Source organism: Lacibacter sp. H407 (genome assembly GCF_037892605.1).
Lineage (GTDB): Bacteria > Bacteroidota > Bacteroidia > Chitinophagales > Chitinophagaceae > Lacibacter.
Genome location: NZ_JBBKTU010000001.1, coordinates 3,402,222 through 3,517,564, shown reverse-complemented (window position 1 = coordinate 3,517,564; position 115,343 = coordinate 3,402,222). Strand labels below are relative to the sequence as shown.

The following is a 115,343-nucleotide window of genomic DNA, read 5'->3' as shown; positions in this document are numbered from 1 at the left end:
TGAAATCGAGAATATTCCCGGCTTATCAACTGTTACTGTTCGTTGGGTAATACAGGGAAGTGGGAAGTACACGATCAGTGTTGATAGTAAGAAAGGTGGTGTGGCGAAAAAATAACGAGTGAAGTACGAGGTAAGAAGTACGACGCTCTCCGTTTCCTTTGTGTACTTCGTGCAACAAAAATCAGTAGCACAAAGAATACAAAGACTTTCACGGGGAACACAAAGAAAATCCTCACAACTAAGTTGTGAGGATTTTTTATTACAGTCTGTTTGCAGAAAGCTTTGTAATTTTCAGCATCAACTCTTTACTATGAAATCAGTGCTGCTTTTTATATTCAATGCTTTCCTTCTTTTGCAAACCCATGCACAGCTATTGAAAACGGATGCCAATCTTTTAAAGCTAAAAGCACCGGACACGTTCAAAGCAGAATTCATCACCAGCAAAGGGAATTTCACCGTGGAAGTGTACCGTAATTGGTCGCCGTTGGGTGCCGATCGTTTTTATCAACTCATACGCAGTGGTTATTACAACAATACCGTTGTGTTCCGTGTGGTAAAAGACTATCTCGTGCAGTTCGGCGTAAGTGAAGACAAGCAAAAGAATATTTTCTGGCAAGGCAAAAACTTAAAGGACGAGCCGGTAGTTGGTTCCAACACCGACAGTACACTCTGCTTTTCACGGGGCGCACCCAATACACGTAAAACATCGGTGTTTATCAATCTCCGCAACAACCTCACCTACGACACTTTGCAGTCTGCCGGCGTGAAAGGATTTGTTCCGTTTGCAAAAGTGATCACCGGAATGGATGTAGTGCGGCAATTTTTTTCTGATTATGGAAACGATACCATGCGTGCCGCCGATTCGGTGTATTTTAAAGGGAATGCTTATCTTCTGAAACGGTTTCCCGGCCTCGATTTGATCAAAGAAGTACGGATTGTTAAAAGCTCCGATTAATCGCCCCATCTCACCTACCTTTGCAGTGCTGACGAAAGACAAATAAGTAAATCTTTTCCACAAATACCAAAATAAGCACGGGATTTGTTGCTTGTTTTCACCCCCTTTCCGCTTCAGTACAACCAAACAACACTTTTTTAATGCTTACGGATGAAATTGGCCGAAAATGAAGTGGCATCTCTATATGCCGCGGTTCATCTTCTGTAAACAACATCAGGCGCACAAAAATAAATTTGAATAGATGAAACTAATATTCGTTAAAAACATTCAGTTCACCCGTTTAATTAAGGCAGAGGGACGCTTACGTGAATTCAACTTTCGGAAACTCGGTGGCTTACAGGAAGGTCAGTTCAGCATTGATGTTGCCGATGAACGTGGTAATCGCCTGCTCTTCAAAATGATTAAGGAAGATCAATCATGGAAGATCATGGACAGTCACGATCTACCTTCCTGGGTGATCAATTCAACCAGTGTTTTGCATGATAAAATTGAAGAAGTAATGACGGCGAATATGCCGGAGCAGGAAGAACAACATCCGCAATAAGCAAAAAAGCTGTTCGGTTTACACCGAACAGCTTTTTCTGTAACTATCTGCAATTTAATAACCTTGATTTTGTACAAGGTTTGCATTCACTTTTATTTCATTGAATGGAATTGGGAATGTCCATGATCTGGACGTAGGCCCGATATTGCAATTGTCGGCACGTGAGCCATTGGCAACACCACATTCTGCACGTGCAATCGTTTTGGTTGTTCTGCGCAGATCGAACCATCGATGGCCTTCGCCCAACAGTTCAACCCGGCGCAGCAACAAAATAGCATCGAGTAAAGCAGGGCCAACTTCAGCTCCAATTGCAACGCCACGATTCGTACGCAACAAATTGAGATCAGCTAGCGCTGTAAGATCGTTGGTGCGTTGTTTTGCCTCGGCACGCATCAACAACAATTCACCGGCACGAAAAACTTTGAAGCTGCGTACACCCGGATACTTCCACGACAAGGTACGCTGTATGCCACCTGATCCGGCTTGGTTAAACCGATTAACACCGGGATCAACATACGCACCACCCTGCGTCTGCAAAATATTACTCATTGCTACGGTTACACGATAGTTGGGGCTGGTGCCGCTGATGGCACCACCGGGCCGCAACGCATTATCTGACGGAACAACCCAATATACTTCAGAAGAAGGAGCTGTTTCACCGGCTGTTGAAAAGGCAGCAATATAAGCGGCTGAATTTCCTACGGGACGAAGTGCTAAAGCAATATTTGCATCTGCAATAACCGCATTCCAATCAGATGCATAATAATTAACACGGGCACGCATGGCATAAACAACCGCACTGTCAATATAATTGCGTGATGTATTACCCGTTGTGTTTCCTCCATCACGGAATGCAACTAATGCATCGCCTAGATCTTTCAAAATGGCATCATAGTTTTCTTTTACGGTGTTACGTGCTGGTAAGTTAGCAAACGGCTTTTGCGGATCGAAAATGGTTACAAACGGAACACCAAGGGCTGTTGAATTACGACTGAAGTCAACAGCGAAATAACGCATCAGATCAAAATGTGCATGTGCACGAATGGCCAATGCCTGTGCTTTAATGCGTTTTGTTTCTGCTTCTGTAGCACCTGTTTCGTAAATTTCAACAAACTTCAATAAATTATTCACCCGTGAAATAATTTCATACGGTTGAATAAAAGCAGCAGCAACAGCACCGTTATCAGATGCATAACTCATTTCGCTCATAATATTCCAGTTACCTAAACTTTCCAGTGCTTCTACAAAATCATCACCCATCAATTCGGGCAACGCACTCCAGGCACTGGCGCTGCCGGATGCAGCAGGGCTCCCATAATAGTTGTTACTCTGGAATCCGTCATAAGCACCACGTAAAGCACTGCGTACATCATCAAACGTCTTCAAATCCGTTAATGAAGTATCAGGCACTGTGTCTAACGGCTTCTTACATGCCACCAATCCCGTAAGTACGAGGGCAAGCATGATGTAGTAAACCGGTTTTATTTTGATATTCATATTTTATAAAGTTTCGTTCATTAAAAATTTAAATTCACACCAAAGCTTACACTGCGTAATGTTGGGTACTGTGCACCACTTACAGCAGCATTGGAGTTTGCATCTGCATTAACGATGGTTGATACTTCCGGATCCCAACCCTGGAACTTATGCCAGGTGTAAAGATTTTGCCCTTGTACAAAAAGCCGTAAACCTTGTATACGCAGCTTTTGCGTTACGGTAGCAGGTAATGAATAAGACAGCATTACATTACGCAAGCGAAGGAAATCACCTTTTTCAAGGAAACGTGTTGTTTGGCCCTGTGTGGCTTCATCTATACGTGGGAAATCAGTTATCTGTCCCGGTGTGGTCCATGCATTCAATGCATTCCGTGAAAAACCAGACGTAGTGTATGCATAATACTCAACATTGTAACGTGCATTGTTGTACACATAGTTACCTGCAGAATACACAAAGAATGCAGAGAGTTCAAGTCCTTTAAAATTAAAGGTATTGGTAAACCCAGCATTGTGAGGCGCATCACTCGTACCTAACACAGTCAGATCGTTAGCGTCATAATCTTCCGTAAGTGTTTTGCCATCTGCTTTCAGATATTGCGAATTCCCATTATCAGGATTTACACCCGCATATTGTACGAGATAAAAACTATTTAATGGCTTTCCTACCTGCAATGCCTGGAAGCTTTTGTACAACTGAAATGTTTGTCCGTCAGGTAACGATTTGATGGTGTTCTTATTGAATGCATAGTTTGCATCAAACGTCCATCTGAAATCTTTTGCATCGATAATTTTCAATGAAAGACTTACCTCAATTCCCTGATTTTCCATGCTGCCATTGTTAGCAAGAAAAGTACCCCCACCACCGCTTGTAGCAGGAACAGTTGGTTGAAAATACAAACCGGTTGTTAAGCTGTTATAATAATCAACGGCTGTTTTTACACGGCTCTTGAAAAATTCCATTTCAACACCAACGTTGGCTGTTCTTCTTTTTTCCCAGGTAAGTTCAGCATTTCCCAAACGGTTGATGCTTAATGTACCCTGTCCGCCGTATGTACCACGTCCGTATTGTTGTACATATGGAAACTCGCCAATACCATTCTGGTTACCCACTGCACCAAAACTTGCACGCAGTTTCAAATAATTGATCGCATTTACTTTAAAGAAATTTTCATCAGAGATCACCCAACCCGCACCAACTGAACCGTATTGTGTCCATCGGTTAGCAGGACTCAAACGTGACGATCCATCTGTACGTCCGGAAAGTGAGAGGAAGTATTTATTTCGGAATGAATAATCGGCTGTTCCGAAATACGAAAGCAATGAACTGTTTTCAGGAAATCCGCCACCTACAGTTGGAATATATCCATTGGCTGCAGTGCCTGCAACAAGACCTGCTTCGTTATCAAACGGCAACAACAAACCATAACCGGTGAAATTAAAATCACGGCCTCTTCTGCGAATAAATTCTGTATAAAGCGAAGTGGTTAATTGATGATCGTCGTTTGCACCAAAACCAATTTTGTGTGTAAGACTATTGGTAATGGTTGCACGGAAACGACGGTCGAAACTTCTTCCCAATGCACCTTCACCTGCAAACGCACTGCCAAATGCAGCATTCTGTGCGGCAGATTGTGTTCCATTTTTTGTAATTCCAAATACTTCTGTTTGAGAATAATCACCTCCTGCATTTAAACGATACGTAAGGTTTTTGATTCCGGGAATTTTGTATTCAACAAAAATATTTCCTGTTGATTTTAATTGCCAGCTGTTGTCCGCATTTACGATCAACTCTTCAACCGGGTTCAGCCAGAATGGAAATTGAACAGAACCTGCATAGGTTCCATCATCATTATACACTTTTTCATAAGGCAATGCCCAGATAACAGTGTTCAATGGTGAGCCAACACTTTGATCGCCTTCAAATGTTCCTCTGAATTTAGACCAACCACCAGCTAAGTTTACACCAAATTTCAAATTGCGTTCAGTATGTGCAAGATTTAAACGGCCATTATAACGTTCCAATCCGGTATTAATGGTTACGCCTTCCTGATTGAAATAATTGAATGATGTGTAGAACGTGGTTTTATCATTACCACCACTTGCGCTGATCTGATGCGATTGCATTTTACCATCATCAAATACAGCATCGTTCCAATCTGTATTTACATTGCGGAATGCTGCTACTTCTGCAGGCGACCATCCCCATGGATTTCCTGCAACGTTCATTTCGAAATCAAGTTTCTCCTGTGTGTTCATCAGTTTCAACTTATTTTCCGGCAATGTGGAAATACCAATTTGACCATCGTAAGCGAAACGAACTTTTCCACTCTTTCCTTTTTTTGTGGTTACAACAATTACACCATTGGCACCACGTGAACCATAGATAGCTGTGGAAGCTGCATCTTTTAAAACAGAAACACTTTCAAAATCGCCCTGATTCATTGTACTGAAATCGCCTGCACGTACTTCAATACCATCCACAATAAATAATGGATCAACAGAACCGTTAACAGATGTACGTCCGCGAATGATAAGATCTGCATTACGTCCAGGCTGGCCCGAACCTGCCTTTACGTTCAAGCCCGGCGCCTGCCCTTGCAATATCTGATCGAATGATGCAACTGGTTGCGTACGGATGTCGTTGATCACAACCGTTGAAGCCGAACCGATGTTTGAACGTTTGGAACGTGTAGAGTAGCCGGTAACAACTACTTCTTTCAATGCGTTTACTGTTGCGGTTACAGTAACATTTACAACAGCGCCATTTACGGTTACTTCTTTCTGTTCAAATGAAGTGCTGGTAAAAATGAGTACATCGCCCTGTTTTGCATTGATGGAATAATTTCCCTGTGCGTCAGCAGTGGTAATGGTTTGCGTACCTTTTACTTGTACAGTAGCAAAAGGCTGAGGTTCTCCGTCTTGTGAAATGACTTTTCCCGTAACAGTTTGCGATTGTGCAAACGATACAGAAAACAATCCAATCACAAAAGCAAGAAGAACCCGAAGGATCTTTCTTGTCATGAATGATAAGGTTTAGATGATGAATGATAAATACCTGCTAATCTTTTTAACAGGTGATTAAAGTGTGCGAATTAAACACACTTCGAAATAATTGACAACACATATTCATGTGATGCTGCGTTTGTAAATACATGTTATGACAAGTGGTAAAAAAAATATGCTGAATGAAATGATGCTTCTTCGGTTTTTTACATAACGTCATTTTTTTACACGTATATTGTCATTACAATGTCACAGACAATGAAAATATTTAGTGAACACATTTTTAAATGAACAACTTTTTTTTCTACGTCAGCCAGCCTATATTGCAGCCCGTTTTTTACATAACAAGTTTGAATATACCATGAGAGAATTTTCATCAACGATCGCAGGTGCATTGCGCCTGCGGGTGCAGCAGGTAGAAACAGTGATTGATTTACTGGAAGAAGGTTCCACCATTCCGTTTATTGCCCGTTACCGAAAAGATAAGACCGATAACCTGGATGAAGTAGTGATCCAGCAAATACAGGATCAGGCAAAATTTTTAAAAGAATTTACAGAACGAAAAACATTTATTGAAAAAACAATTACCGAACAGGGTAAGATGACGGATGCGTTGCAGGCTAAATTGGACAAGGCAACAACAATAAATGAGTTGGAAGATATCTATCTCCCTTATAAACCAAAACGAAAAACTAAAGCCCAGACTGCAAGAGAAAACGGACTTGAACCGTTAGCCCTCCTCCTACTCGAACAAAAAGATATTGCCGTAAACGAGCATGCAGCAACGTTTATCAATGAGAAAGTTGCAACGGTTGAAGATGCGTTGCAGGGTGCACGGGATATTATTTCGGAACAAGTGAATGAAGATGCTCTTGTACGGGCCAAACTCCGTAAATATTTTGAAGATCAGGCATTGGTGAAAAGCACAGTGATGAAAGACAAAGAAGCCGATGGCATTAAGTTTAAAGACTACTTTGATTTCAGTGAACCGGTGCATAAAATTCCATCGCATCGTATCCTTGCGATACTCCGTGGTTTTACAGAGGGTGTGTTGAAGATGAGTATAGAACCGGAAGAAGAACTGGCCATTGAGTTGATCGATTCATTATATATAAGAGGAATGAATGAATCAACTGCACAGGTAAAGAAAGCGATCAAAGATGCCTACAAGCGATTACTGCAACCAAGCCTTGAAACAGAATTCCGTTCGCAGTTAAAACAAAAGGGCGATGAAGAAGCCATTACTGTGTTTGCAGAAAATCTTCGTCAATTGTTATTGAGCAGTCCATTAGGCAGCAAACGTATTCTTGCAATTGACCCCGGTTACAGAACAGGTTGTAAAATTGTTTGCTTAGATGAGAAAGGTGATCTGCAAACAACGGACCTCATCTTTATACATGAGCCGGGCAAATTGTATACGGCTGAGCAAACCATCCGTCATTTAGTGAATGCATTTCAGACACAGGTGTTTGCCATTGGGGATGGTACAGCAGGAAGAGAAACAGAACAGTTCATTAAAAAATTAAATCTTGGCTTACCTGTTTTTCTGGTGAATGAAGATGGTGCGTCCATTTACAGTGCAAGCGAAGTTGCCCGGGAAGAATTTCCGGATAAAGATATTACGGTACGTGGTGCTGTAAGTATTGGCCGCCGGTTAATGGATCCATTGGCAGAGTTGGTAAAGATCGATCCAAAAAGTATTGGTGTAGGACAATACCAGCACGATGTTAATCAAATGCGTTTGAAAGAACGTCTTGATCAAACTGTTGTGAGTTGTGTAAACCAGGTGGGTGTGAATTTGAATACAGCCAGTAAAAATTTATTAAGTTATGTGAGCGGTATCAACAGCAGCATTGCAGAAAATATTGTGAAGTACAGAAACGAGATCGGTCGTTTTACAAGTCGCAAACAATTATTGAAAGTGCCACGCCTCGGCGATAAAGCATTTGAACAATGTGCAGGTTTCTTACGCATACCCGATGGTGAAAATGCATTGGATAAAAGTGCCGTACATCCAGAAGCGTATGCGGTAGTTGAAAAAATGGCAGCCGATCTGCAATTAAAACTGGAAGAACTGGTAGGTAATGAAACAACTATCAAACAGATCCCTGCAAAAAAATATGTAACGGAAACCATTGGTGAATTAACCATCAATGATATTTTGAAAGAACTGGTAAAGCCCGGTCTTGATCCACGCAGCGAGGTACAGGCATTTGAATATGCCAACATCTTCAGTATTGATGAAGTAACGGCAGGTATGGTGATTCCCGGCGTTGTAACCAACCTCACCCGCTTTGGTGCATTTGTTGATATTGGTGTGAAACAGGATGGCCTGGTGCATGTATCAGAAATATCACACGAGTATATTACTGACCCGGCTGAAAAATTAAAGTTGAACGATAAAGTAATGGTGAAAGTGGTGGAAGTAGATGTGCAAAGAAAACGAATTGCATTATCAATCAAGCAAACGCAAGAAGCACCTGCAAGAGGAACAAGAATAAAACCACAAGGACAAGCAACAGGTTTCAAGAAACAGGAAGACTTAAGCAACTTAACGGTGAATGATGCGTTGGCCGCATTGAAGAAGAAATTTGGGAAGTAACCAAAAGCTGTAAGCTTTCAGCTGCGAGCAAATGCAAGGTCAATTATTTTCATCTGTTTTGATTTGCGTGCATCAGTGACCAATAAAATACAAAGAGGCGCACCGCTAAGCAGTGCGCCTCTTTCAGTCCGGCAGGTTGTTACAAACGGAAACCGACTGTAAAACTCAGAACTCTATGTTTGTTTTTTTCATCAATGTTATTATCTGCACCTGATTGCAGTTTCGCTAAACCCAAGCCATAATTCACCGAGAACATTGCTTTCTCTCCTTCAAAACCTACTGTACCATTTAAACCATAATCGAAACGACGGAGAATACCATATCCTGCACCCTCTTCACCTTGTGTGGTAGGATCATCATTTGAAAAATCAATTTTATCAGTTCTATTGTATGCAACACCAATTATCTGGTAATCCAGTTTTCGATTACCCCCTACACCCATCGCAACATATGGACCTGCGCCTGCAAAAAATTTAGCGCCACCACCTAAAGGAGCTTTCACAACAACGTTTACAGGAACTTCGATATAGTAAGGATTTACTACTGAGCGGAAATAGCCATTTTGGCCTGGTTGTCCACTTTGCAACTTTGAACCTTTACCGGTGAAAAATAATCCCGGTTGAATAGAAAGCACATTTTTAATAACAGCTATATCGCCCTGCAATCCAACTTGAAAACTTGACAGCATCCTGTTTTCATCTACTGCACCATCATCACTGATTGAGATATTCGCCATGTTATAACCGGCTTTAATAAATACGGAAGAGTTCTGCGCTGATACGCTGCTGATGCTTGCAGCAAAAATAGCAAGACAAAGAATTTTGATTTTCATAAACGTAATTTTGTTTAGGGTTGCCAAATAGTATGCCAAACTATTTTTTCGATTGATGTATGAATGGTCAATCATGTTTCGGTACGATCGAAAAAATACTCAGGCCGGAGCATAGACCATTAAGGAAAAGAGAAGTTTAATGCCCTAAAAAAAACTCCGGCAGTTGCCAGAGTTTGTATATAAAAAATGGATCAGTACTTAATTTAATCAACGGCCTCATCAACGTAGGCCGACACCCATCCAACATTCCCGTTTTTGATCAGATAAAATTGCTTGGCTTCATTCACCGATTTAAACTGACGCATGATGCGCAACAACAACGCTGTACCAGCCATCAGCGAACGTTGATCGAATACGGTATGCACCCGTTTGATCTCAGCTGTTATTGCATTTTTATCCCATTTACCATTGCCCATCTTTGTTAGCAGATATGCTTCTGATAACGAAGAATAATTTTCGGCAACACGTTTCGCAAAACGTTCCACATCATCGTAGGTAACAGGAACAACCGGATTGTTCATCAACTCAGGATATAATAACGTAGCAGTGGCCCAGGAAATTCCACCACTGAATGCAATATGATCGCTAACCGGATAACTGCCACTTGTATTCACCGCATAAGTGATCTCTGAACTTTCCGCACCTGCCGCTACACGGAATAATTGCTTTGAGTAATTTTCATGCGATTTATCATCACCCAACATTTTTTCAGCAGCGTTGGCTGTACTCTTTGTTCCCCACGATAATTGAAACAGATAAAAATAACTGTCGTTGCCATACGGGAAAAAGCCTCCTTTAGAATTACCGCTGCCTATATCGATCAGGAATGTATTGTAACGACGGCTTGCAGGAACAATACCCTGATGTGATAATTTTGCTTCCATCATTACATCTACCACTTCTACTTTCCTGCCGGGCTCGTTGATCTTTTCCTGAAAAGCGTTGATGAGTTTTGCCACCCATGCATTTTGCTTTTCTTTTTCAGCCTGGATCTTTACCCCGCTGCTGATAACCGTAAAAATTCGTTTGGAAGGAATGTTAAACGTTGTGTTTGCTGTTTGAAATAAGCCGGTAAGGCCATTGAGCGTTGCATCAAATGTTTGTTGCGTAAAGGAAATAAAATCTGTGTTAACCGAAGTGTCTTTTACAGCAAAAAAACTATTCCCTAATTGTCCGTTCTTCTTCAATTCAATTACACTCAGCTTCACCCCTTTTGAACCCACTTCAATACCTGCGTATAAATTGGGCGTATTGTACTCATTTTTCTTGCTTGTTTGTGCAATCACATGCTGGCCTCCTGTCATAAAACAGAGCAGCAGCCAGGCAGCCACGACGTTGTTACGCATAATGTAAGTTGTGCTTTGGGTAAAAGTAATACAATCGTATGCGGTAAAACCCTTTACCAGCCTGCTATTCTTCAACTGTGAAAAAAATGTGATTAAGTGGAGAGACTGTCGTTTCAATTTAACCGCAGCGAAGTTCTGCCAATACGCACACCATTGTGATAGAATTGTACACTGTACATTCCTTTTTCATACGCAGGCAATTTCAAATTCATCGCAATACGGCTGTTGTCGCCTTTTGAATAAGCCAGCTTTGCTTTACGTGTATACGGAATACGATCATTTCCTGTAGTGAACATTCCCGACTGCCAGGGATCATCCTGCACCACTTCACCCGACGGATCGGTGAGTACCATATATACTTCTGTATCGGTAAACGAAGTTGTTCTGTTCTGCACAACACAGGCAATTGCAAGTGAAGCTGCTGCTGCTGCATTGACAGTTACCTGATCTTTTCCATCGCCTTGTATAGCCCGTAAACTGATACCTGAAGCCGAGAACACTTCATTGACAGCTTCCTGTTTGGCAGGCAGATCTGTTTTGCTGTTGCCGGTTGAAGAAGTAACCACAGGCCTCGGATCAACTACAGTTGTTGTGGTTGCGGCTGTGTTTGATAAACGTTGTTGCAGTTGTTTGATCTTCTCTTCGGCCCTGCGCAGATCTTCCTTGGTGATATTGTTGATGGTGAGGATGGCGGCGATCTCGTTTCGCAAACTGTCGATCTCATTTGTTGCAGATGGGATCGTTGCGGCTGTTGACGTATCAACAACGTTCCTGGAAGAATCAATTTGTGAAAGCACCGTGTTGTAGGCAATACGTAACGAATCATTTGTGCTTTGTTGTGCAGCAATACTGTCTTTTACAGAAACCGTAGACGGCTGATTGCTGTATTGATTCTTATCGTATAAATGGTACACCCATGTACCCACGAGGCAAAGCGACACTACTAACAGCAATATATTCCGGCTATCCTTCATTCCGTTTGCAAACTACTTATAATAATGCCAGCCGAACGGGGCTAACGCTGTTTGTGGAAAAGCTGTGAAATGAAAAAGTCCCCCGAATTACCGGGGGACAGGTACACATTGATGAATCATCAATTATTGGGCTACGTTAAATGCAACAGCAAGTTTTTCCCAACTAATGGTCACTTTACCGTTTGCACCGTCAATTTTTAATGTTTCAGTCATTTCTGCTGCAGCAGGTTTTACGGTTACACGCAACACATCATCCGTTGCTTTGTAACTGTAAGCGCCCCATTGCTTTGGATTTTTGTTAAAGATGATCACCCACTCTTTTTCACCGGGAATAGTAAACAGTGAATATTTACCGGCAGCAAGTGTTTTACCTTCTACTTTAATATCCTTGTCTGTTTCAAACACAGTGGCTTCATTTGCACCCGTACGCCAAACTTCACCATAGGGAACTAATTTACCCCAGATCTCACGACCTTTTACAGATGGTGCACTGTAATTGATTTTAATAGTCGCATCACCCGCTTTTAATTCTGCACTTGCAGGTGGGCTGGGTTTTGTTTGATTCTGTGCACAGGCCGTTACTGATAACAGTAAAACCAAGACCGGCAATAGACTTAAGATACGTTTCATGTGTATTATTTTTGAATGTACAAGTTAAAACAAAATTTATAGACTATTGTTGGCTGAATGACAAACGGATATTATCGTTATTTTAATTCCGCCTTTTTCATCTCATAATAAGCTTTATCGCTTGCCAGCTTTTGCACTTCGGTAAGCGAACCAATGTACAAACTACGGCCGTGCGTACCCAATACAATTTCATTTTCACGCTCCTGAATAACAATATCATGAATAGCCACACGAGGCAGGCCGCTCATCCATGCCATACTGCCGGCACCTCCATCTACTGATACATACAATGCATGATCGGTACCCACGTACAACAGATTCTCCTGCTTCGGATCTTCACGGATCACATTCACCGGTTCAGCTGGTAAATCAGTAAAGATCTGTTTCCATGTAGTTCCATAATCTTCACTTACAAATACCCATGCAGCAAAATGATCGTTGCGGTATCCGTTCAATGTAACATATACCCTGCTCTCTTTGAATTTCGATGCAACTACACGGCTTACATACAATCCCTGTACCTGCTTTGGTAACTTGGAATGAATGGCTGTCCAACTATAACCACCATCTTTTGTAAGATGGATAAATCCATCGTCACTACCGGTATAGATCAACCCAAAACGTAATGGCGATTCACTCATGGTTACCAGTGTACCAAACGGCACATTGCCTTCTTTTTTACCGCCTGTAAGATCGCCGCTTAAGTTCACTGAGTTTTCACCCTTGTTGAAACTTCTGTGGAAACGGTTGCTGCCGAAATAAAATACATCCTGGTTGTGTTTCGATAAAAGAATCGGCGACTGCCAGTTAAAACGTAATGGCTTATCACCCAGCTCATGTTGCGGACGCACACTTACACGACCTGCAAACGGCGCATTTTTATTTACTCTTGCATAAGCTCCAAACTGCGAACCAACATATACAGTTGTATTATCTCTTGTATCAACCTGTACCTGCATACCATCGCCTCCGCCAATTGATTTGTATGGATAGTTGCCACTGTCGTGCCAATCGGTTGTTTCACGATTGTTGCTTGGGCCAAACCATGTACCGTTATCCTGGAAACCACCATATACATTGTAGGGCTTTGCATCATCCACAGCAATGGCATAATACTGGCCTACCGCCGGCGAATTGGCTTTGAACCAGTTTACACCATTATCATACGTAATATTCAAACCACCATCGTTTCCATTGATCATATGCGAATCACGCTTAGGGTTGATCCATAATGCATGATGATCGGAATGCACATTACGTCCGTCGATATTCTTAAATGTTTTACCTGCATCAGTACTTAACCATGCATTTACTCCCAATACAACGATCTTATCTGCATTGGTGGGCGACACATAGATCTTCGCAAAATAATATCCATAGGTACTGAATGCCTGCGGTAATTTATTGTTGATAAGCTTCCATGTTTTACCTGCATCATCGCTGCGATATACTTCGCAACCTTTGATGCCTGCATTGCTGAAACCATCATCGCCTGCATCAAAATAATCCCACAATGCAACGGGTTGAATTTTTCCGCCTCGTACCATTTCCTTTACAACCGCAGCATTATATTTTGCCGGGAAACGTTGCTTGCGAATAAACGTATCCAGCTTTTTATCATCCAGAGTCAGCAGTTGATCTGCCGTCATGGTTTTAAAATCTTTCAGTTGAATGGTTGTATCACCGGTTACTTGTTTTTTGCCGGTATCGGGTAACGGATTGTAATTGTCAATTACAGCAAATACAATGTTTGGGTTTTGTGCAAACACACTCAAGCCAATACGACCGAGCTTTTTTCCTTCCGCAAAACCGCTGCCCGGTCCACTGATCAAGGTCCAGTTGTTACCACCATCGGTACTTTTATAAATGCCGCTGGTGGGGCCGCTTTCATCAAACTTCCAACCTCTGCGTGTACGGTTCCACATGGCTGCATACAGGTCGTTGGGATTATTGGGGTTGATCTCCATTTCAACTGCACCGGTATTTTCATCAATCGCAAGTGTGAGCTTCCATGTTTTACCGCCATCAACTGTTTTGTACACACCACGTTCTTTATTGGGTGAATACAAATGTCCCAATGCAGCTACCCATGCTGTGTTTGGATCAGTTGGGTGCAATTGAATTTTTCCGATATGATGACTTTCAGGCAAACCGAGGTACTCCCATGTTTTACCATTATCGCCACTTTTATATACACCATTACCGGCATACGATGAACGGCTGCTGTTTACTTCGCCACTGCCCACCCAAATAATGCGGCTACCATACCATTTCACAGCAATATCTCCAATCGTCATCACATCTTCATTATCAAAAATGGGTGTGAACGATTGGCCATTGTTAGTTGTATGCCACAAACCACCACTGGCATATGCAACATAAAATTCTGTAACATCTTCAGGGTTTACTTCGATATCATTTACACGTCCGCTCATTACTGTAGGACCAATGTTTCGGAACTTACTTTCTTTTAACAAAGATTTCTTTTCCATTTCCTTGCGTAACTGCATGCCTTTCAGCCGCTCTTCGGCAGTTGTTGGCTTGATTTGTGCGTTACTGATAAGTACAAGGAACAGAAACGAAAGAAGAGGGGTAACTTTGAACAGGCAATTTTTAAGAATTGCAGCCGTTTTTAACTGGTACATGCTTTTTTGGTTTTTTAATCTCATGTTATGAAAAGTAGAAGAATGATTTCAAACATACGAATGTTGATGTTAAGTGCAGTAGCCACTCTCCTTTTTTGGATGAGCGGTGTTGCTCAATGCAAAGACTTTACGATTGGTGTAAAAGGCGATACGCTCAACTGTACCGATGTTAAAGATCTGAAACAGGGTAAATGGGTGATCCGTTACGATGAAGTGCGTGGAGAGCCCGGCTATGAAGAAGAAGGTGAATTCAAAAACGGAAAGAAAGAAGGGCCATGGCGTTCGTACACATTAATGGGCGATCTGCTGGCCATTGAATTTTACAGGGCCAATAACAAACATGGCAAACAACAATACTTTAATGCAAATGGTGATCTGGTGCGGGAAGAAAGCTGGCTGGCTCAAAACCCCGACAAACCTTCTGAAACCATTGAAGTGTTTGATGTGAACGATCCCAAAAAAGTGTATTTGGTAGAAGTAAAACTGGAAGCATCTACCGTTGCACATGGTATGTGGACGATCTACGAACCCGGTACCGGCAAAATATTACGCAAAGAAAATTTTATACTCGGCAAACTCGATGATGGTACCGGTACTGCCAATGGTATTGTAAAAAAAGATCCCAACGATCCGAACGAAACAACTACCACCAAGAAAGAAACGCCGAAAGAAAAAGTAAAGCCCAAAGAAATTCTTGAATACGAAAAGAAGAATGCGGGTAAGAAAAAAATAAAAGTGAGAACAGGACAAACGGGCGGATGAGGATGAAGATGTGATGTACGAAGTAAGAGGTACGATGTTGCTACGGTCGGCACGGCGAAGCCGGTCTGAACGATAATAAACCAACAACACATCAAAGCACAAGAGAAAGTACCCACACCACATAAAACCAAATAAACCCAACCCAACTGATCGAATGTATTTTCTTGAGTGTACGCCAATCATAAACAAACAATGAGAGAAACAATACGTTCCAGATAATTGTTTCAAATAACACGACGCCTGTCATTGAATCGAAACTCATCAGCTTACCTGCAACCCTGTCGAGAACCGGCCCCAATACATAAAGTGTTCCTACATAAATATATCGTTTGTGCTTAATGCCATGTTTACGGTTTAAATAAGCCAGCAATACCAAAACAGCAAAACTTGTGGTATAGATCCTGTTTGCTTTTACATAATCCGGCATTACCGACCATCCTTTATATACCGCTACAAATACATAAAACGTACTGATTATAACACCCAGCCCGATCAACATACCTGCAATGCCGAGAGCACGGTGTGCTTTGTAATTTCCTTTTCTGATATAGCCTGTTTGGATCACCAGAATAATGAACCACGCTAAGAAAAATAAACCGTGAATAATAAATTTCGGATCGCTGTTACTCTCCTGCTTCACATCATAAAATAAATTGTCTGAAAACGCAAACACGGACAGGAACAGCAAAAATAAACTGGCCCAGAAAAAATAATTCTTCCTCATATGTTGAGAGATGGTTTAATGCGTTTGAACGTTACTGTTACAAGAACTGAATAACCGACACCCTAATGTAAGAAATGATTGGAAAAATAATTTTGGCGAATATTCGCTATTGACCTGCTTCTACCGCTTTAATGATATCATTGAATACTGCATCAGAAATGATGGTATTCAAAGTCCAATCACTATCAACATAATTAAAATAAGCGATCACGATTTCTTTTCCCGGAACAACATATAAAGCCTGGCCGCCAAAACCACCTTTCATCATTACACCATCACTTGCCAGATCCCATTGATACATCCATTTAAATGGAGCCATCGGATTATTGATAGCGGGGGCATCAAACATTTCCTTTTGTTGCACGGCGTTCATGATAGCTCCGTTTCGTTTTTTGATCTCACTGTTGGTAAACATCATTCCAAAACGTGCCAGATCCCGCAAGGTTACTGACATACCTCCATGAGACCACGGAATGCCCTTGTCTGAAAGACATACATATGCATCAGAAGACGCACCCATCGGTTTCCATATTCGTTCCGACACCAGATCTGCATATTTTTTTCCTGTCACTTTTTCTGCAAGCCATCCCAATACAAACGTGTTTAGATTAGAATACTCAGCATGCGATCCGGCAGGCTTGTCTTTTTTTATTCCTGCAAGAAATGTAAAAACAGATACAGGTGTAGTTGAAGCTTTTGGCAACAGGCCCAGAGCCGATTCAAACTGATAATTTTTATGTTGCGGATTCGTGAACGGCCCGCTGGCAAAATCAATGGAATAACTATCCATGCCCGAACGCATGTTCAAAATATCTTTTACAGAAATTCCCTGCCAGTCGCCGCCTTTTAATTCGGGAAGATAAGTTTCAATGGATCGATTAATGTCAATTTTCTTTTCGTTGACCAAACCGGTAATAAGTGCCGAAGTAATTACTTTGGTTACCGATTGAAGTGAATGCTGATCGTTTGGAAGCATAGAGAAATACTTCTCATATACAATCACGCCTTTGTGAACCACAATAAAACTGCCGATGTGTAATTGATTCAAATAATTTTCGAAAGTAATGTTTCCGTTCTTTGATTTAACAGAAATAGCCTCAATTGATTTTTTAGGATCGCTTTTGAATACATAAGGCGCATTGGACTTCTGAATAATACCAACAGGAAAAAACTCCGACATGTACCTGAAACTATAATGCGATAACCTTCCGCCAACATCCCACCTGCTTTGCTTGATACTATCGTGAATGGCATTGCTTTCTTCCCTTGAATAATGTAACTGTTGTGCCCATCCCCTAACCTGTAGGAATACAAATGCAATTGTGAGTAACTGAAATGTCTTCTTCATCTCTTTTAATTTTTTTTGAAAGAAAACCTTGAAGATTTAATCTTCAATCGCCTCAATACCTTGTTCATTTAATTTTGCCAATGCATCTTTCATTGCTTTTATCTGCTCATGTGCATGGCCTTGCCAATTTACTACTTCAGCGACAACTTTGAATGAATACTTTGAACGGTACGACATAGTAGGATTGCCTGGAAATTTTTTATCGGTTACATTCGGATCATCTTCGAGAGCACCTGTTGGTTCCACCAGATAAATTCGTTCAGGTCCATTGCCTGCAGCAAGTTCAGCTCCCCAAATGGCGGCATCAAGCGTGGCGGTGAGATAAATATATTTCGCTGCATTCTTTTGTCCGTAGTTTGATTTAATGCCGGTTTCAATAAAATCGCCGGGGCTGAGATCGGCTTTTGTGCCATGAAAATAGGTTTGTGAAAAAACACTGGCAGCAGCTACGCCTGATTGATGATTGGTTTTGTTGTTTTCCATGATCGTTTAGTTGTATGATTTGTTACTTCTTGCAACCTTTTTATTTCGCCTGCTGAAAATCCGGATGCCCTGTTTGCCATAAAATAAAACCCCACTCTCTCACCATTTGTGCAAAAAACTCATCTTGATTGCTACTGCCAAAATGCCCACCTTCAAAATCCACATACAGCCAAACAGGATTGGTTGATGCATTGGCTGCCTGCATCTTTGCAGCAAACTTCGCCGGCATATAACTCTGCACACGAAAATCTTTAAAGCTACAGGTAATCAATTGTGCGGGATAATGTACACCCTGTTTTGTATGATGATAAGCATCCATCTCCAACAGCGCTTTGAATTCGATCGAGTCTTTTACTGTTCCAAACTCAGCTATCTGCGTTGGACCCGACGGCATAAATTCTGTACGCAATGCATTTAACACGCCCACTTTACAAACAGCAGCTTTGTATAAATCCGGTCGTTCAGTAATGGCACGGCCAATGAGTATGCCGCCGGCACTGGCACCGATGCAACTGAATTTTGCGGACGATGTGTAGTTGCTTTTGATCAACCAATTGGCACAGGCATTAAAATCTTTCCACGTATTGGGCTTGGTTGTTTTTTTGCCGCCTAAATGCCAGTCGTTCCCTTTTTCGCCACCACCACGCACATGCGCAAGTGCCATAATATAACCTCGGTTGAGCATGGGCAACAGGTTGGCATCAAAATAAGGATCGCCCAAGGAGTTGGCACCATACGCACCATAACCCACCATTACACATCCATTTGAACCATCTTTTTTCAGCAACGCTTTGTTGTAGATAATGGTGAGTGGCACCAATGTTCCGTCGTGTGAAGGCAATTCAATTTCTTCATACACAATATTGTTCAACTGCGGAAAATCGCCGTTGTAGGTTTGATGATACAATCCTTTGCTGATTGTTTTTGTTTTGATGTTGTACCGATAACGGTTGAAGGGAACATTCCAACCTGAGTTAAATTACTCTACTTCATTTTCATCGACTGAGAGAACCGACAACATTGTATTTCCCTGCAACGATGTTTTTACTTCTTCTGTTTTACCGGTAGCAAAATGATAGATCTTTGGCTGTATCACCAACTCGTTTTTGCTGAAGTTGATCAGCAAATAATCTTTTGTTTTAGCAACGGTTGATATTTTCCAATCGTCTTTTCCCTCAGCAATTATTTCAGCGTTTGATAAATCGGGACGGGCCAGTGATGTTTTAATGATTTTGAATTGCGGATTTCCTTTTGATGTAAGTAGATACAGATCGTTTCCGTTTACAAAAAATTCTTTTATCTCGTCGTCCATACCTGCCAATGGCTTCCAATTGATTGTTTTTTTCTTTAACTCCGATTTGAGTGCAAAAAACAATGGGATATCACCTCCACTGTTTTTTTCCAGAATCATATAGGGAGAATTTTTGTACACCGTTACCCATGGCCGTTCAACTGGTTTTAAATTCAACTGCGGATACATATCAGCACCGGCAAGTACAAGATCGTCAGCAACCGATGTACCCATCACGTGTAGCTTAAACAAACAATTGAGAATATTATCAGCATTGTGCGGATCGCTGCTTTTATATTCCAGATAAACAACATCGGTATTGCTGCCGCCAACAAACCTGCCACGGGAATGTGGAATTACATCGGCATAGAATTTTTTGGTAGTCACATCAAGGATATGGATATCACCCAGATCACTTCCAGCTTCACTGATCATTATGAGCACACGACTGCCATCGTCACTTACTCTTGGTATATAATCAACAGTTTTACCTGCACGAAATGTTGTTGGATCAAACAATAGTATTTCAGCCCCTTTTTCACCTTTACGGCAAAACAGTTTGTTGACTCCTTCGCCGGGTAAACGTTTTTGATAAAAATAATTGCCGCCCGCTTTTGCAACAGGCTGCATGGCAACTGCTGTAATTTTTTCCAACGCTTTTAATTCGTTGATCAGCATTTGCTGACCGGGTATGCCGGCCAGTTGGGTATTGGTATAAACAGCCTGTGATTGAAACCAGTTCAACACCGCACTATCTTTCAAATTTTCCAACCAGCGGTACGGATCTTTTACCGTTACTCCCCAATAAGTATCACTACTGTCGGCAGTTTGGGTAACAGGATATTGATACTGTGCCGATGCGCCAAATACAAAAACGGATATACAGCTAACGGTAAGAAGAATCTTCATGTTTTTAGCATTTAACAATGGATGCAAGTGCCACGCCGCAGCAAGCAAAAAAGGATGCTGTTAAAAGTACAACAGCTGTAGCGATTGGCAAGTAGCGAAAATTCGTTACAAGAATAATACGTCCAGAATGTTTTGTGTACCGCATTCGTGTTATTTATGAAACAATGGCTTGTTGTTCTGATTACGAAAAGATAGGAACAGAAGTTGCGGCACACGCCATCTCCCCATATTCGGGTATTGACTTTTTCACATAAATTATCAACCTTGTAAGAGCAGAATATATTCATTCGCTGCAGCCGATCTGTTCAATAAAATATCTATGCGATTCAACACTCGAAACACGGCCCCCGCATTAGGTCAGCAGCAGAAAATATTATTTGTCGACAGGAATCATTCGTCAAATCAAAAAACAAGTTGTTATGAAAAATAATTTTTGCCTGGCAGTAGTTATCATGATACTTCAACTGCAACTATCAGCTCAAACCATCACCGTTACGTTACTCGGTACCGGAGCTCCACAACCAACCATCGACCGCTTTGGAGCTGCAACGCTCGTGGAAGCAGGTGGCAGATATTTTCTTTTTGATTGTGGCAGAGGCGTAACACAACGTTTGTGGCAGAAAAAAATTGGTGCAGGCAAAGTGAATTATCTCTTTCTTACACATCTTCATTCGGATCATATTGTTGGTATTCCCGATTTGTGGCTACTGGGTCTTATGCCCGGCACTTTTGGTAACCGAAAGCAAGCCTTGGAAGTGTATGGCCCCGCCGGCACCAATGATATGATACAGGGATTAAAGCTGGCTTACCAATGGGATATTAAAACCCGTGTTGCCGAATACCCATCAGCAGACAGTGGCAGCAACGTAAAAGCAAACGATGTAAGAGAAGGTGTAGTGTATGATAAAAATGGAGTAAAGATCACAGCTTTTTGGGTGAATCATTCTGACATTATCGATTCAGCATTAGGATACCGGTTAGATTATATGGGCCGTTCCGTTGTTATATCAGGCGACACACGTTACAGCGAAAACCTGATTCAGTATTCAAAGGGAGCAGATCTGTTGATACATGAAGTAATTGCCATTCGTGAAGATGTGGCGGCAACTCAACCACTGGCCCGTAAGATCATCAACTTTCATACAACACCGGAGGATGCGGGAAAAATATTTGCGCTCGCAAAACCAAAACTTGCTGTTTACACACATGTGGCCATACCAACGTTAGATCCATCAAAACCTCCGTTAACTACTGACGATATTATTGCACGAACAAGAAAATACTACAGCGGACAACTGGCAGTTGGTGAAGATTTAATGGTGATTGAAATCGGAGAGTCCGTTAAAATAAAGGAGTAGAAAAACAAGTAAAAAACTGCAATGCCTTTGCGATAGTTGACTATAAACGCTTGTAGATAAAGTCGGCTTTTTTCTCCCACGCTCCGTTGTTTACAGCTGCTTCTTCTGTAAAATGAAGATTTTTTTCGATCGGCCTGATTGTCACCCGCCATTTTGTAGTTTTCTCCGGCAATATTCGTTCACCTTCAAAAATAAAACGATCGGTTTCCCATTTTCCCCGAAGCGTTCTTGAATTTCCGGAAGGATACAAACCGTAATATAAATAGGCTTTCTCCAGCGGTGAAAAAGACAGATAGCTCACAGAACTATCAACTCCGTTATTTTCTTTTGAAGCAGAGATGCATTGAATATGATTTCCTTGTATGCGGTCACAAATTTCCAGATAAGCAGCCTCACTGCCTTCAACCGTCCAGCGACCGATGAAGATACCAAGCCGTTCCTGTTCGGGGAGCAACTTTTTTTCCTGGCCATGTATGGCAACTAAAAAGAAAAAACTAAACAGAAGTGTGCAAAGAAGTTTCATACGTTCCAAGTTTTACTGTCCGCCCGAAGTGTTATCCAAAAGACTTCAGGAATTTATATATTCTGAATCATTACGTTAGTTTCACCGCAGCTTGAGCCAATGGAAATTATTTCGTTAAGGCTCCTGCACTGAAACCCTTGCCCAGTTCAAATACAGCACCAACCGAACCTACAATACATTCACCACGTTTCAGCTGCACCCATTCACGAATTTGATACACCGGCTCTATGCCTGTACAATGTGCTCCCATAAAATAACGCAAGCCAGTTTTCTTTAATTCATCTGCTGTCCATTTTATCTGCTCATCATTGTTTTCCAACAAATGAAAACCACCAATGGCAGCAAGCAATGGTTGTTGTAAATTATTTTGAATATGTGTGATCGTATTAATCAAACCCGAATGTCCGCAGCCAGAAATCAACACCAGCCCTTTTTCTGTACGTATTACCAGCGACATATCTTCCGGTACAATATCATCAATGGTATTACCCAACTCATCTTTCTTTCTCATCTTGTTTCCGCCCAAGCCATAATTCTTTTCAGGATACTTGCGTGGCACCTGTCCGGTAAGAAAAATTCCGGGATGTATTTCTGTAAACACTTCGTGCACTTGCACAACGGCTCCCGTTTTTATATACTGCAGCGAATCGGTTTTCCGATTGCTGAACTCCTGACTACTGGCGGAAATACGTGTATCAAACAATCCTTTGCAGGCATGTGTAATAGATAAAGCGTTGGGGTTACTTGCTTTCATTGCCGTACGCAGTGGAAGCCATCCCGCAGTATGATCGCCATGACCATGACTCAAGATCAGTTCAGGTATAGCGGAGAGATCAATGTTTAATTCTTTGCTGTTCTCAAGTACCGTTTTTTCACGGCCACCTGCATCAAACAAAATTTTTACAGAGTCTGCTTCTATCAGAGCGGCAAATCCCCATTCACCCACACCCTTCTGCGCAAGCATGGTGCTGAGAATAGTGATCTTTAATTTTTTAACAGTGGCTGTGCCGGGCTTAACCTGCGCAATCAGGTGATCTGCACAAACAATAAACAGCAGCAGCAGCAATTTTCGCATGTTGTTTGTTTTTTCGAAGGATAATATAACATGAATTTTTTAATTTTAATAATAAGTCCTTTTTCAGTTCGTGAAAACAGAAAAAGGACATTCTTACAATCCTTCACAGATCAGATAAACTGGTTTTTATTTTCGGTTACCCATGTTTCAATACTGGTCATTGTTACGGGTAGTTTCTTTAATACATCAGGCATAGCAGACGTATACATTACAGGATATTGTTTGGTGTCTGTTATTTCCTGATACATCGCTTGCGCTCCTTTGCCAGCTCCTTCACCAAAAAGTCCATCGAGTATTTTACCAAAGTCTTTTGGCGGCATCTGCCGGTATTGAATTGGTTTATTTAACCCGATGGAAAATTTCTCTGCCAATTGATTGCCTGTTAAATTCTCTATTCCACTTACCTGGAATGATTCGCCTGCCAGATGCGGACTGTAAACAGCTTCTGCTACAAGTGCGGCAACATCATTGGTGGCAATCCAGCCAACAGGCATTTCTTCGGGTGTTGGATATGTAACGATTTGCTCTGTTTTTACAAAAGGAGCTGTCCAAGGTCCTAATAGATTTTCGGCATATACCGACGGTTGGATGATGATATAGTTGAGCCCGCTTTCTCTTAAATAATGCATAACATCAATCCGGATATCGAGAGAAGGATTCCCGATTTTTACAGGGAGTATATAGCCACTACTATTCCACACAAAAAGTTTAACGCTGTTTTTTACAGCAGCATCAATTGCGTTTTTTGCATAAGTTAATCCATCAAGAGGATTTGAAAGAAAGAACGGAACAAGGAAAGAAACTGCATCAATGTTCTCTGAGATTTCTTCCAGCCTTGTTTTGTCGGCCATATCAGCCAGATGAACTTCTGCACCGGCACTCCTCAGTAATTCAACTTTGTCAGTGCTGTTGGTTGTAGCAGAAACTTCTGCTCCTTTATTTTGTAATGCCCGTATAACCGGAAATTGTTGTGAACCGCCTGCACCGTAAATAAGTACTTTCATTTTTTTAGTTTAATTATTATTTGATTTATCAAAACTAACTAGCTTTGCTATACATTAGTAACTACTATACCTTTGTATACCGGTATACTGCGGTATAGCAAAACATCATCAAATGAAATCTGAAAAAAAAGAGTGTGTTCAATATATTCGCCCGGTGAGGGATGTACTTGATCTTATAAACGGAAAATGGAAGCTTCCCATTCTTATTGCCTTATCGTTCGGCAATAAACGTTTTAAAGAACTTGAACGGGATGTTGAAGGTATTACACCCAGAATGTTGTCGAAAGAATTAAAAGATCTTGAATCGAATCAATTAATTACAAGGACGGTTTACGATACAATGCCTGTTACAGTTGAATATTCGTTAACTTCTTATGGTAAAACACTTGATGATGTAATTGCAGCTTTGAGAGATTGGGGTAAAAAACACCGAAGCCGTTTATTTGCCAGATCCTGAACTGCATAATTCATCGGCCTAGTTCGTGATTATAAGAACTTGATCGATAGAGCGACAGTAGCTGGTTGAAAATCTATTCGCCTTTATGACTTGCAGTAAAACTTGCAAGCATTTGGTTAGTCAAAGCAGAACTCAGCAATGTTGTTCTTTATCAGCAAATTCATTTTGCCAAAGTTGAACTGATTTGTTCCGGCATCTTCAGAAAGTTGCAATGTCATTTTTTTTACTTTGAAAGCATTATGTTTATTGTTGATCACATACGAAATAGTTGGTTCATTGTTCTTGGTAAACGAATGATTCTTTTTATGGTACCCTGCAAGTTTCAAAACAGGAGCAATATCCTCAAGGTCTTTTTGCGTGACTGCTAACTCAATTTCAACAATGCTTTCAAACAACTTCTTTCCTTTCACAAACTCCTTTGAAAGAAATTGCTCCATTGTAATTTCAGCAGAATCGCCGTGTCCCCATTTTTTATAGGTTTCAACCGAATACGAACTCAACATCGGTATAAGATTATTATGCTGCTTTTTACTAATCCGGTCGTGATGATTATATACAATTTCAGTTAATGTAAAATCAGGACCTTCAAAATCATATGAAACAATCGAGTCGTTTGCAACCTTTCGGAATGATTCTTCTAAAATTTTTCCTTGACCCGGTCTTCGTGTTTGGAAAATGACATATGCCGTTCCAAGTTGGGTACCGAAATACCCTCTGCTCGGATTGAAATGAATAAAATTATTTTGGCCATATAGGTAATAGCTAAGCACCAACGGCGACAGCATCATCGTATCATAGTGAAAAGGAGCCAGTCTGCTTCGTATAAACTCGTTTGCAGCCATTTTTTCAAACGAAGCCGAGTCGATGATAATTTCAATGTGGCTAAAGTCTGTCTTAACGGGTTGGCAGAAACCGGCAAAACCCATCAACAAAAAAAGAATGATGATGAATGATTTCATATTGAGTTTATTTTCATTGGTTAAAAGTGAATGTCCCGTAACAAGCAAGCATTGCCGATGCCGGGTATGCTATTTTTCCAGGCAAAGAGTTACCTGGTTTCTTACTAAAGATAAAGGATAAGAATTAAAGCCGGGCTTTATCCAAAGAAGATTCTCCTACGGGGATACGTCTGAAAAAAAACAAAAACTTCTTCTACTATTCTTCATTGCTAATTTACAGCAAGCCGACTGTGAAAAGCAGAGCTGAGTTCTTGCTCCCACTCTTAGTCAATGCCATATCGCTACCTAACAAAAATGCATTGTCAGCAGCTGCTTTTGTGGCTATCCCATTCGCTTCTGTTTAGTACCATATTCAAAGCAGTCCAGTTCTTATTGCCCAACTGAAAATTTGCTGTTTTGGCTTCATTAAAAACAAAGCCAACTTTTTGGTAACAGCAAATTGCGGCTTTGTTCCAATCAAATACATTTAGTTCTACAGTATTTACTGGTAATCTCTCAAAAGCATATTTCAACAGCTCTTTCATTACCTGTTGCCCCACTCCTTTCCCTCTGTTTGAGTTATCAGCAATCAGCAGCTTATCGATCTTACACGTGCCGTCGTTTGCCGATACAATTTCTGCATGACCAACGGATGCATTACTATTCTGATGTTCAATACAAAACGAAATACTACGTTCATCTTCCAGATATTTTTGTAATTGAGCAGTCGTTAAGGGGTAGGTAAATATATTACCAGCTATGGTAACCAGTAATTCCTCATTATCTATCCAACTGATCAATTTGCTAAAATCTGATTGTTGAAATGGCCTAAGCATTATCATAGTATAATTATCATTCAAGATCATCAAACTGCTTTTTCATATCTGAATTCTGCAATACCAGACGGCCCTGTTATTACGTCTATTAATTTCAGTTTTACCCTATGGTCAATATTCTTAAACAACGACCTGCCAGCTCCAAGTATAATTGGGAAAACTGCAATTCTGAATTCATCCACCAGATCTAAGTTTACAAATCCGGTAACTAATTCAGCGCCGCCGTAAAGCCAGATATTCTTTCCGGACTCTTGTTTCAGCTTATTTACGGTTTCTTCAATATTTGATTGAACTACTATCGGGTTTCCTTCGAAATTTTTCTTTGTTGTAGAAAATACATACTTCTTCATCTTATTTAACCCGGCATAAAAATTCTTATCAAAATCGGTACTGTCTTCTGCCGGAACATAGTTACCCCATGTTTCATAACTTATTCTGCCATATAAAACAGTATCGATCTCATTTAAAAATTGCTCAAGCGCTTTTACTCCATCTTCAGTAAATGGGATCCAGTCAATTTCTCTGTTAGGGCCTTCAATAAAGCCATCTAAAGAAGTAGCGACAGATAAGATTACTTTTTTCATTTTCGTTAATATCTTATTGTTATAAAATTTCTTGAACGCAAAGCTATTCACCCGGTATAACATGAAATTGTAGAAATGCGAACTGGCTTTATGGCTTCAGAAAAAAGTCGTTGATATGATTCAGTTTTCCAAAATAGGCTTTTGGTGATTGCCCTGTAATTTGGTTGGATAAATGAATAAGATGCGATTGGTCATGAAATTCTGCTTCGTAAGCACACTCTGTTAACGTTTTTTCAGGATGATTTTTACGGTACGTAATAAAATGACTGTATTTGATAATATTGGAAAACTGTTTGGGGCTTAAGCCAACATATGTTTGAAACGATTTTTCCAGGTGCCTTGCAGATACTCCGGTAATTTTTTCAAGCTGCTTGTTCTTAACATTGCCTTTCTCTTTTATGATCTTTTGAACGGCTGCATCCACATAAAGAAAAGCATCTTCCGGTTTATTTAAGCTGGCTGCTTTCTTTAAAAAAACCTGTTCCAGATTTGCAAATGTTTCATCCGGAGACTCGGAGAAACAACCCCAAAGGTTATCGTTTGGAGAAATATCAGAAAAAGAAATTAAGTTATCTGTTGAAAAAGATGCCGGGAAATTATAAAACAGGTGTTGCGTATGCGGATGAAACCGAACGGCATACAGTACAGCTCCGGGATGGAGTTGTTGCAGATAACTTTTTTTGTTTTGCCCTGTAAAGAAGGCAGACGGGTCTTGAAGCCATTCATCACTCCCGTTTCTTTTCCTGACAGGAATTGAATTGAAATTAAATATGATCTCATGGTGACCATCCGGCAATATTTCTTCGAGGTAAGGTTTTTCCAGTCCCTCAGCCACACGTAAGCACCAAAATGATCTTATGTATTGTGCTAATTTTTCAGGAATATGTGTTTGTATAGAGATCATTGTCAAAAGCTGCAATCAATATTGTACTGCATTTCATTTTATGAATGTGTGTTTGTAAAGGTTGTTACTAAAAATCCCATTGATGATATAGTACACTATGCAAAAAAGAGACCATTTTAAAATTAACAAATCACTATTCTACAAATTCAATTACTGTTACTGTAATTTACCCAATCCATAACCTATGCAAATCTTTCATAAAAGCTTATACGAACCTGATAACTTAGTTGCATTAAATGCTGTTGTTTTTAATTCATCTTTTTAAAAAGAATATAAAGCATTTAACTTGAACTTTCGCCAGCATTACTTACGGGCCGTAACAAGGCAACCAGGAGGATCAGTCCGGCTAACAGCCCCAGTACCCAAACCATCCAATCGAACATGTACCAGCTTTTTGCCTGTGTTTGTAATACCGGGTCTACCTGATCTCTGTAGCCGCTTTTGATCATATCTGCAAAAATGGGCTCTACGAAAAAACCTGCCACAACACCTGCAATAATAAACAAGCTGAGGGCAAGGAGTATCAGTTTTCGGCGTTTAGTTTTCCAGTTCGTAACCAAGGCGACAATAAATAGCAAAAAAGTTATCATTGGAACCGTATCCCAAAATGCGCCACTGTTGTAACCATATTCTCCCTGCAACATAGCAAAGGAACGCGGCGGAGCTGCTGCTAAAGTATTCACGACAACAGCAATAGCGAACAGTTGAGCTCCCACCTGAAGAAGGCAACTTAACACCAGTGCAAGAAGAGTTATATTTTTCAGATTCAGTTCTTTCATATCAGTTATAGAAATTTTACTTTATTAATTTCATTTTTAATTGTTATGGTATGCCGGCAAACAGAATGACGCTGAAAATACAATATACCAACAACGGGAAAAAAGTGATGCCATATTTAACCTAAATAATGATACCTGTTCATTTGAGTTCTGAAAGTATCAATTTTTTTTGCTTCAATGTGTTCTTCATTGCTTTTTCTCTGACTGCCGGGTCATCACTATGTATCAATTCAAAATATTCTGTTGGTACAACTTGCCATGATAATCCATATTTATCTTTACACCATCCACAAGAGCCTTCCTCACCACCATTTTTAGTAAGAGCTTCCCAGTAATAATCCGTTTCAGCCTGATCTTTTGTATTGATAACAAAAGAAATTGCTTCATTAAATTTGAATAGTGGGCCTGCAGCTAATATACTAAACTCCATTCCTGCTATTTCAATTACAGCTGTTTCTATACCTGCATCATTTCCACTTTCGTCACTATCGAACTTGCGAAAATCTTTCAACTTACCGTCCTTAAAAATAGACAAGTAGTAATCTGCCACAGCTTTGGCATCTTTATCTACCCACAAATAGGGTGTAATTTTTTGTGTGATCATGTTTTTAGTTTTGCTGTTTTTATTAGAGTCATTTGTAATTACGTTTTGGTTGATTGTGTTATCTGCCTGATTTGGATTTGAACAGGAAGATGTCAAACAAAAAACGATCGCTGTAAGAAAAAGTAACTTATTCATTTTTGATTTTTGTAAAGTTTTAAATTCGTCAATACCACAGTGAACTCTTCTTGCCCCCTTTCATTGCCTTAATTCGTGAAAACACCAGTCGAGGTATTGACATCTATAGTTGTACCGTGCGTTTAGTATTTGCACTTTTTCGTGCAGCTTCGAGTATTTCCATTACCAGCATGTTGTTTTCAAGCGACGAAAGATCATATAATGGTACTGTAATTTTCGATTGTATAACGGCGGCAAAAAAAGCAAACGGATCATGATAAGGCGTTTTCATGTTGGGCACTGCCAATACTTCTTCGGTATAATCATCGTATCCCTTTGCTTCACGTACACGAACTTTAGTACCATTGTCGGCATACAGCACGCCGGTTAAACCATAGAGCTCCATATCTTTTCGTCCAATGGGCCAGTTCCACGATGCCTGAATAACCACCTGCGCATCAGGATAGGTTACAATGATCGTTGCTTCATCTTCTACCATCGGATTGTTCTCCGCTTGCAGTTGCTGCGTAACGGCGGTAACTGATGTTGGGCGTTTGCCTTTGAGCAACCAGGTGGCAAGGTTGGCACCATAGCAACCGAAATCCATGAGTGCTCCTCCTCCATTTTGCAAAGGATCGGTAAGCCAGTCGAGAAATTCGCTGTTGATGCCGATTTTTTTTGGTCCACGATGTCCATCATGTACTACCAGTTTTCGCAAGCTGCCAATGCGGTTGTTGTGTAACAGTTCGTATGCTTTGTGATTGCTGCTATACCAACTCGTTTCATAATTGGTAAGTAAATGAATGCGATGCTTCTTTGCCAATGCTTCCATTTGCTGCGCATGATCAAGACTTACAGCCAGTGGTTTTTCCACCATTACATGAATGCCTTTGGGTGCGGCGATCTGCACTACTTTTAAATGTTCATAAATGGTGCCGAAAGCTGCTACGGCTTCGGGCTTGCATGCATCGATCATTTCTTCCATGGTATTGTACACCAGTTTCATAGAGAAGCCATGTTGCTTTGCATAACGTTCGGCCAATGCACGGTTGGGCTCCACAATACCTACAATGGTAACATCTGTTTTATTTTCTCTTCCCAATATCCAATGTACATGCGTGTGGGTGAGTCCAACAACGCCTAACCGCAACGGATGTTCTGCTGCCGATGCGTACGACAGTCTGCAGCAAAGTAATAGAAGCAGCAAGCAATTTTTCATATACGAATGGGAATGATTCATTACTAAGTTACACATTGTGTTGATTGATTTGAAGGGTAAGTATTGAGCTGGGGTTAGAAAAAGCAATATAGTCACATCAATAAGTACATAACGGCAATAAACAACAGCGTTATAGTTGCTGCTGTTAAAGCTGTCTTTTTCTTTGCCTCTTGATTGATATTAAAATGGGTTGAAATAGGGGCACTCCATAAAAAGAATAAAAATGCAGTTTTGATCAAGATTGGCACAAGGAAATAAAATGTGTCCCCTTCATGAATGCTTTGATATTTAAAAAAACTATGTGATTGACTAACGCTTAAAATCAAAGAAAAAAGATTGTCTGCAAAAAGAAGTATCCAACCCCATGGTCTCCTTTTTAAAAGCAAAAAGAAAATTATTGGAACATAAAGTAACGTTAACAGTTCTACAAAAAAGAAAATATCAAACCTGCAGTGGCTACACTGGAAAAAATTAACCAGTCGCTTTATTAACTTAAAAAGCGACCAGGCATATTGTATAGCGATTACCAAAAGAAAAATATTGACCCACTTAGCTGGCTCAACTTTTTCACTGGGATACAATACTGGTTCAAATAAATCAACAGCCTTGGTTTTAATTTGATCGACTTTTTCTTTTTTGGCTTTTGCTAACTTTTCAATGTTATGGAAGTAGTCATTGGCTAATTGTACTTCTTCAGCAGTCACTTGTCGCTCACTCAAAATTTGCGACGCCGCTGCCAGAGCAGCCGGCTGGTATGCATCGGGTTGTTTTACAATTTTAAGAAGATCGTAATTAGAATAGTCTTTGTATTGCTCGTAAAAATCAAATTCCATGAGATGACGAATAATATCTTATTCAAGCTAATATACGAACCCCGGCCAAGAATTAAAATATCAACACTGCCACTCAGTAACATGGCATCAATCAATTCTACGAATTTGCCTTAGCAATCTCCGTTAGTTCGTTTTCACTGAGCCCTGCTGTACGCAATACAGACAGGATGAATGCAGTTTTCCGTTTGGTATATTCTTCTCTAGTGATTCCATGTTCGTTAATCAACGATAATTTTAATTCTGAATACTGCTCATCGAGTTCTTGATTTTGCAACAGCGCATCACGGAAAAGTAAATGATTTTTCAACGCCAGACTATCAGCGAAACAAACATAGAGATGCTGTGTCTGCCACTGTTGTTGTGTTACTGTAATGGGTGTAAATGCGGATCGCTGGCGGAAAGCAAAACGTCCTGTAATTCCCTGTTCGCCTTTGTTCACATATCCAATGCGTTCGAGAATTGTTGTTACCTGCTCCAGCATTGATTTGTTGTGAAGAATGATATCAACATCCAACACCGGCTTTGCAAACAAGCCGGGAATGGAAGTGCTGCCAACATGTTGGATATCGATATTGAAATCTTTTAGTTCGCAGGCGAGCACCCGCTTCAGTTGTTCAAATTCTGTTTTCCAATGGAAATCGTATGGTTGGATGAGGGTTGGCATTGTGCACGAAACTATCAATTTTTATTTACCGCTAACTATAAGGATTTTACAACAATCTACTCAACACTATTGGAATATCGCATTTTTAAACTCTATCTTTATTTCACTTTTTCACTCAAACACCGCATTATGAACAAACAATTGCTATTGTCAGCGCTTCTGTTGTCAGCCACTTCCTTATTTGCACAAACAGCTGTAAAACAGGAGCCGAAGTTGATTGCTTCGTTCGACAGTATTCTCAGCAAAGAATTTAAACCCACCGACCCCGGTGCTGCGGCTATTGTAGTACGAAAAGGTCAGGTGATCTATAAAAAAGCTATTGGTTTGGCTGATATGGAATTAAATGTGCCGCTGCAGCCCGATATGATCTTTCGGATTGGTTCCATTACCAAACAGTTTACTGCTGTTGCCATTCTGCAATTGGCGGAGCAGGGAAAACTTTCGTTGCAGGATGATATTAAGAAATATATGCCTGAGCTACCATTCAAAGAAACCATTACGGTTGAGCAATTACTCAATCATACATCCGGGATAAAAAGCTATACGAACAAAGCTGAATTCCCTGCCAAGATGCGGACAGATATGAAACCGATGGAAGTAATTCAATTAACAACCAGCGATACACTTGAATTTAAACCGGGTACAGAATGGAATTATAACAACACGGGTTATGTAATGCTGGGCTACATCATTGAAAAAATCACCGGCAAAAGCTACGAAAGCTATGTACAGCAACATTTGTTTGCACCTGCCGGTATGAGTAATTCGCATTATGGCAGCGAATCGAAGATCATTAAGAACCGTGCAAAGGGTTATGAAAAAGAAGGAACGGCATTTCAACATTCCGACTATATCAGCATGACGTTGCCCTATGCAGCAGGTTCACTTTTATCAACAGTAGAAGATCTCTGGAAATGGAACAAAGCATTGTACAGTTACAAACTGATCAAAAAAGAATCGGTTGATAAAGCTATTACGCCGTACATATTGCCTAATAGCAAATCAACGAACTATGGATATGGTTTATCGCTCAGCAAAGTGCAGGCCAGCAATGCGATTGAACATGGCGGTGGCATTCCGGGTTTTTTAACGGATGCCATTTATTTACCAAAAGAAGACGTGTTTGTAGCACTATTTACCAACTGCGATTGTAAAAGCCCCGATGACATCACTGCAAAAATGGCTGCAGTGACTATTGGTCAACCGTACAAGTTTACAAGTATTCCATTGGCAGAAGCAGAAGCGAAAACATATGAAGGCGTGTACACAAATACCGAAGGCCAGGAACGCATCATCCGTTGGGTGAATGGGAAACTTACATCACAACGTGGCAATGGTGAACAACTCACAATACTGCCGGTTGCAAAAGATCAGTTCATGTTTGAAAACTCATTAAGCAGTCTTTCGTTTCAACGTGCATCAGGAACAGTTACTGGCGTTGTGTTCAAATCCCGACAGGAGGAAATGAACTGGGCAAAAACAAACAAGCCTTTACCTGCTGCTGTTACTACCACGTTTATAAAAGTTGAAGGCGCTATCCTCGATGGATATGTGGGCAATTATGAATTGGCACCTGGTTTTGTTTTAACCATTACACATGAAGGCGATCAGTTATTTGCACAGGCAACGGGTCAGCAAAAACTTGAATTGCAAGCCACTTCTAAAACACGATTTAAAACAAAAGGAATTGCTGCGGATATTGAATTTAAACAGGACGCTTCAGGTAAAACAGAATCGTTGATCCTGTACCAGGGGGGACGGGAAATGCCTGCTAAAAAACAATAAAAAAAACTTTTAAGATAACCCGATAGGTGCAAGCTAATAAAGAATGTGGGATGGATGATGAAGAACAAAAAAGCGCAGACAAATTTGTCTGCGCTTTTTTGTTCTTAAATTTTAAAAATTCCGCAATCATTACCATATTTTATACAGCACATAATTTTTTAACTGGTACATTGACAATGCTGTTTGTGCCGATACAGAAATTTCAATGCCGGGCAACAGGTCTTCTTTTTTTGTTTCGGTAAACGCCATCGACTGTCCGCACACAATAAACTTTACACCCAATTTTTTCATTTGTTCGATCAACTCCACATTCGGATTATCTTTCTTGTATTTTTTCTGATAAGCAGCATTTGACTTCACTGTGTTGAGAGCGGCAGAATGAATCACCACGACCGGCATGATGCGTTTGACAGGTATACCACCTGCTGCATGCAGATTTAAACGTCGTGCAATTTCTGCTAACCCATAACTTATTTCATGGGATGCTGAGTCGGGATTGTTTTCTACAAAGTCGAAAAGTAATTTATAATCCATATTCGGATCGGGTGTTTCCGACACATTTGCTACCGGTGCCACTCCGCTGTTTTCACCCGCTTTCAATAATGGGTACATAGCCGTTGCCGACATCTTCTCCCATTTTACATTTTCGATGTGTTCTTTCTCAAGCTTGGCCGAATCAGTTGCAAATTTTTCATGCAGTGTTTTCATTTTCGTCATTCGCATACTATCGCTCTTTGCCGATTGTGCTATTGCGTTGTTTATAAAAAAACAAAGAGATAGAAACAGAAACAGATGTTTGATCATACTGGTGATTTTAGTGTTGGTTTTGAATGTGGAAATTAAATGTACTGTTTTTATTACAGGATTTTTACTTGTGTTGCAGGAGCAGCGGTTCTTAAAAACGAAAAGCCTCCCGTGTGGGAGACTTTTGATATTACTTCTTATTTCAGTTTAACTGATAATTGAAATAAATTATTGTGTTGGCTTACTGTTCAATGGTGCTCCTACTGCAATATCGCAGCGATGCCCGGGTTGTCCGTGCGCCGGATTTAAACCTGCCTGTGTGCCCGATGATGCAGGCATAACAGCTGGTGGTGGCGGTGTTGGCTTGATCAGCGTTTGTTGTGGCGGTGGCGTAGCCGATTGGCCCGCCGGACTATTCAATGGTGCACCTACTGCAATATCGCAGCGATGCCCCGGTTGCCCGTGCGCCGGATTTAAACCTGCCTGCGTAGTGGCAGGTGCCGTTTGTTGTATTGGCTGTGTGGTTGTGGTATTGGTTGCCGGTGTTGTTGCAGGCGTTGTTGAACTGCCTTCTTCCATACCGTTACTGCAGGCAGCCAGTATTGAAACGAGCAGCAAAGCAGGCAATAGTTTATACGTTTTCATTTGTTTCGTTTAGTTGAATGAACCTGTAATTTACGCAAGTTTTGGCAAAACAGGTAATTCGGTAAAAAGGGAGAAGTGTTTCTGTTTGAAAAGCTGAAAACAGCTGCCCATGTTTTTAAGTGGAATGTTGTGTTGTTAAGTCATCCCACATCGTATCAATATTATCAGAGAAAACCAGATCAGCAGATGCAGTAGTGATCAGCCAGCTTCCTTCTGCAATTTCTTCTTCCAGTTGTTGCACATCCCAGCCACAATAACCAATGTACAGTTTGATGTCGTTGATGGCAAGTGTACCGTTGTTTACCAATTGAACCGCTGTTTTAAAATCGCCATTCATATACACATTGCTGTCGATCAGTTCGCCTCCTTCAATAAATGCAGGTTTACGATGCATAAAATAAATTTTATCCATTTGTGATGGACCACCGATGTACAAAGGAACAGGTAATGCATGTTTAAATTCTTCCAATTCATTGAATCTTCGTTCAAACTGTTGATTGATGATATAGCCGATCGTACCTTTTTCATTGTGCTCAGCAATTACGATCACCACTTTTTCAAAATTGGTATCGTTGAGCAATGCAGTACTGATGATTACGTTGCCGGTATGTATATTCATTGGTAAAGTATTACTAGAAAAGATAAGTCAATCAAATTCGAAATACAAGAACGGTCATCATCCTTCGCTTTGTTACTTCGTTTTGGCATCAGTTTTTTGCGGCTGTTTTATAGATCCGTTCGAGCATTGCATACAAGTCGGGATGCCTTGCCTGCAACAAGGCCGGTTGTTCGAAAAAATATTCAGAGATCACAGCAAAAAACTCAACGGTACTGGTGGCGCCGTACATATCAATATCAGATCCGTATGTTTTAATTTGCTGAATGGTTGTTTCCATCAGGCTCTTCCATTGAGCGGTGTACTTTCGTTCGAGAATTATTTCGGGTACACCATCCATGGTTCCATCCATTTTATCAACCAGGTGTACAAACTCATGAATAGCCGTGTTGCGTGCATCGTTGTTATTGATGAATCCCTGCCGTAGCTGCCATTTGGTCAATACCATTACATGTTGCAGTGCACCGGTGCCCACCATACCTGCATAATTTCGATCGTCGCCGTGCTGATCAAATTCGTCATTGAATGCACCGGGGTACAATAACACTTCGTGCAGATTGATATATTGCCAATCGGATATTGCAAACACGGGTATAACAGCACCTGCTGCAATAAAGATGCGGTCCATATCTTCCACCTCTGCTTTTACACCGGTAATTTTTACAGCAGCCAGAAATTGCTCCACCCGTTGTTCAAACGCATCTTTGCCTGCTTCATCGAGCTGGCGATAAAACTTTACATAATCATTCAACAGTTCTTTATAATTCTCCGGCAGTTGACTATGATGTTTTGCACGCCTGATGCGGAATGCGATCAAAATGGTCAATACCAACAGTAACAGCACAACCAATATTTGAAATACCAATACCATAATGTGGTGAAGTTAAAGCTTCTTTGTGGAGTAGGATTTTTTGAAACACCTGACGTATTGAGCAGACAATCTATCAGCTTTTTGCAGCATTCATTGTTTCCAGAAATGCGTTGCGGATGTATGCAATATCCCGGTAAAGAATTGTTTCGTTTACGGTAAACTGTGTTTGATTATTTTCATTGGGTTGGGGTATCTTAATATTGTATTGTTTGTCGAGCAACTCCTTTACACGTTTGCCGTTTACTTCATTACTGAATTGTACAGGGTAAATATTTGTACCAGCTTCAAGTGCAGTAACTGTAATCAGTTTTGTTTTATTTAGTGTTGTAAACAGATGGTTTGCCTGTTTTACAGATTCCTGCAATCGTGTTTCTAATCCTTCCATCCGATGCAGTACCATGGCTGCATTTGTCCAGTTACCAAATATACTTCCTCCATGTATTTTTACCAGGTGTGGTATCTGATCAATAACTGATGCATCGCCGCATAAGATGGCCCCGCCTGCAGCGCCAAGGTATTTGTATAATGAAATATAGATCGTATCAAAAAAAGAAGCATATTCTTTTATTGTTACTCCAGACCATGCTGATGCCATGTAAAGCCTTGCACCATCCAGATGAAGTTTTAGTTGTTTGCTTTTACAATATGCACTGATCTTTTTTATTTCATCCAGTGGAATCATGCGGCCATTCATCCGTCGTACAGGATTTTCAATTGATACTGCCCCAATACCACTGGGAAATACTTCTTCTTCTTGCAATGCTTCCACTGCCGATGTTAATTCTGCTGCCGTAAAATACGTTTTACCCTTGGCCAACGGCATCAGTCGCTTTTGAAAAACCGATTGAGCCGCATCAGCTTCATCTCTGTACACATGGCTTTCGTCCTGTACAAAAACTTTGGTATTGTTACCACTCAATACAGCAATGGCTAATTGATTGGCCATTGTACCGCTTGGCAGAAAAATAGCTTTCGCTTTACCGGTAATACTTGCGAACTTTTTCTCTAACGCTGTTACTGCACCACCCTGCCCGTAAACATCTCGTTCAATACTTTGTTTGCTGTTGATCTTTTGCAACTCCTCGATATACATTGCGGGAGAAAAAAATTCTCCATCATAAAAAAACTTAATGATGGATTCGTCAGCATGCACCGTTTTATTGTTTGATGCAGGGGATGCAGTTGCTATTGCCGGAACAAGAGCAGGGAGCATGACCGTACCGGATGCCTTTAAAAAATTCCGCCTGTTAACAGATGACATGTAGATGAAGTTTTGAACCATCAAATTACTAAGAATAATGAAACCTTGGTCGATTCTGTTTTGGATATGATTCTATTTTGCAAGAAGAAGCTGACAGGAATTTTTATTGCAGTTTTCTTACAGCAGATCAGGTTAGTTACTATTGCATCAAAAAAAGCCTCTGCTGTAAAAGCAGAGGCTGTATCGCCTACAATGACCTTTCTTTTATTTCGACGGATGAATAAACAACCGGATCTGCTGCTCACTACCCTGCAACTTCAGGTAATACAAACCGGATGGTAATGCTGATACATTGACAGTATTCACCTGTTGCGTAAGCAATCCTTGTTTCACCACTTGCCCATATGTATTTACAAGACTGTAGGTTGTTTTTTCAGTAATGCCTGTTATCCGCATCACATCCTGAACAGGATTGGGATACACACGTGCAACTGAAACATCTGTGCGGCTACAGTTGACTGTTACCACTTGCGAAATCGTTTCCTTTCCATTGTAGTCCACCTGACGTAAACGGTAATACAGTTTACTGCCATAGGTCTCATCGCTGTACATATACTTTTGTGCTGTGCTTGTACTGCCAGCTCCTTTTATTTCAGCAATGGCTTTCCAGCTTTGTGCATTACTGCTTCGTTCCACCACAAAGTGACTGTTGTTTTCTTCGTTACCTGTTGTCCATTGCAGCAATGCATTCTTACCAATACAACTTGCTGCGAAGTGAGTAAGTGTTACCGGCAATGTTCCACTGCCATTAATAGAGTATGCAGTACCTGCACCGGGCCAAACGGTATTATTGTCTTGTGCAGTAGCAATGTTGGATGCATGCGTAGTACTGTTTATGCTGATAAAATCTGAAGTTCCGTGTGTTAAGGCGGCAATAGAAAAACCACCATTGAAATCATTTCCGTTTCCATAAACAAACATAATGGCGTTTGTAGTTTCAAACAGCCAGATCTGAAACCGTTTATCGGCCGCACCGGTATTCCCTAAATACGATAAGTGGTAATCAACTATCAGTTTCCTGCTTCCTGCGGCACCGGTTACCTGATATTGAACAAAGCCATCGGCATCTGTATAATTATCATCCCAATAAGGTACAAGATAGGGGCCGACAAGATTGCCAATTACATTGTTAAAATCAGTAACGGCAGGTCCGCCAAACTGGAAAAGACCATTGGATGTAACACTGAAATCAGTGTAGTTGGCTCCTCCGTAGTTAAAAACAAACCCAATGTTGGTTAATGCCGAAGCATCATCATCCATAAAACTACCCAGTAAATTTGTAAAGGAACCACTTGTTTCCAAGGTATTACCGTTTGTAGAACCAAACGTGTACATATTAACCTGAGCATGAACATTGCTGATGGCTGATGCAATTAAAAACAGTGCGATCAAATAACGTTTTTTGAAAGCAGACAGAAACTTGAAATGATTCAGCCTGCCAATTTTTAAAATTGTCGACTGAGAGGATAAAGGTTGCATTAGGATTTGGGTTTAAAAATGTGTGGATATTGTTTTTGATAAATATTCCGGCTGCATCGGTTTACATTAAAAATGAAACTGATTATGCAACAGCTTAAAATTGATCAATAAAATAAAGTGTAAATTTTCCCTCTCATGGGGTAAAAGAAGAATGTTGACATTGGATATTGGTTTTACAAATGATTAGACATTCAAATGTAGATCACTGCTTACTATAATCAAACAGCAGTTGAAGTTTATTCCAGCACTTATAGGTGTTCATTGCCTTTATTTTTTGAAACTAAGAGTTTGTGTGTACAGGCACTTCGTTAATCTTTATACTGTCTTTACTGTATACTACACGAATTGCAGAGGGCTGGCAACAATTTGCACAAATGGTTCAGGCAGCTGCAGCGCCCCGCCCTCTACTCTGCTTTCAAATCCTTCAACCTCGATTTTGCTTTGTTGAATACATTGCGGCCTTTATCGATACCGCTGCGCAAACGCTTTTGTTCTTCTTCGGGCAAATGAATAAACTCATGACATTCTTTGCTGCAGGTGCCTTCCATTTTCTCTTTGCATTCATCGCATTGGATAAACAACAAATGACAGGCATCGTTGACACAGTTCACATGTGTATCGGCTGGTTTACCGCATTGATGACAACGGGCAATGATCTCTTCGGTTACACGTTCGCCTAACCGTTGATCAAATACAAAATTCTTCCCGTGAAATTTATTATCAAGCCCTTTTTCTTTCACCTGGTTTACGTAGTTGATAATGCCACCTTCAAGATGAAACACATTTTTGAATCCTTTGTGCAGCATGTAAGCGCTGGCTTTCTCACAACGGATGCCACCTGTGCAATACATGATAATATTCTTTTCCTTATCGGCATCCATCATATCGGCTGCCATGGGCAATTGCTCCCGGAATGTATCGCTGGGGATTTCTATTGCAGTTTCAAAATGTCCCACTTCAAATTCGTAATGGTTACGCATATCGATTACAACGGTGTTGGGATCGTTGGTGAGTTGATTGAATTGCTCGGCGTTTACATAACGTCCACGGTTAGCCATATCAAAATCGGGATCATCAATTCCATCTGCTACAATTTTGGTTCGCACTTTTATATCGAGCACATAAAAACTTTTCCCGTCATCATCTACCGCCACATTCAAGCGAATACCGTTGAGTGGCTCAATAGCATCGAGATACTTACGGAACGCCTCCATATTTGCAGCAGGTAAACTGATCTGTGCATTGATGCCTTCGTGCGCCAGATAAATACGACCCATTACGCCGACTGCTGTAAAATCTTTGTACAACTGATCACGAAACGCTTTCGGTTCGTCGATCTTGAAATAACAATAAAATGAAATGGTAGTGCGGGGAGTAGGATCGTTTAAAATACGTTCTTTCAACTCCTTACGGGAGATGCGGTTGTGTAAGACGGCCATGGTTTGAATTTTAGTTCAGTAAATCTGCTTTGAACCCCAATTGCAGGTTGGGCAAAATCCGAAAGCGTGGCAAAGATAAAAAAAGAAACAATTGATAAGGCAAGCAACCGGTTCAAGGCGAAAGGCAGAAGATATAAGGAATATTACACGAGAAAGAAGACGGAATGCTATTGACCTTGATGATTCTGTATGAACAATCGTCCATGGACTGTTGACCATCGACTGTCGACCATTCAACTAATCATTCCCCCCACCACCACCAATATTAAACGTAGTACCAAAACGAACTTCGGTGCGTGGTTTACTTCCTTGTGTGTAACCTGTTACAACGTCTACACTAAAAAAACGAAAGATGTTTTCGAAGCCTGCGTGCCATTCTGCATAAGTTTGACCTGGCAACCACAATACCGATGCGCCAGCAACCAAATGCCAGTTGAGTTTTTTAATACCGGGAATTTTGTTTGTCAAAAATCCATTAAAATGATGTTCTGTAAACACGGCTGTATAGAAATCGTCAGCATTGCTGAAACGGTAATATTGCGGCAATTGAAACGTCGTTAAAAAATCGGTGGACAGTAACAAACGGTTACCGGGAAAATGTTTCATGTCCTGTATATACAATGCACGGCTGTTGGTAAAGCCACCGGTTTGAACTCTGTAATTAAAACGGCCTGCTAATTTCAAATTGAGATTATCTCTGATTGCAACCTGCCATTTATCATAGTCTACATCACTACCCAAAAAATCTGCGATCCCCTTGGTGTATTGCGTACTGAATGTGGGCCATTTGCTGCCAACGTTTATAGTACGATCTGGGTACTCAACATATTTTGCACCGGGTTGAAACGTTACCCCTACTGAAAGAATAGCTGCCTGATGTGCTGTAAAACTTTGTGTTTGTAATTCAATGGGGTAATTCGGACGGTATGGACGTGTACTCTTTTTATTCCATGAATAATCGGTTGTATTCTCAAGCGGATGACGATCCTGGTACTGGAGATTAGCCGTTACCGTTAGTCCGCTTCCGATGCCCTTCGAAAAATTGACACGTACATAATCAGCCAGGTAAAGTTTCAGGAAATTATTTTTATACAGGAGCGATGAAATGGTATTGGACAACGGGAGAATCGGCTCATCGTTATTGAGTTGAAACGGACGCTTGCCACCGCTGATACTTACAGATGAAAAGAACCGTGTGCCAAAATTATAACGTGCCGTTCCCCAGGCATAAAACTGTTTGGTATTAACAGCATAACGAAGATGAGGAATCAATGTAAGATTTTTACGATCAGTAAATTCTTTACGAATAGTGACTGGCAGATCCAGTGCCACTCCCTCAACTGTATTGAAGCTGACGAAAGTCAACAGGCCCGGCACACTATAACTGATTTTTTTGGTCTGTTTGTTATACGTTTTACCGGTATAAATATGACTTATCTTAAACTTATTATTCGCCGCATCGATCGAATCAAGATAGGCAGGATCTTTTCGTAACTGCTCCAGGCTGTCTTTCTTTACATAATCGATCTGTTCAGCATTTGTCAATGCAAGCGGACGGATACTGTCCCAATATTCAATTGACTTCTTATTGCTTCCCTTTTCATATTTGAGAATGGTATTATCAAAATATTTTTTTTCAAACACCGGCTCTGTATTAAAGTTGCGATACACATTGGCAAAACTTCCATACGCATCGAAGCCCAGCAGCTTAACGGCTGGATACAAGATCTGACTTTGCACTACCCAATGCTTTACCGCAATTTTTTGATAGAGTTGCTCAATACGCAGTGTGTCGGCAAAATTCATCTGGCTCTGTTTGGTAAGCATCAATTCCAAACTGTGGATACGCCACTCATCTTCCACAATATTGATATAACCGGTAAAGCATGGTTCGTATCCCCGCTTGGCAATTACTTTTATTTTGTTGATGAGTTGCCCATCTTCGCTGAACGCACCTTCATATTTATACTTGTAGAAGTACAATGCATTTTCGGCAATGGGCGAAATAAATCCTCTTGGATTGAGTGAATTACTGATCTGCACATTGTTATCATAAAACGAAAAGAAACGTGCTCCTGCAAAACCAAAACCATCACTTTGTCCGCTCACTCTTGTACTCAGCACATCCACTTTTACTTTGTTGGGCTCATCAACAGATAATTTTGAAATGGTTTCAGAGAGATACAGCATTTTTTGTTTACTGGTATCGCCATCTTCAAAATCTACTTTTTGTCCCATGAAGCTTTTTGGGAAATCACGCAGGCTCATAGTGCCCTTGCTGTACACTTCACATTCGTAGCTTTTAATTTCGTTGAGATGTTCCTTGCGCTTTTTGATCGCATTGCGAATAATGGCATAGGCAGGATCTTCAGCACCCGCTTTTACCACTACTTCACTTAAACTGACGGATTGTTCTTTCAACACAAAATTCACCTGAACATCTTCATTGGTGATGGAGATCGTTTTTTCCTGGCGTTCGAACCCAACGTGTCTGCAAATAATGGTGTAAGTGCCCGCCGGTAACTGCAAAAAATAAACGCCTTCGTTATTGGCGGATGTTGCTTCTTTTGAACCTTTGATCGTGATGGATGAGTAAGGAAGTGGTTCGCCATTTTGATTGGTAACCATGCCGGTGATCTTTCCGGCTATTGATGAAACTGTAATGCAGCAAGTAAACAGAATAAAAAGTAAGGAGCGCATGATGTACGAAAATACTTCTGCCGTTGTTAGTAAAAAACTAATTCTTTATACGGTGTGAATTATATAACGAAACAATGAAAAAGCATAACATTCAGTTGGCTTTTTTCGGTTCTATTGTTATATCAAGCTGTAGCAGGTTTGCTTTGCCGCAGGTACGAGCCACTCAACGCAGCAAAGCCTCCCACCAACGCCGCTACCAAACCGGTTACACTCATGATCAACGCATGCGAATGTGATTTGAACAACAGTTCAGCGATCTTCATCGAAAGAATATGTTGATTTTCCATATCAATGTACAACGCTAATACTACCCATAATACAAACAGGGAAAGAAAACCTGCAAGAAAAGCTTTCAACGGTTTTTGGGGAATAGCAACTGCAACAATAAATGCTGCAATGGCGATGCTCCACCAGGGAAAATAAAATCCGGCGGCATAACTTAAAAGGGCTGTGAGGATAAAGGCAACTATAAATTTCATGATCGTTTTGTTTGTGTTTATGCCTTTGTTGGTCGCCTGACCAACAAAACAAATTATGCTTTCTTAAATGTCATTGTCCATTTTACATTGTTACTTTTCTCCTCACCTTTCTTCATCATCCATGCTTTGTAATAACTGCCGCTGGCCCATGTGTCAATAAAGCTATCATAGTACTTACTGCCGGGGTTTCCACTTTGTCCGCCGGGATACACCACATAAGCTTCCGTTTCGCTAGTAAGATGAACGATCATGCGCCAGCTCGGCCCGTGACTATGTTGTGTGGCATTGATCACGTGTTTACCACCGCCGATCTGTAATCCTTTTCTTGCAAACGGCATCACCGCATCTTTCAACATGTGGTACACCGTTGTATTTTTATGCGCTGCCCATGTAAGCGTATTCTCTTTTTCCTTTTGCAGCAATGCTGGTGTTGCCGCTTTTAACGAAGCCGCAAACATGTCGAAAATCGTTTCTTTATTGGATGTTCGTATATCATCCAGAAAAACAAAAGCAGAATCTTTCGTTAACGCATCGGCCAATGTAAATTCATAAGGCCATTCATACACAACTGAATCCTCTTGTGTTAATTCATCGTACCACACTCTTCGCTCTAAACTGTCGTACCAGACCTGGAACACCGTTGCTGCTTTTGAGTCAATACTATTCTGCATGTCCCATGTTTTGATCATGCTGAAGAAACGTTTATCATCGCCACCCAATTCAGCCTCGTTGGTATATTTCAACATCAGCTTGGTAACTACTTCTGCCAACGGATTATAATTCACAGCCTGTAACCGTTTCATATCATCGGGTGTAATATTATTCATTGCTGCCAACCGCTTGTTGATCTCCGAACCACGATACACATCATAACCACCGGGAATAAAGTACGGATAGTTTCCATCAACCGGACGTTGATTGGCACTGCTCACAAAACCACGTTCCGGATTTACCGAATGCGGGTTTTCATTGAGCGGAATAAGACCCTGCCACATATAACTGCTGTCCTGCCCCGGCATTACGTACAAACCCTGCCGGTTCCAACGCAAGGGAAAATGTCCCTGCTGCCAAATGGCAATATCACCCCGCTTACTTGCAAAGATCATGTTCTGTGCAGGCACGGTGAAGTATTGAATAGCCTGATAATAATCTTCGTAATTTTTGGCACGATCGAGATAATGCCACATCAATAATTCATTGCTGGGATCGTGTGCGATCCATCGTGTAGCAATGGCTTTGTTATTGGTGAGTGGTGTAGAAAAATCTTCATCGTACGTAACAGGACCAAACACGGTATAAGAAACTGTATCCAACACTGTTGCCTTCCCTTTTACTTTGATCTCTTCTACACGTTGTGGTGCATCTCTCCAATCGTTATCGAACCAATATTGTTTTTTAGTTTCATCTTTAAACTTGATCTCGTAAAAATCACGCACATCTCTTCCTGCATTCGTAAAACCAAATGCAATACTGTCGTTAAAACCAATTACAACGCCGGGTATGCCGGGAAACGAAACACCATAAGCATTCATGTTGTTAGTAGTAATTTGCATTTCGTACCAGATGGCAGGCAAACTCAATTCCAAGTGTGGATCGTTGCTGAGTATAGGCGCACCGCTTTTTGTTTTTGCACCACTCACTGCCCAGTTGTTGCTGCCGTTATCTTTTGATGGCTGATCAATCATAGCCACTTTCAGTGCAGAATCTTTTTGTTGCAGATACAACGAATCAACACTTGCAGGTGCAACAGCGATCGCACCTGGCTTATCGAACACGGTTCCTTTTGGAACAATGGGATCTAATGAATCCTGCAATTGTGGGTAGAGAACTTCGATCTCATCATCTGAAAAAACTTTTTTCAATGCAGTTAACGGAAGATCATCAACTGAAAAAGCCAATGTCTTCGTCATTTGTTTGATGAAAAGGGCGGTTTTCAGATTTGTCCATTTCTCCGGTTGATAGCCGAGTATTTTATATTCAATGGGCAATGCACTCTTGTTAAGCGTTTCGATATACGCATTGATGCCTTTGGTGTAATTATCTACCGAGAGTTTGGTAAACTCATTTGCTTCCATTTCTTTCAACATATTCTCCGCTGCAAATACCATCCCGATGCGACGTTGCTCTTTATCGAAGTTGATCGCACGTTCGCCGATGATCTCACTGATACGTCCGGCAGCAGCATGTGTTGAAAATTCCATTTGCCATAAACGAAATTTTGCATGCAGATAACCTTGAATAAAATACGCATCGGCATCGTTGTCTGCTACTACATGCGGCACCAATCGTTCATCAAAATATACACTTGCATTACCGTTGAGTTGCGGGAAGCTTAGTTCCTCATTAAAGTCATGCTCTGCTTTTTCTGCATTTTGCCAAAAGCCGTGTTGCGGACTTAAAAATTCACCCAATGCAGGTGCCGGGCCAATTCTGGTGTTCAGTGCGTAAACGAGACCAATGGTTACAGCAGCGGAAAGAAGGAATGGGATCAATCGCATAGTGAATGGGTATAAAGGCGGAAATTAAACAAAAAAGAATTGCCTGACAAGGATTGTAAATTTAGGCTTGTTTAAAGGGTTGACAACCTTGCCAGCATAAACTATTAACACATTTAATCTATTTAAAGGTTGGTAACCCTAATCCACCGCAAGCATACCCACTTTGTGGTATTGTTTCGTATATCGTTTTTCCTTCACTTTGCACTATATTCATTAGCATCTTATATTTTTTTATAGTGGTCGTTGGCTGATCTATGATGAACACCTCATCAAATCTTGGTTTTTAAAGTAAGCAGGCTCTCTTATTCAAGAGAGCCTTTATTTTTGCAATATGGAACAGGATTCAATTGACGTAAAGAATATACTTGGCTTACAACTTCCCTCCGACCCACGTTGGGTTGACCTTGCCTCTATTTCGCTGGAAGATATTTTAACCGACCATGCGTATTGCGAACAGAAAGCAGCCACTACCTGCATTACATTGATTCAACGTTACAGCCAACATGAATTATTGATCACTGAACTGGCACCGATCGTTACGGAAGAATGGGGCCATTTCCGTGCAGTGCTGGCAGAGTTGCACAAACGTGGATTGAAACTAGGCCGCCAACGAAAAGATGTTTATGTAAATGAATTGATCGGCTTTCAGGTAAAAGGCGGACATCCCGATGACCGTTTTCTGGATGACATGTTAACGATGGCGTTGATTGAAGCCCGAAGCTGCGAACGCTTTAAACGTTTAAGTGAAGGATTGGATGATGCGTACATGCGGAAATTCTACCGCAAGTTTATGGAAAGTGAAGCCGGGCATTACACATTGTTCATTACCATGGCCGAACATTATCTCCCCAAAAAGAAAGTACGTGACCGATGGAAACAATGGTTGGTATTTGAAAAAGATTTGATGAACCGCATGGAAATACGTGGCGACAGGATTCATTAGAAATTTGAATCCAGGGTTGCCAACTTTTGGAAGGTTGGCAACCCTTTCTCGCTATACGTCTGACCTTTGGTACCGACGAAAAAAGGGTAACACATTTCTGTGTTACCCCGGGTATGGGAAGAGTACTTCAGCATAGGGTTTTTATAAATTAGAAACGGCCACGTTTACGGTCTCTGCGGTCTTCCTTACGGTCACGGATATCTTCTCTTCTGTCATGCTTATCTTCTTTACGGTCTCTTACATCTTCACGACGGTCACGCACATCTTCGATACGATCTCTGCGACCGCCATTGTGTTTTGCATCACGAACATCTTCTCTACGATCACGAACGTCTTCACGTTTGTCTCGTACGTCTTCACGTCGATCTCTTACGTCTTCACGACGGTCAACACGGTTTTCTTTACGGTCAAGCTTGCGCCTGGTTTGTGCAGTTGATTCTTCAATTGAAACAACAAATGCTGCTACAGCAACTACGGATAAAATGATGAGCTTCTTCATGTGGTAATGTTTTTACTATTTTTTGTTTTCAGATACGTAATTACAGACCTCACCGCATCAGGAAGGTTTAATGGAATCGGCGGAAAATTTCAAAATCATCTTACATTCACCATTCATTAACATAGATCCCATGCTCGACAGACGAAAATTTATACAGCTTACCGGTGTTTCAACTGCTTTACTGTCAATGCAAAGCTGTGCTTCCGATGCTGCCAAAGCAAATGGACCTGTGGTGCTGAGCACATGGGCACCAAATCTGAAAGCTAACAAAGCTGCATGGGAAGTGTTGAGCAAAGGCGGCCGTGCCCTTGATGCTGTAGAAGCTGGCGTAATGATACCGGAAGCCGACCCTACCGATACCAGTGTAGGCTATGGTGGTTTGCCCGATCGGGATGGTCGTGTTACCGTTGATGCCTGTGTAATGGATGAAAAAGGACAATGTGGTTCCGTTATGGGACTGGAAGATATTTTGCATCCCGTAAAAGTGGCAAGGCTTGTAATGGAACAAACACCGCATGTGCAATTTGTTGGTGAAGGTGCGTTACAGTTTGCATTAAGCAAAGGTTTTGAACGAACAAACCTGTTAACGCCCAAAGCAGAAAAAGCATGGAAGGAATGGTTGAAAACATCGAAGTATGATCCAATGCGTACCATGAAAGATCTGGAAGAAAAAATTCTACAGGAGAAAAACAAGGATGAGGCGATGTTGTACAAATGGCCTTCGGAATTATTGAACCATGATACCATCGGCATGATAGCTCTTGATGCAAATGGAAATCTCAGTGGTGCCTGCAGCACAAGCGGTATGGCGTTTAAAATGAGAGGACGTGTAGGAGATTCACCGATCATTGGTGCCGGTTTGTTTGTTGATAACGAAGTAGGCGCCGCTACCTGCACCGGTATTGGTGAAGAAATTGTAAAGATATGTGGTGCCCATACCATTGTTGAAATGATGCGGCATGGTGCAAGTCCTGAAGAAGCCTGCAAAGAAGCTGTACGACGCATTGTAAAAAACAATGGTGATAAAGCAAAAAATGTGCAAGGTGGATTTATTGCCATCAATAAAAAAGGGGAATACGGTGGCTACTCCGTTATGAAAAATTTCTCTATGGCCTTGCACACAACCGATACAGAGAAAGCAATTGATGTGAAGAGTTGGTTTTAACGCAATCATACAGACGATCCCTTATTTCCAAATAGCCGACTCATGCAAAAATTGAAATACCTTTTGTTACCAACAATCATCATTGTTTGTTGTTTCCTTTCAATCAATGCAAATAAGTATCCGGAGAAATTGATATGGTCCGATATGGAAGGATACTACATTTATTTACCGGCTGTTTTTATTTATGATGGATTTAAAAAGGAAGCAGTAAAAGACACAGCCTACCTGCGGGAATATCCCGGCACCAACATTATTTACAGTAAATACACATCGGGCGTTGCATTACTTGAGTTTCCGTTTTTTTTGATCGCACATTGGTTGAGTAAACCATTGGGCTATCCGGCAGACGGACATAGTCAGATCTACAGTTATGGATTGATGGCCGCAGGTATTTTTTATTTGCTTACAGGTTTACTTCTGCTATGGAATGTCATTCTTCAATACTATAATAAACGAACAGCAGCAATTGCTTTGATTGGCCTTGCTGCAGGCACCAATCTCTATTACTATAGTTTCTTTCAGCCTTCCATGTCGCATGTGTACAGCTTTTTCCTGTTTGCTTCGTTGATCTACATCACAGAAAAACTGATACGGGTTGCAAAAACAAATGAACGTCTTCCGATTAGCACATGGATATTACTGGGGCTTGTTTCAGGCTTCATTATTTTAACAAGGCCAACAAACATTATTGTGCTGTTATATCCCTTATACAGATGGGCAAAAGATTGCAGCAACAAAAAACAATTTCTGCAAAGCAACCTGAAAGGATTGTTGCTTGCAATCGCCGTGTTTCTGCTTCCGTTTATCCCGCAGGTTTTATATTGGCAACATGTATCAGGCAAATCATTTCTATGGTCGTATGGCAATGAATCATTTCTTTACTGGAAAGAACCAAAACTCATCAGAGTATTGATCGACCCTTGGAACGGCTGGCTGCTTTACAGTCCGATCGTTCTTTTTCCGTTGATCGGTTTGGTGGCTGCACGTAAAGAGAACAAACATGCCGAACGAATCATTCTTTTTATCATCGCAGTAGCTACCTACCTGTTTGCAAGTTGGTGGGCCTGGTGGTTTGGCGGTGCATTCGGCCATCGATCGTATGTAGAGTTTTATTCGTTGCTGGCATTGCCTTTCGCTGCGCTTATTTCATCAATAGAAAAAAAGAAGGCCTTGTTCATTTCCTTTCTTTGCATAGCAGCGTTGTTGATTTATTACAACCTCGGACTTACCTATCATTACAATCCTCCTTGGGACGGCCCCAACTGGACCTACGAAAGTTTATGGACAGAAATTAAAAAACTATTCTTCTTTTTGTAGTAAAATATGTGCGTATGAATTATCAACTTGAAGTGATCGCATTTACAATAGAATCCTGCGCATTGATCCAAACAGCAGGTGCACACCGCATTGAATTATGCGATAACCCGGGCGAAGGCGGCACCACACCCTCCTATGGTTTCATAAAAAAAGCAAGAGCACTTACAAGCATCGACCTTTATCCGATGATACGTCCACGTGGCGGTGATTTCCTGTATTCCATCGATGAATTCGAAGCTATGAAACAGGATATTATCAGTTGCAAACAACTGGGATGCGATGGTGTAGTGATCGGTCTGTTGAACGCAGATGGCACTGTCGATCGGGAGCGAACATCAATATTGGTTGACCTGGCCTACCCGATGGGTGTAACGTTTCACCGTGCATTCGACCGTACACATGATGCGTTTGAAGCATTGGAAACATTGATCGATGTTGGTTGTGAACGTGTACTTACATCAGGTTTAATGCCCAATGTAAACGGCGGCAAAGAACTACTGAAACAATTGGTTGCAACAGCCAATGAACGCATCATCATCATGCCCGGCAGTGGCGTGCGTTATAACAACATTGCAGAGCTTGCACAATTTACAGGTGCTGTTGAGTTTCATACATCGGCAAGAACAACTGTTGCCTCTGGTATGCAGTACATCAATGAACAAATGAACGAAGCATTAACATCGGTTACTGTTGACAGTAATGAAGTGATTGCCTGTTTAGCTGCATTAAATAAATTGAACGAAACAAATTTGCAATCTTGAATCTCCGGGAAGAAATTTTAGCAAAACATTCCAAAGCACAAACCAACAAGATCATTGATTGGATCGGGACATCACAAAAGCGGTTTGATGAACTGGTGCAATTATTCCTGCACGATGAATACCGTGTGGTGCAACGTGCCGCCTGGCCCATCGGAAGTATTGCAGAAATTCAACCACAGTTGCTGCAGAAACATTTACCTGTGTTTGTCGCTCTGTTACGAAAGCCCGGTTTGCACAATGCCGTACGCAGAAATATTACACGACTGCTGCAATACATTCCCATTCCTGAAACGTTGAAAGGAGATGTAATGGATGCCTGTTTTTCATTTATCTGCGATGTGCAGGAGAAAGCAGCAGTGAAAGCATTTTCATTAACCATTCTCGAACAATTAGCAAACGAATACCCCGAGATCATGCCCGAGATTATCACTGTGATTGAAGAACGATGGGATTTTGAAACAGCAGCGTTTCATTCGAGGGCGAGAAAGATTTTGAAGAAATACAGAAAGTAACGATTCAAAAACAATTGCAAAAGAGTCTCAACAAATTGTTTTCAATTGCTAATTGTTTATCCGGTATGTATTTGCTACAGTTACAGGCAGCCGTCGGGTTAGAACATTGTTTTTTGTGATCACTTTACGTATTGTGTTAATGGATTTGTTAACCACAGCCGTATCTGCATGTGCAATCACATCAGGTGTAGGTGCTATTATTGTATCCTTGCCCGGCGGGGCCGCCAATGTATCACCACCATGAGCAATAGCATTGTTTTTTATTTCCTCCACTCCTTCCACAACTTTTTTGAGTTCGAGCATACGACGGCTCATTTCTTCTGTGTAGAGCGCATATTTATTTCGGATCTCATCATTACAAGGATCATTATTCAAGATCATGAAATATGAACGTAGGCCGGTCGAAAAAGTAATATTGTCCTGGTTTAGTTGTTGCTGTAGTTGCACAATCTGACTGCGGACACCCAGCTCGATGCTTAATGCGCCGCTACTACTATCAGTAAGATTCTTTAAAAAATCAGACGTTACTGCTACCTGATTATCGTATTCTCTTGTAAATGCAGGAAAATACTGATCGGGATATTTGTAACGAAAGACGGTTTTGTTACTGCATTTTACAGCTACCTGTTCATCTTCTCTGGATTGTTGATTTCCTTTTATTAAAAAGAAAACCAGTACTGCAATAATGAGGACCAGTAATGATGTGATAACTGTTTTGGAGTTGATAGTAGTTGGCATATCCTAGGTTTCAGGTTAACTAGATGCATAAACCTACAAAAAATAATAATAAATTCAAAGCGCTTGAAACTCCTCCAAATTCCGCAGCAGTCTTTCAAAAAAAGCGAGTAAGATTTTGAAGAAACAGCAAAGAAGAAAAGTTGATTCCTGAAATTATTTCATAGTGGCAAGTTGCTGCTATAAAAAAAGTTTATATTTTTAAGATACCTAACCTATCAAGGAACTTAATTTATAACTATGAGAAAAACACTTATCCTCACATTACTCGTTTTGGCAATAGCAGCTTTTCGACCCCTCCCTAAAACCTACTACAGGTATACTCTGATCATGCAAGCGATGGTAAATGACCAATCACAGATTATGTCAGAATATGAATACATTTCCTACAACGGATATCTCATTGAGTTTATTAATAACGAATTCAGTGAAGAACACAGATATGCAGATCCTGACAGATCAACTTATATAGAGTGGACCCAACCGTTGAAAGTTCACTTTATTGATATTTCAGCCAAAACGTACTTTAGTATTGATACATTTAGCCTAGACAGTAAACTGATTGCCAAAGGGCCATTAAAAGAGAAAAATTTAGGAATGAATATAGTTGACAGCGTAACTGCTGACGAGGCACAGGATTACAACATAGCGAATTGCAAGGACACTATATTTAATGGAATTGAGTATATGTATTATCCCTATTCAATAAAAGACAAACAAGGGCAGGATTCAATTTACTGCAAGGTCTTATTTTTGAAAGACCCCACTCTAAACTCAATTCTTAGCATTGATCGAAAATCATACTTGCAAAACAAATATCCCTTAGCGGGATTGATTGCTTTTACAAAAGACTTCAAGCAAGGGTTTGCAATGTATATCAAAGACAAAAAAGCAATCTCAAAAGATGAGGCATTGACAATAGAAAGAATATTGGAAAAGTATAGCAATAAGAATTAATTACAACTATTCTTGTTTCTTAGCAAGGTATTATGTAAAGGACATTACGTTTAAATGATCTCGTTCCCTGTACTACGCAGCGCTCCGTTCGGCAGAAGTTGCCGGGAAGAAATAAAATTATTATCCAATATTTCGCACAAGTGGTTATCTATGCTTGTGAGTAGCAGTATGCCACTCATATTCAATTTCAATTGTGTTTGTTGGTATTACTTCAAATCAGCGAACAAAGAAAAAATATACATGCTTGCTGAAACCAGAAGCAGAAGTGAAAATAGCAAAACCTTATTGTAGAGTTTATTCTTGAATTTGCTGAGAATAGCAACGGTCAAACTACCCACAAAAACAGAAAAAACAATGAATAAAATTATTTTCGTGGCAGTACTCATGATGATGTAACTGTCATGTACGTGGATATCCGAAGACGGACCTCCCATCAACAAATTTATAGTAAGAAAAATTACTGCCGTAGTTCCTGCAAGTTTTAATATTGATGTTGTTTGTTTGGTCATGTTGATGTTAACAGTTGCTTGTAGGTAAAACTCTAATTTATGATATAATGCAATACCATGCAAAACATTAGAGCATCTCAAGATCACTAGTAAAGTATTAGACATGTTCCATTGTTGCAAGTACAATCTACCAAAGCAAGTGTCGCTCCACAAACCATTCACAAGTGATTACAAACAACTGCAACTTTTTTGCATACAGGCTTTGTATTCGCTTGAAAATCCCTAACATTACCTATTTTCATTAAACAATACAATGCATTTACTCTGTGATCGATTTCAACAACATCAAAAACTTCCACATTCCCCCACCTACTGGCGGCACTGTATTTGGCTCGGCTGCAGATTTTGATGCGTTACCTGAAACACACAAAGCACAGATCCTGTTTCTTGATAAGAAGGCCGAAAAATATTTACTAGACTTTGTGGACAATGCACAACTGATCTCGGATGGTGGCTGGGCTCCGTTTTCAAGAGGAATTTTTAAAACTGTTGATCAATATGAATATGCTGTTGACCTCCACGAAAACATTCCGTTGTTGAAAAAATGGTTATACAACAAAGGTATTCCTTTCAGCAACGAAGTATTTGTTTTGTGCGACGGTAACCCGCAGGCATTATTGATGACCTGGAAGATGCTGATCAAGTATGCGTTCGATATCTTTTTAATTGGCGATACAATAGTATTTGATCCATCACGCAACTGGTGTCTGTTTAATTATCACGAAGGTCAGTTATTCTATGCAAAGGATAATATCTATGACCCATCAGGTATGGAACAGTACCTGCAGGAATTAAATGAACGAAAGAAAAAGTATCCAAATTTTAAACATCCGTATTTATAAAGCAGGGATTGTATAGCTTTTATTTGAGGATCGTCCGTTCATATACACTAACGTCCGAACCTTCAGCTACAAACAACGAATCAGGCTGCATCTCATTCAGGAAAGAAAAATCTTCGCCATAGAGTTTTCCAAAATCGATCTTGTAAGAAAAATTATTGACGGGATAAATATTCCAGCGTGGATGTTCAACCCTGTATTCACCTGTACGAAAAGATGACAATGATGTATAACCCCAATAGTGTTCGAAAATAAATTCTTCTTTACTGCCTTGTACGATCGGTTGTACCTGCAGCGCTGTTTCAACTTTTATTTCATATTCCAGTTCTTTGCCCCATTCAAATTGAAGGTATCGTTGATTGGTTTGTTCAATTTTGCTTTTAATGGGCGAATAGGAATACTGTTCCTGGTAGATCAGTTTAGCGATCCAGGTGATCATCCGTTTGGGCACCAGCTCACTGATGAACACAACGCCACGTTTCATTCCTTCGGCTGATGGATATTTTACATAAAACCGCAGATTGATCTCTTCAAAATCTTTATGAAACGGAAAGCCAATGCCTTTAACCTTAGTATCAAGAAAATGAAACGCCACAAAACTTACATAGCATTTGCCTTCAAACGCATCCAGTTCAACTCCGTTGGGAAGATGCGGTTTTAATACCTGCTCAGGCACCACAAAATTCATCATCACCAGATTCCGCCATTCGGCTGTTAGAAATGCTTTTGCCTGTATTTTTTTATCACTCATTTAAGTAAATACTTTTATTCTGAAGGTTGCCAACCTATATATCGAGTCCTAAAATTTATCAACAGCTTTGTGAAGGTTGGCAACCTTCGTCAACTTTTCAACTTATAAACCTATCTACCACCCACTTCCTCTCCTTCTCTCCGGTAAAACTCTTTAAAGATCAACCGCAAGCTCTGATCGTAGGTAAAATAATTATACAACCAGTTTGTAAATACAAAGAATTTATTCTTCACACCAAGGATCAACATCAGATGCAAACCCATCCAGATGAGCCACGCAAAAAAGCCACCGAAATGCAGCTTTGGTTTTGGCACATCCACCACCGCAAGGTTACGTCCAACAGTTGCCATGGCACCTTTATCTTTATAACGAAATGCCTTCGCTGATTTTCCTTGTCGCAGATTCAGCAAATTTGCTGCCAGTAATGTAGCCTGCTGTATAGCAACGGGTGCAACCTGCGGATGACCGTTGGGAAAATGCGCTTCTTCCATGTACGCAATATCGCCGATGGCAAATACATTGTTGAGACCTTGCACAAAATTGAATTCATCTACTTTTATGCGGTTACCTCTTGCAATTAAAGAAGAATCAATACCACCCGGAATATTTCCTTTGATACCGGCCGCCCATATCACCAATGCAGAGGGAATACTGGTACCATCTTTCAGTGTTACATTTTTTCCGTCATAATCCTGCAGCAACGAATTTGTTAGTACGGTAACACCCAACCGTTGCAGATAGTTCAAACTGTTTGCACTGCTTTGTTCACTCATGGCCGCCAACGTTTTGCCGGTGCCTTCCAGCAGGTAGATATTCATCATGCTGAAATCGAGTTCGGGATAATCTTTCGGCAACACATATTTTTTCATTTCAGCAATAGCACCACTCAACTCAACACCCGTTGGGCCACCACCTACCACCACCACATTCATCAGGCGTTGCAATTCTTCTTTGTTCGACACATGCAACGCATCTTCAAAATTGTGAATGAGTTTATGCCGCAACTGCAATGCTTCCACAGTTGATTTCATCGGGAACGCATGCTCTTCCAGATTTTTATTGCCGAAGAAATTGGTAGAGGCACCGGTAGCGATCACGAGATAATCATAACTGTACGTGTCTTCATTCGTGATCACTTGTTTTGTAATTGTATCAATACGCTCCACTTCTGCCATGCGGATACGCACATTCTTGCTTTTTTGAAATGTTTTGCGAAGAGGAAACGAAATATTGGAGGCATCAAGACCTGCTGTTGCCACCTGGTAAAACAAGGGCTGAAACTGATGATAGTTAAACCGGTCGATGAGTGTTATATCGATGCCTTCCTTGTTACTGAGCAGATTCGCTAAACGTAAACCACCGAAGCCGCCGCCGAGTATGATGAGTTTCATATTGATTGTTTGAGGTCATAAAGTTACGAAGTTTTCAATATTTTTTGAAAATATCGGAATAATTTAACCTCGTCCAAAGTATTCATAACAACAAACAAGTCAAAAATCAAATGCTATCTCATTAAATGATTCGTTATAACTATCGATGAAAAAATCAATTCCATCCACCCACCGTCCACATGTAAATAATCAGCCCCACAAAGAACACTCCGAACAGAACCGGACCGACAGAGACCAATGGAAAAAGCAGTATTATCAGCGCTGCCGCATAACCCAATACAATTAATGCAATGGAATAAATTGCTTTTACTGAAAGGAGTTTGATAGAAGCCCCATCTTCAAACCGGCTGACAGGTATACAAATACTGGCTAACGCAACACCGGCCAAGATCATACTATCGGGTGCTGCACCAATGTATGCCGTTACACCAATGCTGATGCCGGCAACCAAACAAACCACAATGGCAATGGCGGTGTACCGTTCCCAGTTATCAACAATGTATTTTCCATCTTTATGAAACAGCAACATGAAGTTTGCAAGTGAACTGCCGATCCAACTGAAGATGAAATACACAAAGTACAACACAATAAACGGCACAATAAAAAACCGTGCTGCCGGATAAGAGTTAGCAACACTTGTTAAAATACGGAAGAGGATATACAATCCAATGGTAAAGCCAACACGAAAGTTTTTTCCTTTTTCGCTCAACCAAAAACTCAGTTGCAGAATAATTCGGTACGGCGGAAAATTTGATTTCAACGATTCCTTCAATCCTTCTTTTGCAGAATACAATGTAGGTGAAAGTCGCAACGCCTCACGAAAATGCTGTTGTGCATCTTTGTGCTTGCCACGCTCCAGATGATTAAAGCCGATGGTAACATGTGTAAAATCACTTTCGGGTGCACTGCTCAATGCATCCTGCATGGTATCAATTGCTTCGTTGTTTCGTTTGAGTTTGTTCAGCGATCTTGCCCTTGCATTCAAACAAGTAAGATTTTCCGGATCAAGTTCCAGTCCTTCGTTTGCTTTGGTCAATGCCAATTCATAATTCCGTTCATCGATCTGGATAAATGCATATAACCCAAAATACTCTGCGTTGTAGGGAAATAAACGAATAGCCTGATTGAGATCAGTAACTGCAACAATGGAATTATTCAAATGATAATAACCAAAACCACGTAAATAGAAGTAATACGATTCATCAGGTTCTAATGAAATAGCTTTTTGTATTTTTTCAACACCTTCTTTGTGTTGATCGAGGCGGTAATGACAACGGGCATACAATGCATAAGCATACGCATTATCAGGATCTGTTTGCAGAGCTTGTTTTAATTCGCTGATCGCCTGTTGTGCTCTGTTTTGCTCAAGCAACACTTCGGCCCGGCTGATATGTACACTGGTAAATTCCATAAGGCAGCAATTCGTCTATCGTTTAATTTTTAAATACTTGAGAATGTCATCGTACAAACCGGATTCATTTGCATACAATGCATAATTGCGGGCACTGGCAAACCATTCCTGTGTAGTAGGCTTGTGTATTTTTAATGCACGTAGAAAATCTTTTGTAGTAAGAGGTTGCAACTCGCCGGTTTCAATAGACTGTGTTAATTTATCTTCCACAGCAATGTCGATCAAAGCGGTGAGGTCTGCACCGGAATAGCCTTCACTTTGCGCCGCAATTTTTTTAACATCCACTTCGCCAACCGGTTTTCCATTCAACAGATTTTTTAAAATATCGATTCGTGCTTCTTCATCGGGAGGTGCTACAAAAATGATCCGGTCGAAACGGCCCGGTCTGCGGAACGCACCATCCACACTCCACGGAGCATTGGTGGCAGCTAATATCAACACACCTTCGTTATTTGCTTCTACCCCATCCAGCTCAGCCAGAAATTGATTGATGACATGACGCATGGCCGATTGTTTCAAATCGGCACGGCTGCTGCCGATCGCATCTACTTCGTCAAAAAACAACACACAAGGCTTATTGGCTCTTGCTACTTCAAATACCTGGTGCAGATTTTTTTCACTATTGCCGATCCACATATCCAGTATATCATGCAAACCGATGCTGATGAATTTTGCATCGATCTCACCCGCTGTTGCTTTTGCAATAAATGTTTTACCACAACCCGGAGGACCATATAACAAAATTCCGCCACCTGCCTTTTTCCCGAATGCTTTATACAGATCGGGATTTTTTAATGGCTGAATAATCTTTAAGGAAATTTCATTTTTTACATTCTTCATACCTCCCACATCGCTGAAACGTGTCGTGGGTTTCTCCAGAAAGTAAGCTTCATCATCCATCATAAGCTCATCGTCCATGCTCGCTGCAGAAGAACCAAGACGAAGTGTTTTATCAATTTCATCGTCTGAAAAACCGGGATACAACAGCAGCAACTGTTTATACAGATCAATAGCTTGCTCAATGGATTGTTCCTTGATGAGGCAACGTACATATAACGCAGCAGATGTTACAGGCAGTTCAGTAAAGTTGAGTTGCTCAAAAATAATCAACGCTGCAGAATATTTTTCCATGTGGTAAAAACATTCTGCCAATTGCACCTGGGCTGTGGAGTGCCCGTAACTACGTTGAAGAATTTCGGATAATTGTTCTGCTGCTTCAGCATACATTTTATCGTTCATCATCAGGTTGGCCACCTGCAAACGTAAGGGTACATTATCCGGCGATAGTTGCAGTGCTTCTACAAGGTTTTTGATCATATCATTCATAGGCCACGAATTTAATACACAATCCGCACCTTAATCGTTTCTTTCACTTCTTTCAACAATTGCACGGCTTTTTTTGAAAGACCACGATCTACATCCAGGACCACGTACCCGATCTGGTCGTTGGTTTTTAAATACTGTCCCACAATGTTAATGTTGTGCTTGCTGAGCTGTGTATTGATCTGGCTTAACACACCGGGTACGTTTTTATGAATGTGCAGAATGCGGTGTGTTCCTTCCTGCATCGGCAATGCCAGTTCAGGAACAGTGTGTGAACCAATGGTGATACCACGCTCCAGATACTGCACCAGTTTATTACTTACATCTTCACCAATATTTTGCTGCGCTTCTTCCGTACTTCCACCAATATGTGGCGTAAGAATTACATTGGGAAGATCCTGCAATGGTGTTTGAAAACGATCCCCGTTTTTTTCGGGCTCCCATGGAAACACATCAATGGCTGCACCTGATAAATGTTTATCAAGTAATGCCTGTCGCAATGCATCAAGGTCAACCACTTCGCCTCTTGCATAGTTGAGGAGTATGGCACCTTTTTTAAATTGCTTCAGCGTTGTTTTATTGATGAGATTTTTTGTTTGATTGGTTTCGGGTACATGCAGCGTTACTACATCTGCTTTACCCAACACATCTTTCAAATGTTTGTATTGTTCAGCATTACCCAATGGCAGTTTAGTTACCACATCGTAATAGATCACTTTCATACCCAACGATTCAGCCAATACACTCACCTGACTGCCGATATTTCCATAACCGATAATGCCCAATGTTTTTCCACGTAATTCGTAGCTGCCTTTTGCATCTTTGTTCCAGATGCCTTCGTGTGCTGCTTTGTTTTTATCAATAATTCTGCGGATGAGTAAAATACTTAAGCCAATCACCAATTCCGCCACGCTTCTGGTGTTACTGTAAGGAGCATTCATTACTACAACACCTTTGGTAGTGGCAGCTTTTAAATTCACCTGATTAACACCAATACAAAAACAACCAATGGCCTGTAATTTATTTGCAGCATCCAGCACCTTTTGTGTGATCTGTGTTTTAGAGCGAATGCCCAGCAGGTGTACATCTTTGATCTCTTTGATCAATTCTTCTTCGCTTAATGCACCGCCGAGTTTTTTAACACTGGCATAGCCACTGTCTTTAATATTTTGCACCGCCGTTTCACTGATATTTTCGAGCAACAGGATATTGATCTTTTCTTTGGGATAACTGGTGGTCTTTTTTTCTGTCATGGTCGTAAGTATGATTTGCTTATTTTGCAGCGCAAAGATAGTCCACCAAACATCAATAGAATGTGTTGTTTGTAAATTTTCAACAGCCGACTGTCAATAACCCGTAATTATTAAAACGAATTGAACGAAAAACCGGAAGCATGATATTTGTAAGAAAACGAACGTTCTTTTATATAACAGCACTTGTGCTCCTTTCAGGATGCGGTGCGTCATCAGCAAAAAAGAAAACAACCGAAGCTGAAAATGATGCTGCCATTGTGAATCCATTATCCAAAGCTGAGGCAGACCGATACCATGATATTGCAGAAGATTTTTACGACTCTTCACTCAAACGCACCGGTTTTAATGGTGCCATGTTGGTTGCAAAAAAAGGCCAGATCGTTTTTGAAGCATACAATGGTGTTGAACGATTGAAAGGCAAGGATACCATTACCGCCGCAACCCCGTTTCATATTGCCTCTACTACTAAAACATTTACTGCCATGGCAATTCTGAAGTTGGCAGAAGAAGGCAAATTGAACATCAACGATTCACTTCAAAAATTCTTTCCGCAATTTCCCTATGAAGGAATGACGGTAAAAACATTGTTAAGTCAGCGGAGTGGTTTACCAAACTATGCTTATTATTTAGAAGATGTAAAGTGGGATAAGAAAATAAAAATTACCAATGAAGATGTGTTGCAAACGTTGATCGCCTACAAACCTTCCTTACAAAATCCTGCCAACAGACGATTCAATTATTCCAATACAAACTTTGTATTACTGGCACTCATCATTGAACGTGTATCAGGAAAATTGTATGGAGATTATTTGCAGGAAGTATTTTTCACCCCTTTGCAAATGACGAGCACCAAAGTATTCAATCGAAATGATTCGGCAACCGTTACGCCATCGTATATGTGGAATGGCGTACAGGAAGCATTTACATGGCTCGATGTTACCTATGGCGATAAGAATATTTACAGCACTGTTACCGATCTGTTGAAATGGGATCAGGCGCTGTATGGTAATAAGCTTTTTAAACAATCAACACTCGATTCTGCATTTCAACCATATAGTTTTGAAAAGCCCGGTATTCATAACTACGGATTAGGTTGGCGCATGTACACTTTGGCAAACGATAAAAAAATCATTTATCATAATGGATGGTGGCATGGCAACAATTCAACCTTCTATCGTGTACTGCCCGATTCATTAACGATCATTATACTGGGCAATAAAATGAACCGGAATATTTACCGTGTGAAGCCGTTGATCGAAGCACTGTCGCCACTCAAGTTCAGTTACGAAGAAGAAGAATAAATGCGGCTGTTAATCAGCGAATCCATGTTTGCGATTCGGCAATAAATTTTCACGGCTCCACTCAATGGTATGTTGAAAGGGATGCTTTCGCACTTTGCAATCCGTCAACTGGCAATGTGCACAGCTTGATGAGATACATGGGTCGGTATGAATAAAAAACTCAATCGTACCTTTTTGGAATTTTGAATTCAGCAGTTTATCAAGACTGGTGATTTCTTCATGCACTTCTTCCAGTGAAAAATAATATGGCATGGTTACATGGCAATCAACATGATAATAATTGCCATACTGCTGCACACGCAGATTGTGCATATCGATCCAGTTTGCATGTCGTTGTTCTTTCAGAATTTCAACCAGCTCATCCACAATTTTCATATCCACTTCATCCATCAGACCCTGCACCGATTTACGCATCAATTTAAATCCTGTGAAAATTATAATAGCAGCAGCGATCACCGATGCAAATGGATCGATCCACTGATAACCCGTTAACATGATCAACACAATGGCCAGCAACACACCTATGCTGGTGTAACTGTCGCTTAAAATATGTTTTCCATTTCCCTGCAGTGTAAGGCTGTTGTGCTGTTTTCCTTTTTGTAATAAAAAATAACCCAGTAAAAAATTAGCGGCTCCACCTGCCAGTGTTAACCATAAACCGGTGGTGAGTTGCTGTACCGGTGTTGGGTTGAAGAAAAAAAGAATGGCCTGGATCAGAATGCCGAAGCCCGCAATAAGAATCATCGCCCCTTCAAAGCCGATGGAGAAAAACTCGATCTTCCCATGACCATAAGGATGCTCCCTGTCTTTGGGTTTGTTGGATAAATAAATACTGTACCATGCAAAAGCAGAAGCCACCACATTAATAATGGACTCCAAGGCATCACTCAAGATCACCAGCGAACCCGTTACAAACCACGCTACAAATTTTACAGCACAAATAACGGTACTGAGAATGAAGGACAGGCGGATGTAGAAAAGGTCTCGATTTTTAAAATGGCTCATGATTACAGATATCCTTAAGGTATTTGCTATCCGCTCGGAAGGTAATATTAATCGTAGAAAAACGGCGAAATTCATGGCCGTCGGGGCATTTGTCCAGTTCTTACAATTTTGCCAGAATATGCATCTTAATCAAATCATCAATGCTGTTTTCTGCCGTTGACCTCAAAAAAAACTGCATGTATTTGCAGGTTTTTTGCGTTTTTGACGCCCTGCATTGTTTTTTGTAATCATAATTTTCCTAATTTGGGTTACCAAACTTATAATGATTATGAGAAAATTAAAACGCTTGCTTATGGCGAGCCTGTGTATTTTTCTTTGCCTTACAGCATTTGCCCAGGAGCAAACGATTACAGGAGTAATTCGGGATGCTGCCGACAACGCCCCACTTCCAGGCGTATCTGTTCGAATAAAAGGAAGCAGAATTGGCACCACAACCTCTACAACCGGTGCTTTTACAATCAGAGCAAACAAAGGACAAACACTTGTATTCTCATTTCTTGGTTACAAAAGTGTAGAAGTAACTGTTGGAGACAACACAAGTGTAAATTTAAACCTGGTTGAAACGGCCGACAAGCAACAGTTAAGCGAAGTAGTTGTTACAGCTATGGACATTAAACGTAACCCACGTGAACTTGGTTATTCAACCCAAGGTGTTACCGGAAAAGAAATTCAGGAAACACAACGGGAAAACTTTGTAAACTCTTTACAGGGACGTATTGCTGGTATCACGGTTACTCCTACCAATGGGATAGCAGGTGCCTCCTCTTCTATTGTTATCAGAGGTTTTAACTCGATGGCATTGAGTAATGAACCGTTGTTTGTAGTTGATGGTATCATCATGGACAATCAAACAATCAATGAAAGTGGTGGAGCTGGAACTGTAGGCCTTGCATTTGATCGTCCTAACCGGGATAACGATTATACCAATCGTATCGCTGATATCAACCCGAATGACATAGAATCGATCACTGTTTTGAAAGGACCTGAAGCAACTGCATTGTATGGAAGCCAGGCCAGTTCAGGTGCGATTATCATCACAACAAAAAAAGCCTCGACTGGGAAAAAGCTGGATATTAATTACGATAACAGCGTCCGCTTTTCTGAAATTACACGTATACCGAGTGTTACAGACAATTTTATGAGTGGTTCTGCCGGTACTCCGCAACGAACATTCACTTATTTCGGGCCGCCAAACCCAAACCCAAGCACGGCTTCAATTTATGACAATATTGATAAGTTTTTTAGAACGGGTGTATCACAAACACATAATCTGAGTCTGGCATTTGGTCAAAAAAACTATTCCTTCAGAGTTAGTGGCAGTTTAAATGATATTCAGGGAACAGTTCCTTATAATGAGTATAAGCGATACAATGCAAGGATCAGTAACACCACCAAAATCGGAAAATATATCGATGTAACACCGTCTTTTTCATTTGCACGCACCGAATTTAAACGCCCACTTCGAAGTGCGAATAGTTACTTGTTAAATCTTTTACGCTGGCCTTACGAACTCGATTTAACTAATATCGAAGATGGAAACGGGAATAAGTTATTGGCTTATGCTACTGATCCACTACTTGAAATTGACAACCCTCTATGGAACGCAAAGTATGTAAACTCACAGGATGTTACGAACAGGTATACATATACGTTAGGTATCAACATTAACCCTGCCCCATGGATAAGTTTGCAGGGACGTTTTGGTTACGACACCTATCAAACAGAGGGTTCACGTTTAGTACATAAGCAATCGTTTTTAACAACTGCCACTCAAGGTGGACAGTTAGATAATTTTTATAGAAGATATTTTGGGTATAATCATACGATCAACGCTACATTCAAAAAAACAATTGGGGCCTTTAGTGGTCGCTTGATGTTGGGAACCATGTGGCAGGATTATAAAACAGAAATGTTTGCAGTATATGGCACCCGCCTTGAAAATTCTACCCGCAGAGACAGCTCTAATACAGACCCTCTGACACGTATCCGTTTAAACAGAAACAACCTGGGTGAGTATAATCAGGTAATTGTTCGCCAAATAGCTTATTTCGGAGAGGCGGCCATTAGCTATAAAAATCTTGCATTTCTCAGCTACACGCACCGTTTTGAAGCAGCCTCAACCCTTCCTAAAGAAAGTCGTTACTACAACTATCCCGGAGCAAGCTTATCACTAATCATGAGCGATATCTTTCCATCACTGAAAAAGAGCGAAATTCTCAACTATTGGAAGCTGCGTACTTCCCTTGCCTTTACTGCCCGTTTGAACGGCGCATACAGCAACCAGTCTGTTTTTCAAAATGTACGAAACAGCGGAAATGGTTTTGCTTATGGATTTTCAAACCTGAACCCATTCTTAGTTCCGGAAAAACAACAGACCTATGAAATAGGTACTGAACTTCGATTGTTCAAAAGCAGGCTGAACCTTGACATTACCTATTATAACACATTGAATACAGATCAGATCGTTGAAGGATTTCGTTCCAGTTATGGCACCGGCTTTGTGTTAAATACATTGAATGTTGGCTCTACCCGCAACACCGGTGTTGAAGTTGCAGCGAATATTACACCCGTTCAAACGCAGAATTTTCGTTGGAACCTTGGGCTAAATTTCAACCGGATGCGAAATGAAGTATTGAGTTTACCCGCCAATGTTCCCGAGTTTTACGTGTCTGATACATGGTTGTATGGCAATGCACGTGGTGGTTTAATCAAAGGGGGACCTACTACCTCAATTACATCATATGGTTACCTTCGGAACAATGCCGGACAGATTCTTATTAATCCTACCACCGGTTTGCCTGTCATCGAATCTGCTTTCAAAGTAAAAGGAGATCGGAATCCGGATTACACCTTGGGAATTAATAATAGTTTTCGCTACAAAAATTTCTCTTTAACGATGTTATGGGATATGCGCAGAGGTGGTGATATTTTTAACGGCACCAATATGTTCCTCACCTTGCAAGGACGCAGTTTGAAAACGGCCGATCGATTTACACCACGAGTTATCGAAGGTGTATTACAGGATGGTTTGCAAAACACAGCTAATCCAACAAGGAATACAATCGCTGTTACACCGTTCTTTTCACAAAGCTATTTTACCGCCATGCCGGAAGAAGAGTTTATTGAAAAAAACATCAACTGGTTGCGTTTGAGAGACATTACCCTCTCCTATAATTTCAGCAGCATGATCAGTAAACAAAAGGTATTAAAAACACTAAGCGCTTTTGTAACATGCAATGATCTTATCCTTATTACCAATTACAGTGGTGCCGATCCTGCAGTGAATGGGAATACTGCCGGCACCAGAGGTGTAGGGGCATCAGGTTTCGACTTTGGTAACATCGCTGTTCCCGTAAGTGTAAACGTCGGAATCAGAACTTCTTTTTAATCCCTGAAAAATGAATCAAATGAAATCAATCAATAAAATAGCTGTAACGCTTCTGTTTATTTCAGGTATCAATGCTTCCTGCAATAAAAAAATTGACGAGGCTTATCTCAACCCAAATGCCCCTGTAAAAGTGCCGGTTGAAACATTATTACCACCAATTATTTCATCGATGGTAGGTAACAGTGCAGGGCATGGAGTGATGAGTGATGCCCGTTTTATATCTATGTATATCCAAAGTTTTGCAAGCTACACTGTAAGTGCTACACGCAACTCAAGCACCACGTATGAGCGTATGGGTGGTGTAGTAGATGGAAGCGATAATGCAGGTTCCATCTGGCGGACCCATTATTATGATATCGGGCAGAACTGTATGCGAATGATGCAATGGGCGGAGGAAGAAGAAAAATGGGATTACGTAGGTGTGGGCCAGGCAATTTTTGCATGGAGCTGGTTACAGCTTACAGACTATCATGGTGAAGTAATTTTAAAAGATGCCTTGAATACAAACCTCCTTACGTTTACGTTCGATAAAGAAGAAGACGTTTACAAATATGTAAGAGAGCTATGTTTTAAAGCGTTGGGAAATCTTGACAAAACGGGCGGTGGTGTAAGCCAACAAAATCTTGCGGTTGGAGATGCTTTTTTATACAACGGCGATGTAAACAAATGGAAAAAATTTGTGTACGCAATTCTAGCCCGCTCCTACCACCATTTAAGTAACAAAGCTGAATACAAACCGGACTCGGTTATCTATTATGCTGATCGTGCCATTGCAACGAATAGCGAAAACGCTACAATCAGATTCCAGGCAACCCCCGGTCTTTCTGCTGATAATAGTTTTTGGGGACCGCTCCGCAACAACCTCGGAACTGGTTTTGCCATCCGCCAAAGTGCTTTTTTTACCAACCTGTTAAAAGGAAGCAACACAGCGTTTGCGGGTGTTGATGATCCTCGTAAATGGTACCTCATTCGTTCGTCACAAAGTGAGCAATTCAATGGAATACCACTGAATGCAGGTGTTACTGCGATCACAAATACCGCCGATCGTCCGGAAAGTTTTTGGGGTGCCCGTTATGATTCGTTGGTGCCGCCTCTCAGCGATGCACGTGCCCGTTACATTTTCAGAAACGCAAGCCCGATCCCTGTTATTACAGCCAGTGAAGTACAATTCATGAAAGCGGAAGCGGCCTTTTTGAAAAATGATAAAGGAACTGCGCTTACAGCTTACCGTAAGGCTATTGAACTGAACTTTGATTTATTGCGGACAGATTACTCAGCAGGAGTACCGACAAGCAATGTTATTACGCCAGCAGTAAGAGATGCATTTCTCGCCAATACCGCTGTTGTGCCGTCTTCTGCAAATGATCTCACACTTTCACATATTATGTTGCAGAAATACATTGCGCTTTTTGGACATGGTGCCCTCGAAACATGGGTAGATATGCGTCGTTATCATTATACCGATCAGCGTAACGGCCAGCAAGTATATCGTGACTTCACCCCTCCATCCGGTACTGTATTGTGGCCCGATAACAACGGTGCGTTGGTATATCGGGTTCGTTACCGCTTTAATTCTGAATATGTTTGGAACATTGAGGAATTAAAACGCTTGGGTGCTGATCAACTCGACTGGCATACCAAAGAAGTTTGGTTCTCTAAACCTTAATTCCTGATCTACTAAATAGTTTTTAATGAAAAAATTACTCATCATATTGTCTGCTGCATTTGTTCAGCTCTCTTGCGAAAAAGAGGCTGATTATAATGCCAGCTATACGGCCGGAACTTCCGAACTGCATTCGTTTGTAAAAATTGTGAATGCGTATCCTTATGCGCAGCCTTCATTTTCAGGACAAACAAGTGCTGCGTTTCGGTTTATTTACAACGGCGAATTACTTACAGGTGTGCCTACTGCTGTGGGTTCAACTTTTCCTGCTGCACCGGAATATTATTTGATCTCAAAATCAAAAACGAAAAGATATCTGGATGTGAATCTTTCATTGGGCACCCCACCTGCTGTTACAAGGGATTCCTTTTTGTTCCGTCAAACCCCTGTTGCATTTGAATCGCAAAAATATTACAGTATGTTCCTTTGTGATTCATTACGCAGAAGTGATCGCTTTCTGGTATTGGAAGATGATATCAAAATTCCACAAAACGATACATCGTATCGTATCCGTTTTGTGAATCTCATTCCAAACCCTCCAGGCGCAACTCCGGCGATCGATGTGTATACATATACAACTGATTCTTTGATCTTTTCAAATGTCAGGTTCAAAGGAGCTACTCCGTTCATTGAATTAAAACGTGTTACCGCAGCTACCACATCCAATCAATTCAAGATCAAATGGGCTGGTACCAATACGGTGATCGGTACTGCATTGAGTGTAACCACCGCCAATAAAATGTCGGCTACACTTGTCGCAAAAGGTTTTGTTGGCGCTACGGGTTTACGTGCACCGGGGTTAATCGTGTACCGGAACAAATAACATATTTAGTAAAATTGTTAAAACCTTCTATACAAGTTGTATAGAAGGTTTTTTTCTTACTTTACATTCAAACAAAAAACAGTGAAACCTATTGTAGCACTTTCTTTTTTCCTTTTATTTGTTCATCAAATAGCAATCAGTCAGGCAAATGATTCAGGCATTGCACGGATCATTACGAATATCCGTCAACTGCATGAATTGAACCCCTCGGAAAAATGTTTCTTGCATACCGACAAACAATTTTATCAGCCCGGTGAAACGGTGTGGTTCAAAACCTATCTTACGGTGAACGATCTGCCGGTTGTACTCAGCAATGTTGTGTATACCGACTTTAGTGATGCAACTGGAAAAATCTATGCAAAGTCAATGTGGAAAGCGGAAAAGGGAACAGCTACCGGAAATATCTTTGTTCCCGATACGCTGGCAACAGGCATTTATCGCATCCGCTCCTATTCATTGTGGATGCTGAACGAGCCCACAACTATCAACGAACAGTTTGTATTTATCCTTGGGAAAAAAGACCAGAGTAAATCTTACCATCTTCCTGCATCAGCTGTTAAAGTAACCTTCTTTCCGGAGAGCGGAAGTTTAGTTGAATCGATAGAAAATAGTCTGGCTTTTCGCATTACGGATGTTAATTCTGTACCTGTAACAGATGTAACAGTAGACTTGATAGATGAAACAAAGAAAGTAGTTGGCAAACCTGCTGTATTCGAAAACGGAACAGGACTTGTGAAATTTACTCCGGAGCCTGGAAAGAAATATAGTTTATTGGTAAGCCTTAATCTGAATAATCGTCAAACGTTCCCTGTTCCTGAGATTGTAAAAAATGGAATGGCATTAAGTGTATCTAATTTATCAGCTTCAAAAATTTTCGTACAGGCAAATGCTTCGGAAAAATTTATGGATGAAAATAAAGTGATTTCAGTAGTGGGACAACAATATGGCAAAACAGTATTTACACAAACATTCAATTTCGATGAAGCACAAAATGCTTCGATTATCAATAAGAAAACATTAGCTGAAGGACTGCTCCAGGTAATTGCATTGAACAGTCAACTTCAACCGATCGCAGAACGATGGGTTTGGGTTGAAATGCCCGTAACAAAAAATCTGACAATAACCACAGATTCACTTTCATTTGAACCGAAAGGGAAAAACAAATGGCAGCTGAATTATTCAGGCACAGAGATACCCGAACTCTCTGTTTCGATAATTCCGGCCGACCTTCCTGCTTATTCGTTTGTCAGTCATCCGGATATTCGTGCTTACCAGTTACTGCATTCGAACAATAAACAACCGGGGTTTGTACAAAATAATATCCCGCCGCTTTCTGCCGAATTGAAGAGTCTTTACCTGGATGCACTTTTATTGACCGTACAACCCTCACGTTTTTCATGGCAACAAGTAAGCACCGGTAAACAACCCGATCTCCGTTATTTTTTTGAAACAGGAATTTCAATCAGAGGTACGGTGAAAAAAGACAAGGAAAGTATGCAGTTTGATTCGAGCAAGATCGACATCATTACCAAAGCAGCTGATTCAAGTACCATTTTTTCAACTGCCAAGCTCGACAAAAAAGGTGCGTTTGCCGTTAACGATCTTCACTTCCGGAAACAGGCATCGGTTTATCTGCAGGCAACAAATAAAGAAAAGAAAAAAAGCAAACTGGAATTTGAACTCCTGCCAGGCTACCTTGATACACTTGGAAATAAAATTACACCTGCTTCCTTTCGCCCGGCATTCAAGGAACTTACCACAGCAAAAGACGCAAGCAATAATTTTGTAAAAAACTACAGTGTTTCAGCACTCGGTAAAGAACTTACCGAGATCGTTGTGAAAGGAAAAAATAAACAGGAAATACGTCTCGACTCGTTGAACAAAACATTAACCTCGGACCTCTTCCGTGAATCGGAGTTTACAAAAGCACCTGATCAAAATTTTGGGTATATCAGTTTTGCACAGTTATTCGAACAGGAATTTTTTGGATTTCGATTTAATACCGGTTATGAAAAGATCGGAGGAATGGATGGCACTCCTGCTTCGGGTCTTGCGAGTGGCGACATGATCAGCTACTACCTCAATGAGCAACCGATCTCAGCAGATGAACTAAACTTTATTAATCCCAATGAAGTGGTACTTGTAAAAGTTAACCGCAACGCAAACCTCCATCTCGGACAGATGGGACCAGGACCAAGCGTCTTGATTTACACTGTCAGAAAAAACTATAACCGTTCCGGATTTGAAGCATCCCAACTTACCGGTTACTCTATACCGTTACAGTTTTACAACCCTGATTTTTCACGTTCAGAACTACGCAATACAGAAGACCGACGCACTACCCTGCTTTGGCAACCGCAAGTAAAATTCGAAAACGGAAAAGCAACCATCCGCTTTTTTAATAATGATTATACAAAGAAGTATAAACTTGTAGTGCAGGGAATCGATCAGAAAGGCAACTTGTATTACCTTGAAAAAATTATCGAATAGCATTTATACAAGAAACGCTCCGGACATCCGGAGCGTTTCTTTTTATTCGACGTCAATTTATTTAGAAGAACACCGCATTACACAGCATCAACTTTCCATTCTCCCAGAAATTGCGGAATACAATATCATCAGTAATATATACAATCGAACCACGACCGATTGGTTGTGCGCCAAATAGTAATCCATCTTTCAAACGGTCCTTCAACCTTGAACCAACAAAACCGGCCAATTGGCCTTCCTTCTTCACAACACCTACATTCCAGCCACCACTCATAAAGTCGTAAATATTATCATCCATTTTTAAGGTGAAATAATAATTGGGATAACCAAATGCCAACGGATGCGTATTATCCAATTCCACTTTGTAGATAGAACCCGGAGTGATGTTGCGTACATAATCACGTTCACGGTTTTCAAAGATTGTTAACGGAGCATAGGGATCTTTTTCTTTTTCCTTTGTGGTTGGCTCGTCCGCTTTCTTTGGCTTCAATCCACTCCAATCAAGGCGGGCAAATGCTGCAACAGCTGATTCGAGTGCTACCACTTTTCCACCTTTGCTGATCCAGTCACGCAATTGATCCGAAGATGTTTTATCGCTCATAAAACGATAGTTGCCATCGGGCATAATGATCACATCTGTTTCCAGCCAGTTAATACGGCTGATATCATTTGCATATACTAACGATACCGGGTACTCTAATTCTTTATCAAAGAAATGCCAGATCTCACCGGCACCCAACGAACTTACTCCTTCGCCTGTAAGCAGAACAACTTTTTTAAATTTCAACGGTGTAACAAGATCGCTTCCAAAATCACCACCATTGTCTACAAAACCTGTTGCAACAGGATAAGTTTTTACGTTCGCAGCGTTGGCAGCATCCGTAACATGTTTCCACAACTGTGGTCCTGTTGATTTATTACTTGTTTTCATTATTATGATAGAGCCTCGATCAAACTTTTGTCCATTCACTTCAAACGGCACTTCACTATAACGAAGGGTAATTCCTTTTTGTAATAGCAAACCGGCAGCTTTTGCACTTTGCACACCCTCCCATTTGATCACATACGCATAGGCATCAGTTACAGCATTGCTTACAGTCGCAGGTTTTTGATACGCACCTGCATTGATCTTTTCCTTCGAAGCAAACGCCTGCAATCCATATGCATAAGGTAAACTCCATGCCGTAATATCATAAGTGGCAGAATCGCTGAGTTTTGATTTTGGCTCAAACAATACCTGCACCATGGCAGAGCGTGGTTGAAATGCACTTACCACAATATCACTACCGGAAATACTGAAGCTTTCTTCCTTGCCGGTAAAATAATTGTATCCTTTTCCTGCACCATTTCCACTGCCGTATTCTATTCCGTTTTTATCGAGTAACTGTGTTAATGCCTGAATCTTTTCTGCATCTTTCGGATTGCTTTTGATCACATAGGTTTTATAATCACCAAAACCTGTACTTACACCTTTATTGAAAAATTTCCGGAACTCAGTTATAAGTTTATTAGCGTTGATCGATGAAATTTCAACTGTACTGATGCCTGTTGTGTAATGATGAATCGCACGATCGTACAATGTAAGTGTATCACCTTCTTCTGTTAAGGCTGCAGCTCCACCGGCCGGACCACCACCCTGCTCATACGTCATACCAATTGCTCCATTGTATGTAGGATAGGTATCACCATAAGACGGATAAAACAAATCGAAACGCAGCTTGGTAAAATACAACCAACCGTTTGCATCAAAATATTTTGCATGATTTTTTCCGATGGTAGTTTGAAAATCACGTTGCCATTGTGTGATCACTTCATGAAACGGTTCTGCAGCCGGTGCAAAATAATACGGTTCGTTAATTCCCTGCTCGTGAAAATCAACATGGATCTGCGGCATCCATTGATTGTAGAGTTTCATGCGTTGCTGACTTTCAACCTGTGTTTGCCAGGCCCAGTCACGATTCAAATCAAAATTGTAATGATTGCTTCTGCCACCGGGCCATGGATCACGGTGTTCACGTGTATCCATTCGTGGATTTGCTTTGGTACCTATAACGGAGTTAAACCAGTTTACATAACGGTCACGCCCATCCGGATTGATACAAGGATCGATCACCACAACTGTATTTTTCAACCACTCTTTTGTTTTTGTATTGGATGGATCAGCCATTGCATACACAGTCAACAAAGCAGCTTCACTGCTGGATGTTTCATTACCGTGCACATTATAACTCATCCACACAATGGCCGGAGCATTTTCGTTTGGTGCAGCACGATCTTTTGTAAGATTGGCCAGGCGAAGATTGTTTACACGGATCGCTTCCAGATTGCCCATGTTTTCTTCAGTAGAAATAAACGCAACCATCAACGGACGGCCTTCATTTGTTTGTCCATATTGTTGCAGCTTCACCATCTTCGGAGCATTGGTTGCTACATGCTGAAAATAGCTTACCACTTTCCAATGAGGTGTATAGCGGGAGCCAACTTTATAACCAAGAAACTGTTCGGGGCTTTGCAATTGAGCAAATGCGCCTGCAGTAATACAAACTGCAAGCAGAAGGGATACAATTTTTCTCATAATTTATAATATGTGTGCAAATTAAAAAAAGCGACCAACATGGAGTCAGCCGCTTATCATACAGTTGGTTTAAATCGTGTCGAAGATAAGCGGAGTTTGGATGTAAAAAATTAATTTCGGTAAAATTTTCAACATGAGGCTTATTCCTGCTTTTCTACTTGTTTTATTGGTTCTCCAAACGCAGGGACAAATCAATCCATACAACTACTCGATCGAAAAGAAAATAACCGTTCAAAAGGGAGCAGTTGTAACTGCACATCCGCTTGCGAGTAAAGTGGGTGTGATGATTTTAAAAAAAGGAGGAAATGCGTTTGATGCAGCCATCGCTACACAGTTGGCCTTGGCCGTGGTATATCCCGGCGCAGGAAATATTGGCGGCGGTGGATTTTTAGTGGGCCATACAAGTAAAGGACAAAGTATCGCACTCGATTACAGGGAAAAAGCACCATCCGCTGCAAGCAGGGATATGTATCTCGATAAAGAAGGGAATGCACAAACCTCAATCAGTCAAAATGGACATTTAGCTTCCGGTGTGCCCGGCACCGTTGCCGGATTGTTTGCGACGCATGCTTATGCAAAACTTCCGTTCAAACAATTAATTCAACCCGCCATTGACCTGGCAGAAAAAGGGTTTGTAATTACCGAATCAGAAGCAAGCAGCTTAAATGCTACGATGGGATCGTTTGTTCGATACAGCAGCAAACAACATGCGTTCATTAAATATGGTGGATGGAAAGCTGGTGATACATTAGTACAAAAAGATTTGGCAAACACACTCAAACGCATTCGTGATGGAGGACAAAAAGGATTTTATGAAGGTGAAACAGCCCGGTTAATTGTTGCTGAAATGAAACGTGGTGGTGGAATGATCTCATTGGCCGACCTGAAGAATTATAAAGCTGCCAAGCGGGAAGCAATGCTTTCGAACTATAAAGGTTATACCATTATCGGTATGCCTCTCGTTAGCAGCGGCGGTTTACTCATTCAACAAATGATGGGTATGACGGAGCCACGAAATATTGCACAATATGGTTTTCATTCATGGCAGGCCGTGCAATTGATGGTGGAAGTTGAACGCCGTGCGTATGCCGACCGTGCTGAATTTCTAGGCGATCGTGATTTTGTAAAAGTGCCGGTTAAAAAACTTACTTCACCTGAGTACTTACGGGAACGCATGAGCGATTATGACATGAACAAAGCCGGTAACAGTAAAACAACCGGTCATGGCAATGTAGATCCGCAAAGTGAAGAAACAACACACCTCAGTGTGTATGATCAATGGGGTAATGCAGTAGCAGTAACAACTACACTCAATGGCGGCTATGGCAGCAGAACCGTTGTAGGAGGTGCAGGTTTTTTATTGAATAATGAAATGGATGATTTCAGTATTAAACCCGGCGTACCTAATATGTATGGTGCATTGGGAACAGAAACCAATGCGATAGCGCCAAACAAACGCATGTTGAGTTCAATGTCGCCAACAATTGTATTGAAAGATGGTAAACCTTACTTGGTGCTTGGTACGCCGGGAGGTACAACGATCACTACGCAGGTTTATCAAGTGTTACTGAATACACTCGAATTCAATCTTAGTTTGGAAGATGCGGTTTGGAAACCACGCTTCCATCACCAATGGTTACCCGATGTTGTGTATGTGGAAAAAGCATTTCCCATGGACGTACGAACAAAACTGGAAGAGATGGGCTATAAAATTGTAGAACGAAATAATATCGGCCGGTTTGAAGCGATTAAGATTGTAAATGGTAAAGTTGAAGCCGTTGCAGATAATCGTGGTGATGATCATGCAGAAGGATATTGACAAGTGCGAAGTAAAAAGTTAGAAGTACGAAATACAAAAAACAACAGGCAATAGCCAATCGGGGAAAAATAAAACAAACACATTTTGATTAACACGCCAACTCACAACCCATAACTTTTAACTCATAACATGTCAATAGCAACAGCCTTCCTCACATCTTACATCAAACGCATCAGTTATTACAAAGAACTGGCTGATAAAACATTTGAACAACTGAGCGAAGCCGATTTTCATTTTCAGCCCAATGAAGTGAGCAATAGCATCGCCATCATCATACAGCACATGGCTGGCAATATGAAAAGCCGTTTCACCAATTTTTTAACCGAAGACGGCGAAAAGGAATGGCGCAACCGTGATACAGAATTTGAAGAACAACAACTTAGCAAAGAAGAATTATTGAAAAAATGGGAAGATGGTTGGGCTTGTGTCATGAACGCAATAAATCAGCTTACAGAAGATGATCTGTTAAAAACCATCAGCATCCGCAGCGAAGAACTAACGGTGATGGATGCCCTCAACCGCCAAATGGCGCATTATCCATACCATGTAGGACAAATTGTTTTTATTGGACGGATGATAAAAAACAAAGAATGGCTGAGTCTTTCCATTCCAAAAGGAGCATCCGATGAATTTAACCGGCAAATGAAGAAATAAGATACATGATCACTCTTTCGCAAATACCCGGCCGCACTACAATGATCGATGGAAAGGAATATCATTTCTTTTCCGGGTATTCTTATTTGGGGTTGGGTATGTTGCCGGCATTTACTGATCTGGTAAAAAAAGGAATTGATCAATACGGTGTTGTTTATCCTTCTTCCCGAATTTCCAACACAGCACTTGATCTGTATGCTAATACGGAAGAAGCTTTGGCCAATTATACGAATACGGAAGAAGCCGCTTGTTTCTCTTCCGGCTTCTTATCGGCACGTACAGCAGTAGAAGTGGTGAAGGAAAAAATGAATGTGTACTATCTGCACCATACCCACCCTGCTTCAACTGCATTAGATGGATTAAAACAAATACCGGCAGAACAAAGCTGGACCGATTTTTTAACTGAACGTGCTGCTGCAAATGAATTTCAGTTCGGATTGGTGGCAGATAGCATCAATCCAACACCTGGTCGTGTAAACGATTTTTCTTTTTTAAAAACAACACCGGCCACCTTCAACATCACACTCATCATCGACGATTCGCATGGTATTGGCTGGTTGGGTGAAAAAGGCGAAGGTATCCGCTCATTCTTGCAACTGCCCTATTCCGTTGAATTATTACTCAACTTCTCTTTATCTAAAGCCTTTCATATCAACGGAGGCGCTGTCTGCGGCTCACGTAAATGGTTAAGCGCTGTTCGCCGGCATGTGAATTATGCCACCAGCACACCGCTCATGCCTTCATTGGCGTTTGCATGGCTGCATGCGGGGCATTTGTTTCAGCAACAACGGGAAATTTTGCTTCAAAACATAGATTACTTGCAAAAGCTGACAACAAACAATACATTTGTGGCCAATGAAGGAACGCCTGTGTTTGTGCTGGCAAAAAAAGGGATCGCCCCTTACCTGCTCCAAAACCATACGATCATCTCTTCCTTCTCCTATCCTCATCCTGAAAGCGATCCTGTAAACAGAGTCGTTGTGAATGCCCTCCATTTAAGATCCGATCTTGAAAAACTGGCTCAATTGATTGAGCAGTTTTAAACACATCGACAATCATTTAAACAAATACAAACAGATGAGATCATTCTTTTTCCTGCTTACAGCATGTACCCTTTTTGTTGCCTCTGCTTCTTCCCAATCACTTGGTAAAATCTATTATGGAATTAAAGGCGGATACAACTATTCGCTTGTATCCTACACAGCTGCCGAAACAGAAGGCGCTCATGGCGGTTATGCAGGTGTAATGATGAAGATACCTTTTGACAATCGCTTGTTTTTTGCACCACAGATCGATTTCAATTACCGTGGCATGAAAGCAAAAACACTCCCTGCAAATGAATTAAGCAAAGTAACAGAATTGCAGATCCGTGTAATGCCTGTTGTACAGATTGATTTCAAACATCCAGACAAAAATGAAAACACCATGTTCGTAATGATCGGGCCATCGCTTGGTTTCGGTGTTGGCGGTAAGCAGGTAAAGCAAGATCAGAATGGTACGCCCATAAAAGGAAAGTTGAAATATGGATTCCAGGATTATGGACAATATGATGCAAGCTGGCACAGTGGTTTAGGTTACGAAACAACCAATGGTTTGCGCCTGTTGGTTGACTATGCATTCGGCCTAAGCAATATGATGAACCGGGATGGCGGACCAAGCATCAGATTTCATACCATCAGTGCAGGTGTAGGCTATTGGTTTGGTAAGAAAAAATAAGACCTTTACACCTCATAACTTAATCTCCGACCATCATTTATGATCAGGTATAATCCGAAAGAGTGGTTCACGTTTATATTCCGTTTACATAAGTCGGATACCATTCGTAAACTCTCCCCTCTTTTACTGGGCATTGCTGTTTACTCTGCACTCATTGCTGTACTCGAACAGGAAGTGCTGAAACTATCCGACAACAGCCATGTAAAAAACATACCTCTTATGCATAGCCTTATGGGCTTTGCGATCTCAATGCTGCTGGTATTTCGTACTAACACTGCCTACGATCGTTGGTGGGAAGGACGTAAACTATGGGGCGCTTTAGTAAACAACAGCCGCAACCTGGCCATTAAGCTCTCAGCCATTTTGAAAGCAGATGATAAGAACAACCGTACTTTTTTCAGCACCAGTATTCCTTTTTTTGCATACAGCCTCTTGAACCATCTTCAACAGGAATCAACCAAAACAGCCTTGTTTGATGAAGATGACCATGGGCATATTCTGGCAAAAATCGATCAGGGTAAACACATCCCTAACCAGGTAGCATCCCAGTTGTTTAACCGGGCTTATCACCTTCATCAGCAGGGAAAAATTACCGGCGACGAATTGATCATTTTGAATGAAGAATTGAAATCATTTACGGATATATGCGGTGCCTGTGAGCGGATCAAGAATACACCTATCCCCTTTTCGTACAGCGTATTTATCAAGAAATTCATCTTCATTTATGTAATGACCTTACCATTTGGTTATGTTTTCAGTATGGGCTACTATGTAATACCAGTTGTAACCTTTGTGTTTTACGTGTTGGCAAGTCTTGAACTGGTGGCGGAAGAAATTGAAGATCCGTTTGGAATAGATGCCAACGATCTTCCAATGGAAAAAATTGCTTCCAACATCAAAAAGCATGTACAGGAAATTCTTCACTAACGGGGTTTCATAATTAATTGCAAAGCTTGTATAATTTACTGTTTTGTCTTTTTGTTTTGTTAAGACTGGCATTGAATTGGCTGATAGGTGCCGAATGGTTATTTTTACACATCAAATACCTTGGCACGAAAAGTACTTAAAATACTATCCCGCATTCTCTTAGTCTTGTTACTGCTGTTGATCACAGTATGGTTTCTTGTTCAGTTAACTCCCGTACAAAACTGGTTATCACGAAAAGCAGCCAAATGGCTTTCGCATGAATTAAAGACAGAGGTAACGGTAAAACATGTAGAGTTTTCCCTTTTCAATAAAGTGTTGCTGGAAGGTGTGTTGGTGAAAGATCGGAACAAAGATACGCTGGCTTATATTGGCCGGGGCGGTGTAAATGTAAGTGACTGGTTTTTTCTCCGTGATAAAATTGAGCTGAGTTATATTTCCCTGGAACAAACAAAGATCTATCTCCATCGCAGTGATAGTGTATGGAACTACCAATTCCTGATTGATTATTTTTCGGCACCCGCTTCCACCAAAGACACAACCAAGCAACAAACTGATCTGAGACTTTCAAACATTGAACTGAAGCAAATCACCTTGATCCAGAAAGATGAATGGCTTGGGCAAACCATTCAGGGCAACCTGCACTATCTGAAACTTGATTTTAAAGCCTTTGATCTACGAAAGAAAATAATTGATGTGGCCGATGTTGATATTACATCACCCTATTTTTCTATTTCGAATTATACCGGCAAAAAGATAAAGAGTAAACCAAAGCCCGACAGCGCTTATCACACCGATGAAATTGTAGCCGGCTTAAAACAATCGGGCTGGATTATAAAAGCCAATGTGATCAACCTGAAAGATGCAGAATTCAGAAGTGATCGATATACAGAACGGGAACCACTTGCCTACTTTGATGGAGCCCACGTACATTTTAAAAATATCACCGGCACATTTACCAACCTTCTTTACATTGGCGATACACTCACCGCTAAAATTCAACTGAAAGCAAAAGAAAGAAGTGGTTTTGAAGTGAAGGAGCTGAGATCGGATTTTACATTTCATTCGAGTGCAATGGAATTCACCGACCTGCTTGTACGCACCAATAAAAGTTTGCTTAAAAATTATTTTGCTTTTCGGTTTGAACAATTTGGTCACGACATGAGTGAATTCATAACCCATGTGCGGATGGACGGAAGATTTGAAGACAGCGAATTACATAGCGATGATATTGCTTTTTTTGCGCCTGAATTAAAAGACTGGAACGATCGCATCTCTATCAAAGGAAAAGTAAGGGGTACGGTTGATCATTTAAAAGGTACCGATGTTGTTATTACTACGTTGAAGCAAACAGTACTCGATGGGAATTTTACATTGGATGGGTTACCTGATATCAATAGTACATTCCTTGATTTAAAAGCAAACAGGTTGCAAACATCGTATTCTGATGCGGTATCAATTTATCCAGATCTGCGGAAGATAACAGTTCCTGCCCTTTCAAAGATCAGTTACTTCAAATTCACCGGTAATTATACCGGCTTCTTTAAAGATTTTGTTACCTATGGAACAATTGAAACAAACCTGGGAAACGTTGTTACTGATATTAACCTCAAGCTTCCCGACGGCAGTGCACCTATCTATTCAGGAAAAATTAAAACAAATGGTTTTGCATTAGGCACTTTTTTGAATGATCCTTTATTAGGCACCATTGTAATGGATGGCTCTTTGAAAGGTCGTGGCTTTAATCCAAAAACATTGTTTGCTGAGGTAGACGGAAATATAGCAGCGATATATCTGAATGGTTACACCTACCGGAACATTACAGCTAAAGGTATTTATGAAAAAAGGAAGTTTGATGGATCGCTTGTTGCAAACGACAGCAACCTGATTGTAAACTTAACAGGGCTTGTTAACTTTAATTCAGACACACCTGTTTATAAACTGAGCGGCGATATTTATAAGATCAATTTTAAAGAGCTTGGGCTGTTGAATAAAAATATCAGTTTAAAAACATTTGCTGTACTTGATTTCAAAGGTAAAACAATCGATGACTTTTTAGGAACAGCTAATTTACAGAATGCTGTACTAACAAAAGATGGTGATACATTATCGTTCGACTACCTTACACTTTCTTCAGCTTATGCAGAAGGTAAAAAATTGTTAACTGCCAGCAGTAATGAAATTGAAGCAACCTTACGTGGCGATTTTAATATTCTTGATTTACCCACCACTACACTTTCGTTCCTGCATAATTATTTTCCCTCCTACATACAGAGACCTTCGAAAATTGTAAAGAATCAGAATTTCACATTCGATGTAGTAACAAAAAACATTGCAGAATTCATCGACATTTTTGAGCTGCCCGTAAAAGGTTTTGACAACAGTACTATCAGTGGCGGCATCAATACAAATGAAAGTAGCTTTAACCTAAAAACAAATGTTCCGTTTTTCCAATACAATAAAATTGGATTTAACGATGCAAACATTATTGCAACCGGCGATTATAATAAACTGAATGTTGACGGCACCATGCTGGAAGTGAAACTGAACGACAGTATCAGTTTACCACAAACAACATTTAAAGTTATAGCAGCAAACGATACAGGATCTGTAAGCATTCGTACCAGAGCTACACAAACGCTGAAAGATGCGAACTTAAATGCACGCATCAGCACAAAGCGTGAAGGGATCGGAATTATTTTCCAACCATCCACCATCGTCGTTAATGAGAAGGTTTGGAACATTGAAGATAAAAGTGATCTGTTCATTGGTAAAAAAATGATCCACTCCGAAAGCTTCAAGTTAAATTCCGGCAACGAAAGTATTGTTGCATACACGAAACTCTCAGGTATCTCTAACAACGAAGATTTTGTTGTTGAATTGAAGAATGTGCAAATGGGCGACATTATCCCCTATTTCCTGAAAGATCCACGATTGGAAGGACAGGTAACAGGAACGGTGGACATCATCAATCCATTCGGCAAAATACAGGCAGAGGCTGATTTGAAAGCAGAACGTTTCCGTTTTAACAATGACTCCATCGGCCTTGTAAGTATCAAAGGAAATTACAGCGCTGAAACAGGCGACATCAACACAGAAATTATTTCAGACAATCCTTCCTATGAATTTTCAAGTAAGGGGAAGATCAATCTGAAAGATTCAAACAATGTGGTGATCGATCAACTGGTGGATGCAAAATATTTAAAGCTGAGTATTCTGCAGCAATATCTGTCGATCATTATGACGGATATGAAAGGGGAAGCATCCGGCCTTATTCAAATAACCGGCAATGCATCTAAACCTGATCTCATCGGCAATGTAAAGCTCAATAATACTTCGTTTGTACTCGACTATACCAAGTGTCGTTATTCTATGAACGAAGGAACTGAAATTGCCTTTAAGAAGGGCGAGATCGATTTTGGTAAGATCATACTCACGGACACGGCTAAACGCACGGCAACTTTTTCCGGAAAACTGTATCATCAGTTTTTCAAGGAGATGGGGTTTGCAATGCAGTTCAGTGCAAATAATGCAGCCCGTGGTTTCCAGGTATTGAATACCACCAAGAAAGACAACGATCTTTTTTATGGAAATGTAGTGGCCGATGCAAGCGGGTCAATTCGTGGACCTGTAACTGATATGGTATTGAAACTACGTGCAGAGCCAACCGACAGTTCGCATATCTATCTTCCTACATCCGATACACGGGTAACCGGCACGGCCGACTTTATTGTATTCCGCAAGTATGGTAAGGAAATGAAGGTGGAATCCAATGTAAAAGAAACGTCGCACATGTTGGTTGATCTGGATGTAATTGCCAACCCACTTGCCAAAATTGATTTGATATTGGATGAAGTAACCAATGATGTGATACAAGGTCAAGGATCAGGAAATCTGAACATCATTGTAAATTCCCGAACCGGAACAAGTATGGGCGGACGATTTAATATTACAAAAGGACTCTATACTTTTAATTGGGAGAAACTGATCAAGAAACGTTTTTTTATCAATAATGGTTACGTAGAATGGAATGGCGACCCATATGATGCTCAGATCAATATTGATGCAAAGTATGTTGTCGACAATATTGCGTTACCGGAAGATCTTGCAAGTGGTTGCAGCAGTAATGAGCGAAGTACAATTACTGTAGTAAGTAATTTATCGGGCACATTAAGCAAACCATCTATTTCATTCCGTTTCGAATTACCACCAGGGCACCCGTGTTTAAACAATCCCATTACTGTAAATGGGCTTGAACGGATGCGTTCCAATCCAAATGAATTAAACAATCAGGTATTTTCGTTATTGTTTTTCAATCAATTTTTATCAGGTGGTTCTAATTCATCGAGTGCAGCTGCAAATATTGGCAGTAGTGTAATTACATCGGCAGCAGGTACTATTTCAGAATTTATTGCACAGCAGGTGCAGGCAGGTTTAGGCGTTGCTTTGCGCAATATACCCGGCATCAATAAATTAAATCTGGATCCGTATGTAACGTTTACGCCTGGTCTTATTTCCGGTTCGCAAGCGCAAACACAAGGCTTTCAGGGAACTGGCCGATTTGGAATTACCCGTCGCTTATTAAATGGAAAATTATTATTGAAAGCAGGTGGTTCTGTATTGGTAAACACCGGACAAAACACACCTATTCAAAACAACAACCAGCTTACGCCCGATTTTACCTTGGAGTGGTTAATCACACCAGATGGTAAACTTCGTTTGATCGGCTTTTACAGAAGCGTTTACGATGTGCAATGGAGAAGCGGTAACCGTGCAGGTATCAGTTTCTCCTATGTAAAAGATTTTGAAAAAGGAGATTAATTACTTCAGGATGTTATGTCCCATTTTATCCCGTTTTGTTTCCAGGTATTTTTGATTGAATTCATTCGGTGCAATGCTGATGGGCACTGTATCAACAATTTCAAGTCCATACCCAAGTAAGCCGGCCCGTTTCTTTGGATTATTACTGATAAGTTTCAGCTTTGTTACATTAAGTGTACGCAATATCTGCGCACCAACTCCATAATCTCTTGCATCCATAGGTAAACCAAGATGCAGATTTGCTTCCACCGTATCCATTCCCTGCTCCTGCAGTTTATATGCTTTGAGTTTATTCAGCAATCCAATACCACGACCTTCCTGATTCATATACAACACAACACCCTTCCCCTCCTTCTCAACCATTTGCATGGCACCATGTAACTGATCGCCACAATCGCAACGCAGCGATCCAAGAATATCGCCTGTAAAACAAGATGAATGTACACGCACCAAAACAGGTTCGCCCTCTTTCCATTCACCTTTGATCAACGCCAGATGCTCTTGTGCGGTTTCTTTTTCCCGGAATGCGACCAATTGAAAATGCCCAAAGGCGGTTGGCATTTCCACCCGTACAACTTCTTCAATTAATGAGTCTGTTTTCAATCGATACTCGATCAAATCTTTGATCGAAATGATCTTCACATCAAATTTTTCAGCGATCAATTCCAGTTGAGGTAAACGGGCCATGCTTCCATCTTCATTCATAATTTCTACCAACACGCCCGCAGGTTCCAAACCAGCTAAACGAGCCAGATCGATCGTTGCTTCTGTGTGCCCGGTTCTGCGTAAAACGCCGCCTGGTTTTGCACGGAGAGGAAAAATATGTCCCGGACGAGCGAGGTCTTCGGGTCTGGTGTCTTTATTGATCAGGGCAAGAATTGTTTTCGAGCGATCGTGTGCAGATATGCCGGTGCTGGTTCCCTGTCCGATCAAGTCAACAGAAATGGTAAAGGCCGTTTCATGTAGTGATGTATTGGACGAAACCATCGCATCCAGTTGTAATTCACGACAACGTTCATCCGTAAGGGCAGCGCAAATCAGCCCTCTGCCGTTCTTGCTCATAAAATTGATCACTTCCGGCGTTGCGTGGCGGGCAGCAATAATAAAATCACCTTCATTTTCACGGTCTTCATCATCCACCACGATCACCATCTTTCCCAAACGAATATCTTCAATAGCACTTTCAATAGAATGAAGCATCTCTCAGTTTTAAGCCGCAAAGTTAGCTGAAAACTGAAGTCTATCCACAATTGATTCACATCTGTTGAAACGAATCAAATGAAATTGCAGCAAGTTGGTGAACAGTCCTGTCTTCTTTACGAAATGTTAATATTTCTTTGATATTTGAAGGTAAGTTTATCGTTTATTTGCACTCGTAAAACTAAAAAGTATGCTAAAAATCAAAAAACTGCTCTTTGTGATGATGGCTACATTTGTTACCCTTGCTGTTGGTGCACAGGTAACAACCAGTAGTATTTCAGGTTCTGTAAAAGACAAAGCTGGTGCCGAATTAGAAGGTGCTACTATTACTGCAACCCATCTTCCTACAGGAACTACTTATTCTACCGTTTCCAAAAAAGGTGGGATATTCAATATTCCCAACGCAAGAATTGGCGGACCTTACAAATTGAAAGTAGAGTATGTTGGTCAGAAAGCTTACGAAGTTGAAGGTTTCAGCCTCGCACTTGGTGAGCCATATGATATTCGTGTTGATATGAGCGAAGATGTGAAGCAGATTGCTGAAGTTGTAGTTACCGGAGGCAGACGTGCTGCAATTGAAAAAACAGGTACCTCAACAAGTATCAATAACAGGTTAATTACAACAATTCCTTCCATAAACCGGTCTGTCGCAGATTTTACACGTTTAACTCCACAGGCAAACGGTAACAGTTTTGCAGGTCGTGATGCCCGTTATAATAACATTCAAATCGATGGTGCAAACCTGAATAATAATTTTGGTTTGAGTAACGATCCACTACCAGGTGGAGGTAACCAACCAATTTCTTTAGATGTAATTGATGAGATCTCTGTAAATGTTTCTCCGTTTGATGTTTGGCAAGGTAACTTTACGGGTGCTGGTATTAACGTTGTAACAAAAAGCGGTACCAATACTTTTAAAGGAAGTGCCTATACTTTATACCGTAATGAAAAATTCAACGGAACGAAAGTGGCATCTACAAAACTCCCTGACCAAACAAAGCGTACGAATAATATTTATGGTTTAACTGTTGGCGGACCGATCATTGAGAATAAATTATTCTTCTTTGCGGGTGGTGAATATGAAGTTGAAACTCGCCCTGGTATAACATGGACTCCTACAGGTGGATCGGGCGCTAATAATATTTCACGTGTATTGGCAACTGATCTAAAAGCATTGTCTGATACGCTTAACAGAAGATATGGATATCAAACAGGTGGTTATGATAATTTCCCAAATTTTACCACAACCAATTACAAAGTATTTGGCCGTATCGACTGGAACATCAGCAAAGTGCACAAATTAACTGCACGTTATAATGAAATGGTTGGTGATCAGGATATCATTACCAATGCTACGTCAATGCCAAACAACCCGAACTATACTGTTCCGGGAGGTTCAGGCACAAGAACAAACTTGCCACAAAGCCGCTTTGGACAGTTTGCAATGTCTTACGAAAATTCGATCTATGCATTTCGAAATATTGTACGCACAGGTGCAGTAGAAATCAACAGTTCAAAAGGTGGCAAATGGTCCAACCAGTTATTGGCAACATTTACATTAAATAAAACAACCAGAACAACACCAAGTACGTTGTTTCCGTTTGTTGATATTTTTGATGGTGCCGGCAACAACTATATCAGCTTTGGACGTGAACCATATTCAAATAACAACGATGTAACCAACCGTATTTTTAATATTACCAACAACTTTAAATATTTTGTTGGTCGTCATACCCTCACCGCAGGTGTTAATTACGAGCAACAATTTGTTGGAAATATGTTTATGGCGGGTTCACAAAGCTACTATGCGTTTCGTGACCTGAACGATTTCTATAATAACGCAACTCCGGTTGCGTACACCTACACTTATTCGCTTGTTCCTGATAAAACAGATGGCAATGGTGGTGTGTATTCTGCGGAGATGAAAATCGGTCAGCTGGCAGCTTATTTACAAGACGACATCAACTTCAACGAACGCTTCAAAATGACTGTTGGTTTGCGTGTGGATGTTCCAATTTATCTTGAAAGTCCATTGGAAAATCCAACTATCAAAGCATTTACATTCCCGGGTGCTGATGGCAACCCTACAAATTATAGTACTGGCAAATGGCCGAAGGCTTCTCCAGTATTCAGTCCACGTGTTGGTTTCCGCTGGGATGCTGTTGGCGACAAGAGTTTGATCGTTCGTGGTGGTGTTGGTTTATTTACAGGTCGTTTCCCGTTTGTATTCCTTACCAATATGCCATCTAACAGTCAGATGTACCAAGGTAACGTAGCACTTACAACTCCTGCTCAATTAGCAGGTATTACTTTTAACCCTGATCCAACCGCATATCGCAATCAGTTTCCTTCAACTGCTGGTGGTCCTTTGCCATCTGGCGCATCTCCTGTACTGGTTGATCCAAACTTTAAATTTCCTCAGGTTGCACGTCTCAATATTGCAGCAGACAAGCGTTTAGGTGGTGGATGGTCAGTTACATTTGAAGGTATTTTCAACAAAGATGTAAATGCGATCCGTATGCGCAATGCAAATGAGAAAGCTCCAGATACCAGGTTTAATGGTGTTGACACACGCCCCCGTTATTCGTTAACAGGTAATGGTGCACCAGCTTTGGCATTACGTCGTCTTTACCCTTCTTTACCCACTGCAATTGTACTTGAAAACACAAACAAAGGTGGTGGTTTACAATTATCAGCACAGTTGACAAAAAGTTTCAGCAAGGGCTTCTTTGCAACAGCAGCGTACACCTATACGGCTATGTTTGATGTTACCAGCAACCCTGGCTCAACAGCAGCATCAGTTTGGAACAGCACAGCCACTACTACCACTCAAAATGATTTGCAGCAAGGCTGGGCAAATAATGCGATCCCGCATCGTTTTATTGCTTCAACAGGTTATACATTCAAATACCTGAAGGCATTGTCAACAACTGTAACACTTTTCTATGAAGGCTCTCCTCAGGGTAACTTCAGCTACGTGTACCAGAATGATATGAATGGTGATGGTAACGCAGCTGATTTGATGTACATCCCACGTAATCAAAGCGAAATTATTTTCGTTCCAATTACCGGATCTACACCATTTACTGCACAACAACAATGGGATGCTTTCAATCAATTTATTGAGAACAGCTCATTAAAAAACAGAAGAGGTGGATATACAAACAGGAATGAAGCATTGTTACCATGGGTACACAATGTGAACCTTCAGGTTCAGCAAGACTTCAGTTTTAATATTGGCAACCGCAAACACACTTTCCGTTTACAGGCTGATGTGTTGAACTTTGCTAACATGCTAAACAAAAACTGGGGTGTACGTTACAATAATTACTCTGGTAACACAAATAATGTAACTCCATTAGTGTTTAACAGTGTTGATCCAACTACAGGCGCACCCAGATATACAATGCAAGTTGTTAGTGGTCGTCTCCCAACAACTCCGTTCCAGTTGAACAGAAGTGTTACAAGTGTATGGGGCGCACAGCTTGGTCTTCGTTATATTTTCTAATATATTCAGACCTTATACAAAAAGAACCGGTTCAAATGAACCGGTTCTTTTATTTATCAGAAGATCGTTAAGCAGATTATTTCCCCCATCCCCATTTCAAAAAGTCAGGGAACGCTTTGGCCCAGGTTGGCACATCGTGACCGCCATCTGCAAGCTCAACATAACGGATAGCACTATCAGCATATCCTTTCTTTTTTAATTCGCTGATCAGGTCTAAAGCATCATCAATGGAATCGATCACACCATTGTTGTTGCGATCAAGTTTTTCATCTAATAATCCGGTTTGAAAAAAGAACTGTAAGCCTGGTGATGCAATGCCATCTCTTACCTGGTTGTGCATAATGCGATCGGCTTCATCTGTGTACCCATCATCGTATGCTTTTTGCCGCCACCATAATGAACCTGAAAAAACTCCAACCTTGCTGAAAGCTTCGGGATTGTTCCATACAAGATCGAGTGCCATCAAACCGCCCAATGAAAATCCTGCAAATGCTTTTTCTTTAAACTGAACAATGTTGTACTGCCGGTGTAAAAAAGGCAACAGCTCTTCAAAAATAAAACTGGTATAATCGGCTGCTCTTGCGCCACGGCCCAGGTAATCGGGCTGACTGGCAATTCCATATTCCATTTTACGTTCGGTACCACAATGAATACCTACACACAGAAGAGGCTCGATCTTATCTTGTTGATACAGATCACCCAGAATTTCAGCAAATGGCATTTTTGGAAGATCCTGCCCATCATTGATCAGCAGCAGATTGATAGTTTCCGGTTTTAAGACATGCGTAGGCAGATAAATATCCAGCTTCACATCACGATCCAGATGTACGGAATATATTTCTTCATTTTCCACAACGATACGCATCCTTTTCTCCATAAGCATAACATCAAAAATAAGAAAATGAAGTGAAAATATTTTTCATAAGTGCAGCATTCTTCGGGAATTGTGTACTATATTAATGCAAAAATCAACCGGAGTTCGTCAGCAACAATCATTCATCTCAATCTTAAATAATTGCATCATGAAAAAGATCGGCATTTTACACGGTAAAGAACGCTCGTTTCCACAAGCTTTTGTTGAACGGATAAACAGTAAAAATATCCCGGGAATAATGGCGGAACCTGTACGTATCGACAAAGTGGTACAAGGTGTAAACAATGGATATGCAGTGATCATTGATCGTATATCGCAGGATGTACCACACTACCGTGCTTATTTAAAGAACGAAGCCATTACAGGAACTGCTGTGATCAACAATCCGTTTTGGTGGAGTGCCGATGATAAGTTTTTCAACAACTGCCTTGCAACAAAAATTGACGTTCCTGTTCCGAAGACGGTGATCCTTCCTTCAAAAGATACACCCGATGATACAGGTGATGAATCGTTCAGCAACCTTGCCTTTCCAATGGACTGGGAAGGAATGTTCAACTATATTGGTTTTCCGGCTTACATGAAACCGTATGCAGGCGGCGGCTGGAAAAATGTATACAAACTCCGTAGTGCTGAAGAGTTTTTTGAAAAGCATGCAGAAACCGGACAATTGGTGATGTTGCTGCAGGAAGAAATTGTGTTTGAAGAATATTACCGTTGCTATTGCATTGGCCGTAAGCATGTACGTATCATGAGTTATGAGCCACGTAATCCGCATCACTTACGTTATGTTGCCGATTTTCAACCATCAGCAGAAAAACTAAAGATGATGACGGAGATCGTACTTCGCATCAACAATTATCTCGGCTATGATTTCAATACTGTTGAACTTGCCTTACGTGATGGCGTGCCTTATGCGATTGATTTCTGCAACCCCGCTCCTGATGCAGACCTTGCAAGTGTTGGACAGGAAAATTTTGATTGGGTAGTGGAGGCATCGGCATCCTATGCAATTGAACGTGCACTTGAACAAAAAGACGGAGCTGACAATTTAACCTGGGGCGAGTATGTAGTACGTGGTGCAAATAAACAGCCGTTGTATTAATACAATTAATTGAAGGAAACAAATGGGCAATATAAATTATAAACAATTCACATTAGGTGTAGAAGAAGAATACATGGTATTCGACCCCGCAACAAGGGAATTGAAAAGCCATGAACAAAAGATCGTTAATGAAGGACAGAAAGTGATCAAGGATAAAGTGAAAGCTGAAATGCATCAGGCAGTGGTGGAAGTAGGGACCGACATCTGTCGTGATATTGATGAGGCATTTACCGATGTTTCTCTATTACGAAAAACCATCAGCGGTATTGCAGGTAATATTGGACTGGCGGTTGGTGCAAGTGGTACTCATCCCTTCAGTCATTGGCAGGATCAGTTGATCACCGATCATGTTCGTTACAATCAAATTGTAAATGAATTGCAGGAAGCAGCACGAAGCAATCTTATTTTTGGTTTGCATGTACATGTTGGAATTGAAAACAGAAAGATGGCGATTCACTTAGCCAACTCTGCACGTTATTTTTTGCCGCATGTGTATGCTCTCAGTACCAACTCCCCTTTCTGGGAAGGACGAATGACCGGTTACAAATCGTTCCGCACAAAAGTATTTGATAAATTTCCCCGCACCGGCATACCTGAATATTTCGACAGCATTGAAGCCTACGAAAATTATGTTTCGCTATTGATCAAAACAAATTGTATCGACAATGCAAAAAAGATCTGGTGGGATCTGCGTGTACACCCTTTCTTCAATACCATAGAATTTCGTATTTGTGATGTACCGATGACGGTGATGGAAACCATTGCGATCACTGGTTTGTTCCAGGCAATTACTGCCAAGCTGTACAAGCTGCGGAATACGAATATGAATTTCATTCAATACCAACGGGCACTTATTAATGAAAATAAATGGCGTGCCAGCCGTTATGGAATTGATGGTTACTTAATTGATTTCGGTAAAGAGGAAGAAACCAATACACGTGCATTGATCTATGAATTGCTCGACTTTGTAGATGATGTGGTAGATGAATTAGGCTGCCGTGCTGCCATCAACTATATTCCTGTAATGATGGAGAATGGCACCGGTGCCGACAGACAATTAAAAGTATATGAAGAAACCAAAAACTTTACTTCCGTGGTAGATTACATTGGAGGACAGTTTTTGAGCGGCATCTGATTTCATAAAAAACAAAATGAAAGCCATCAAGCAAATGTGTTGATGGCTTTTTACTTTTCCATAAACGCTACACTACCTCCTACCCAGGTTTTGTCTTTGTTATACCGCACCCCAATCATTTTTCCTTTGCTCATACGTGCAAGATTGATGGCTGCATGTGGTCGTGCATCTCCATCGGGCCACACATACATCATGCGGATCTCTACTTTCGCTGGCTCATCAGGCGTTTCTACCACATCGGCATATTTTACTTTGCGTTGCAGAATAAAATTCTCAGGGTCTTGAATCGCATCAATATCTTCCTGTGCAACATCAATGATCACACCTTGTCCTGCAAATGAAAACAATGGCTTTAATACATAGTTCGACAAATCAGCAGGCAGTTGTTTTATTTCATTAAGAAAAAATGTTTCAGGTACATATGGATGATCAATAAACGGTAGTGTAAACTTGCTGATGCGATAGAACCAGTTGGGATGTGGTACCCATTCCACATCAAGATCCTGCGTAATATCAACTACGGCGCCCAGCTTTTCTTTGTTTGCTTTGAGGTCGTCAAAAATGATACGGTTGTAAATACGTTTGATCGCTGTTTTTACACCATCTTTTAAATAGTATAAATTTCTTCCTTCCTGGATCAGCTTGGTTAAGCAAACAACTTCAATACCTGTATAATCTTTAGTGCAGGAAAAATCAATACGTGTTTTTTGTTCTTCGGGTTTTATCTCCAGCAATACTACATTCTCTTTTGGCAAATTTCCAATAAGCAGTTTTTGCAGCATTTCAATATAACTCTCTTTACTATACCCGCTTAGGTATTGACTGTAGTTTGATGGGATCGGGAAATGCCGCTCAACTACTTCCGGATAATACACCTGAAAACCAAACAATGTTGGAAAGCCCTGCATCTCGATCAGTTGTGGCTCCAGTTCGCCTTCCTCGTTAATACAAACACCAAAATCGAAAGCGATCATATGTGCTTGTTTATTTTCATTCGGCACTTTTTCACCAGCAGGAATGGACCGTTCTGTAAGTGCAAGAAATTTTTCATCGCAAATCACATCAACAATGCGTTCGCATGCATCGATCATTTTTTGTTTGAACGCTTTATCAACAAACACCGGTGTTTCGCTTACCCGAAACTCAATATCACCCGGATGTTTACTATGCAGGTCTTGTAAGAACGCCTCATATTTTTCAACTGTGAAATTGGAATTGAAAGACTTGCGGAGTGAGGAAACCATAGGAGAAATTTTGTAGACTAAATGTAGCGGATTTTTTCAGGGTTGCCAACGTTGTTGAAGATTGCTTGCAATTTAACAGGTTACCACAAGTTTGGAAATCCTTTTTCTATTTCATCGAAAGAATTTATACTGCAACCGAATCTTCAGAAAGCACAGCATGATGTAAAAAATTCGGCAGTATGTGCGAATAGGTGAAAAGAATTTTATCGGGATCATCAAGATGTTCGATCATACTCTTCCATTTATCAAACCCGTAGTTATCGATCACTGTTTTACGTTTCTCTTCTGTTTGCAGATACATGCTCATACCAACAGCATCTGCTTCGGGATGAAACTGTGTACCGATCATGTATTGATTGAAACGCACACCCATAATAGCCCGTTCAAACGGAACATGCGGCCGCTCTTTTTCAATGCATAACAAGGTTGCACCAATTTGCTTCAGTTGTTTATGATCGGGTTGTACAACCTGGTAATCACGGCTGTCAACTGCATAGAATGGATCTCGTAATCCATTAAACACAGCTTCTTCCTCAGCACCGGAAATAAAATGAACAGGAAACACACCGAACGCAGTTGACTTACGAGCACATACATTTCCGATTTTGAAATAACGACAAGCCAACTGAAAGGAATGACAAATAAAAAACACATGCTTCTTTTGTTCTTGCAGCGGATTCTCATTCCACATTTTCACCTGTGATATCCAATTGAAAAACGTGTTCTCCCATTCCATCCCTTCACTTTCCAATGGACTACCCGGGCCGCCTGAAGAAATAAATACATCGTAGCTGAGATCGGGCACTTCGTTTTTGCGGCGTACATCAAATTCATCCCATATTAATTGAAGATGATAATGATCGGCAAACAGGTTGAGTATTTCCCGGATACAACGCATGCCCTGGTTCACATGCCCCTCATACAAATCAAGAATTGCAACACGTACCTGCTTAACATCAGCCATAGCGGCAAATTTATTGAAAAAATAATGTTTGAACAGACATTCAACTATCCACAATTGTGTAAAAGGAAAGGGCCGCAATAAATTGCAGCCCTTTCAACTATCATAAAGCGAAACAGGCATTACATGCCCATGTCCATTTTTTTCTGTTTCAGACTGTTCAATGATGGATCCATTTCAATGGCTTTATCGCAAAGTGCCATGCCTTTATCCTTCTGTCCCATTTTTTGATAGGCCATACCGATCATATACAATGCACGTGCATTTTTATTATCGGTCTGCAAAACCATGTCCCAATTATTGATGGCATCTTGATAGCGGCCACCCTTGTATTGCGATTCTGCCAAAGCATATCGTACAGTTTGACTATGTGGACGTTTCTCAATTGATTTCTCAAGGTATTCGGTTGACTTTGCAAAATTTCCAAGATTCATATAGCAATAAGCTACACTTTCGAAAAAATCAGCGTTCTGTGCCCAGCCACGCTGTGCTGCCAGTTCAAACATGGCAATTGCATTTTTATCATCAGGAATGGCATAATACACCATCGCCATTTCAAATACATAACGTGCATTTTTCGGATCTGCATTCGCTGCTTTCTGATAATACGGAATGGCTTGCTTGTAACGCTCCATTTCTAAATAGCTTCTGCCAAGTGTGTAAAACAAAACAGGGTTTGATGTATCTGTTTCCATTGCATGTAACAAGCGATTAATTGCCTGCGGATAATCTTCCAGATAGTAATTGCACATACCGGTGATATAGTGCATTGGTTTATCCTTATGCGCCTTCTCCCATTTTGCAGTAAAGTTCAATGCATCCTGGTAGCGGCCCATGTTGAAATACAGATTGGCCAATTGCTGAAATGTTGATTCATTGTTTGGTTCCAGATTATGCCAGCGGGTGAATGCTTCAACTGCCTGACGGTAGTTGCGGCTCTCAATGCCCCACTCGCCCATTGATTTCAAAGCTTCCACATTGCTGGTATCCCATTTCACAGCCTGTTCAAACAGGTTCATTGCAAGTTGCATGCGTCTTTCCTGTTTAGCGATGATCGCTCTTTGTAAAACTGCGTTGGAACTGTCACGGTTCTGTGCAAACGAACCGTATGAGAGTAGTAAAATAGTTGCGGTGATGAATAACCGGGTTTTCATTGGATTTGTATTTTGGATTCGTGTAAAATTAGGCATATTAAATTTAAAGACAAGAGTAGTTCTACGAGCATAAACCCTGCCATATTTTACATTTTTAGGTGATTTACCTTAGTAAAATTGCCGACAGGGCTGGCAGGTTCACATTCAACTCGTACCAGCCGGCTTGCCCATCTACCACCCGAACGCCAATTTCAGGATTTGCGATATCTCCGGTTCCCCAGTATTTGGAATCGTTGCTGTTAAAAAGTTCTTTCCACTCCTGCTTGTGTTGCACATGAATTTTCCAGTCGGAACGTACAACCGGCGTCATGTTCAGCACCACCAAAATATCATCCTCCGGATTTTTGCCTTTTCGACGATACACGATCACCGACTCGCTTCGATGATTGAGATCGATCCATTCAAACCCAAACTGGTTGAACTGGTTCTCGTACAATGCCGGCTCCGATTTCAGCAAGTGACAAAGATCTTTTACACATTCCCTTGCCCCTTTATGCGGCGCAAATTCAAGCAATTCCCATTGCAATTCTGTTTTGTAATTCCACTCGCTGGTGGCACCATATTCATTTCCCATGAACAATAACTTGCCGCCCGGATGGGTAAACATGTAGCTGTACATCAACCGGAGATTAGCAAATTTCTGCCACTCATCGCCGGGCATTTTATAGAGCATTGGGCTTTTCCCGTGCACTACTTCATCATGACTGAGAGGTAACATAAAATTCTCATCATAATAGTACATCATGCTGAAAGCGAACTGATCCTGTTGGTGTTGGCGGTATAATGGATCCTGTTTAAAGTACTTCAATGTATCGTGCATCCACCCCATCATCCACTTCATACCAAATCCGAGTCCGTCACCAAAAGTGGGCTTACTTACACCCGGCCAATCGGTGGCTTCTTCAGCAATCGTCTGTACATCGGGGAAGTCACGGAAGATGGTTTCGTTCAATTCTTTGATAAAGGCAATCGCTTCCAGGTTTCCATCTCCCCCAAATTCATTTGGCTCCCACTGCCCTGCTGTTCTGGAATAGTTGAGCTTGAGCATGGACGAAACCGCATCAACCCGAATACCATCAATATGATATTTCCGGAACCAATACATGGCATTACTGATTAGGAATGACTTTACTTCACCACGCTTGTAATTGAAAATATAACTGTTCCAATCCGGATGATACCCTTTGCGCATATCCGCATACTCGTAGGTATGTGTACCATCAAACATAAAAAGACCATGTGCATCGTACGGAAAATGAGATGGCACCCAATCGAGTATTACACCGATGCCTTCGTTATGAAACGCTTCCACCAGTTGCATAAACTCCTGCGGTGTTCCGTAACGGGATGTGGGCGCAAAATAACCTGCACCCTGGTAACCCCAACTCCCATCGAACGGATGTTCCATGATGGGCATTAACTCCACATGGGTAAAGCCCATTTCTTTTACATAACTCACCAGCTTATCACGAAAGAAATCATACGAGTGATAAACTTCTTCATTGTTCTTATCGGGGCGCATCCAGCTTGCCAGGTGCACTTCGTACACACTCCACGGTGCATCTAGTTTATTGTGTTCTTTGCGCTTCTCCATCCACCCTTCATCTTTCCATTCATGATCCAGTTGCCAGGTGCGTGAAGCGGTGTTTGGACGAACCTCCCAATAATTTGCATAGGGATCGCCTTTATCTAATTTCTGACCGGCATATCCATGAATATGATATTTGTACGAAGAGCCTTGTGGCAGATCGGGAATAAAACCTTCCCAAATACCTGACTTATCTAAGCGAACGTAGAGCGGATGCGTTTCTTTATTCCAATAATTAAAATCGCCCATTACAAATACGGCTGTTGCATTGGGTGCCCATACGGCAAAATAATAACCCACAGTTCCCAGCACTTCCATTTTGTGTGAACCGAAGAGTTCATCACACCGATAGTTGGTTCCATTTTGAAAGTTAGCAATGTCGTCGCCTTCAAAACGTGAATAATTCCACACCTGTTTTGATGTATCAATGAAATGATAGTCTTCGTATTTTTTTGGAGATTCCACGTTGGTTCGTTTAAGTGATGGTTCGTTGCCGTTTAACAATTCAAAACACTTGCTGAATAATCGTTAAAAAAATGCAACCGTTTATATGGAAATATAACACTTTAACATCTTTCCTACACTTTCTGAAGTAAAAAGATTTTATCATCGTGCTCAATTATTATCATCAACCAAAACCAATGATGTCACCGAAACTATTTCTGCTACTATGTGTAAGTATTTTTTGTTCTGCACAAGCCTTTAGTCAAACCAATCGTGTCTCCGGGAGTATTACCGATACCAGCACTGGAAAGAAATTAAGCCAGGCCGTTATTTCACTAATCCGAACACAGGATTCCATTCTTACAAAGTTTACACGAACCAATGAGCAAGGTTATTATGAGATCAACAATATTCCCAATGGGAAGTATGTCCTCATGGTGAGCTTTCCCGGTTATGCTGAATTTGTGGACGAACTGGAATTGAACGGCGATGCGTTGGTGAGCCGGAGTGCTACCATTATTCCCCGAAGTAAATTGCTGGAAGAAATTATTATTCAACAGAAGGTGGCAGCCATCCGAATTAAAGGCGACACGACCGAATACAAGGCGGATAGTTTTAAAGTGGATGCCAACTCCAATGTACAGGAATTGTTGAAACGATTACCTGGACTACAAGTGAACTCGAAAGGAGAAATTACGGCACAGGGACAGAAAGTTGAAAAGATATTGGTAGACGGAGAAGAATTTTTTAGTGACGACCCTGCAGTAGTAACGCAAAACCTGCGTGCAAATTTGGTTGATAAAGTACAGGTGTTTGATAAAAAAAGTGAACAGGCTGAATTTACAGGAGTAGATGATGGGCAAAAAACAAAAACGATCAATCTTGAATTGAAAGAGGATAAGAAAAAAGGTTACTTCGGAAAAATTGAAGCAGGCACTGATTTCGATAACTACCGAACGGGGAAAGCCATGATCAATTCATTTAAGAAGAAACAAAAGATTGCTGCATATATAACTCATAACAACACAACATTTGAAGGATTGAACTGGAATGAGCAACGCAATTTCGGCAGCTCTGATAATTCGAATATGCAGATCATGGATGACGGTGCCATGATGATGTGGAGTGATGGTGGTGATGATTTTGCCCGTGGGCAAGGTTTGCCGCAATCTACCACCGGTGGTTTTTCTTATATCAACAAATGGAACAAAGACAAAAACAGCATTAACGGCAGCTACCAGTTTAACGACCAAACAGTGAACGGCCGTAACGGAAGTATTACACAAACGCTGTTACCCGATACAAGCTTCACCAATACCACCACTGAAATATTCAACACATTTCGCCGCAGGAATAAACTGAATCTGCTGTATGATTGGGCAATTGATTCAAGCAGCAGTTTAAAAGTTAAAGCAGGTGGATCAATTGTAAATGGTACCCGGGAAAATGAATTTACCGGTGAATCGATCAGTGAAGACGGACGTACGATCAACGAGCAGAACCGCAGAACAACCGCTGTTACAGAAAACCAGGATTTCACATCGGAATTAAGCTATCGTAAACGCCTGAAAAAAGCAGGACGCACCATCAGCTATACAGGTAATTTCAGTATCAACAATAAGATTGGTGATGGATTCCTGTTTTCAGACAATACATTCTATGATGCGAACGGCCAGCAATCCGGCTTCCAGGAGTTCGATCAAAAGAAAACCAACAATGAGCGTCAACAAGTAATTCAAAACAGTTTAATTTATACTGAGCCACTCAGTAAAACATGGTTTTTGGAATTAACCTATAAAAACAATTTCAGCAGAAATGATGCTGAGCGCAACACCTTAGAGAAACCACTGTCAAACGATAAATACACTGAGATCGTTGATACATTGAGTAATCATTTCCTGTTCCGTACTTCTGATAACAGTGGTGGTTTTTCGTTTCGTTTCAATGGTAAAAAAATCGTTACATCATTTGGTACTGCTGTTGGCTATACCAATTTTAAGCTGGAAGATTTAAATACAACACAAACCAGGAATATTGGATTTACAAACTTATTACCGAGAGCCAGTATCCGCTTCACACCTAAAAAACAAAAGAGCTTTACACTTACGTATAATGGTACAACGCAAAACCCTACCCTTCAGCAAATCAATCCGATCATCGACAATATTGATCCGTTGAATATTACAGTAGGAAACCCGGATCTTAAACAAGCATTCCGTCATAATTTCTCCATTAGCATGAATGATTACAAGATCATCAAGAGCAAACAATTCTATTTGTCAGGTAATTTCTCATTTGTAAACAACGCCATTACTAATTCGAATACTCTTAATATTCTTACAGGTGAGCGAACAAACAAGAGCATTAATACAAATGGAAACTATAATGGTAGTGTTTGGTCGATGTATGGATTTGAAGTAATCAAAGGTGTCAATCTGAATTTCAACGGCAGTGGTAATGTTAGTCGTTTTATTAATGAAGTAAACGGGATCCGCAACGTTAGTGATAACTATAGTGTTGGATTGGGAGTTGGCATGGGAAAATGGGGCGACAAATGGATCAACTTTAATTTTAGTATTGAACCAAGATATAACTATTCAAAATCATCTATTAACAAAGGAATTGTTACCAACTACTGGAGCGCCAGTGCATATCCGTATGTTGACATCAAATTCAAAAAACAAAAACTTTATTTCAACCTGGATGGAAACTTTACCATGTACCAGCAAACAACAACTTTTGCCAATCAGCGAAATGTATTTTTGATCAACGCTGCGGTTCGTAAAACATTTGGTAAAACAGAAGCATTTGAATTGAAATTATCAGTGAACGATCTGTTGAATCAAAACCTGGGTATCAGACGAAGCATCAACAGCAACTTTATTTCAGAAAATACATTCCAGAATATCCGCCGGTTTGGTCTGCTGACGTTCACATGGAATTTTACAAAAAACGGAACACCTTCTAATTTCTAACCTTATCAATATCATCAAACATGAAAAAATATTTTTTATCAATTCTCATAATCGCAATCGGGTTTGCTGCTGAGGCACAAGTTAAATTCATTGGCAACGGACGCATTGAATTTGAAAAACGAACAAATCAGTTTGTTTTTTTTGAAGGGGAAAATGAAGACAACCCATGGATGGTGGAAATGAAAAAATCGTATCCAAAAATGGTGAGCGAAACGTATGTGATGGAATTCAACGAGGAGAAAACGATGTACAAAATGCTGAAGGAGGATCCGGCTGGAAAATATGTGTGGGGCCGCAAACCAAGTGAAACGGATGTTGTGGTAAAAGATATGCGTAACAACCAGATTTCTTTGCAACGTGATATTTTTGAGCAAACTTATTTAGTAAAAGACAGCATCCGCAATTATCAATGGCGCATTACTAACGAAACAAGAACCATCGCAGGCTTTGAATGCCGCAAAGCAGTAACCATTATCTGCGATAGTGTTTACATTGTTGCATTTTATACAGAAGAGATCACTGTTAGCAGCGGACCTGAAAGTTTTGGCGGCTTGCCCGGTATGATACTGGGGCTTGCAGTACCACGTTTACAAATGACCTGGTTTGCGACAAAGGTTGAATTGAAGGAGCCATCGGCTGTAACACTTGCTCCTAAACAAAAAGGCAAAACCGTAACATGGAACACGTATGAAAAAGACCTGAGCAAAGCCATGAGTGATTGGGGAAAAGAAGGTGCGAGGCGATTGTGGACCAGTTTGCTTTAGCAGTAAAGAAATCATTATTCAAACTTCATCAGGCAATTGTTATAATAACATTGCCTTTTTTTTGTCCGGTTTCCACATACTTATACGCTTCTACAATTTCGGACAACGGATAGCTTCGGTCAATCAATGGTTTGAATTTCTTTTGTTCAGCAAGTTCTTTTAAATAAACCATATCAGCTTTATTGATCGTGGGCAATGGAAATAACACTTTCTTTCCGCCACCAAGCGGAGTCAATAATGCAAGGAATACATTCGCTCCACCCTTTCCTAATTCTGTGGAGATATATATTCCTTTGGGAGCAAGTATTTTTTTACAAACTGAAAATGAAGTTTTGCCAACGGCATCGAATACCACATCAAACTTTGTTGCAGTTTTTGTGAAATCTGTTTGTTGGTAATCAACAACCACATCTGCACCAAGCGATCGTACCATTGCAACATCTGTTGTGCCACAAACTGCAGTTACAATTGCATCCATGTGTTTCAAAAGTTGTACAGCTGCCGAGCCGATGGCTCCTGTTGCGCCATAGACCATTACGTTTTGACCACTCTCTTCTCTAGCTGCACGCAAATCGCACAATGCATAATGTGCACCTTCAGTTAATGCAGCAGCGTTATGAAAATCAAAACCGGCGGGGATTTGCTCTACTGCTGCTGATTCTTTGATGACAAGATATTCAGCATGTCCGCCGAATTCAACATCATTAAAACCAAATACTTTATCACCGGGTTTAAATGATGTTACATTTAGTCCAACTGCTTCTACTTCACCGGCAAATTCGCAGCCTAATGTTTGATAACGTGGCTTAAATAACCCACTCCAGAAACGGGAAATAAAATAGCTGGCACTTCGGAAACCACAATCGGTTCGGTTAACAGTTGATGCATATACTTTCACTAATAATTCGCCTGCTGCAGGTACAGGTTTGGGTACTTCCCTGATTGTTACTACTTCCGGCGGACCGTACTTTGTATGAACAGCTGCTTTCATGATCGATGGATAAGGTTTTGTTTATTCAACAACTATGTCAAACGCTCTTCGAAAAATGCAAGACATATTACTTCAACTCCAATACCAAATTCGACATTGGCATCAATTGTAAATTCTTCTCTAAACGAAATGCAACACCTGCAGCCACATCAAATGCTGTTTGAGAACTGCCGATGCGTTCCATGAAACGGTTGAGATCGATCGTCTTTGGCTCTGCATTGGTATTCATTACACACATCACCGTTTGCTTGTCATCATAACGGAAATACACATATACACCGTCTGTTGGGTAAAACTGCATCATCTTTCCCGTCTTAATAGCCGATGATGTTTTGCGGTAATTTGCCAATCGTTTGATGTAATTGAAAATATTATTTTCTTTTTGTGTGCGTCCTGCCTCCGTAAATTTATTTGCCTGATCGCCTTCCCATCCGCCGGGAAAATCCTGACGTACGTATCCATCATTCGGCGATGTAAATCCGGTCATTAATATTTCATTGCCGTAATACATTTGTGGAATACCCCTGAACGTTAGCATCCAGGCGAATGCCATTTTATATTTCGAGGTATCCTCTCCCACTACAGAATAAAAACGTGGCAGATCGTGATTGTCTAAAAAGATCACCTGCCGCATTGGATTCTTATACAAAAAATCCTGCGCTGCAGTTGTATAAAGTTTGTTTACCCCTTCTGTCCAGCCAAATTTCTCATTACACGCCGGTTGAATACCATAAAACAATGTTTGAAAATCGGTTGTGGCCTGCAGGTTACTCTTGTATTTAAGATTGTAATTGTTTTCGCAAAAGAAACTTTGGTTGGGCACACCGTGCACCCATGTTTCACCAAAAATGCTGATGGAAGGATATTCATCATACAAGGCCTTGTTGCAACGATTCATAAATGCGAGATCATTGTATGCATAAGTGTCAATCCGCCAGCCATCGATACCATATTCTTCAACCGTCCATACAGCATGTTGAATTAAAAAATTCGCAACAAACGGATTGCTCTGATCCCAATCAGGCATTGATGTTACAAACCATCCATCACTCATGATCTTTTTATCTGATGCTGCTGCGTATTGATCAAACAAAACCTGATCCTTGTAATTTGTTTGTGTGAATTTGGGCCAGCGATGAAACCATGTACTATCGGGTTGATCTTTGAACAACACATGTTGCAACCCTACATGATTATATACTGCATCCTGAATTACTTTCATTCCTTTTGCATGTGCAGCTTTGATGAGTTGTTTGTATGCATCATCGCCACCTAATCTCCGGTCAACACGGTAATGATTTGTAAATGCATAGCCATGCTCTGTTCGTTCCGGCATATCATTTTCAATAACAGGATTCAGCCATAACGCCGTAACTCCGAGATCACTCAAGTAATCAAGTTTGTTTTCTATTCCTTTCAAATCGCCGCCATGACGATTGAACACTGTATCACGACGCAAGGTTTGATCAAGCATGCCGGGCACACGATCATTGGACACATCTCCATTGCTGAAACGATCAGGCATAATCAGATACATCAGATCCGATGAGGTGGCTCCATTGGCAAATGCCAATCCTCTTCCGGGCCTGCGAGGCTGCAATACAAAATCAAATTTCTCCGCTTTGCCATTGGTTCCTTTTGAACGGATCGCAACGGTTCCCGGTTTTGCTGTTTGTGTAATCGTAACATCCAGTATGATGTAATTCGAATTTTTAAACTTGTTCACTTTGTTCAGCGTAACTCCGGGATAGTTGATCGCAAAACCTGTATGCTTACCAACATCTGCACCATGGATCATCACTTGCAGTTTGTTGTACTTCATCCCGATCCACCAATTGGATGGATATAATTGATAACTGTTTTGTGCAAATGAAAAAGTTACTGTTGTTAACAGTAACTTGATCGAAAGAAATAATGTTTTCATATCTATGCGTTTAATTGTTCTTCTTTAATTTTAATTGCACCGGGATCATATACATAGATCACACTGACGGCAGCGCAAATCATAAATATACCAGCCATGATAATTGCATACACGGGTTGATTACCGTAGATGTTCTTCACCATCGGCCCCCCGATAATTCCGTTTAATATTTGTGGCAAAGTGATAAAGAAATTAAAAATACCCATGTAAATACCCATTTTACCTGCGGGAATAGAGCTCGATAAAATAACATAAGGCATCGCCAAAATACTTGCCCAGGCAATACCTACACACATCATTGAAAAGATGAGAAATTCTTTATTGGGTGCAAAAAAGATGGATAGCAACCCAATACCACCAATCAACAGTGATAACGCATGTGTTTGTTTACGTCCGATTTTCTTTGCGATGAATGGAAGGCATAATGCCCATCCTGCTGATACGAGATTGTACACACCAAAAATTACACCTGTCCAGCTTTGAGCTTTGCGATACATATCCGAGCTTCTGTCTTCGATCGGCAATCCCATAATATGGGTTGAAATTGTATCGGTTGTAAACACCCACATCCCAAACAACGCAAACCAACTGAAAAACTGTACAAGCCCGAGTTGCTTCATCGTCTTCGGCATATTTTTTATATCTGTAAAAATGCTGCTGAATCCTTTGTTGTGACTTTCATTCTTACCATGATATTTTTCATATTCTGCCGGAGGATATTCTTTCGTTTTAAAAACAGTGATCAATATGCTCGTGATAAAAACGGCAGCACCAATGTAAAAACCATACTTCACATTATCGGCCACTACTCCATCAGGAGCGCTTTCTGATACGCCAAAGTAAGCAAGGATAGCCGGCAACCATGAACCTAATACCGCACCAATGCCAATTAAAAATGTTTGAATAGAAAAGCCGGATGTACGTTGTGAATCGGGTAGATTGTCAGCCACCAATGCACGGAAGGGCTCCATCGACAAATTAAAACATGCATCCATGATCATCAGAAACCCGGCACCGATAATTACCAATGGAGCGATACTTCCTAAAATTCCTGCATTCGGCATGAGACATAAAGCACCTGAAGAAAGAATAGCGCCTGCAAGAAAATAAGGACGTCTCCGCCCAAGTTTTGTCCATGTGTTATCACTGTAATGCCCAACAATGGGTTGTACAATTAAACCTACCACCGGTGCTGCTAACCAAAACCACGACAAATGTTCAACATCTGCTCCATAGTTGCGGAGAATACCACTTGCGTTAGAATTTTGTAATGCAAATCCAAATTGAATTCCGAGAAAACCGAAACTCATATTAAAGATCTGCCAGAAAGATAATTTAGGTTTGGGCACCAATCCTTTTTGGGATGAAGCACCTGAAGAAATTCCTGCAGCCATAGCAATCATTCACCTTCCTCCCCAGAAGGAAGATGCTGTTTAGGTTCATAATCGATCGTTATTTAACTGAAACTTTTCCGGGGGAAAAAGTTTAAATCACAAATCCGTCGGGCAAAATGGCGCCTTTCTTCACCACCACAATTCCATCTTTCACAGTATAAAGAGAATGATCTGTATTCGGCAAATGAGCACCGCCATTAATACGAACATCATTTCCAATACGGCAGTTCTTATCGATAATGGTATTCTTGATATAGCAACGTTCGCCAATACCAATTTTTGGAATACCACGTTCGGCTGAATGTTTCATTTCTTCCAGCGTTTCAAAATAATCGCCACCCATAATGTAACTGCTTACTACAGTAGTTCCATGACCAATGCGAGTACGAATACCGATCACACTATTCTCCACACGGCTGGCAAGAATAATGGAACCTTCTGCAATGATTGTTTTCTCCAATGTAGTACCACTGATCTTTGCCGGTGGCAACATCCGTGCACGTGTAAACACGGGCTTTGTATTATCAAACAAATTAAAATCTGGGATCTCCGCTGTTAAAGCAAGGTTGGCTTCAAAGAAGGAATAAATATTTCCGATATCTGTCCAGTAACCATCGTATTGATAACTGACTACTTTATACTTTTCAATTGAGGCCGGCATGATCTCTTTACCAAAATCTGTGGCATCTTTATATTCATCCTGCAACAGATCAATGAGTAATTTTTTATTGAAGATATAAATACCCATGGAAGCAAGATAAACTCGACCTGCATTGCGCATATCGTTTCCTGTATCACTCACCCACTCACCAAGCACTTCTTTTTTCGGCTTTTCGATGAACGAGGTGATGATGCTTTTATCATCTGCTTTCAAAATACCAAACTCCGGTGCATCACGTTCGCCAACAGGTATGGTGGCAATACTGATATCGGCACCCAATGCAATGTGATCAGCAATCATTTGCTGAAAATCCATTTGGTATAATTGATCCCCTGATAAGATCAACACATAATCTGCATCGTGTTGATGTACGTGGCGCAAACATTGGCGCACCGCATCAGCAGTTCCCTGATACCATCCCGGATTATCAGGTGTTTGTTCTGCTGCCAGAATATCTACAAACGCACTGCTGAATGTGCTGAAGTGATATGTATTTTTAATATGCTTGTTTAACGATGCTGAATTGAACTGCGTTAATACAAACATGCGGTTGATGCCTGAATTGATACAGTTCGAAATTGGAATATCAACCAACCTGTATTTACCTGCAATGGGAACGGCAGGTTTACTACGGCTTGCTGTTAACGGATATAAACGGGTTCCTGCGCCGCCGCCGAGGATAACGGCTAATGTACTTTTGGATGCTGACGTATTCATATAACAAGTTTAGGTTTAGTAGAGAGACAATTAAAATTATTTCAAACTTTTGTATAAAGCAAGATATTGTTGAACACTTGACTCCCAGCTAAAGTCTAACTGCATCATGCGTTCCCTTGCTGCAGTAAACTTTTCTTTATTGTTGTACAACTCGCAACCACGCCATACAGCATTACACACTTCACCGACAGTTGCATTGTCAAACACCAATCCGTAACCATCCGGCAGCAATACATCTTTTACTGTATCACGAAGTCCGCCGGTGTTACGCACTAAAGGTACGGTTCCGTAACGCATGGAATACATCTGGTTTAATCCGCATGGTTCAACACGGCTCGGCATCAACAGAAAATCGGCACCGGCATACATCAAATGGCTGAGCCCTTCGTTGTAACCGATGTAACAACTGTAATCGCCTTGCGAAACCGACATCATTCCATTCAGTTTTCCTTCCACTTCCGGTTCGCCACTACCCAGAATTAAAAAATTCATTCGACGGCCGATATAATAAAACGAATCGCCAATTACACCGGGTAACAGATCCGCTGCTTTTTCACCCACCAAACGGCCAATGAAAACAAACAACGGCTTACTGAAATCAAGACCAAAGGTTTCACAAAGCTGGGCTTTGTTTTTGGCTTTGCCTTCCTCCATTGTTGCGAGTGAGTAATCGTGTTTGATGTATTTATCAGAAGCAGGGTTCCATACTTCAGTATCAATTCCGTTTAATATTCCGCTGCATTTCCCCTTCTCATATTCAAACAACGCTTCAAGACCGTTGCTCATATACCTAAGCTCATCCATGTAGCTGTTACTAACGGTTGTAACTTTTGTTGCACATTTAACAGCACTTGCCAACGGGTTGATGCTGCTTCCCCACTCCAGCATACCACGTTTCCATTCATCATATGGAGGAAGTAATACGCTTTGTTCCCATGTCATCCAACCCTGGTATTGTGCATTATGGATCGTAAGAACAGTTGGGATAGATGCCAGTTGATTGTAACGGTAACAATGCTGCATCATAAACGGAATAAGGCCTGCATGATAGTCGTGCACATGTACTACATCAGGTTTGAACTGCCATGCAGCAAGCCAATCTACCACACATACCTGAAAAGCTGTGAAGCGTTGCACATCATCATCATAGCCATACACTTTTTCCCGGTCGAGTAACCCATTTATATCAACGAGGTAAAGACCAAACCCAAGTTTGTTTGTTGTTTCTTTAATGATGGTGTAGTCGAAAAAATAATCGCCAATATTTGTGTAGCCTTTGTGTACAACATCCCATTCGTTATTGAGCAGAAACTTTGTACGGTACATGGGCATTACTACTTTGGCCTGGTGGCCTGCATCCTGTTGATATTTGGGTAATGCTCCCACCACATCACCTAAACCTCCTGCTTTGGCTACGGGATAACACTCTGCGCTTACATGAAGAATTTCCATTGAAACGAGTTATAAGAAAAGATAGTTGAATATAGGAAGGAGTTTTGCTTACACCAAAAAACAACAAATAATTTTTCGCTCCGTATTTTCTTTTTACTTTCAGGCTTTGCAAACAAACTATTGTAACGATTGATTATGGATCAGACCAAACAACCAACCAACTATGGTGCCCTTGGCACCCTTGTGACCGTTTTCTTCTTTTGGGGATTTATTGCCGCTTCCAACAGCATCTTTATCCCTTTTTGTAAAACACATTTCGAACTAAGTCAATTTGAATCGCAACTGATCGGTTCGGCATTTTATGTAGCCTACTTTTTTGGCTCATTGGTGCTGTTCCTTGCTTCAAATATTCTTGGGTACGACATTATTAACAAGATCGGGTACAAAAAAGGGATCATCTATGGTTTATGGATCTCGGTGATAGGCGCCTTGCTGATCATCCCATCGGCCAATGCCAATTCCTTCCCTGCTATTCTTGCTTCGTTTTTTGTAGTGGCGCTTGGTTTCTCATTGCAGCAAACATCGGCGCAACCATTCGCTATATCGCTTGGCGATCCTTCAACCGGATCACACCGTTTAAACATGGGTGGCAGTATCAACTCATTTGGTACAACGTTAGGGCCCATTATTGTGAGCTTCTTTTTGTTTGGATCAGTTGGTGGCGAAGTAGCAGAAGTAACTGTAACCAACATCAACACATTATACATGATCGTAGCAGGTGTATTTGCTGCTGTTGCAATCTTCTTTACGTTTTCGAAACTACCATCAGGCATCAGTGAATCAAAAGTGGAGAAAGAAAATAAAGCATCTGCTTCATTGCTTGTAATGACAGGACTTGTTGTTGCAACCATTGTTGTAGGTATGCTTACTGAAATACCAAAACTGCCTTTACTTATCGCTATTATTCTTGCGGTGATTTTGGTATTGCTGATCTCCAACAAAAAAGCAATTGGCAATAACGAAGGATGGGGAGCAATGAAATATCCACAGTTGATCTTTGGTATGATTGCCATTTTTGTATATGTGGGCGTAGAAGTAACGATCGATAATAATTTTGGTGCACTCTTAAAAGTTCCCGGTTATTTTAATGAGACAGGTTTAGACGAAAGTGAAATATCTAAATACATTTCATTGTACTGGGGAAGCTTAATGATCGGCCGCTGGACAGGTGCCGTGAGTGTATTCAATCTCAAAGGCAACAGTAAAGTATTAGCTATGATCGTGGTTCCGTTTATTGCCTTTGCAATGATCTTGTTTGTGAACTACATCTATGGTAATGATATTTCTGATCTGTTTTTATATTCAGTTTGTGTGATGATTGCAATTGGTGCATTCTTCTACGGACAGGAAAAACCAGTGAAGACTTTGGTAACTGTTTCTGTTTTAGCAATGGTTGCAATGTTGATCGGTGTATTTACAAACGGATTACTTTCTGTTTATGCGTTCATGGCAGGCGGTTTATTCTGTTCTGTTATGTGGCCTTGTATTTTCTCACTTGGAGTTGGTGGCTTAGGTAAATACACGAGCCAGGGGTCTGCATTACTTATTATGATGATCCTTGGTGGTGCCATCATTCCTCCATTCCAGGGTTCGTTGGGCGATTTACCTGCAATCGGCATTCATTACTCGTATATCATTGCTGCACTTTGCTTTGGTTTACTGGCAGTGATCGCATTGAAATTAAAATCAGTTTTGAAAGCACAAGGACTTGATTTCGACAACCAGATAGGTGGCGGAGGTCATTAATTTTTTATACAACTAATTTTTTCAGATTGAAAATTGAGGTACAATGAATAAGGATTTAGCAGTAGGCATTGATATCGGCGGAACAAATACCAAGTTTGGTATTGTTGACCGGCATGGCATCATCCTTGAACAGGATCGTATGCGAACGGATGAATATGAAAATGCAGAAGACTTTATTGAAGCATTGCATGGCAAGCTTCGGTTGATGATGGCCAATCATGGAGGCAACGATCATTTCAAAGGAATTGGTGTAGGTGCCCCAAACGGCAACTACTATACCGGCACCATTGAATATGCACCAAATCTGAAATGGAAAGGCATTATTCCTGTTGCTGATCTGATCGAGAAAAAATTTGGTGTTCCTACAAAACTCACCAACGATGCCAATGCTGCAGCGATGGGTGAAATGATGTATGGCGTTGCCAAAGGCATGAAACATTTCATCACCATTACTTTAGGCACGGGTGTAGGGAGTGGTATTGTGATCGATGGAAAAATTGTTTTGGGCTATGATGGTTTTGCCGGCGAATTAGGACATACCGTTATTCGTCCGGGTGGACGATTACACAAAGGAACAGGAGTACGTGGATCATTGGAATCCTATGCATCTGCAACGGGTGTACGTGAAACAGCCATTGAAATGCTCAATGACAATCCAAAAGCACCAAGTTTGCTGCGCAATTTTGCCATTGATGATCTTACAAGTGAAACCGTTTTCAAATGTGCGGAACAAGGTGATGCTATTGCGAACCAGATCTTTGAATTTACGGGACAGATATTGGGTGAAGCCTTGGCGAACTTTGTAATGTTCTCATCGCCACAAGCCATTGTTTTATTCGGTGGCTTAACCAAAGCAGGCGACCTGATCCTGAATCCAACGGTACAGGCAATGGAAATGAATTTGATTCAGATATTTAAAAATAAAGTAAAGATCCTGTACAGCGATCTAAAGGAAGCAGATGCTGCCATACTTGGAGCAAGTGCATTGGTTTGGGATGCGTAAACAGTATTGACACTGCATAAATAAAAAAGGAGCTGTCTGGCTCCTTTTTTATTTGCGATCTGTTTATACAAATCAAAAATCTTTGAGCAGTTGAATTCCTAATCCAGGCTTATCACTTACTGCTACTTTTCCATAGTCATACGTCAAGCCTGTTGCAACATCTTCAGCCAGTAACAACGGACCATCCATGTCAATATAATCTACTAACGGTGCCAAATGAGCGATGGCTGCTGAACCAATGGTTGATTCATTCATGCAACCGATCATGGTCTTCATATTCAATTCCCTTGCCTTATCGATCATGCGTCGGGCAGGCGTAATGCCGCTGCACTTCGTTAACTTGATATTGATACCATGGAAATGATTAAAGCATTTCTCCACATCACTCTCGTACACACAAGCTTCATCTGCAATCAACGGCAGCGATGATTCGTTGTACAATACCTTCATGCCTTCCCAATTATCTTTTGCCAACGGTTGCTCTACAAACTCAACGCCGAGTTCTTTCAACTGCGGAATTTTTTCCAAAGCTTCGTCCAAGGTCCATCCTGCATTTGCATCCACACGAAACACAGCATCAGTATGTTTTCGTAAAGCTGCTACCAGCTCCACATCGCCGGGCACGCCTACTTTTATTTTGTAAATGGGCCAGGGCTTTTGTTTCATCTTCTCTACCATTTTTTCAACCGTATCAATACCGATGGTATAATCGCACAATGGCGCTTTGCTGTAATCCAGATTCCAGAGTTGATACAAAGGTTTGTTGCGGAGTTTGCCATACATATCCCATGTTGCAATATCCAACGCACAAACTAAAAAATGATTTTGCGGAAATAAATGATGGAGGTAATGCCAGTAACGTTCCGGATCGGTGAACGCAAATTTCTCCACGAATATTTTTTTCCGTTCCAGGTCTTCGATCATTTTTTCAACCGGAAGATTATAATAGGCAATGGCAGGTGCTTCGCCATAACCTCTTGCACCACGATGTTCTAACTCAACAAGCAGGGCTGGCTGATGCGTTTTTGTTCCTTTTGAAATCGTGAACGGATATTGAAACGGAAGTTCTGTTTTTTTATATTTTACTGCTAAAGGCATTTTGATCTTATTAATTTGTCGAAAAAAAACTTGTTGGTCAGGCGACAAGCAATATCGTGATTTTTCATAATTTGTTTTGACCATCACATTACGAACCTCAACACTTCATCAAACTATATTTATATATTTTTTGCAACCATAATTAGATAGTAAAAATAGGATACAGCTAATAAAAAAATAGAGAAAACGCCCCAAAAACGCTGTGATCTATTCCCTGTAATTACTAATAATAGCGAAAAAACAAATATTAGAACAGGACAAAAAAAGAAACATAGTGTACGGAGAAATGGATACAAAACAAATACTTTGATAGGTATATTAAGAGTAAATCTTATGAAAAATAACAAATAAGGAATGAAGGATACTAGTATAATTATAAATGCAATGAATGGTAATTTCTTTATCATGCCAATAAGTGAAAAAATTATCAATTATCCAATTATCAACTACACAACTTCTATCCTCTCCCGCTCGTAATTACAAACCCTCTTATTTCACTGTTAAACTCATCTTCTTTTTGAAGATCTTCGAGACTGATGTGCATGCGGTAGCGCCAGTAATTTTTGGGATTCGCCGGCACATTGATGCGTTCATCGTTTGGATTTTCTCTCCGGAGCTTTTCATTCATCCCTAACAATTCCTGTATTTGAAAAATGCTCCACATTGCAGGAGAATATAAATGCTGTGCAAGAATGCTGCGTACGATCCATGGCTCGCAGAAATAAGGAGCTTCACCACGCTGGCTCAATTCGTTGGTATAGAATTTCTGTGTTTGCGTTCTGTCTTCTTCCCACCATCCACGAATGGTGCTCATATCATGTGTGCTTGGCGTAACCACACTCAGATAAGGCGCATTTGCCGGATGAAAGAATTGTGTGTTGGGGTCTTTGGGCATCCGTTGAATTTCTAAACTCAACATGCCCATTTGCTTCATTACATCGGGCACACAGTCGGGCACCATTCCCAGATCTTCGCCACACACCAGCATATTGGTGGAACGTTTCAGATAAGGAAGTTTTGCCAATGCTTCTTTGCGCCAGAAATCATCTTGCCGGCGGAAGAAATAATTCACATACAAATCATCCAGTTTTCGTTTTGAACCATCATCCAGGTAACGGAACGAAGTAGTTGAACTCATGCTGATACGGAAATGAAACTGTTGTCCGTTGCTTCCCTCCACTTCAAAAAAGATCACATTGCTGATGCAATCAAACAATCCGGTTTTGATGCGATTGTGATGATCGTTTTTTTCTAACTGTTCAAAATGTGCTTCTACTTTTCGTTGTGTATTGAATGCTTCTTTTAATTCAAATCGTCCTTCACCAATATCGTTGAGGTAAGGCTTCAATAGTTCTGTATCTCCTCCCATTAATTCAGCCAACACAGAATCGTTAATGAACGGACGACAAAGACGTTGATAATCAAACCATATTCCACGTTGACCAAACTCATTGATATGTACAGGTAACGCCGGAACAAAATAACCCATGATACCTTCTACTGCATGCATGGGAATACTCCAGATGCGGAAGAAACCAAGAATATGATCAATGCGGAATGCATCGAAGTACGCACTCATCTGCTCAAAGCGCTGGCGCCACCATTTAAAATCGTCCTGCGCCATGCGTTGCCAGTTGTATGTCGGGAAACCCCAGTTCTGTCCTTTCACTGCAAAATCATCCGGAGGTGCACCTGCCTGCATACTCATGTTGTATAACGCAGGTTCAACCCAAGCATCGCAACTGTTTCTGTAAATACCGATCGGTATATCACCTTTCACAACAATACCATTGCTATGTGCATAATCGGTTGCATCTTTTAATTGCAGGTGCAAATGATATTGGATGAAATAATAAAGCGCTACTTCATCGTAATATTTATGTGTTGGATCAACAAACTTTTGAATAGCTGCTTCGTTATAAACACTGTGTGCTTTCCATTGGCTGAAGTCAGGCGTTTTGTATTTATCACGCAAATGACTGAACGCAGCATAAGGAACCAACCAATGACGATTCAATTCAAAGAACTCAAAAAACACAGCATCTTCATGCATTGCTTTCTTTTGCTCAGTATATAATTCTTTAATGGCAGCCCACTTTACTTTCATCACCGCTTCGTAATCAACATCGGGCAACGCATTCAACTCTTTCTGTTTCTTTTTTAATGACTTTACAACAGGATGATTGGCATTGCCTGCTGCCGCTTCAATATTCAAAAAGATGGGATGTAATGCGAAAGCAGAGATCGCTGCATAGGGATATGAATCAAGCCAGGTATGTGTTGCGGTTGTATCGTTGATGGGCAATATCTGGATCAATTTCAAATCAACTTTCTTTGCCCAATTCACCAATTCTTTAATATCAGTAAACTCACCAACACCTAAACTTTTTTGTGTGCGTAAACTAAACACAGGAATGGCAACGCCTGCTCCCTTCCATGTATTGTTGGGCAATTGTGCAAACCCATCCTGCAGAACACTGATCTTCTTTTTTCCATAGCTGTCGTACAGGATACGGTTGTTGCCTGTTTCAAAACCAACAAAGGTTTTTGTTTTGGTATTGAACACCCCATACTTATACGCTACAGGAAAACTTTCGTTGGAAAAATTCAGTCGGGCCGTCCACCAGTTGCCTTCACATTGCATCAACACCGGCTCTGTTGTACTCCACTTTGTTAATGTTTCATTGGTTCCCGACAGGCAAAGCACTTCATCTGCCTTCAACAAAGGTGCTTTTACTTTAAAAATATGAGTGATGTTTTTAAGCGACTTTGACTTGCCCTCTTTTCGCTTGGGCAGTAATACCTGTTGAAATGGTTGGGTGTAGAACGCATTTTCAAATTCACCGGCATGGTTCCAGGTATCAATGAGTGTTAATTCATCCACCTGCATTTTCATCACCTCAATTATAC

Annotated in this window: 89 protein-coding genes (2 of these 89 cut by a window edge); 33 read left to right on the top strand and 56 right to left on the bottom strand. The window is 40.8% G+C overall.

Going from position 1 to position 115,343, the window contains the following annotated elements:
• The 3 genes from WG989_RS15285 to WG989_RS15275 all read left to right on the top strand — a co-directional run.
• Positions 1-115: the 3' portion of a M14 family metallopeptidase gene (locus tag WG989_RS15285; protein ID WP_340430688.1), read on the top strand. It extends 1,622 nt beyond the left edge of the window; only the last 115 of its 1,737 coding nucleotides appear in the window; the start codon falls outside the window, past its left edge; its stop codon occupies positions 113-115.
• A gap of 195 nt (positions 116-310) precedes the next feature.
• Positions 311-955: a peptidylprolyl isomerase gene (locus WG989_RS15280; protein WP_340430686.1), complete on the top strand. Its 645-nt coding sequence runs from the start codon at positions 311-313 to the stop codon at positions 953-955.
• 241 nt (positions 956-1,196) lie between these two features.
• A complete protein-coding gene (locus WG989_RS15275; RefSeq protein WP_340430685.1) occupies positions 1,197-1,499 on the top strand; it encodes a hypothetical protein in 303 nt (100 codons plus the stop codon).
• A gap of 54 nt (positions 1,500-1,553) precedes the next feature.
• Here WG989_RS15275 and WG989_RS15270 read toward each other — a convergent pair whose 3' ends face one another.
• Positions 1,554-2,996: a RagB/SusD family nutrient uptake outer membrane protein gene (locus tag WG989_RS15270; protein ID WP_340430684.1), complete on the bottom strand. Its 1,443-nt coding sequence runs from the start codon at positions 2,994-2,996 to the stop codon at positions 1,554-1,556.
• A gap of 20 nt (positions 2,997-3,016) precedes the next feature.
• Entirely contained in the window at positions 3,017-6,016 is a 3,000-nt protein-coding gene (locus WG989_RS15265; protein WP_340430683.1) for a SusC/RagA family TonB-linked outer membrane protein, read from the bottom strand.
• 253 nt (positions 6,017-6,269) lie between these two features.
• Here WG989_RS15265 and WG989_RS15260 point away from each other — a divergent pair, with 253 nt between their 5' ends.
• Entirely contained in the window at positions 6,270-8,600 is a 2,331-nt protein-coding gene (locus WG989_RS15260) for a Tex family protein (RefSeq protein ID WP_340430682.1), read from the top strand.
• A 139-nt stretch (positions 8,601-8,739) separates the two neighbouring features.
• Here WG989_RS15260 and WG989_RS15255 read toward each other — a convergent pair whose 3' ends face one another.
• The 5 genes from WG989_RS15255 to WG989_RS15235 form a co-directional block, all read right to left on the bottom strand.
• Positions 8,740-9,432 (bottom strand): outer membrane beta-barrel protein, encoded by a 693-nt coding sequence (locus WG989_RS15255; RefSeq protein WP_340430680.1) that lies wholly within the window; start codon positions 9,430-9,432, stop codon positions 8,740-8,742.
• A gap of 203 nt (positions 9,433-9,635) precedes the next feature.
• Positions 9,636-10,778 (bottom strand): hypothetical protein, encoded by a 1,143-nt coding sequence (locus WG989_RS15250; protein WP_340430678.1) that lies wholly within the window; start codon positions 10,776-10,778, stop codon positions 9,636-9,638.
• A 113-nt stretch (positions 10,779-10,891) separates the two neighbouring features.
• On the bottom strand, positions 10,892-11,752 hold the full coding sequence (locus tag WG989_RS15245) for a DUF8428 domain-containing protein (RefSeq protein ID WP_340430676.1): 861 nt from the start codon (positions 11,750-11,752) through the stop codon (positions 10,892-10,894).
• Between the two features lie 123 nt (positions 11,753-11,875).
• A complete protein-coding gene (locus WG989_RS15240; protein WP_340430674.1) occupies positions 11,876-12,382 on the bottom strand; it encodes a DUF2911 domain-containing protein in 507 nt (168 codons plus the stop codon).
• 77 nt (positions 12,383-12,459) lie between these two features.
• Positions 12,460-15,027: a VPS10 domain-containing protein gene (locus tag WG989_RS15235; RefSeq protein ID WP_340430672.1), complete on the bottom strand. Its 2,568-nt coding sequence runs from the start codon at positions 15,025-15,027 to the stop codon at positions 12,460-12,462.
• A 27-nt stretch (positions 15,028-15,054) separates the two neighbouring features.
• Between WG989_RS15235 and WG989_RS15230 the strand changes: the two genes are divergently transcribed.
• Entirely contained in the window at positions 15,055-15,789 is a 735-nt protein-coding gene (locus WG989_RS15230; protein ID WP_340430669.1) for a toxin-antitoxin system YwqK family antitoxin, read from the top strand.
• Between the two features lie 91 nt (positions 15,790-15,880).
• Here WG989_RS15230 and WG989_RS15225 read toward each other — a convergent pair whose 3' ends face one another.
• The 5 genes from WG989_RS15225 to WG989_RS15205 all read right to left on the bottom strand — a co-directional run bounded on the left by WG989_RS15225 (position 15,881) and on the right by WG989_RS15205 (position 20,544).
• Positions 15,881-16,513, bottom strand: coding sequence for a hypothetical protein (locus tag WG989_RS15225; RefSeq protein ID WP_340430667.1), 633 nt, complete (start codon positions 16,511-16,513; stop codon positions 15,881-15,883).
• A gap of 106 nt (positions 16,514-16,619) precedes the next feature.
• Positions 16,620-17,861, bottom strand: coding sequence for a serine hydrolase domain-containing protein (locus WG989_RS15220; RefSeq protein WP_340430665.1), 1,242 nt, complete (start codon positions 17,859-17,861; stop codon positions 16,620-16,622).
• Positions 17,862-17,897: 36 nt separating this feature from the next.
• Positions 17,898-18,344, bottom strand: coding sequence for an NAD(+)--rifampin ADP-ribosyltransferase (gene arr, locus WG989_RS15215; protein ID WP_340430663.1), 447 nt, complete (start codon positions 18,342-18,344; stop codon positions 17,898-17,900).
• 40 nt (positions 18,345-18,384) lie between these two features.
• Positions 18,385-19,251 carry a prolyl oligopeptidase family serine peptidase gene (locus WG989_RS15210; protein ID WP_340430661.1) on the bottom strand — a complete coding sequence of 289 codons (867 nt, stop codon included), beginning with the start codon at positions 19,249-19,251 and terminating at the stop codon, positions 18,385-18,387.
• Positions 19,252-19,323: 72 nt separating this feature from the next.
• A complete protein-coding gene (locus WG989_RS15205; protein ID WP_340430659.1) occupies positions 19,324-20,544 on the bottom strand; it encodes a prolyl oligopeptidase family protein in 1,221 nt (406 codons plus the stop codon).
• Positions 20,545-20,963: 419 nt separating this feature from the next.
• Here WG989_RS15205 and WG989_RS15200 point away from each other — a divergent pair, with 419 nt between their 5' ends.
• On the top strand, positions 20,964-21,902 hold the full coding sequence (locus WG989_RS15200; protein WP_340430657.1) for an MBL fold metallo-hydrolase: 939 nt from the start codon (positions 20,964-20,966) through the stop codon (positions 21,900-21,902).
• A 40-nt stretch (positions 21,903-21,942) separates the two neighbouring features.
• On the opposite strand, the gene WG989_RS15195 is transcribed toward WG989_RS15200, so the two are convergent.
• From WG989_RS15195 to WG989_RS15185, 3 genes are all read right to left on the bottom strand, one after another.
• Complete coding sequence (locus WG989_RS15195; RefSeq protein WP_340430655.1) at positions 21,943-22,425, bottom strand: hypothetical protein; 483 nt, start codon at positions 22,423-22,425, stop codon at positions 21,943-21,945.
• A gap of 106 nt (positions 22,426-22,531) precedes the next feature.
• Positions 22,532-23,500 (bottom strand): MBL fold metallo-hydrolase, encoded by a 969-nt coding sequence (locus WG989_RS15190; RefSeq protein WP_340430652.1) that lies wholly within the window; start codon positions 23,498-23,500, stop codon positions 22,532-22,534.
• A gap of 110 nt (positions 23,501-23,610) precedes the next feature.
• Positions 23,611-24,504 (bottom strand): SDR family oxidoreductase, encoded by an 894-nt coding sequence (locus tag WG989_RS15185; RefSeq protein ID WP_340430649.1) that lies wholly within the window; start codon positions 24,502-24,504, stop codon positions 23,611-23,613.
• 112 nt (positions 24,505-24,616) lie between these two features.
• Between WG989_RS15185 and WG989_RS15180 the strand changes: the two genes are divergently transcribed.
• Positions 24,617-24,961 (top strand): winged helix-turn-helix transcriptional regulator, encoded by a 345-nt coding sequence (locus WG989_RS15180; RefSeq protein WP_340430646.1) that lies wholly within the window; start codon positions 24,617-24,619, stop codon positions 24,959-24,961.
• Positions 24,962-25,077: 116 nt separating this feature from the next.
• Here WG989_RS15180 and WG989_RS15175 read toward each other — a convergent pair whose 3' ends face one another.
• The 9 genes from WG989_RS15175 to WG989_RS15135 all read right to left on the bottom strand — a co-directional run bounded on the left by WG989_RS15175 (position 25,078) and on the right by WG989_RS15135 (position 32,436).
• Positions 25,078-25,920: a DUF5829 family protein gene (locus WG989_RS15175; protein ID WP_340430643.1), complete on the bottom strand. Its 843-nt coding sequence runs from the start codon at positions 25,918-25,920 to the stop codon at positions 25,078-25,080.
• 302 nt (positions 25,921-26,222) lie between these two features.
• Positions 26,223-26,759: a GNAT family N-acetyltransferase gene (locus tag WG989_RS15170; RefSeq protein WP_340430640.1), complete on the bottom strand. Its 537-nt coding sequence runs from the start codon at positions 26,757-26,759 to the stop codon at positions 26,223-26,225.
• Between the two features lie 5 nt (positions 26,760-26,764).
• Positions 26,765-27,319 (bottom strand): dihydrofolate reductase family protein, encoded by a 555-nt coding sequence (locus WG989_RS15165; protein WP_340430638.1) that lies wholly within the window; start codon positions 27,317-27,319, stop codon positions 26,765-26,767.
• A gap of 88 nt (positions 27,320-27,407) precedes the next feature.
• On the bottom strand, positions 27,408-28,223 hold the full coding sequence (locus tag WG989_RS15160) for a DUF6597 domain-containing transcriptional factor (protein ID WP_340430636.1): 816 nt from the start codon (positions 28,221-28,223) through the stop codon (positions 27,408-27,410).
• Between the two features lie 281 nt (positions 28,224-28,504).
• A complete protein-coding gene (locus WG989_RS15155; protein ID WP_340430635.1) occupies positions 28,505-29,002 on the bottom strand; it encodes a hypothetical protein in 498 nt (165 codons plus the stop codon).
• Positions 29,003-29,141: 139 nt separating this feature from the next.
• On the bottom strand, positions 29,142-29,741 hold the full coding sequence (locus WG989_RS15150; protein WP_340430633.1) for a VOC family protein: 600 nt from the start codon (positions 29,739-29,741) through the stop codon (positions 29,142-29,144).
• Positions 29,742-29,844: 103 nt separating this feature from the next.
• The gene (locus WG989_RS15145) at positions 29,845-30,939 is read right to left on the bottom strand and encodes a Gfo/Idh/MocA family protein (protein WP_340430630.1); all 1,095 of its coding nucleotides are present in this window, start codon (positions 30,937-30,939) and stop codon (positions 29,845-29,847) included.
• Positions 30,940-31,031: 92 nt separating this feature from the next.
• Positions 31,032-31,772, bottom strand: a complete 741-nt coding sequence (locus WG989_RS15140) for a hypothetical protein (RefSeq protein WP_340430628.1) — start codon at positions 31,770-31,772, stop codon at positions 31,032-31,034.
• 97 nt (positions 31,773-31,869) lie between these two features.
• Positions 31,870-32,436 carry a GrpB family protein gene (locus WG989_RS15135; protein ID WP_340430627.1) on the bottom strand — a complete coding sequence of 189 codons (567 nt, stop codon included), beginning with the start codon at positions 32,434-32,436 and terminating at the stop codon, positions 31,870-31,872.
• 129 nt (positions 32,437-32,565) lie between these two features.
• On the opposite strand from WG989_RS15135, the gene WG989_RS15130 reads away from it, so the two are divergent.
• The gene (locus tag WG989_RS15130; RefSeq protein ID WP_340430624.1) at positions 32,566-34,221 is read left to right on the top strand and encodes a serine hydrolase; all 1,656 of its coding nucleotides are present in this window, start codon (positions 32,566-32,568) and stop codon (positions 34,219-34,221) included.
• A 129-nt stretch (positions 34,222-34,350) separates the two neighbouring features.
• Here WG989_RS15130 and WG989_RS15125 read toward each other — a convergent pair whose 3' ends face one another.
• The 10 genes from WG989_RS15125 to WG989_RS15080 all read right to left on the bottom strand — a co-directional run bounded on the left by WG989_RS15125 (position 34,351) and on the right by WG989_RS15080 (position 46,953).
• Positions 34,351-35,025: a DsrE family protein gene (locus WG989_RS15125; protein ID WP_340430621.1), complete on the bottom strand. Its 675-nt coding sequence runs from the start codon at positions 35,023-35,025 to the stop codon at positions 34,351-34,353.
• A 168-nt stretch (positions 35,026-35,193) separates the two neighbouring features.
• Positions 35,194-35,610, bottom strand: a complete 417-nt coding sequence (locus tag WG989_RS15120) for a hypothetical protein (RefSeq protein WP_340430618.1) — start codon at positions 35,608-35,610, stop codon at positions 35,194-35,196.
• Positions 35,611-35,725: 115 nt separating this feature from the next.
• Positions 35,726-36,229 carry a YqgE/AlgH family protein gene (locus WG989_RS15115; RefSeq protein ID WP_340430615.1) on the bottom strand — a complete coding sequence of 168 codons (504 nt, stop codon included), beginning with the start codon at positions 36,227-36,229 and terminating at the stop codon, positions 35,726-35,728.
• Between the two features lie 88 nt (positions 36,230-36,317).
• Positions 36,318-37,097: a M90 family metallopeptidase gene (locus WG989_RS15110; protein ID WP_340430613.1), complete on the bottom strand. Its 780-nt coding sequence runs from the start codon at positions 37,095-37,097 to the stop codon at positions 36,318-36,320.
• A gap of 73 nt (positions 37,098-37,170) precedes the next feature.
• Positions 37,171-38,358, bottom strand: coding sequence for a threonine aldolase family protein (locus WG989_RS15105; protein ID WP_340430610.1), 1,188 nt, complete (start codon positions 38,356-38,358; stop codon positions 37,171-37,173).
• A gap of 204 nt (positions 38,359-38,562) precedes the next feature.
• The gene (locus tag WG989_RS15100; RefSeq protein ID WP_340430608.1) at positions 38,563-39,750 is read right to left on the bottom strand and encodes an NIDO-like domain-containing protein; all 1,188 of its coding nucleotides are present in this window, start codon (positions 39,748-39,750) and stop codon (positions 38,563-38,565) included.
• Between the two features lie 491 nt (positions 39,751-40,241).
• Entirely contained in the window at positions 40,242-41,276 is a 1,035-nt protein-coding gene (trhO, locus tag WG989_RS15095) for an oxygen-dependent tRNA uridine(34) hydroxylase TrhO (RefSeq protein ID WP_340430605.1), read from the bottom strand.
• Between the two features lie 237 nt (positions 41,277-41,513).
• Complete coding sequence (locus WG989_RS15090; RefSeq protein WP_340430604.1) at positions 41,514-43,976, bottom strand: DUF5686 and carboxypeptidase regulatory-like domain-containing protein; 2,463 nt, start codon at positions 43,974-43,976, stop codon at positions 41,514-41,516.
• A 122-nt stretch (positions 43,977-44,098) separates the two neighbouring features.
• The gene (locus WG989_RS15085) at positions 44,099-44,455 is read right to left on the bottom strand and encodes a hypothetical protein (RefSeq protein WP_340430602.1); all 357 of its coding nucleotides are present in this window, start codon (positions 44,453-44,455) and stop codon (positions 44,099-44,101) included.
• A 53-nt stretch (positions 44,456-44,508) separates the two neighbouring features.
• The gene (locus WG989_RS15080; RefSeq protein ID WP_340430601.1) at positions 44,509-46,953 is read right to left on the bottom strand and encodes a penicillin acylase family protein; all 2,445 of its coding nucleotides are present in this window, start codon (positions 46,951-46,953) and stop codon (positions 44,509-44,511) included.
• Positions 46,954-47,284: 331 nt separating this feature from the next.
• Between WG989_RS15080 and WG989_RS15075 the strand changes: the two genes are divergently transcribed.
• On the top strand, positions 47,285-47,896 hold the full coding sequence (locus tag WG989_RS15075; RefSeq protein ID WP_340430599.1) for a MiaE family protein: 612 nt from the start codon (positions 47,285-47,287) through the stop codon (positions 47,894-47,896).
• Between the two features lie 148 nt (positions 47,897-48,044).
• On the opposite strand, the gene WG989_RS15070 is transcribed toward WG989_RS15075, so the two are convergent.
• Positions 48,045-48,395 (bottom strand): hypothetical protein, encoded by a 351-nt coding sequence (locus WG989_RS15070; protein ID WP_340430597.1) that lies wholly within the window; start codon positions 48,393-48,395, stop codon positions 48,045-48,047.
• Between the two features lie 130 nt (positions 48,396-48,525).
• On the opposite strand from WG989_RS15070, the gene WG989_RS15065 reads away from it, so the two are divergent.
• Genes WG989_RS15065 through WG989_RS15050 form a run of 4 tightly spaced genes read left to right on the top strand, consistent with a single transcriptional unit; the run spans position 48,526 to position 52,150 of the window.
• A complete protein-coding gene (locus WG989_RS15065; RefSeq protein ID WP_340430595.1) occupies positions 48,526-49,560 on the top strand; it encodes an isoaspartyl peptidase/L-asparaginase family protein in 1,035 nt (344 codons plus the stop codon).
• 42 nt (positions 49,561-49,602) lie between these two features.
• Positions 49,603-50,877 (top strand): hypothetical protein, encoded by a 1,275-nt coding sequence (locus WG989_RS15060; protein ID WP_340430594.1) that lies wholly within the window; start codon positions 49,603-49,605, stop codon positions 50,875-50,877.
• 14 nt (positions 50,878-50,891) lie between these two features.
• On the top strand, positions 50,892-51,638 hold the full coding sequence (locus tag WG989_RS15055; protein ID WP_340430593.1) for a copper homeostasis protein CutC: 747 nt from the start codon (positions 50,892-50,894) through the stop codon (positions 51,636-51,638).
• A complete protein-coding gene (locus WG989_RS15050) occupies positions 51,635-52,150 on the top strand; it encodes a HEAT-like fold family protein (protein WP_340430591.1) in 516 nt (171 codons plus the stop codon). Before WG989_RS15055 ends, WG989_RS15050 begins: the two co-directional genes overlap by 4 nt.
• A gap of 48 nt (positions 52,151-52,198) precedes the next feature.
• Here the strand turns inward: WG989_RS15050 and WG989_RS15045 are convergent, their stop codons facing one another.
• The gene (locus WG989_RS15045) at positions 52,199-52,888 is read right to left on the bottom strand and encodes a hypothetical protein (RefSeq protein ID WP_340430589.1); all 690 of its coding nucleotides are present in this window, start codon (positions 52,886-52,888) and stop codon (positions 52,199-52,201) included.
• Positions 52,889-53,125: 237 nt separating this feature from the next.
• Here WG989_RS15045 and WG989_RS15040 point away from each other — a divergent pair, with 237 nt between their 5' ends.
• Both WG989_RS15040 and WG989_RS15035 read left to right on the top strand, forming a co-directional pair.
• A complete protein-coding gene (locus tag WG989_RS15040; protein ID WP_340430586.1) occupies positions 53,126-53,842 on the top strand; it encodes a hypothetical protein in 717 nt (238 codons plus the stop codon).
• A gap of 775 nt (positions 53,843-54,617) precedes the next feature.
• A complete protein-coding gene (locus WG989_RS15035) occupies positions 54,618-55,193 on the top strand; it encodes a hypothetical protein (protein WP_340430584.1) in 576 nt (191 codons plus the stop codon).
• A gap of 19 nt (positions 55,194-55,212) precedes the next feature.
• On the opposite strand, the gene WG989_RS15030 is transcribed toward WG989_RS15035, so the two are convergent.
• The 5 genes from WG989_RS15030 to serA form a co-directional block, all read right to left on the bottom strand.
• Complete coding sequence (locus tag WG989_RS15030; RefSeq protein ID WP_340430582.1) at positions 55,213-55,941, bottom strand: YqjF family protein; 729 nt, start codon at positions 55,939-55,941, stop codon at positions 55,213-55,215.
• A 110-nt stretch (positions 55,942-56,051) separates the two neighbouring features.
• Positions 56,052-57,332 carry an NAD(P)/FAD-dependent oxidoreductase gene (locus tag WG989_RS15025; protein WP_340430580.1) on the bottom strand — a complete coding sequence of 427 codons (1,281 nt, stop codon included), beginning with the start codon at positions 57,330-57,332 and terminating at the stop codon, positions 56,052-56,054.
• Positions 57,333-57,486: 154 nt separating this feature from the next.
• Positions 57,487-58,743, bottom strand: coding sequence for a tetratricopeptide repeat protein (locus WG989_RS15020; RefSeq protein ID WP_340430578.1), 1,257 nt, complete (start codon positions 58,741-58,743; stop codon positions 57,487-57,489).
• 15 nt (positions 58,744-58,758) lie between these two features.
• Positions 58,759-60,069, bottom strand: a complete 1,311-nt coding sequence (locus WG989_RS15015; RefSeq protein ID WP_340430576.1) for a tetratricopeptide repeat protein — start codon at positions 60,067-60,069, stop codon at positions 58,759-58,761.
• A gap of 11 nt (positions 60,070-60,080) precedes the next feature.
• On the bottom strand, positions 60,081-61,319 hold the full coding sequence (gene serA / locus WG989_RS15010; protein ID WP_340430573.1) for a phosphoglycerate dehydrogenase: 1,239 nt from the start codon (positions 61,317-61,319) through the stop codon (positions 60,081-60,083).
• Positions 61,320-61,459: 140 nt separating this feature from the next.
• Here serA and WG989_RS15005 point away from each other — a divergent pair, with 140 nt between their 5' ends.
• Entirely contained in the window at positions 61,460-62,620 is a 1,161-nt protein-coding gene (locus WG989_RS15005; RefSeq protein WP_340430571.1) for a serine hydrolase domain-containing protein, read from the top strand.
• 9 nt (positions 62,621-62,629) lie between these two features.
• Here WG989_RS15005 and WG989_RS15000 read toward each other — a convergent pair whose 3' ends face one another.
• Positions 62,630-63,625 carry a cation diffusion facilitator family transporter gene (locus WG989_RS15000; protein WP_340430569.1) on the bottom strand — a complete coding sequence of 332 codons (996 nt, stop codon included), beginning with the start codon at positions 63,623-63,625 and terminating at the stop codon, positions 62,630-62,632.
• A 268-nt stretch (positions 63,626-63,893) separates the two neighbouring features.
• On the opposite strand from WG989_RS15000, the gene WG989_RS14995 reads away from it, so the two are divergent.
• From WG989_RS14995 to WG989_RS14980, 4 genes are all read left to right on the top strand, one after another.
• Positions 63,894-67,013 (top strand): SusC/RagA family TonB-linked outer membrane protein, encoded by a 3,120-nt coding sequence (locus WG989_RS14995; protein ID WP_340430568.1) that lies wholly within the window; start codon positions 63,894-63,896, stop codon positions 67,011-67,013.
• A gap of 19 nt (positions 67,014-67,032) precedes the next feature.
• Positions 67,033-68,679 (top strand): SusD/RagB family nutrient-binding outer membrane lipoprotein, encoded by a 1,647-nt coding sequence (locus WG989_RS14990; RefSeq protein ID WP_340430567.1) that lies wholly within the window; start codon positions 67,033-67,035, stop codon positions 68,677-68,679.
• A 25-nt stretch (positions 68,680-68,704) separates the two neighbouring features.
• Positions 68,705-69,499 carry a hypothetical protein gene (locus tag WG989_RS14985; RefSeq protein WP_340430564.1) on the top strand — a complete coding sequence of 265 codons (795 nt, stop codon included), beginning with the start codon at positions 68,705-68,707 and terminating at the stop codon, positions 69,497-69,499.
• Positions 69,500-69,580: 81 nt separating this feature from the next.
• Positions 69,581-71,989: a hypothetical protein gene (locus WG989_RS14980; RefSeq protein WP_340430563.1), complete on the top strand. Its 2,409-nt coding sequence runs from the start codon at positions 69,581-69,583 to the stop codon at positions 71,987-71,989.
• Positions 71,990-72,050: 61 nt separating this feature from the next.
• Here the strand turns inward: WG989_RS14980 and WG989_RS14975 are convergent, their stop codons facing one another.
• Positions 72,051-74,564: a M14 metallopeptidase family protein gene (locus WG989_RS14975; protein WP_340430561.1), complete on the bottom strand. Its 2,514-nt coding sequence runs from the start codon at positions 74,562-74,564 to the stop codon at positions 72,051-72,053.
• Positions 74,565-74,697: 133 nt separating this feature from the next.
• Between WG989_RS14975 and ggt the strand changes: the two genes are divergently transcribed.
• The 6 genes from ggt (at position 74,698) to WG989_RS14945 (ending at position 84,498) form a co-directional block, all read left to right on the top strand.
• A complete protein-coding gene (gene ggt / locus WG989_RS14970; RefSeq protein ID WP_340430559.1) occupies positions 74,698-76,383 on the top strand; it encodes a gamma-glutamyltransferase in 1,686 nt (561 codons plus the stop codon).
• A 129-nt stretch (positions 76,384-76,512) separates the two neighbouring features.
• Complete coding sequence (locus WG989_RS14965; RefSeq protein ID WP_340430557.1) at positions 76,513-77,037, top strand: DinB family protein; 525 nt, start codon at positions 76,513-76,515, stop codon at positions 77,035-77,037.
• Positions 77,038-77,042: 5 nt separating this feature from the next.
• Entirely contained in the window at positions 77,043-78,080 is a 1,038-nt protein-coding gene (locus WG989_RS14960) for an aminotransferase class I/II-fold pyridoxal phosphate-dependent enzyme (protein ID WP_340430555.1), read from the top strand.
• A 34-nt stretch (positions 78,081-78,114) separates the two neighbouring features.
• A complete protein-coding gene (locus tag WG989_RS14955) occupies positions 78,115-78,753 on the top strand; it encodes a porin family protein (RefSeq protein ID WP_340430552.1) in 639 nt (212 codons plus the stop codon).
• A 39-nt stretch (positions 78,754-78,792) separates the two neighbouring features.
• Positions 78,793-79,680, top strand: coding sequence for a bestrophin family protein (locus tag WG989_RS14950; protein WP_340430550.1), 888 nt, complete (start codon positions 78,793-78,795; stop codon positions 79,678-79,680).
• A gap of 120 nt (positions 79,681-79,800) precedes the next feature.
• Complete coding sequence (locus WG989_RS14945) at positions 79,801-84,498, top strand: translocation/assembly module TamB domain-containing protein (protein ID WP_340430548.1); 4,698 nt, start codon at positions 79,801-79,803, stop codon at positions 84,496-84,498.
• On the opposite strand, the gene WG989_RS14940 is transcribed toward WG989_RS14945, so the two are convergent.
• Positions 84,499-85,698 carry a bifunctional 3,4-dihydroxy-2-butanone-4-phosphate synthase/GTP cyclohydrolase II gene (locus tag WG989_RS14940; RefSeq protein WP_340430546.1) on the bottom strand — a complete coding sequence of 400 codons (1,200 nt, stop codon included), beginning with the start codon at positions 85,696-85,698 and terminating at the stop codon, positions 84,499-84,501. It lies immediately after the preceding gene.
• Between the two features lie 190 nt (positions 85,699-85,888).
• On the opposite strand from WG989_RS14940, the gene WG989_RS14935 reads away from it, so the two are divergent.
• On the top strand, positions 85,889-89,206 hold the full coding sequence (locus tag WG989_RS14935; protein WP_340430544.1) for a TonB-dependent receptor: 3,318 nt from the start codon (positions 85,889-85,891) through the stop codon (positions 89,204-89,206).
• Positions 89,207-89,282: 76 nt separating this feature from the next.
• Here the strand turns inward: WG989_RS14935 and WG989_RS14930 are convergent, their stop codons facing one another.
• Positions 89,283-90,089: an alpha/beta hydrolase gene (locus WG989_RS14930; protein ID WP_340430542.1), complete on the bottom strand. Its 807-nt coding sequence runs from the start codon at positions 90,087-90,089 to the stop codon at positions 89,283-89,285.
• 139 nt (positions 90,090-90,228) lie between these two features.
• Between WG989_RS14930 and WG989_RS14925 the strand changes: the two genes are divergently transcribed.
• Positions 90,229-91,182 carry an ATP-grasp domain-containing protein gene (locus WG989_RS14925; protein WP_340430540.1) on the top strand — a complete coding sequence of 318 codons (954 nt, stop codon included), beginning with the start codon at positions 90,229-90,231 and terminating at the stop codon, positions 91,180-91,182.
• Positions 91,183-91,204: 22 nt separating this feature from the next.
• Entirely contained in the window at positions 91,205-92,317 is a 1,113-nt protein-coding gene (locus tag WG989_RS14920) for a carboxylate-amine ligase (protein WP_340430538.1), read from the top strand.
• Positions 92,318-92,367: 50 nt separating this feature from the next.
• Here WG989_RS14920 and WG989_RS14915 read toward each other — a convergent pair whose 3' ends face one another.
• The 4 genes from WG989_RS14915 to glgB all read right to left on the bottom strand — a co-directional run bounded on the left by WG989_RS14915 (position 92,368) and on the right by glgB (position 97,729).
• On the bottom strand, positions 92,368-93,561 hold the full coding sequence (locus WG989_RS14915) for a hypothetical protein (protein WP_340430536.1): 1,194 nt from the start codon (positions 93,559-93,561) through the stop codon (positions 92,368-92,370).
• A 124-nt stretch (positions 93,562-93,685) separates the two neighbouring features.
• On the bottom strand, positions 93,686-94,525 hold the full coding sequence (locus tag WG989_RS14910) for a type 1 glutamine amidotransferase (RefSeq protein WP_340430533.1): 840 nt from the start codon (positions 94,523-94,525) through the stop codon (positions 93,686-93,688).
• A 119-nt stretch (positions 94,526-94,644) separates the two neighbouring features.
• The gene (locus WG989_RS14905; protein ID WP_340430531.1) at positions 94,645-95,676 is read right to left on the bottom strand and encodes a tetratricopeptide repeat protein; all 1,032 of its coding nucleotides are present in this window, start codon (positions 95,674-95,676) and stop codon (positions 94,645-94,647) included.
• 103 nt (positions 95,677-95,779) lie between these two features.
• Positions 95,780-97,729 (bottom strand): 1,4-alpha-glucan branching protein GlgB, encoded by a 1,950-nt coding sequence (glgB, locus tag WG989_RS14900; RefSeq protein ID WP_340430529.1) that lies wholly within the window; start codon positions 97,727-97,729, stop codon positions 95,780-95,782.
• 179 nt (positions 97,730-97,908) lie between these two features.
• Between glgB and WG989_RS14895 the strand changes: the two genes are divergently transcribed.
• Together WG989_RS14895 and WG989_RS14890 are read left to right on the top strand one after the other, a co-directional pair.
• Entirely contained in the window at positions 97,909-100,683 is a 2,775-nt protein-coding gene (locus WG989_RS14895; RefSeq protein ID WP_340430528.1) for an outer membrane beta-barrel protein, read from the top strand.
• A 20-nt stretch (positions 100,684-100,703) separates the two neighbouring features.
• Positions 100,704-101,447: a GLPGLI family protein gene (locus WG989_RS14890; RefSeq protein WP_340430527.1), complete on the top strand. Its 744-nt coding sequence runs from the start codon at positions 100,704-100,706 to the stop codon at positions 101,445-101,447.
• Between the two features lie 28 nt (positions 101,448-101,475).
• Here WG989_RS14890 and WG989_RS14885 read toward each other — a convergent pair whose 3' ends face one another.
• The 5 genes from WG989_RS14885 to WG989_RS14865 form a co-directional block, all read right to left on the bottom strand.
• Positions 101,476-102,438 (bottom strand): NAD(P)-dependent alcohol dehydrogenase, encoded by a 963-nt coding sequence (locus WG989_RS14885; RefSeq protein WP_340430525.1) that lies wholly within the window; start codon positions 102,436-102,438, stop codon positions 101,476-101,478.
• Positions 102,439-102,505: 67 nt separating this feature from the next.
• On the bottom strand, positions 102,506-104,362 hold the full coding sequence (locus WG989_RS14880; protein ID WP_340430523.1) for an alpha-amylase family glycosyl hydrolase: 1,857 nt from the start codon (positions 104,360-104,362) through the stop codon (positions 102,506-102,508).
• Between the two features lie 2 nt (positions 104,363-104,364).
• Positions 104,365-105,756 carry an MFS transporter gene (locus WG989_RS14875; protein ID WP_340430521.1) on the bottom strand — a complete coding sequence of 464 codons (1,392 nt, stop codon included), beginning with the start codon at positions 105,754-105,756 and terminating at the stop codon, positions 104,365-104,367.
• 91 nt (positions 105,757-105,847) lie between these two features.
• Entirely contained in the window at positions 105,848-107,134 is a 1,287-nt protein-coding gene (locus tag WG989_RS14870) for a glucose-1-phosphate adenylyltransferase (RefSeq protein WP_340430519.1), read from the bottom strand.
• A gap of 36 nt (positions 107,135-107,170) precedes the next feature.
• Positions 107,171-108,586, bottom strand: coding sequence for a glycogen synthase (locus WG989_RS14865; RefSeq protein ID WP_340430516.1), 1,416 nt, complete (start codon positions 108,584-108,586; stop codon positions 107,171-107,173).
• A 135-nt stretch (positions 108,587-108,721) separates the two neighbouring features.
• On the opposite strand from WG989_RS14865, the gene WG989_RS14860 reads away from it, so the two are divergent.
• Positions 108,722-110,332, top strand: coding sequence for an MFS transporter (locus tag WG989_RS14860; protein ID WP_340430514.1), 1,611 nt, complete (start codon positions 108,722-108,724; stop codon positions 110,330-110,332).
• 43 nt (positions 110,333-110,375) lie between these two features.
• On the top strand, positions 110,376-111,335 hold the full coding sequence (locus WG989_RS14855) for an ROK family protein (RefSeq protein ID WP_340430512.1): 960 nt from the start codon (positions 110,376-110,378) through the stop codon (positions 111,333-111,335).
• A 72-nt stretch (positions 111,336-111,407) separates the two neighbouring features.
• On the opposite strand, the gene WG989_RS14850 is transcribed toward WG989_RS14855, so the two are convergent.
• Together WG989_RS14850 and WG989_RS14845 are read right to left on the bottom strand one after the other, a co-directional pair.
• Positions 111,408-112,433, bottom strand: coding sequence for a mandelate racemase/muconate lactonizing enzyme family protein (locus WG989_RS14850; protein WP_340430510.1), 1,026 nt, complete (start codon positions 112,431-112,433; stop codon positions 111,408-111,410).
• Between the two features lie 457 nt (positions 112,434-112,890).
• Positions 112,891-115,343 carry the 3' portion of a 4-alpha-glucanotransferase gene (locus tag WG989_RS14845; protein WP_340430507.1) on the bottom strand. The gene runs 238 nt beyond the window's last position, so the window shows 2,453 of its 2,691 coding nt (coding positions 239-2,691); its start codon lies beyond the right edge, outside the window; the stop codon is at positions 112,891-112,893.

Bases quoted from the DNA above. Each gene is read 5' to 3' on its own strand.
- WG989_RS14855 (WP_340430512.1), top strand. From the start codon at position 110,376: ATGAATAAGGATTTAGCAGTAGGCATTGATATCGGCGGAACAAATACC.
- WG989_RS14865 (WP_340430516.1), bottom strand. From the start codon at position 108,586: ATGGAAATTCTTCATGTAAGCGCAGAGTGTTATCCCGTAGCCAAAGCA.
- WG989_RS15220 (WP_340430665.1), bottom strand. From the start codon at position 17,861: ATGAAGAAGACATTTCAGTTACTCACAATTGCATTTGTATTCCTACAG.
- WG989_RS15275 (WP_340430685.1), top strand. From the start codon at position 1,197: ATGAAACTAATATTCGTTAAAAACATTCAGTTCACCCGTTTAATTAAG.
- WG989_RS15090 (WP_340430604.1), bottom strand. From the start codon at position 43,976: ATGCGCTCCTTACTTTTTATTCTGTTTACTTGCTGCATTACAGTTTCA.
- WG989_RS14905 (WP_340430531.1), bottom strand. From the start codon at position 95,676: ATGAAAACCCGGTTATTCATCACCGCAACTATTTTACTACTCTCATAC.
- WG989_RS15225 (WP_340430667.1), bottom strand. From the start codon at position 16,513: ATGAGGAAGAATTATTTTTTCTGGGCCAGTTTATTTTTGCTGTTCCTG.
- WG989_RS14935 (WP_340430544.1), top strand. From the start codon at position 85,889: ATGCTAAAAATCAAAAAACTGCTCTTTGTGATGATGGCTACATTTGTT.
- WG989_RS15005 (WP_340430571.1), top strand. From the start codon at position 61,460: ATGATATTTGTAAGAAAACGAACGTTCTTTTATATAACAGCACTTGTG.
- WG989_RS15230 (WP_340430669.1), top strand. From the start codon at position 15,055: ATGAAAAGTAGAAGAATGATTTCAAACATACGAATGTTGATGTTAAGT.
- WG989_RS14965 (WP_340430557.1), top strand. From the start codon at position 76,513: ATGTCAATAGCAACAGCCTTCCTCACATCTTACATCAAACGCATCAGT.
- WG989_RS15280 (WP_340430686.1), top strand. From the start codon at position 311: ATGAAATCAGTGCTGCTTTTTATATTCAATGCTTTCCTTCTTTTGCAA.
- WG989_RS14985 (WP_340430564.1), top strand. From the start codon at position 68,705: ATGAAAAAATTACTCATCATATTGTCTGCTGCATTTGTTCAGCTCTCT.
- WG989_RS15165 (WP_340430638.1), bottom strand. From the start codon at position 27,319: ATGAAAAAAGTAATCTTATCTGTCGCTACTTCTTTAGATGGCTTTATT.
- WG989_RS14915 (WP_340430536.1), bottom strand. From the start codon at position 93,561: ATGGTTTCCTCACTCCGCAAGTCTTTCAATTCCAATTTCACAGTTGAA.
- WG989_RS15070 (WP_340430597.1), bottom strand. From the start codon at position 48,395: ATGAAGAAGCTCATCATTTTATCCGTAGTTGCTGTAGCAGCATTTGTT.
- WG989_RS14950 (WP_340430550.1), top strand. From the start codon at position 78,793: ATGATCAGGTATAATCCGAAAGAGTGGTTCACGTTTATATTCCGTTTA.
- WG989_RS15150 (WP_340430633.1), bottom strand. From the start codon at position 29,741: ATGAATAAGTTACTTTTTCTTACAGCGATCGTTTTTTGTTTGACATCT.
- WG989_RS15110 (WP_340430613.1), bottom strand. From the start codon at position 37,097: ATGGTATTGGTATTTCAAATATTGGTTGTGCTGTTACTGTTGGTATTG.
- WG989_RS14870 (WP_340430519.1), bottom strand. From the start codon at position 107,134: ATGAATACGTCAGCATCCAAAAGTACATTAGCCGTTATCCTCGGCGGC.
- WG989_RS15105 (WP_340430610.1), bottom strand. From the start codon at position 38,358: ATGTCATCTGTTAACAGGCGGAATTTTTTAAAGGCATCCGGTACGGTC.
- WG989_RS14995 (WP_340430568.1), top strand. From the start codon at position 63,894: ATGAGAAAATTAAAACGCTTGCTTATGGCGAGCCTGTGTATTTTTCTT.
- WG989_RS14975 (WP_340430561.1), bottom strand. From the start codon at position 74,564: ATGAGAAAAATTGTATCCCTTCTGCTTGCAGTTTGTATTACTGCAGGC.
- WG989_RS15265 (WP_340430683.1), bottom strand. From the start codon at position 6,016: ATGACAAGAAAGATCCTTCGGGTTCTTCTTGCTTTTGTGATTGGATTG.
- WG989_RS15250 (WP_340430678.1), bottom strand. From the start codon at position 10,778: ATGCGTAACAACGTCGTGGCTGCCTGGCTGCTGCTCTGTTTTATGACA.
- WG989_RS14920 (WP_340430538.1), top strand. From the start codon at position 91,205: ATGGGCAATATAAATTATAAACAATTCACATTAGGTGTAGAAGAAGAA.
- WG989_RS15120 (WP_340430618.1), bottom strand. From the start codon at position 35,610: ATGAAAACGTATAAACTATTGCCTGCTTTGCTGCTCGTTTCAATACTG.
- WG989_RS15255 (WP_340430680.1), bottom strand. From the start codon at position 9,432: ATGAAAATCAAAATTCTTTGTCTTGCTATTTTTGCTGCAAGCATCAGC.
- WG989_RS15000 (WP_340430569.1), bottom strand. From the start codon at position 63,625: ATGAGCCATTTTAAAAATCGAGACCTTTTCTACATCCGCCTGTCCTTC.
- WG989_RS15075 (WP_340430599.1), top strand. From the start codon at position 47,285: ATGGAACAGGATTCAATTGACGTAAAGAATATACTTGGCTTACAACTT.
- WG989_RS14930 (WP_340430542.1), bottom strand. From the start codon at position 90,089: ATGCTTATGGAGAAAAGGATGCGTATCGTTGTGGAAAATGAAGAAATA.
- WG989_RS15030 (WP_340430582.1), bottom strand. From the start codon at position 55,941: ATGAGTGATAAAAAAATACAGGCAAAAGCATTTCTAACAGCCGAATGG.
- WG989_RS14895 (WP_340430528.1), top strand. From the start codon at position 97,909: ATGTCACCGAAACTATTTCTGCTACTATGTGTAAGTATTTTTTGTTCT.
- WG989_RS15065 (WP_340430595.1), top strand. From the start codon at position 48,526: ATGCTCGACAGACGAAAATTTATACAGCTTACCGGTGTTTCAACTGCT.
- WG989_RS14885 (WP_340430525.1), bottom strand. From the start codon at position 102,438: ATGAAAGCAGCTGTTCATACAAAGTACGGTCCGCCGGAAGTAGTAACA.
- WG989_RS15240 (WP_340430674.1), bottom strand. From the start codon at position 12,382: ATGAAACGTATCTTAAGTCTATTGCCGGTCTTGGTTTTACTGTTATCA.
- WG989_RS15195 (WP_340430655.1), bottom strand. From the start codon at position 22,425: ATGAAACTTCTTTGCACACTTCTGTTTAGTTTTTTCTTTTTAGTTGCC.
- WG989_RS15055 (WP_340430593.1), top strand. From the start codon at position 50,892: ATGAATTATCAACTTGAAGTGATCGCATTTACAATAGAATCCTGCGCA.
- WG989_RS15270 (WP_340430684.1), bottom strand. From the start codon at position 2,996: ATGAATATCAAAATAAAACCGGTTTACTACATCATGCTTGCCCTCGTA.
- WG989_RS14960 (WP_340430555.1), top strand. From the start codon at position 77,043: ATGATCACTCTTTCGCAAATACCCGGCCGCACTACAATGATCGATGGA.
- WG989_RS15160 (WP_340430636.1), bottom strand. From the start codon at position 28,223: ATGATCTCTATACAAACACATATTCCTGAAAAATTAGCACAATACATA.
- WG989_RS15080 (WP_340430601.1), bottom strand. From the start codon at position 46,953: ATGCGATTGATCCCATTCCTTCTTTCCGCTGCTGTAACCATTGGTCTC.
- WG989_RS14850 (WP_340430510.1), bottom strand. From the start codon at position 112,433: ATGCCTTTAGCAGTAAAATATAAAAAAACAGAACTTCCGTTTCAATAT.
- WG989_RS14955 (WP_340430552.1), top strand. From the start codon at position 78,115: ATGAGATCATTCTTTTTCCTGCTTACAGCATGTACCCTTTTTGTTGCC.
- WG989_RS15125 (WP_340430621.1), bottom strand. From the start codon at position 35,025: ATGATCAAACATCTGTTTCTGTTTCTATCTCTTTGTTTTTTTATAAAC.
- WG989_RS14910 (WP_340430533.1), bottom strand. From the start codon at position 94,525: ATGGCTGATGTTAAGCAGGTACGTGTTGCAATTCTTGATTTGTATGAG.
- ggt (WP_340430559.1), top strand. From the start codon at position 74,698: ATGAGGCTTATTCCTGCTTTTCTACTTGTTTTATTGGTTCTCCAAACG.
- WG989_RS15205 (WP_340430659.1), bottom strand. From the start codon at position 20,544: ATGAAGATTCTTCTTACCGTTAGCTGTATATCCGTTTTTGTATTTGGC.
- WG989_RS15175 (WP_340430643.1), bottom strand. From the start codon at position 25,920: ATGAAATCATTCATCATCATTCTTTTTTTGTTGATGGGTTTTGCCGGT.
- WG989_RS14940 (WP_340430546.1), bottom strand. From the start codon at position 85,698: ATGCTTCATTCTATTGAAAGTGCTATTGAAGATATTCGTTTGGGAAAG.
- WG989_RS15020 (WP_340430578.1), bottom strand. From the start codon at position 58,743: ATGGAATTTACCAGTGTACATATCAGCCGGGCCGAAGTGTTGCTTGAG.
- WG989_RS15085 (WP_340430602.1), bottom strand. From the start codon at position 44,455: ATGAAATTTATAGTTGCCTTTATCCTCACAGCCCTTTTAAGTTATGCC.
- WG989_RS15060 (WP_340430594.1), top strand. From the start codon at position 49,603: ATGCAAAAATTGAAATACCTTTTGTTACCAACAATCATCATTGTTTGT.
- WG989_RS14990 (WP_340430567.1), top strand. From the start codon at position 67,033: ATGAAATCAATCAATAAAATAGCTGTAACGCTTCTGTTTATTTCAGGT.
- WG989_RS15040 (WP_340430586.1), top strand. From the start codon at position 53,126: ATGAGAAAAACACTTATCCTCACATTACTCGTTTTGGCAATAGCAGCT.
- arr (WP_340430663.1), bottom strand. From the start codon at position 18,344: ATGGAAAACAACAAAACCAATCATCAATCAGGCGTAGCTGCTGCCAGT.
- WG989_RS14860 (WP_340430514.1), top strand. From the start codon at position 108,722: ATGGATCAGACCAAACAACCAACCAACTATGGTGCCCTTGGCACCCTT.
- WG989_RS15185 (WP_340430649.1), bottom strand. From the start codon at position 24,504: ATGAAAGTACTTATTTACGGTGCAGGCGGTTCACAACAATTTCCGGTT.
- WG989_RS15145 (WP_340430630.1), bottom strand. From the start codon at position 30,939: ATGAAAAATTGCTTGCTGCTTCTATTACTTTGCTGCAGACTGTCGTAC.
- WG989_RS15180 (WP_340430646.1), top strand. From the start codon at position 24,617: ATGAAATCTGAAAAAAAAGAGTGTGTTCAATATATTCGCCCGGTGAGG.
- WG989_RS15140 (WP_340430628.1), bottom strand. From the start codon at position 31,772: ATGGAATTTGATTTTTACGAGCAATACAAAGACTATTCTAATTACGAT.
- WG989_RS15190 (WP_340430652.1), bottom strand. From the start codon at position 23,500: ATGCGAAAATTGCTGCTGCTGCTGTTTATTGTTTGTGCAGATCACCTG.
- WG989_RS14880 (WP_340430523.1), bottom strand. From the start codon at position 104,362: ATGAAAACATTATTTCTTTCGATCAAGTTACTGTTAACAACAGTAACT.
- WG989_RS15245 (WP_340430676.1), bottom strand. From the start codon at position 11,752: ATGAAGGATAGCCGGAATATATTGCTGTTAGTAGTGTCGCTTTGCCTC.
- WG989_RS15130 (WP_340430624.1), top strand. From the start codon at position 32,566: ATGAACAAACAATTGCTATTGTCAGCGCTTCTGTTGTCAGCCACTTCC.
- WG989_RS15025 (WP_340430580.1), bottom strand. From the start codon at position 57,332: ATGAAACTCATCATACTCGGCGGCGGCTTCGGTGGTTTACGTTTAGCG.
- WG989_RS14875 (WP_340430521.1), bottom strand. From the start codon at position 105,756: ATGGCTGCAGGAATTTCTTCAGGTGCTTCATCCCAAAAAGGATTGGTG.
- WG989_RS15015 (WP_340430576.1), bottom strand. From the start codon at position 60,069: ATGAATGATATGATCAAAAACCTTGTAGAAGCACTGCAACTATCGCCG.
- serA (WP_340430573.1), bottom strand. From the start codon at position 61,319: ATGACAGAAAAAAAGACCACCAGTTATCCCAAAGAAAAGATCAATATC.
- WG989_RS15135 (WP_340430627.1), bottom strand. From the start codon at position 32,436: ATGCCAACCCTCATCCAACCATACGATTTCCATTGGAAAACAGAATTT.
- WG989_RS15200 (WP_340430657.1), top strand. From the start codon at position 20,964: ATGAAAAATAATTTTTGCCTGGCAGTAGTTATCATGATACTTCAACTG.
- WG989_RS15235 (WP_340430672.1), bottom strand. From the start codon at position 15,027: ATGTACCAGTTAAAAACGGCTGCAATTCTTAAAAATTGCCTGTTCAAA.
- trhO (WP_340430605.1), bottom strand. From the start codon at position 41,276: ATGGCCGTCTTACACAACCGCATCTCCCGTAAGGAGTTGAAAGAACGT.
- WG989_RS14890 (WP_340430527.1), top strand. From the start codon at position 100,704: ATGAAAAAATATTTTTTATCAATTCTCATAATCGCAATCGGGTTTGCT.
- WG989_RS15115 (WP_340430615.1), bottom strand. From the start codon at position 36,229: ATGAATATACATACCGGCAACGTAATCATCAGTACTGCATTGCTCAAC.
- WG989_RS15045 (WP_340430589.1), bottom strand. From the start codon at position 52,888: ATGCCAACTACTATCAACTCCAAAACAGTTATCACATCATTACTGGTC.
- WG989_RS15155 (WP_340430635.1), bottom strand. From the start codon at position 29,002: ATGAAAGAACTGAATCTGAAAAATATAACTCTTCTTGCACTGGTGTTA.
- WG989_RS14925 (WP_340430540.1), top strand. From the start codon at position 90,229: ATGAAAAAGATCGGCATTTTACACGGTAAAGAACGCTCGTTTCCACAA.